At 55.0% G+C, this 115,343-nt stretch carries 74 protein-coding genes (2 of these 74 cut by a window edge); 28 read left to right on the top strand and 46 right to left on the bottom strand.

The genetic code is table 11. From position 1 onward, the window contains the following. The 17 genes from MKJ04_RS04355 to MKJ04_RS04275 all read right to left on the bottom strand — a co-directional run. On the bottom strand, positions 1-780 hold the 5' portion of the coding sequence (locus MKJ04_RS04355) for a RagB/SusD family nutrient uptake outer membrane protein (protein WP_241639688.1). 750 nt of this gene lie to the left of the window's left edge; 780 of the gene's 1,530 nt are visible here — the first part of the coding sequence; the start codon lies at positions 778-780; its stop codon lies off the left edge, out of view. Positions 781-812: 32 nt separating this feature from the next. Then, positions 813-4,067 (bottom strand): SusC/RagA family TonB-linked outer membrane protein, encoded by a 3,255-nt coding sequence (locus MKJ04_RS04350; protein ID WP_241639687.1) that lies wholly within the window; start codon positions 4,065-4,067, stop codon positions 813-815. Positions 4,068-4,644: 577 nt separating this feature from the next. Further along, positions 4,645-6,837: a PQQ-binding-like beta-propeller repeat protein gene (locus MKJ04_RS04345; RefSeq protein ID WP_241639686.1), complete on the bottom strand. Its 2,193-nt coding sequence runs from the start codon at positions 6,835-6,837 to the stop codon at positions 4,645-4,647. 363 nt (positions 6,838-7,200) lie between these two features. Then, the gene (locus MKJ04_RS04340) at positions 7,201-7,629 is read right to left on the bottom strand and encodes a nuclear transport factor 2 family protein (RefSeq protein ID WP_241639684.1); all 429 of its coding nucleotides are present in this window, start codon (positions 7,627-7,629) and stop codon (positions 7,201-7,203) included. A gap of 96 nt (positions 7,630-7,725) precedes the next feature. Next, positions 7,726-8,847 (bottom strand): bile acid:sodium symporter family protein, encoded by a 1,122-nt coding sequence (locus tag MKJ04_RS04335; protein ID WP_241639759.1) that lies wholly within the window; start codon positions 8,845-8,847, stop codon positions 7,726-7,728. A 272-nt stretch (positions 8,848-9,119) separates the two neighbouring features. Then, entirely contained in the window at positions 9,120-10,619 is a 1,500-nt protein-coding gene (locus tag MKJ04_RS04330; protein WP_241639683.1) for a mandelate racemase/muconate lactonizing enzyme family protein, read from the bottom strand. 59 nt (positions 10,620-10,678) lie between these two features. Further along, complete coding sequence (locus MKJ04_RS04325; protein ID WP_241639682.1) at positions 10,679-11,608, bottom strand: RraA family protein; 930 nt, start codon at positions 11,606-11,608, stop codon at positions 10,679-10,681. 68 nt (positions 11,609-11,676) lie between these two features. Then, complete coding sequence (locus tag MKJ04_RS04320) at positions 11,677-12,960, bottom strand: mandelate racemase/muconate lactonizing enzyme family protein (protein WP_241639681.1); 1,284 nt, start codon at positions 12,958-12,960, stop codon at positions 11,677-11,679. 30 nt (positions 12,961-12,990) lie between these two features. Beyond that, a complete protein-coding gene (locus tag MKJ04_RS04315) occupies positions 12,991-13,941 on the bottom strand; it encodes an RraA family protein (protein WP_241639680.1) in 951 nt (316 codons plus the stop codon). Between the two features lie 232 nt (positions 13,942-14,173). Further along, positions 14,174-15,748 carry a SusD/RagB family nutrient-binding outer membrane lipoprotein gene (locus MKJ04_RS04310; RefSeq protein ID WP_241639679.1) on the bottom strand — a complete coding sequence of 525 codons (1,575 nt, stop codon included), beginning with the start codon at positions 15,746-15,748 and terminating at the stop codon, positions 14,174-14,176. Between the two features lie 20 nt (positions 15,749-15,768). After that, positions 15,769-19,227, bottom strand: coding sequence for a SusC/RagA family TonB-linked outer membrane protein (locus MKJ04_RS04305; protein ID WP_241639678.1), 3,459 nt, complete (start codon positions 19,225-19,227; stop codon positions 15,769-15,771). Between the two features lie 117 nt (positions 19,228-19,344). Further along, entirely contained in the window at positions 19,345-20,376 is a 1,032-nt protein-coding gene (locus MKJ04_RS04300; RefSeq protein ID WP_241639677.1) for a FecR family protein, read from the bottom strand. A gap of 774 nt (positions 20,377-21,150) precedes the next feature. Further along, complete coding sequence (locus MKJ04_RS04295) at positions 21,151-22,872, bottom strand: IlvD/Edd family dehydratase (protein ID WP_241639676.1); 1,722 nt, start codon at positions 22,870-22,872, stop codon at positions 21,151-21,153. Positions 22,873-22,918: 46 nt separating this feature from the next. After that, complete coding sequence (locus tag MKJ04_RS04290; RefSeq protein ID WP_241639675.1) at positions 22,919-24,499, bottom strand: aldehyde dehydrogenase (NADP(+)); 1,581 nt, start codon at positions 24,497-24,499, stop codon at positions 22,919-22,921. Between the two features lie 71 nt (positions 24,500-24,570). Next, positions 24,571-25,407: a fumarylacetoacetate hydrolase family protein gene (locus MKJ04_RS04285; protein ID WP_241639672.1), complete on the bottom strand. Its 837-nt coding sequence runs from the start codon at positions 25,405-25,407 to the stop codon at positions 24,571-24,573. A 39-nt stretch (positions 25,408-25,446) separates the two neighbouring features. Then, positions 25,447-26,778, bottom strand: a complete 1,332-nt coding sequence (locus MKJ04_RS04280; RefSeq protein WP_241639670.1) for a GntP family permease — start codon at positions 26,776-26,778, stop codon at positions 25,447-25,449. 47 nt (positions 26,779-26,825) lie between these two features. Continuing rightward, the gene (locus tag MKJ04_RS04275; RefSeq protein ID WP_241639668.1) at positions 26,826-27,701 is read right to left on the bottom strand and encodes an SMP-30/gluconolactonase/LRE family protein; all 876 of its coding nucleotides are present in this window, start codon (positions 27,699-27,701) and stop codon (positions 26,826-26,828) included. Between the two features lie 364 nt (positions 27,702-28,065). Here MKJ04_RS04275 and MKJ04_RS04270 point away from each other — a divergent pair, with 364 nt between their 5' ends. From MKJ04_RS04270 to MKJ04_RS04255, 4 genes are all read left to right on the top strand, one after another. Continuing rightward, entirely contained in the window at positions 28,066-28,665 is a 600-nt protein-coding gene (locus MKJ04_RS04270) for an RNA polymerase sigma factor (RefSeq protein ID WP_241639666.1), read from the top strand. A 413-nt stretch (positions 28,666-29,078) separates the two neighbouring features. Next, positions 29,079-32,600, top strand: a complete 3,522-nt coding sequence (locus tag MKJ04_RS04265) for a VCBS repeat-containing protein (protein ID WP_241639664.1) — start codon at positions 29,079-29,081, stop codon at positions 32,598-32,600. A 399-nt stretch (positions 32,601-32,999) separates the two neighbouring features. After that, complete coding sequence (locus MKJ04_RS04260; RefSeq protein WP_241639662.1) at positions 33,000-36,557, top strand: VCBS repeat-containing protein; 3,558 nt, start codon at positions 33,000-33,002, stop codon at positions 36,555-36,557. Positions 36,558-36,585: 28 nt separating this feature from the next. Further along, positions 36,586-38,874: a CRTAC1 family protein gene (locus tag MKJ04_RS04255; RefSeq protein ID WP_241639660.1), complete on the top strand. Its 2,289-nt coding sequence runs from the start codon at positions 36,586-36,588 to the stop codon at positions 38,872-38,874. Positions 38,875-38,879: 5 nt separating this feature from the next. On the opposite strand, the gene MKJ04_RS04250 is transcribed toward MKJ04_RS04255, so the two are convergent. From MKJ04_RS04250 to MKJ04_RS04215, 8 genes are all read right to left on the bottom strand, one after another. Then, on the bottom strand, positions 38,880-42,482 hold the full coding sequence (locus tag MKJ04_RS04250) for a VCBS repeat-containing protein (RefSeq protein ID WP_241639659.1): 3,603 nt from the start codon (positions 42,480-42,482) through the stop codon (positions 38,880-38,882). Positions 42,483-42,610: 128 nt separating this feature from the next. Continuing rightward, positions 42,611-43,171, bottom strand: a complete 561-nt coding sequence (locus MKJ04_RS04245; RefSeq protein WP_241639657.1) for a hypothetical protein — start codon at positions 43,169-43,171, stop codon at positions 42,611-42,613. A gap of 110 nt (positions 43,172-43,281) precedes the next feature. Continuing rightward, positions 43,282-44,913: a RagB/SusD family nutrient uptake outer membrane protein gene (locus tag MKJ04_RS04240; RefSeq protein WP_241639655.1), complete on the bottom strand. Its 1,632-nt coding sequence runs from the start codon at positions 44,911-44,913 to the stop codon at positions 43,282-43,284. A 25-nt stretch (positions 44,914-44,938) separates the two neighbouring features. Further along, positions 44,939-48,076, bottom strand: coding sequence for a SusC/RagA family TonB-linked outer membrane protein (locus MKJ04_RS04235; protein ID WP_241639653.1), 3,138 nt, complete (start codon positions 48,074-48,076; stop codon positions 44,939-44,941). A gap of 812 nt (positions 48,077-48,888) precedes the next feature. Beyond that, positions 48,889-50,517 carry an FG-GAP repeat domain-containing protein gene (locus tag MKJ04_RS04230; protein ID WP_241639651.1) on the bottom strand — a complete coding sequence of 543 codons (1,629 nt, stop codon included), beginning with the start codon at positions 50,515-50,517 and terminating at the stop codon, positions 48,889-48,891. A 1-nt stretch (position 50,518) separates the two neighbouring features. Further along, positions 50,519-54,076, bottom strand: coding sequence for a VCBS repeat-containing protein (locus MKJ04_RS04225; protein ID WP_241639649.1), 3,558 nt, complete (start codon positions 54,074-54,076; stop codon positions 50,519-50,521). A gap of 157 nt (positions 54,077-54,233) precedes the next feature. Beyond that, complete coding sequence (locus MKJ04_RS04220) at positions 54,234-55,979, bottom strand: RagB/SusD family nutrient uptake outer membrane protein (RefSeq protein WP_241639647.1); 1,746 nt, start codon at positions 55,977-55,979, stop codon at positions 54,234-54,236. A gap of 76 nt (positions 55,980-56,055) precedes the next feature. Next, positions 56,056-59,346, bottom strand: a complete 3,291-nt coding sequence (locus tag MKJ04_RS04215; protein ID WP_241639646.1) for a SusC/RagA family TonB-linked outer membrane protein — start codon at positions 59,344-59,346, stop codon at positions 56,056-56,058. 410 nt (positions 59,347-59,756) lie between these two features. On the opposite strand from MKJ04_RS04215, the gene MKJ04_RS04210 reads away from it, so the two are divergent. The 4 genes from MKJ04_RS04210 (at position 59,757) to MKJ04_RS04195 (ending at position 66,656) form a co-directional block, all read left to right on the top strand. Next, positions 59,757-61,007, top strand: a complete 1,251-nt coding sequence (locus MKJ04_RS04210; RefSeq protein WP_241639645.1) for an ROK family transcriptional regulator — start codon at positions 59,757-59,759, stop codon at positions 61,005-61,007. Positions 61,008-61,077: 70 nt separating this feature from the next. After that, a complete protein-coding gene (nagB, locus tag MKJ04_RS04205) occupies positions 61,078-62,997 on the top strand; it encodes a glucosamine-6-phosphate deaminase (RefSeq protein WP_241639644.1) in 1,920 nt (639 codons plus the stop codon). A 50-nt stretch (positions 62,998-63,047) separates the two neighbouring features. Then, the gene (locus tag MKJ04_RS04200; protein ID WP_241639643.1) at positions 63,048-64,370 is read left to right on the top strand and encodes a sugar MFS transporter; all 1,323 of its coding nucleotides are present in this window, start codon (positions 63,048-63,050) and stop codon (positions 64,368-64,370) included. 27 nt (positions 64,371-64,397) lie between these two features. Continuing rightward, positions 64,398-66,656 (top strand): family 20 glycosylhydrolase, encoded by a 2,259-nt coding sequence (locus tag MKJ04_RS04195; RefSeq protein ID WP_241639642.1) that lies wholly within the window; start codon positions 64,398-64,400, stop codon positions 66,654-66,656. A gap of 96 nt (positions 66,657-66,752) precedes the next feature. On the opposite strand, the gene MKJ04_RS04190 is transcribed toward MKJ04_RS04195, so the two are convergent. Continuing rightward, positions 66,753-67,103 carry a hypothetical protein gene (locus MKJ04_RS04190; protein ID WP_241639641.1) on the bottom strand — a complete coding sequence of 117 codons (351 nt, stop codon included), beginning with the start codon at positions 67,101-67,103 and terminating at the stop codon, positions 66,753-66,755. Positions 67,104-67,481: 378 nt separating this feature from the next. On the opposite strand from MKJ04_RS04190, the gene MKJ04_RS04185 reads away from it, so the two are divergent. After that, a complete protein-coding gene (locus tag MKJ04_RS04185; protein ID WP_317246700.1) occupies positions 67,482-67,895 on the top strand; it encodes a BrxA/BrxB family bacilliredoxin in 414 nt (137 codons plus the stop codon). A 258-nt stretch (positions 67,896-68,153) separates the two neighbouring features. Here MKJ04_RS04185 and purD read toward each other — a convergent pair whose 3' ends face one another. After that, entirely contained in the window at positions 68,154-69,443 is a 1,290-nt protein-coding gene (purD, locus tag MKJ04_RS04180; RefSeq protein ID WP_241639638.1) for a phosphoribosylamine--glycine ligase, read from the bottom strand. Positions 69,444-69,614: 171 nt separating this feature from the next. Continuing rightward, entirely contained in the window at positions 69,615-71,795 is a 2,181-nt protein-coding gene (gene recQ, locus MKJ04_RS04175; RefSeq protein WP_241639636.1) for a DNA helicase RecQ, read from the bottom strand. Positions 71,796-71,860: 65 nt separating this feature from the next. Here recQ and MKJ04_RS04170 point away from each other — a divergent pair, with 65 nt between their 5' ends. Both MKJ04_RS04170 and MKJ04_RS04165 read left to right on the top strand, forming a co-directional pair. Next, entirely contained in the window at positions 71,861-72,832 is a 972-nt protein-coding gene (locus MKJ04_RS04170) for an SIS domain-containing protein (protein WP_241639634.1), read from the top strand. Positions 72,833-72,834: 2 nt separating this feature from the next. Further along, positions 72,835-73,911, top strand: coding sequence for a mannose-1-phosphate guanylyltransferase (locus tag MKJ04_RS04165; protein ID WP_241639632.1), 1,077 nt, complete (start codon positions 72,835-72,837; stop codon positions 73,909-73,911). Positions 73,912-74,026: 115 nt separating this feature from the next. Here MKJ04_RS04165 and rlmB read toward each other — a convergent pair whose 3' ends face one another. From rlmB to MKJ04_RS04140, 5 genes are all read right to left on the bottom strand, one after another. Beyond that, a complete protein-coding gene (rlmB, locus tag MKJ04_RS04160) occupies positions 74,027-74,869 on the bottom strand; it encodes a 23S rRNA (guanosine(2251)-2'-O)-methyltransferase RlmB (protein WP_241639630.1) in 843 nt (280 codons plus the stop codon). After that, positions 74,842-76,083, bottom strand: coding sequence for a GWxTD domain-containing protein (locus MKJ04_RS04155; RefSeq protein WP_241639628.1), 1,242 nt, complete (start codon positions 76,081-76,083; stop codon positions 74,842-74,844). Before MKJ04_RS04155 ends, rlmB begins: the two co-directional genes overlap by 28 nt. A gap of 88 nt (positions 76,084-76,171) precedes the next feature. Further along, positions 76,172-79,126, bottom strand: coding sequence for a DUF2723 domain-containing protein (locus MKJ04_RS04150; RefSeq protein WP_241639626.1), 2,955 nt, complete (start codon positions 79,124-79,126; stop codon positions 76,172-76,174). A 124-nt stretch (positions 79,127-79,250) separates the two neighbouring features. After that, entirely contained in the window at positions 79,251-79,841 is a 591-nt protein-coding gene (locus MKJ04_RS04145) for a T9SS type A sorting domain-containing protein (RefSeq protein ID WP_241639625.1), read from the bottom strand. Positions 79,842-80,104: 263 nt separating this feature from the next. Beyond that, positions 80,105-80,854 (bottom strand): biotin--[acetyl-CoA-carboxylase] ligase, encoded by a 750-nt coding sequence (locus MKJ04_RS04140; protein ID WP_241639624.1) that lies wholly within the window; start codon positions 80,852-80,854, stop codon positions 80,105-80,107. A gap of 50 nt (positions 80,855-80,904) precedes the next feature. Between MKJ04_RS04140 and rsfS the strand changes: the two genes are divergently transcribed. From rsfS to MKJ04_RS04115, 5 genes are all read left to right on the top strand, one after another. Then, positions 80,905-81,285 carry a ribosome silencing factor gene (gene rsfS, locus MKJ04_RS04135; protein WP_241639623.1) on the top strand — a complete coding sequence of 127 codons (381 nt, stop codon included), beginning with the start codon at positions 80,905-80,907 and terminating at the stop codon, positions 81,283-81,285. 68 nt (positions 81,286-81,353) lie between these two features. Then, positions 81,354-83,489: an ATP-dependent zinc metalloprotease FtsH gene (gene ftsH, locus MKJ04_RS04130; protein WP_241639622.1), complete on the top strand. Its 2,136-nt coding sequence runs from the start codon at positions 81,354-81,356 to the stop codon at positions 83,487-83,489. A 13-nt stretch (positions 83,490-83,502) separates the two neighbouring features. Beyond that, a complete protein-coding gene (locus MKJ04_RS04125; protein WP_241639617.1) occupies positions 83,503-84,156 on the top strand; it encodes a lactate utilization protein C in 654 nt (217 codons plus the stop codon). After that, positions 84,140-84,910, top strand: a complete 771-nt coding sequence (locus tag MKJ04_RS04120; protein ID WP_241639616.1) for a UDP-2,3-diacylglucosamine diphosphatase — start codon at positions 84,140-84,142, stop codon at positions 84,908-84,910. The genes MKJ04_RS04125 and MKJ04_RS04120 overlap by 17 nt, the downstream gene beginning before the upstream one ends. Further along, positions 84,900-85,730 (top strand): hypothetical protein, encoded by an 831-nt coding sequence (locus tag MKJ04_RS04115; protein WP_241639615.1) that lies wholly within the window; start codon positions 84,900-84,902, stop codon positions 85,728-85,730. The genes MKJ04_RS04120 and MKJ04_RS04115 overlap by 11 nt, the downstream gene beginning before the upstream one ends. 3 nt (positions 85,731-85,733) lie before the next feature. Here MKJ04_RS04115 and MKJ04_RS04110 read toward each other — a convergent pair whose 3' ends face one another. Beyond that, on the bottom strand, positions 85,734-86,057 hold the full coding sequence (locus MKJ04_RS04110) for a DMT family transporter (RefSeq protein ID WP_241639758.1): 324 nt from the start codon (positions 86,055-86,057) through the stop codon (positions 85,734-85,736). Between the two features lie 179 nt (positions 86,058-86,236). After that, the gene (locus MKJ04_RS04105; protein ID WP_241639614.1) at positions 86,237-87,109 is read right to left on the bottom strand and encodes a GNAT family N-acetyltransferase; all 873 of its coding nucleotides are present in this window, start codon (positions 87,107-87,109) and stop codon (positions 86,237-86,239) included. Between the two features lie 180 nt (positions 87,110-87,289). On the opposite strand from MKJ04_RS04105, the gene MKJ04_RS04100 reads away from it, so the two are divergent. Beyond that, positions 87,290-88,447 (top strand): zinc-dependent alcohol dehydrogenase, encoded by a 1,158-nt coding sequence (locus tag MKJ04_RS04100; protein WP_241639613.1) that lies wholly within the window; start codon positions 87,290-87,292, stop codon positions 88,445-88,447. 334 nt (positions 88,448-88,781) lie between these two features. Here the strand turns inward: MKJ04_RS04100 and MKJ04_RS04095 are convergent, their stop codons facing one another. After that, the gene (locus MKJ04_RS04095; protein WP_241639612.1) at positions 88,782-89,552 is read right to left on the bottom strand and encodes an IS5 family transposase; all 771 of its coding nucleotides are present in this window, start codon (positions 89,550-89,552) and stop codon (positions 88,782-88,784) included. 71 nt (positions 89,553-89,623) lie between these two features. Between MKJ04_RS04095 and MKJ04_RS04090 the strand changes: the two genes are divergently transcribed. The 3 genes from MKJ04_RS04090 to MKJ04_RS04080 all read left to right on the top strand — a co-directional run bounded on the left by MKJ04_RS04090 (position 89,624) and on the right by MKJ04_RS04080 (position 92,792). After that, a complete protein-coding gene (locus MKJ04_RS04090) occupies positions 89,624-90,409 on the top strand; it encodes a hypothetical protein (RefSeq protein ID WP_241639611.1) in 786 nt (261 codons plus the stop codon). 1 nt (position 90,410) lies between these two features. Continuing rightward, positions 90,411-91,673: a glycosyltransferase gene (locus MKJ04_RS04085; protein ID WP_241639610.1), complete on the top strand. Its 1,263-nt coding sequence runs from the start codon at positions 90,411-90,413 to the stop codon at positions 91,671-91,673. Between the two features lie 120 nt (positions 91,674-91,793). Further along, on the top strand, positions 91,794-92,792 hold the full coding sequence (locus MKJ04_RS04080; protein ID WP_241639609.1) for a GNAT family N-acetyltransferase: 999 nt from the start codon (positions 91,794-91,796) through the stop codon (positions 92,790-92,792). Positions 92,793-92,932: 140 nt separating this feature from the next. Here MKJ04_RS04080 and MKJ04_RS04075 read toward each other — a convergent pair whose 3' ends face one another. After that, entirely contained in the window at positions 92,933-94,345 is a 1,413-nt protein-coding gene (locus MKJ04_RS04075) for a lipopolysaccharide biosynthesis protein (RefSeq protein WP_241639608.1), read from the bottom strand. Between the two features lie 327 nt (positions 94,346-94,672). On the opposite strand from MKJ04_RS04075, the gene ricT reads away from it, so the two are divergent. The 3 genes from ricT (at position 94,673) to MKJ04_RS04060 (ending at position 97,839) form a co-directional block, all read left to right on the top strand. After that, the gene (ricT, locus tag MKJ04_RS04070; protein WP_241639607.1) at positions 94,673-96,076 is read left to right on the top strand and encodes a regulatory iron-sulfur-containing complex subunit RicT; all 1,404 of its coding nucleotides are present in this window, start codon (positions 94,673-94,675) and stop codon (positions 96,074-96,076) included. Beyond that, entirely contained in the window at positions 96,069-96,539 is a 471-nt protein-coding gene (locus tag MKJ04_RS04065; protein ID WP_241639606.1) for a gliding motility lipoprotein GldH, read from the top strand. The genes ricT and MKJ04_RS04065 overlap by 8 nt, the downstream gene beginning before the upstream one ends. A gap of 199 nt (positions 96,540-96,738) precedes the next feature. Beyond that, positions 96,739-97,839, top strand: a complete 1,101-nt coding sequence (locus tag MKJ04_RS04060; protein ID WP_241639605.1) for an endonuclease/exonuclease/phosphatase family protein — start codon at positions 96,739-96,741, stop codon at positions 97,837-97,839. Positions 97,840-97,894: 55 nt separating this feature from the next. On the opposite strand, the gene MKJ04_RS04055 is transcribed toward MKJ04_RS04060, so the two are convergent. Then, positions 97,895-98,086, bottom strand: a complete 192-nt coding sequence (locus tag MKJ04_RS04055) for a cold-shock protein (RefSeq protein ID WP_115565521.1) — start codon at positions 98,084-98,086, stop codon at positions 97,895-97,897. Between the two features lie 430 nt (positions 98,087-98,516). Here MKJ04_RS04055 and MKJ04_RS04050 point away from each other — a divergent pair, with 430 nt between their 5' ends. Beyond that, positions 98,517-100,367 carry a hypothetical protein gene (locus MKJ04_RS04050; RefSeq protein WP_241639604.1) on the top strand — a complete coding sequence of 617 codons (1,851 nt, stop codon included), beginning with the start codon at positions 98,517-98,519 and terminating at the stop codon, positions 100,365-100,367. Between the two features lie 414 nt (positions 100,368-100,781). Here the strand turns inward: MKJ04_RS04050 and MKJ04_RS04045 are convergent, their stop codons facing one another. From MKJ04_RS04045 to MKJ04_RS04010, 8 genes are all read right to left on the bottom strand, one after another. Then, positions 100,782-101,669 carry an SDR family oxidoreductase gene (locus MKJ04_RS04045; protein ID WP_241639603.1) on the bottom strand — a complete coding sequence of 296 codons (888 nt, stop codon included), beginning with the start codon at positions 101,667-101,669 and terminating at the stop codon, positions 100,782-100,784. 87 nt (positions 101,670-101,756) lie between these two features. Next, positions 101,757-102,614: a hypothetical protein gene (locus MKJ04_RS04040; RefSeq protein ID WP_241639601.1), complete on the bottom strand. Its 858-nt coding sequence runs from the start codon at positions 102,612-102,614 to the stop codon at positions 101,757-101,759. A 68-nt stretch (positions 102,615-102,682) separates the two neighbouring features. After that, the gene (locus tag MKJ04_RS04035) at positions 102,683-106,621 is read right to left on the bottom strand and encodes an AAA domain-containing protein (protein ID WP_241639599.1); all 3,939 of its coding nucleotides are present in this window, start codon (positions 106,619-106,621) and stop codon (positions 102,683-102,685) included. A gap of 293 nt (positions 106,622-106,914) precedes the next feature. Further along, positions 106,915-107,862 carry a ComEA family DNA-binding protein gene (locus MKJ04_RS04030; protein WP_241639597.1) on the bottom strand — a complete coding sequence of 316 codons (948 nt, stop codon included), beginning with the start codon at positions 107,860-107,862 and terminating at the stop codon, positions 106,915-106,917. A gap of 125 nt (positions 107,863-107,987) precedes the next feature. Then, the gene (locus MKJ04_RS04025) at positions 107,988-108,149 is read right to left on the bottom strand and encodes a hypothetical protein (protein WP_241639595.1); all 162 of its coding nucleotides are present in this window, start codon (positions 108,147-108,149) and stop codon (positions 107,988-107,990) included. 5 nt (positions 108,150-108,154) lie between these two features. Continuing rightward, a complete protein-coding gene (locus tag MKJ04_RS04020) occupies positions 108,155-109,807 on the bottom strand; it encodes a sodium-dependent transporter (RefSeq protein ID WP_410896806.1) in 1,653 nt (550 codons plus the stop codon). 209 nt (positions 109,808-110,016) lie between these two features. Further along, positions 110,017-110,922, bottom strand: coding sequence for an SDR family oxidoreductase (locus tag MKJ04_RS04015; protein ID WP_241639593.1), 906 nt, complete (start codon positions 110,920-110,922; stop codon positions 110,017-110,019). A 7-nt stretch (positions 110,923-110,929) separates the two neighbouring features. After that, positions 110,930-111,577, bottom strand: coding sequence for a peptidylprolyl isomerase (locus MKJ04_RS04010; protein ID WP_241639591.1), 648 nt, complete (start codon positions 111,575-111,577; stop codon positions 110,930-110,932). A 463-nt stretch (positions 111,578-112,040) separates the two neighbouring features. On the opposite strand from MKJ04_RS04010, the gene MKJ04_RS04005 reads away from it, so the two are divergent. The 4 genes from MKJ04_RS04005 to MKJ04_RS03990 all read left to right on the top strand — a co-directional run. Beyond that, a complete protein-coding gene (locus MKJ04_RS04005; RefSeq protein WP_241639590.1) occupies positions 112,041-113,594 on the top strand; it encodes an alanine/glycine:cation symporter family protein in 1,554 nt (517 codons plus the stop codon). A gap of 182 nt (positions 113,595-113,776) precedes the next feature. Next, positions 113,777-114,442 (top strand): hypothetical protein, encoded by a 666-nt coding sequence (locus MKJ04_RS04000; RefSeq protein WP_241639589.1) that lies wholly within the window; start codon positions 113,777-113,779, stop codon positions 114,440-114,442. Between the two features lie 104 nt (positions 114,443-114,546). Continuing rightward, entirely contained in the window at positions 114,547-115,149 is a 603-nt protein-coding gene (locus MKJ04_RS03995; RefSeq protein WP_241639588.1) for a T9SS type A sorting domain-containing protein, read from the top strand. 141 nt (positions 115,150-115,290) lie between these two features. Beyond that, positions 115,291-115,343 carry the 5' portion of a hypothetical protein gene (locus MKJ04_RS03990; protein ID WP_241639587.1) on the top strand. Its footprint extends 190 nt past the window's final position, so 53 of the gene's 243 nt are visible here — the first part of the coding sequence; the start codon lies at positions 115,291-115,293; its stop codon lies beyond the right edge, outside the window.

Genomic DNA, 115,343 nt, shown 5'->3' with positions numbered 1-115,343 from the left:
CTCGTTATTCTGGTTGCTGTATTCATGTATGTCCAGGAAGTTTTGCTCCAGCTGATACTTGCCTTCCAACTGGTCGAAGGTGGTCACTGCCTCGGCATACTGCTTCAGCCACATCTGCGCAGACCCCTTATAGGCGATAGCCGCCCCTTTTGTCGCTCTTCCCAGGTTCTCAGCGCCGAGGTTTTCTTTCCAGGGCAGCAGGTTGGCGGCCGTTTCCATGTCTGCCACTACTTGTACAAACACTTCATCCTGCGTGTTTCTCGGGTGGCGGCCTTCGTCAATCACGGTTTGCAATTCTAAAGGCACCCCGCCGAACATAGACGCCATGTAATAATAGAAAACGCCCCGCAGGAAGTAAGCCTCCCCAGTCAGCCGGTTGGCCAATGCCTCGTCCATTATACCCTCCTCCTGCATTTTTGCAATGATAGGGATGGCAGAGTTTGCGCGCGCGATCCCCTGGTAAGACCTGCGCCAGGCAATGTTCAGCGGGTCGAAATTGGCTGGTACCTCGTAGGTCTCGAAAAACACATCGGCCCCGTAGTTGTGGAAATCCTGCGACAGGAAGTTGGCCGAGTACCACAGCGACTTGTTCATGTAGTCCCCGTCATGGAAGGTGTCGTAAATGGCATTCACCAGCCTCACGCCGTCTTCCGGCTTTTTAAACAAAGAGTCCTCCGAAACACTCCTGCTATCCATTTCATCCAGAAAATCCTTGCAACTTAAAGGCAGCAGCATTGCCAGGCCAAGTGTAAGCACGTATATACTTTTTCTAAATTTCATAAAATCTGAATTTGTTGAATTACACCTTTAGATTAAAATGTCACATTCAGCCCAAGCCCGAAGAACTTCGACAGCGGGTAGGTACCCACATCCACACCTGCCATGGTCACGTTTCGGTTTCCGGTGTCCGGGTCTGCCACCTGCCCAATCTCCGGGTCGAGGCCAGAGTATTTGGTGAAGGTCAGCAGGTTCTGGGCGCTTAAGAACACCCGCACCTTGCTCATAAAGGCCCGGTTGGTTAAAGCAGTGGGGAGGGTATAACCCAACTGCACGTTACGCAACCTCAGGTATGAGCCATCCTCGACGTAAGCATCCGAAGGGCGCGTGTTGCCGTTGAGATCCGGGCGGGTTACCCTTGGGTATTCGTTCGAAGGGTTTGAAGGTGTCCAGCGGTTTTCATAGTATTCTACCCCGATGTTCTGCAGCCCTATACCCCCTTGGGTCGCCCCGAAGTTCTCCAACACCCGCTTGGTATAATTGAAAATATCGTTGCCGACAGAAGCATACCAGAACATGTTGAAATCGAAACGCTTATAGGTTGCATCAAAGTTAAGGCCGCCGAAGAATTTAGGGATCGGGCTGCCAATGATGGTGCGGTCGGCAGTGGTGATGCGTCCGTCTCCGTTCAGGTCCTTGAACCGGCGGTCGCCGGGCACCGTGGCGGATGCCTGGTAATAGGTATCAGCCCCGTTCAGCTCGGAAGCCTTGGTATTCAGCGCATTAATCTCGGCCTGGGTCTGAAAAATGCCATCGCTCACATATCCATAGAAAGCGCCCACCTCGCCGCCAACCTCAGAACGGCTGAACTCTACCCAAGTGTTGCCTCCCACATTCGGGAAGCCCAGGCCACCGATATTGCCAATGGCATTCAGGCCGTCATATAAACTCAGAATCTTGTTGTTTACCGTGGTGAGGTTTGCGCCTATCCCATACTGAAATGCCTTTTCAGCCTCGCGGTACTCCAGACCCAGCTCTAAGCCAGTGTTCCGGATACTGCCCACGTTTCGGGAGGCCACCGAGAAGCCCGTCTGCGACGGCACGGGTATATCCAGCAGGAAGTCGCGCGATTCTTTGATGTAATAGTCTGCCGTGAAAATGACCTTATTGTTCAGAAAGGCGGCATCCAGGCCGATGTCTGTCTGCACGGAGGTTTCCCATTTCAGGTTCGGGTTTGGCAGGCTCAGCAACACAATGCCCTCCTGGTATACCTTGTTAAACGGGTACCCATTGTTGGTAGCAGACAACTGGTTCCCGCCTGTGCCATACTGGCCCAGATACCTGAATGGCGCAATGCCGCCCTGGTTACCTACCTGCCCATAGCTCGCCCTAAGCTTCAAGTCGCTCAAGGCGTTCACGTTCGCCATGAAGGATTCGTTCTTGATGCGCCAGGCCACAGAGGCCGACGGGAAAACGCCATACTGGTTATCGCCCGTGAATTTTGAGGAGCCATCGCGCCGCACGGTAGCCGTGAACAGGTATTTATCCAGCAGGTTGTAGCTGACCCTGCCGAATTGAGACGCCAGCGAGTACGTAACCTGGTCGCCGTAAATGTTGTTGATCGTCAAGACGTTGTTCAGGTTCCGCAGCTCATCGCTGATCTGCCCGAGCCCGCCTGCGCCAATCCGCCGGAAAGTGTTCTCCTGGAAAGAGAAACCGCCCACAAAGTCGATGCTGTGTATGCCGAAGCTTTTGGTATAGGCCAGCGTGTTCTCCCACAGGTATTCGGAGCTGTTGTTGGCGCTTTGCGAATAGTTAGACTGGGTAAGCGCCGGCGCCCTGTTGTGCGACGGCGTGAAATAGTAGCCGGAGTAGTCGCTTACGTTCACCCCGAAGTTCGTTTTAACCCGGAGCCCATTTATAATGGTTGCTTCGAGGTAGGCAGAGGCCAGCAGGAAGTTATTGAGGTTTTTCTGGTCCTGCGTTTCGATCTGCGCCACCGGGTTGTCGAGGTAGTTTACCGCTGTGTTGTTTTTGGTATAGTACCCGTAGTTGCCGTTCGCATCGTTCACCTCGTCCGTCAGCGGGTTGCCAGTTATGGTAGGTATGAGTTTGGTGAGCGTGCCTATTCCCACACCGGCGTTCTGCCCGCCCGTGCCCAGCGGAATTTTGCTGTTGCTGCGGGTATACTTGATACTGGAAGAAGCCTTCAGCCAACTTGTAGCGTTGTAGTCTACGTTTAAGCCGGCATTATAGCGCCGGTACTCCGAGCCCAGCACAATGCCTTTCTGGTCTAAGAAGCCCAGCGAGAAGGAGGATTGCACTTTCTCGCCGCCGCCCCGCACAGCAACGTTATAGTTCTGCCGCAGGCCCTGTCGGTAGAGTTCGTCCTGCCAATCGATGCTGCGCAGCGCCGAAGGATTGCTCCATTCTGGTAGTGCCGCAAATTCATCTGGCCCCGACCGCTCCAAGGCCAGGGTCGCAAACTGCTCCGCATTCAGCAGGTCGTAGGTCTTCGGCTCCGTCTGGAGCGAGGTTAGGGCATCCAGCGAGATCTGCATCTCACCGGCCTTTCCGCGCTTGGTCGTGATGATCACCACGCCGTTGGCAGCGCGGTTCCCATAGATGGCCGTGGCCGAGGCATCCTTCAGAATGTCCATCGAGGCGATGTCGGAGGGGTTGATGGTGTTGATACCGCCCGTGATCGGGTAACCGTCCACCACGTAAAGCGGATCGTTGTTACCGAAGCCACCTATTCCGCGGATCTGCACCTGAATACCGGCACCCGGCGAGGCATCGTTGTTGGTTACCTGCACCCCGGCGGAACGCCCCTGCAAAGCCTGATCTAAGGTGGTAACCGGCGTTTTCTCAATCTGAGCAGCGCTTATAGAGCTGATCGCGCCCGTCACATCTTCCCGCTTCTGCGTGCCATACCCCACCACCACCACCTCCTGCAGGGCCTTGGTGTCGTCAGCCATGGTTACGTTTACCACACCCGGCCCAGTAAAGGCTTTTTCCACCGTTGTGAAACCGATGAAGGAAAACACCAGCGTACCGGCCTGTTCGGGCACGTCTAGAGAAAAGCTGCCGTCGACGCCAGTAGCGGTACCGCGGGTAGTGCCTTTCAGCAGCACGGTTACCCCAGGCAGCAGTTCGCCGGAAGCGGACATAACCTTGCCTGTAACAGACCAGTCAAAATAAGCGTTGGCATTGCCGCCTTCCGGAACGGTGTGCCGGGCATTTCCGGATTCAGGAGAAATAGCTGGCGCCGCTACCGCCTGTGCGCTAAACGCGCCCACCACGGCCAACCCACATAATACCTTATGCCACCTTTGCGTTCTTTTTTTCATAGAGTCGATGATATTTGTTAAAGAATAAAAACTGTTTTCTGCTTAAAATCTGAAAGAGCAACTGGCGCTGGTACTCCTGCCGCACCGCTGTTTTCTGCCTTGCCACACCCACCTGCTGACTCGGAAAGGTGCAATTTTATACCCCAATTCTAAAAGCCATTTTGTATAGGTCTTCCAACACCACAACATCATCGGTCACTTATCGTGATTGCCCACTAAAAACTGTATTAAAGATATTAACTCGCATCAACCCATAAACATTTTTGTAGTTTTTAGCCTATAATTTGATAAAATAATACCAGAATTAAAATTTCACCAAGTACTTTGTAATCAGGATGGTAAAATGTTTTAGCAACATGAGCAGACCGCCACATCAAACAGTTGGTTGCACATCCACATGCCTCCTTGGAAATTAAGCGGATCGGCGATGCATTCATATCAAAAGGCGTCCTATTTTATACAGCCAATAAAGCCACGAACTGCTGACAAGCTGCGTTCAGAAAGCCAGACAACATCTCCATTAACAACCAGAAAACCATGAAAAACACAAAAACAGGTTTCTACCACATCCCCATACCTAAGGCAAGGCAAAAGCGACGTAGGAGCCGCCCGGCTTCAGGCCATACCTGCTTCCGCCGGCGGCGATCACGATGTATTGCTTGCCTTCGGCCATATAGGTCATGGGCGTGGCGAAGCCGCCTGCCGGCAACTTGTACTCCCATACCACCTTGCCCGTGTCTTTGTCGAATGCCCTTATTTTCTCGTCGGCGGTGGCGGCGATGAAAATCAGGCCGCCGGCAGTTACAATCGGGCCGCCGTAGTTCTCGGTGCCGGTTTGCGGGATGCCCTGTTTGGTGAGTTCCTCAAACTCCCCCAACGGCACGCGCCAAAGATACTCGCCCGTGTTCAGGTCGATGGCGTTGAGCGTGCCCCAGGGTGGCTTCACTGCCGGATAGCCGTTCTGGTCCAGAAACTTCTTATAGCCATTGTTGATGTAAGGCGGCATATAGGGGAAATCTGCGTCTGGATTGGCGGCGGCTGTGGGCACGGCACTGTGAAAGTCATTTGATGCGGGCGCGGGTGGCTTGGCCTCGGTGTCCAGCAGAAAGTTTACGATGATCTCCCGGTCGTTGGCAGACATGTGCTGGAAAGAAGGCATCCGGCCTCGCCCTGTCTTCACCACAGTGGCAATCTGCTCCTTCGTGAGCCGTTTGTGCACACCCACCAGGTTGGGGAATGCCTCACTGCCTTTCCGGTCGGTGCCGTGGCAGGGCGCGCAGTTGTTCGCATAGATTACTTTGCCCGGCGAACCGCTGCCATCAGAAAGCGTGGTGGGCAGCATCTTCAGGTCATACGGCGACTCGTTGGCGTTCTGGTATAGGATGCCATCGGGCGATGCCGCGTTTCCACCCCACTCGGCCCCTCCGCCAATGCCAAAGATAAAGGAGCCCTGCGTGCTCGGAGCGAGGTATTTACTGCCATGCCGGCTGGCCAGAAACCGTTCTTTCACATAAGCGTGCGCCTCCGGCGAGATGTCCGTCAGGTCGGCCTCTGTGAACTCCTGCCGCGAAAAAGGGGCTGGCTTGGTGGGGATGGGCTGCGTGGGCCAGAGCTTTTCGCCCGGCAGGGCACCGTGTGTGGGCACCGGCACTTCTTCCACCGGAAACAAGGGCTCGCCGGTATCCCGGTTCAGCACAAACAAGAGGCCGTCTTTGGTGGCCGCGGCCAGGGCGTCTACCTTTTTTCCGTTGTGGTTTACCGTCACCAGGTTGGGCGGACAGGGCATGTCGCGGTCCCATACATCGTGGTGCTGCGTCTGGAAGTGCCAGAGCCGCTTGCCCGTTTCGGCATCGAGGGCCAGCACACAGTTCGCAAACAGGTTTTTGCCGTGCCGGTTGCCACCGTAAAAATCGAAGGCCGCCGACCCGGTGCCGGTATACACCACACCGCGCTTTACATCGGCCACCATCCCCCCCCAGGCATTGGCGCCGCCCACCCGCTTGTAGGCATCTTTTGGCCAGGTGTCATACCCATACTCGCCCGGTTGCGGAATGGTATGGAACACCCAGCGCAACTTTCCGGTGCGCACATCAAACGCCCGGATATACCCCGGCGCCGCGTCGCCATACTCCGATACCCGCGACCCTATGATCAGCAGGTCTTTGTAGATGACGCCCGGTGTGGTCACGTCCACCGTCAGGTCGCGCACGTCGTGGCCAAACGTCTCTTTGTCGCCCAGGCCTTCGTGCAGACTCACCTCCCCCTTTTCTCCGAAGCCCGCCACCAACTCGCCCGTGGCGGCATGGAGGGCATACAGCGTCGGGCCTGCGGTATATAAAATACGCTTGTCGTCGCCGTCTTCCCAGTAAAGCACGCCCCGGTTCGGGTGATACCGCTCGCTTTTGTCTTTGAAAGGATCAAACGTCCATACCTCCTCGCCGGTGGTGGCGCGCACGCCAAAAAGCCTCAGCTTGGGTGAGGTGGCGTATACCATACCATTGGCCATAATGGGTTGGCACTGGATGTTGATGCCGCGCTCTTCGGGATTGTTGTTTTCCCCGGTATCGTAGGTCCAGGCTACCTGCAGCTGCTGCACATTGCCTTTGTTGATCTGGGTGAGGGGCGAATAGCGGTTACCGGCAGCGTTACCCCCGTAAGCTGGCCAATCCTGTTGCAGTGCGGCTGTGTCGTTCTCCTTTTCCGTGGATTGGCAGCCCCAGAGCACCTGCAGGCACAACGCCATCGCAAGGTATTTCAGCGTAAGGTTCATGTGTTTTTTTGATTTTTACAGAAAGACATGGCCTCCTGAGAAACAGCCTTCTCAGAAAGGATATTTATACATGTGCGCCTGAGCAAGGAGCCGTGAGAACGAGCAATAAAGTAAGAAACCGGTGGCTGCAGCAGGTATACATTTGCTTTGCATACAATGCATCGAAAGGCACCGGACGGGGTTGCCGCCGCTGTTTACATCCTTAGTTGCCATACCATCCCTGCCCGAATACAGCGGCTGGTTTGTAAAATCGACATAGTCGTGATGCTGATATGTGCAGTCAATGCTATACACAAAAGGCTATACACAAAAGCTTAAGCCACCACTACTTCAGACCTGCCTTTGTCCGCTATTTTGCAGGCACTATAGCTTAAAGGCCTGCCGGGCCAACAGCTTCCACTGCCCTTTCTGTTTTTGCCAAACCAGCATATTCCCGATTTTGATTCTCACGGGGGTACCGTTATTGGTGGCTTCCGAGGAAAAAACATGCCGTACGATGGCCGTGTTGCCCGCCAGCAAAATCGACTGGTCGCTCGCCGCTATCGTAAGAAAATCAAAGGCGCCGTCCACCACGTCATCTACAAAAGCTACTTTGTCCTGCACTTTGCCGCTGGAGTGCCCATAACTCAACTCCCCGGCCGTTAGCTGATTCAGCTGGCTTCTGTCGGCGCTGACCATCGCCTGGTTAAATTTTTCGACTGCGGCGGCTACCGCAGCCTCCTCTTTCGATTGCGCATTGGCGGCAACCGCCAGGAGAAGAAGGCATAGGAATGGAACAAGAAATTTATTCATGACGCTGTTTTTTGGGAGATCAAACTATTCTCATTGTTATAAAACTCATACCGCCACACCGACGGCGCAGAACCTGCGCACCCATACATAAAATGGTTAGCGCTGCACTAGCTCGGCCTCATCTGTGTCCACCATTTCATCATACTCTCCGGCCGGTGGTCGGCGGTGCCAGTAAGAGGCCAGAATGGAACCGGTGATGTTCATCAGCGGACCGAAAACAGCCGGAGCCAGCCCGACAGTGGCAATCTTTCCCATACCCTTGGCGATACCCGACGCCAGCCCGCCATTCTGCATTCCCACTTCGATGGCGATCGTGCGGCAATCCCGCTCATTCATCCGGAACAGGCGGCCTGCCCAGTAACCGAGGGTATACCCGGCCAGGTTGTGCACCAACACCAACGCAATCAGCAGCCCGCCTATTTCCAGCAGGCTGTCGCGGCCGGCGGCAGTAATGATCACGATAATGAAGGCAATCCCGAACATCGATACCAGCGGCATGGCATCGTCCAGCCACTTGGCTTTTCCGCGCAGCAGCTTGTTAAACAAGAGCCCCGCCCCGATCGGCAGGATCACCATCTTCACGATGTCCCACATCATGTCCAGAATGTTGATTTCGATGAAGGCGCCAGCCAGCAGGCTCATGAGCAAAGGCGTGAACAAGGGAGCTAGCAGCGTGGTGATGGCCGTGATGGTAATGGACAGGGCCAGGTTGGCTTTCGCCAGGTAATTCATCACGTTGGAGGCCAAACCACTGGGCGAGCAGCCGATCAGGATGATACCGGCGGCAATCTCCGGGCTGAAACCGCTCACGCTGGCCAGGGCAAACCCCAGAAAAGGCATGATGCTGAACTGGCAGAGGATACCGATAATCACGCCTTTGGGCATGCGGGCCACCCCGATAAAATCCTGCACGCTCATCGATGTGCCCATACCGAACATGATCAGCTGGATAAGCGGCGTGATGAGCACGGCAAACTGGAAGCCGCCTGCCTCCACAAAGTAGCCCGGGTAGTAGAGCGCCATCGTAACCGCCGCAAAAATCATAACCGTGTAAGAGAAGCCCCGCAGGTGCGCATACCCCCGAAAAGCCACTGCCAGCGCGGCAAAGAAGGCGATGAAAAATGGCCCCGCCTGCGCAATGCTGCTGCGCAGCGTAAGCGCAAGGCCAACTACGAGGCAAGCCGCCGCCAGGCCCAATGCAATTTTGGATAGGTTAATTTGTTTCAAAGTACTATGTGTTTAAATGAAGAAGTTGAGACCTCTCTGAAAACTGGAGTATACCTCCCCGCAAAAAACTATCGCTTCCTGCAGGGAGGTTAAAGGCTCTTAGAGCATGTTTAAATTTCGTTTTTGGAAGCGAAAATTGTTCAGGAAGGGTTCTGGCGAAGCGTTTTTCGAGCCGCATAGCAGCGCTATGGGGTGATAAAAAGGCGAAGTCAGGTTCCTTTATGAACAATTTGCAGCCCAAAAGATGAATTTTAAACATGCTCTTAGCTAAACACTCTGTCGTGCGACCGTTTTTCGTCCCAGTCTTTGGTAGGCGCAAAGAAGCTTTTGTCGCGCGGGTGCAGATGCTTTTTCACCACGTCTTCGTTCAGCTCGATGCCCAGACCCGGCGCATCCAGCGGCACATTGGCAAAGCCTTTCGTAATCATGGGGCGGCCGTCTGTGGTTTTCACCAGGTCTTCCCACCAAGGCAAGTCCACGGAGTGATGCTCCAGGGCCAGGAAGTTTTGCGTGGCAGCGGCACAATGCACGTTGGCCATAAACGAGACTGGCGTGCCAGCCTGGTGCATCGCCATCGCAATACCATTTTCTTCGGCATAGTCAGCGATTTTCTTCGTCTCCAGAAGGCCTCCGGAGCTGGCCAGGTCTGGGTGGATGATATCCACGGCGCGCTGATCGATCAGGGGCTTGAAGTTTTTGAGGAGGTAAATGTCTTCGCCGGTTGTGAGCGGCGTTTCCAGCGCGTCCGACATCGTTTTCCACTGGTCCGTCAGCTCCCACGACACAATATCCTCCAGCCAGGCCAGCCGGTACTTATCGAGCGCCTTGCCCAAGCGGATCCCCTCATTCATACCGAAATGCCCGTAGTGGTCGGTGGAGAGCGGAATGTCATACCCTATCAGCTTGCGGGTGTTCTCCACTATATTCGCCAGATGGTCCAGGCCCTTCTCCGTGATTTGGATCTGTGTGAAAGGATGCGCCGTGTTTCCGTAGGACATGTAATTGCTCTGATCGCCCCACTGTGCCAGGCTGCCCTGGGCATTCTCCCAGAATTTGGAGTTTACCACCGTGCCGGGTATGCCTTTCAGCTCCCCGATCGACACGTCCATCTTCAGCCAGGTATACCCCTGATCCTTCACGCGGTAGTTTATCAGTTTTGCCTGCTCCTCCGGGGAGGCAGCCTCCGGCGTATCGGCATACAGCCTTACTTTATCACGGTACCGGCCGCCCAACAGCTGCCAGGCCGGCACGTTGTAGGCTTTTCCGCACAAATCCCAGAGCGCCATCTCTACACCGCATACCCCGCCCGCCTGCCGCGACGGGCCGCCAAACTGCTTGATGGACTTGAATATCTGCTCCACGTTACACGGATTTTGGCCTAAGATGCGGCTCTTGAGCATCAGCGCGTACCGTGGGTCCGCGCCGTCCCGCACTTCGCCCAATCCATATATGCCCTGGTTCGTGTCGATCCGGATGATGGCTGTGCCTCCCAGCACCGACGTTAAAGCGTAGCGCAGGTCCGTTATTTTCAGGTCCGATGGCTTTGAGTCGCGTTTCACTTTAGAGGTCGTCTGGGCCAGGGTGTCCTCGATCGACATACCCAGAAAGCCGCCCAGCGCTATACCGCCCAAGGCCGACTTTTTCAGGAAATCGCGGCGGTTGTCTTTGGTAGCGGGGTTATTGATCTCCGCCTGCCGTGCTGCCGCGTCTGCTGCTTCCTGTGTTTTATTGGCTGCAATAATTTGCTGTAAGATGCTTTTCATGATACTGATGTTTATGGTACAGATGATAAATCAGATAATTCTCAATCAGGGAGCTGGCACTACCACGTTCTGTTCTTCATGTATTCATCCAGCTCGTTGCGGCTCATGGGGAGGTCTTTTCTCGCTTTGGTCCACTGCACAAAATCGTTTTTGATTTTGTCGTTCCACTTGCTGTCCACCTCGCCGGGGGTATACTTGCCCTCGCGCAAGCGTTGGTGCCCAAACTCATCCCGCAGGGCGATGAACTCCGCATTGATCACCAGCTCTTCCACCAGGTGCGAGGGGATGAACACGGTGCCCGCTTTCTTGGCCAGCACGACATCGCCCGGCAAAACGGTGGCACGGCCAATCCGGATGGGTACGTTGATGCCGCTTAGCATCATTTGCTGTATATAGGAAGGGTCCTGGCCCTTGATCCAGCCGTTGAAGCCCTTGATCTCGCTCAGCCCTTCCACATCGCGCACAGAGCCGTAAAAAATAACCCCGCGCTTCGACTTGGCATAGATGGAGTTGCCGAGGTTGTCGCCGATCAGGGTGCCATCCACGATTTTGCCATAGCCGTCGGCCACGTAGATATCGCCCTCCTTCAGCACGTCAATCGGCCAGGAGTTGGTGCCCCCGGCCTGACTGCGGCCTTCTGCTTTTCCTTTTTCTTTGAACACCTTCTCCATGTCGGGGCGCAGCGGCATATACTGCGCGGTGACCACGCGGCCCGTCATGGTGCTGTCCGGATGTATGACCATCCATTCGCCTTCGTATTGGTTCTGATACCCTTTGTTACGAAGCACTCCCCAGGCTTCTTCAATCGAGATGTTCTTCAATCTTTTCAGGTATTCGTCCGACACCTTGGGCCTTCCGTCGGGGTAGCGTTCGCCTTTCCACTCCGAAGTGAGTATTTTGATCTGATCGGGAGTAGGAGTAACCTGCTGCGCGGTTGCCATAAAGCCGGACAATAGGAAAACGGCCATCCATGTTAAATTTTTCTTCATGTAAGTTGCTATTAAGTATTACAAAAATTATATACCTGCCAAAAAACTGTTAAAAGGGAAGCCAAGGCTTACACAAAGAATGGATACCCCTTCGTCGCGTACTTTTTCATACCCTCTTCGTTTATCTCGACCCCTATACCCGGCTTATTCGAAACCACAATGTGCCCATCCACGGTCATAGGGCCGTCGAAGGTCACGATCTCTTTGAACATCGGGTCGGTATGGAAGTAGAGCTGCCACTCCATGATGGCGAAGTTCGGCACCGATGCGCACACGTGGCTGGAGGCCATGGCCGCCAGGTAAGAGCCCACCATATGCGGCGAAAACGGCACATAATACAGGTTGGCCAGGTTGGCGATGCGCTGGGCCTCGCCTAACCCGCCCGCTTTCTGCAGGTCAGGCATAATCATATCGGCGGCGCCTATCTCTAGCAGGCGGCGGAAGCCGTGGGCCAGGTATAGGTTTTCGCCCACACAGATCGGCGTGCTGGTGGAGTCGGTGATCAGCTTGAGGGCATCCACGTTCTCGGCCGGAACCGGCTCTTCCAGAAACATCAGGTTCAGTGGCTCCATCAGTTTGGCGACGCGGTGGCCGGTGGTGGCATCGTAGCGGCCGTGCATGTCCACACAAATATCGATGTGCGGCCCAACCGCGGCCCGCACGGCGGCAATCTGGTTATACATGCGCTCCAGCTCTGCCGGGCTGGCCGTCCAGTTATAGTGGTCATACTTGTTGGGGTCGTTGGCTTCGTCTATGTCGAACTTTACAGCGGTATAGCCCCTTTTCACCACATCCTTGGCCGCCTCTCCATACATTTCGGGCGTTGGGTTTTTTGCCCGGTATGCGGCGGTGTCGCAGTATAACCGCACCTTGTCGCGGAACTTGCCGCCCAGCAACTGGTACACGGGCACGCCCAGCGCTTTGCCGGTTAAATCCCAAAGGGCAGTCTCCACCGCAGTCAGCACGGCCACATACATGCCCGACTGGGCCCCTTCAAAAAAGCCTGCCTTCCGGACGTCCTCAAAAATGCGGTGCACATTCAGCGGGCTTTTCCCTTTGATGCGCTCCCCAAACATCTTCACCAATTGGTAGGTGCCGGGTGTCGCGTCTACCGCCTCGCCGCAGCCCCATACCCCCTGGTTGGTGTGCACTTTCACAAAGAGGCTGTGCCCGTTGCGGATGTAAGCGGCCTTGATGTCGGTAATCTTCAGGTCCGATGGGCTGGAGGCCTTCGGTGCCTTGTCCACTGCCGCCTCCAGCTCATGCCCAAACGTGGACATCAGGGTAAAACTAGCCAGGCCAGCCATACTGCCTTTGGTCAAAAATGATCTTCTGGATTGATTATTCGCCATGTTTTCTTCGTTTATGATGTCGTGGTGCACTTACCAGGTGCGGGTTTTTAATAACTCCTGAATCTGCTCCTTCGGAACCGGCAATTCATTCACGTGGTCGTTCAGCCATTTCGAGAAATCCTTCTCAATGTCCGCTGACCAGCGGTTATCGATCTGGCCTGCCGTGTATTTCTGCTCGCGCAGGCGCTGGTGCCCGAACATGTCGCGCAGCCGCACAACTTCTGAGGTTTTCACTACCTTCTCCGCCAGGTGCGGGGGTATAAAGCTCACGCCGCCATCGCGGCCCAACACTATGTCGCCCGGCATCACCAGCACGGTGCCTATCCGCGTGGGCTTGTTAATCCCGATCAGCGTGGTGTTCAGCTCGCCGTCCGGGTTGTTCAGGTGATGCGAGGGGTGATAGCTTCTGACAAAGGAGGTAAAGGAGCCCAGCTCTTTGAGGCCGGCAATGTCGCGGATGGCCCCTTCGTACACGATGCCGTTGCCGGATTTGGCGTAAATGGAGTTCGCCAGGTTATCGCCGATGGTTGGCCCGTCTACGTGCGCCCCAAACTGGTCCACGACGTACACATCGCCTTTCACCAGCAGATCGATCGGCCAGGAGTTCTGGGATTTGATGCGGCCGTCTTTGCCGTGGCCTTTTTTGTCGATCACACGGTGGATATCCGGCCGCCCGGGCATAAACGTGGCTGTGAGCGCCCGCCCCACCAGCACGCTGTCCGGGTTAACCACCAGCCAGCCCTCGGCATACTGGTATTTGTAGTTTTCGCCTTTCATCACCGACCAGGCTTCTTCGTGCGTCACCAGCTTCATTCTCCGGATAATAGCATCCGGCACCTTGGGCCGCCCGTCCGGGAAGCGCTCGCCTTTCCACTCAGGCGTGAGAAAAAGCATCTCCTCCCGCGAAATCTGCTGTGCTACCGAAACAGTGGACAAGCCAAGGCATAACATCAGGAAAGAGTATAGGTAAATCTTCTTCATACAATAGTTTATTTGTATTTCATGTGGAGAAGGCCACAAGCCAACGGCAATACCCGAGGCTCAGGATTCAGGGTCTTTTTATAGTTTTCTGTCCGTGACTGGGCATAGTGCTTCCATTGCCGCTGGAGGGCACGGTGGAAAGAGGGCAAAGCCTTACTCACAAAACTTTACCCTCTAAAATCAACCACTGTTTGCACTGAAAAAAAGTCACTCCACTGGGTATGGAAGCCTGCTACTGCGCATCCCAGAAGACCCGGGTACCCAGCGTGTTTCCGCCCATTCTTGCGATGGCCGCTTCTACATTAGTCGTGTTCACCGACCGTTCGCGGAGCGGATAGGTTAACCTCCGGATAAAGCCGTCGCCGGTAGCGTTGACGGAAGGATCCTGCCCCGGATAATTGATCGGCTGTAAGGTGGGGTAACCGCTTCTGCGGAAATTGGACCAGGCCTCCTGAAACTGCAGGAACGAGGCCACCCAGTACTGTTCGTTGATTTGCTCCAGGGCGCGGGCAGGGTCATACGCCACTTCGGGCTCCTGCAGGTAAGCGTCTACCTGGCTCGCTGAGATATCGATGGTGGAGCTTTCCGTGTCACCGCTGTAAGCTTCCATTTGCTGCATGTGCGCCCGGATACCCGCCTCGTAATACTCCTGCGCCATGGCCTCTCCCCCCGCGATATACCCCCGGTGGGCGGCTTCGGCCATGAGCAGCGAGGTCTGCGCATAGGTCACCACAAATTCCGGACGGTCGAGGCGCAGCACTGTTCTGCGGTTCAGCTGCGAGTAGGCGAAGGCAGAGCCAATTTTACCCGGAAAGCCCGGTGCGGTGGCAATCGTGGTTTCGTCATACCCATAGGGCATCCCCTGCTGATCTTCCGGATTTGTATTTTCCGCGCCTGCGGTCGCCAACGGGTTCACCGGGTTCTCATACTTCACCGCAATGTACCTTAGCCGCGGGTCGTTGGTGTTTTGCAGGAAACTCACAAAAGGAGCGCCCACATAGTAGTTATGGCGCTCTGTGGCCTGCAACTGCGACGACATGGGGTGCGTGAAAATACCGCTGAACGGCACATAGGCATCATCGTCGGTAGAACGCATCACACCGCCCCGCGCCGGGTCAATGGCAACCGCCACGATGGATTGGGCTTTCGCCTGATCGGTTTCGGTATAGCGCATGCCGGTGCGCAGCAAAAGGGAGTTGCCGAGCTTTTTCCACTGGGCAATGTTGCCCTGGTAAAACAGGTCGCCCTGCACGATGTCGCCATCCGGGTTAAGCGCATCGGTCGCCTGCTGGTACTCCTTAATGAGATCCTCGTAGATAACCGACGCCTGCTCGTAGGTTGGCAGGTAGGTACTCTCCAGATACCCCTTTCCTGCCTCCGCGTAAGGCACATCGCCATACGTGTCCACTAACACCTGGAAACAGTAGGCGCGCCAGATGCGGGCCATGTTGTAGAGGTTGCTCCGCTCCGGGTCGTCTATGGTCTTGTCGATGATGTCCGTCAGGTTGCGGATCGACTCGGTATAAAGCGTGTTAAAGATGGGCGCGGTGTTCGTTTCGTTCACCACATTCAGGTTGCCGCCCGCCGGGTTTCCCGAAAAAGGGATCTGCACCTGCTGCACGATGGGCGCCTGATAGGTAAGCGTGTTCACGGCAGACGTCCGTTGCGCATCCGAAAACAGATACTCCGGGTTCAGCGCAGTCGGCTCTATCGGGTTGGTGTTGATCTCTTCAAAATCCTTATCGCAACTACTCGCGCCAAATAGCAGTGCAATCATTACCATCGATTTATATATGTTCTTTCTCATGATGTTGCTCATAATTGCTATTATAATTTGATGTTAATATTCACGCCATAGCTGCGGGTGGTCGGGAGCGAGTGCGCCTCGAGGCCTGCCAGGTTATCAGAAGCCGAGTACTGCGACTCCGGATCGAGGTTATCAACATATTTCTTGATCATGAGAACATTGTTGACATACGCATTGACGTTCATGCCCTTGATGAAACTGCCGGACAAGACCTTGGTCAGGTCATACCCCAGAGAGAGGGTGCGCCACCGCACAAAGCTGGCATTGTACACAAAAGGAGTGGCTATACTGAAGCTGCGCACGCCGTTGTAAAAGGTGCCAGGCAGCACGGCCGTGGTGTTCGGCTCGCCTTCGGGCGTTACGCTCGGGAAAATAACCCCTCCCTCGCGGCCATCCAACGTGGCTTTGTGCAAGCCGTGGCGGTACCAGTTAAAGTTAGAGTTGGAGATCATCTTGTGGCCTGCCTTAAAGTCGACCTGCGTAAACAGGCGGAAGCCTTTGAAATTGACGGTGTTCAGCCAGCCGCCGGTATGCGTGGGAACGGCGCTGCCGTAGGTCACGATGTTGCCGCCCAGCATTCTGCCGTCAGACGTTATCACGCGCCCCTGGTCGTCGCGCCGGAAATCCACGCCGCGCAGCGAGCCAAGCGGCAGCCCCACCTCATGCGACACGATGCCGATGTACTCGCCCGTGCCCACGTCTATCCGTTGCTGGTTATTGGCCAACTCCAGCACCTCGCTCTTGTTGTAGGTCAGGTTAAAGGCCGACTCCCAGCTGATGGTGCTGTTGCGCACCGGCATAAAGCCCAGCAGCATCTCAACACCCTGGTTGCGCAGTCTGCCCACGTTAACTTTTGTCTGTCCATACCCTGAGGCATTGGAGATATCCACATTCAGGATTTCGTCTTCGGTATTCTTGCGGTATGCGGCCAGGTCCAGGAATACCCGGTTGTCAAACAGCTTCAGTTCCAGGCCAACCTCGGCTTCTTTTATAATCAGCGGCCGCAGGTTCGGGTTGGGGCTGGTGGTGCCGGCAATGCTGCCCAGCGGCACCCCGTTCAGCGTGTTGTTGTTGAGCGAATAGAAAAGACTGTTGGTATACGGGTTGGTGTCGCCGCCTGCCTCGGCATAGGCCACGCGCAGCTTGCCAAAGCTTACCCAGGTGGGCAGCGAGCTGGCAAAGGCCTGGCTGAACACATAGCTGACACTAGCCGATGGGTATAAGTAACTGTTAGATTTTGGGTTGAGGGTGGAGAACCAGTCGTTCCGGTTTGTCAGGGTCAGGAAAAGGTACTCGCGAAAACCAAGCTCCAAGGTTCCATATAAAGAGTTTACTTTCTTTCGGAAGTAGTCGAAGCCTGGCTCTTTGATCTGCCCGTTGTTGATGGTATATAAGTCACGGACATAGAAATTTGAAACAGAGGTGCTTAACGTTTGGGAGGTCTGCTCCATGGAGTTTCCGCCGAAAGCCGCATCGATGCTAAAGTCGCCGAAGGCATGGTTCGCCCCGATCAGGAAGTCGAGGTTAAGCTCCCGGAAATTCTCCGAATCCTGGTAATAGTTCCCGTTAAAGCCAGACGGCGGAGGCGGCAGAAACGCGGTGCCGGTCGGGCGGTTCACCTCGTGGTTCACGCTAAAATAATCCTGCCCCACGCGGCCCTGCGCATACAGCCACGGCGTTAGCTCATACCGCAGCAACACATTGCCGAAGAGGCGGTCGCGCTTGCGGTTCTCGAAGCGCTCGTTCACCGACCAGTACATGTTGGTGCGGTTTGTGAAACGCGCCGGGTTTATCTCGTTGCCGGTAACCGGGTCTTTATAGGCGTCCTTCATCCAGCGGGGGTCGATGCTATTGGCCAGGGTATACAGGGTAGAGTTCACGTTGAAGTCCTGCTGCGACACAACGGGCGGGTTCTTGTTATACTCGTTGGAGTAGTTGGCATTTACCTGCGTCGAGAGTTTATCGGTCAGGTTATAAGTCAAACCCAGGTTCAGGGATCTTCTGGTAAAGCCCGACTTGGGCACGATGCCGTCGGAATCGGTGTTGGAAAAGGATACACGGAAGTTCCCTTTCTCATTTCCGCCGGCCAGCGCCACGCTGTTCTGCAGCATCAGGCCGGTACGGTAAAAGGCGTGGGTGCGGTCTTTGAAAGGCTCGTAGGGGTGCTGCTCTCCGTCTACCTGCCAGGTGGGCTGGCCATCGAAGCGCTCCCCGAAGCTCCATACCCCAGACGAGCGGGCATCGCTCACACTTTGAGGACGCTTGCCGCCTTCGCCCTGGCCGTACTCATACTGAAAATCGGTGAAGTCCAGCGCCTGATCGGCCTGCACCGTGGAGGAAACCGTTATACCTATGCCGGTTTGGTTGACACCGGACTTGGTGGTGATGATGATGACCCCGTCTTTCGCCCGGAAGCCATACAGGGCCGCTGCCGCCGCGCCTTTCAGCACCGTCATCGACTCGATATCCTCTGGGTTTATACTTTGCAGGCCATCTCCTGTGTCAGATTTCGCCTCACCGGCAAAGCCTTCGTCGGCACCGTTGCCGCGCCCCTGCGCCACGTTGTTAATCGGCACGCCGTTCACTACGATCAGCGGAGAGTTGTTGCCCCCGAACGAAGACTGCCCGCGGATCCTGATTTTGGAGGAGCCGCCCGGTCCGGTTGGCGGCGCCTGCACGTTTACCCCGGATACTTTTCCGACAAGGTTGTTCCCCACATTCGTGGACCGGCTGCTCAAAAGCGCATCCGTATCTACCGTTGTCGTGGCATAGCCCAGCTTTTTCGCTTCCCTTTTAATGCCAAGCGCGGTCACTACCACTTCCTTCAGGGCCTGTGTATCCTCCCCCAGCGTAACATTTAGTTTGCTTTGGTTGCCTACAGTCACTTCTTTGGTGGCAAACCCGATATAGGAGAACACAAGCACATCACCGGAGGAAGCGGCGATCGTAAAATTTCCGTCCACATCGGTAACGGTGCCTTTGCCGGTTCCCCTCACGGCGATACTCACACCGGGCAAGCCAATACCGTTGCTGCCTGTAACACGGCCGGTGACCGGCGCCTGCGTTTGCGCACTCAATCGGGCAGCGGGCACGCTGAACGACGATGGCTTACTGGCCTTGGCAAGCCGTATATGGATATTGTTATTGATCAGCTTAAACTCCAGCCCTGTTTCGGATCCCACCCGGTCGAGCACTTTGCTGAGCGGCTCGTTTCTGGCGTTTACTGACAGCACCTTTTTCCCTGATACTTCTTTCTCATCAAAGGTGAAGCGGAAAGGGGTCTGGTTTTCCACGCTCTTGATAAAATCCTGCAGGGAGCCTTCTTTTAGCAAGAGCGTCACCTTTGCGTTCTGCATATCGGGCAGCGGCACGTCAATATCGGCTGCGGATACGTAGAGGGTGGTAAGCAGTAGCACCAGCGTTGCCGCCAGAGCACTTGTTACCCCACCTTTTAGTAGGTAGTAAAAATTGTTTTTCATAAATTTGTGATGTTTAATGTGATTGAAACCGTTAAACAAACCCCTCTGCAAGAAAATGCGTCAACAGATTTCTTCGGGGGGAGTCTAGAGCCAGCCCTATCCCAGGGCTGGCTTTTTTCATTCCTTTGCGTGCCTCATATCCTGCTGTGATTGGTTAAACTCGATTTTCACTTTCTTTTTGGTGCGTTTGTAGGTAAAGCCCTTCACGAAGCCGATGCCCTCGAGCACCTTATCCAGCGACTCGTTGTCGTAGGCCCCGGTATAGTCCCAGGCTTTGCCGGGTTTGCCCTTGGCCTCCACCTCGATCTCCACCCCATACCACTGCTCCAGCTTGCGCACCACCTCGTCCATGTCGGCACTGCGGAAGGTGAGCACGCCCTCTTTCCAGCCCAGCACCTCGGCCCGGTCGAAGGGGGCCACGGCGAACTCCTGCGATGCCCCGTGGTAGGCGAGCTGCAGGCCCGGCGTGAGTCTGCCCAGCAGCTGCTTCCGGCCCTTTTCTGCCTGCCGCTCCACTTGCACCACCCCCGTGGCCAGCGACACAGCAATCGCCTCCTCGCCGGCCATGTACCGGATGTTGAACGAGGTGCCCAGCGCCTGGGTGGAGATTGCGCCGGTATGCACGATGAAGGGGCGCTGCCGGTCTTTGGCTACCTCGAAAAAGGCCTCCCCCTGCAGGTCGATCTCCCGCTTCTTGCCGCCAAAGCCCTTTTGGAAAGTCACTCGGCTGCCCGCGTGCAGGTGCACTACCGAGCCGTCGGGCAGGTAAACGGCCTTGCGCACACCCGGCGCGGCCTCCACCGACACGTAAGCGGCCGGCTCGGGGCGCAGGCTGTAGAGCGCCAGTCCGGCCAGCAGAAAGAGCGGCAGCAGCACGGCCGCAACCTTCAGCCAGAACCGCGGCTGCGACATATGGAGCACAGGCGTCTCGGGGGCCTCTTGCTGCGGCAGCTGCGCCTTGATCCGGCCCAGCAGGGCCTCAGCGTCGTGGGTCAGATGCGGCGTTTCGGCCTGCTCGTTCCACAGGGCGCGGAGCTCCTGCTCCTGCCCCGGCTTCAGGTTTTCGGATCGGAACCAACGCAGCACTGCCTGCGCCTCTTCTGGCGTGCATTCCCCTCTGTAGAACCGATCGAGTAAGCTATGATTCATTAATCTTGATGTGAGTGTTTATATATAGATTACACACAACTAAAGCGCTGCACCACCTCTGTTGTGAAAAATAATTAAGCACTCACTTTTTGTGTCTCCATACCTGATGGTGGCATGGCGCAGAATGGGGCTTATCGCCGTCACATGTCCCCGTTTACAACGCACTTCTATCCATAGCAGGCCTCGCATAGCGCCTTGGTTGTATGCAAATTACCCATGAATGGTATAGGCTTGAAAACAATCTCCCTGGCGCAAGCGTCCGCTTGTGCCCCAAATGCAATAACCTGCCGCACATCCCCAACACAATAGCAGCACAAGCGGACGCTTGCGCCAGAAATTACTTTTCTGGCAGAGCAGTTAACAGAAGGTAAGCTGTTGGTATAGTTGATTGTGTATAACCTGACGGGAATAGATTTGGGGTATTATGCAAAACCCATTCGATAAAGGTATTATACACATATAGCCCTTGAATTACATAGGCTTGAAAGCAAACATCGACAAGCTATAAATCAGTGCTTTACCCCAGAAACACTGCTAATCAACAGGAGCAAGAAGCGCTCTACAGCATGCCAATATGCTATCCAAACGCTGCGGGATAGGTATAAAAAAAGGCACGTGCCCACTGTTACAAGGAACAATGGCCACGTGCCTGAATCAGCCGCCGCTTTTTTATACCTGTGGCATGTATAGCGCGGCTTGATAAAATACCGCCTGGTCTCTACACTCGACAGAGCAGGCGGTATGGGGTATAAATAGACTGGCCAGACGCCCTACCTAATGCAGGTCTCTGGTGACTTCTGAGCCGGAGCCGCCACGCAGCACATCCAGATCCGCGCCAAGGTGGGCCTGCTGCACATGATCGATGTACAGTTTCACATAGCCGCGTGTCGCCATCGGAGCCGGGGGCACCCAGGCGGCTCTCCGGTCTTGAAGTTCCTGCTCGCTAATATCCAGGTGCAGCCTTCGGTTTTCCACGTCCAGCTCAATCATGTCGCCATCCTGCACCAGCGCCAGGGTGCCGCCCACCGCAGACTCCGGCGACACGTGCAGCACCACGGTACCGGCGGCGGTGCCGCTCATCCGGCCATCGGAAATGCGCACCATGTCGCGGATGCCTTTGCGCAGGATTTTCTCCGGAAGGTCCACGTTTCCCACCTCCGGCATGCCGGGATATCCTTTGGGCCCCACGCCCTTCAGCACAATCACGCAGGTTTCGTCGATGTCCAGGTCCGGGTCATCAATGCGCTGGTGGTAATCCTCGATGGTCTCGAACACCACCGCACGGCCCCGGTGCTTCATCAGTTCCGGGGAGGCGGCAGAGGGCTTGATGATAGCGCCCTGCTCACAGAGGTTGCCTCTGAGCACCGCAATGCCCGACTCGTTCTGAATAGGCTTGTCCACGGTCGCGATGACATCGTCGTTATAGCAGGCCGCCTCGCCGCTGTTCTCACCAATCGGGCGCCCATTTACCGTCATCACCTCGTTGTGCAGGTACTGTTGCATTTCTTTCAGCACCACAGGCAAGCCGCCCGCATAGTAAAAGTCCTCCATCAGGTATTTACCGGAAGGCTTCAGGTTGAGCAGCAACGGAATTTTACTGCCGATGGCATCGAAATCATCCAGGTTCAGTTCTACCCCCAGGCGTCCGGCAATGGCCAGCAAGTGTATGATAAAGTTAGTCGAGCCGCCCACGGCCGCGTTGACCACAATGGCGTTTTCAAAAGCCTTTCTCGTCAGGATTTTTGACAGGGTGAGGTCTTCTTTCACCATCTCCACAATTCTTCTGCCCGACAGTTGCGCCATCACTTTCTTGCGCGAGTCTACGGCCGGTATGGCCGCCGCCCCCGGAAGCGTCAGGCCAAGCGCCTCCACCATGCAGGCCATCGTAGAGGCTGTGCCCATCGTCATGCAGTGCCCCTGGCTTCGGGCCGCCCCGATTTCCATGGCATGGATGTCGGCATCCGAGTAAAGCGCCACTTTCTGTTTTTCCTTGATCAGCCAGTTGAAAGACCCGGAACCAACGCACTCGCCCTTATACCTGCCGTTCAGCATCGGTCCGCCGGGCACCACGATGGTGGGCAGATCGACGCTGCAAGCACCCATCAGGGTAGAGGGCGTGGTTTTATCGCAACCCGTCAGCAGCACAATGCCATCCAGGGGGTTGGCGCGGATAGACTCCTCGGTGTCCATCGCGGCCAGGTTCCTGAAAAGCATGGTGGTCGGCCGCATGATGGTTTCGCCCAGCGAGGTAACCGGGAACTCCAGCGGAAAGCCGCCCGCCTCGATCACCCCCCGCTTCACCACCTCCGCAAAGTCGCGCAGGTGGCCGTTGCAGGGCGTCAGCTCCGACCAGGTGTTGCATATCCCGATCACGGGCCGCCCCTGGAAGTAGTCATCCGGATAGCCCTGGTTCCGTAGCCAGGAACGGTGCACAAAGCCCATCTTATCAGACTTGCCGAACCAATCGTAGCTCCTTAGTTTTTTATCTGTGGACATATAAGCGAGGTATAAATTACAGTAAAAGGAAAGAGGTATGGCCTCATTATTTCTTCTCGTAGGCACCGTTCACCAGCCGCCAGATAGCCAGCGGGTTGCCGTCTTTCAGGGCATCCGGCAGCAGCGCCATCGGGAAAGACTGGTAGCAAACCGGCCGGGCAAAGCGCATGATGGCAGCCGCGCCCACCGAGGTTGTCCGGCTGTCGGTAGTGGCGGGGTATGGCCCGCCGTGCACCATGGCATAGCCCACCTCAACGCCCGTGGGATACCCGTTAATGATCAGCCGGCCGGCCTTTTGCTCCAGCATACCGATCAGGTCCTGGTTCTCCAGCAGGTCTTCTTCTGTGCCATGTATGGTAATGGTCAAGTGGCCTTTTAACTGTTTGGCTGCCTCCAGCAACTCCGCTTTATCGTCGGCGGTTACGGCCAGCGTAGACGGGCCAAACACTTCTTCTTCCAGCGTTTCTTCCTCTAGGAAAGACCGGGCAGTGGTATGCAGCAAATAAGCCGTGCCGTGGCAGGCGGTGGCACCTTCCTTGCCTTGTGCCAGCACTTCCACGCCTGCTATGCTGCGCAGTTTTTCCACGCCTTTTTCATAATTGCTCCGGATACCCGAGGTCAGCATCACGCCGCCGCCAAGCTCTCCCATACTCTCCGCCAGCAATTGCCTGAACTGCGCTTCGTCCGTTGACTTTTGCAGAAAGACAAGGCCGGGAGACGTGCAGAACTGCCCCACTCCCATTGCCACCGAGGCGGCCAGGTCGCGGGCGATGCTCTCCTTCTTTTGCTGTAAGGCGCGCGGCAGAATGAACACCGGGTTGGTGCTGCCCATCTCGGCATACACCGGTATGGGTTCTTCTCTTTTGTTGGCTTCATCAAACAGCGCCTTGCCGCCGCGGAACGAGCCTGTAAACCCGATCGCTTTGATGAGCGGGTGCCGCACAAGCGCTTGCCCTACCCCGGTTGAAGCGCCCTGCACCATCGAGAACGTGCCTTCCGGCATGTCGCATTTTTCGACGGCCCGCTGTATGGCCATACCCACTAACTCCGATGTGCCGGGATGCGCCTGGTGTGCTTTTACCACTACCGTGCAGCCCGCGGCCAGCGCCGAGGCCGTATCGCCGCCCGCCACCGAAAAAGCCAGCGGGAAATTACTCGCCCCGAACACGCCCACCGGGCCAAGCGGCTGTAGCATGCTCCTGATGTCGGCTTTCGGGATGGGCTTGCGCTCCGGGTCAGCAGTGTCTACGCGGGCATCTACCCAGGAGCCTTCGCGCAACAGTTGCGCGAAAAGCTTCAGCTGGTTCACCGTTCTGCCGCGTTCGCCTGTCAGGCGTGCCTCGGGCAGGCCGGTTTCTTCCATGCAGCGTGCAATCAACCCATCGCCAATGGCCATGATTTCGTCGGCAATGGTCTCCAGCAGTATGGCTTTCTCCTCGCCAGACGTGGTGCGGTATACCTGAAAAGCCGCCGCGGCCTTTTGCACGGCATCGTCTATTTCCTGCGGGCTGGCTTCGTTAAAACCAGGCACCATCTCCTCGCCGCTCGATGGGTTTACCGCGAAGAAAGTCTCTGCACCCGCTGCCACCAATGCGCGGCCAATAATATTTTTGCCTGTTAATTCCATGTGTTTTTCACGTTAAAAGACTTCACAACCTGAGTGCTGCTGCACTCATTTAAATGACTGCCGGGCGATTGTTACCTCACAAAATTGACAAGGGTGCCGATCGGCTCAATCGTGATCCTGATCTCATCGCCCTGCTGCAGGGTAAACTCTTTTTCGGGCACGATGCCGGTTCCGGTCATCAGCAGGCTGCCGTGCGGGAAACTGCATTCGCGGTATAAAAACGACACCAGTTCCTGCGGGGTGCGCTTCATCTCCGATATTTCTATGTTGCCTTCAAACACCACATTGTCGTGCCGGATAATCGTCATCTGGATGCCTGTGCTGGCCGGCAGCGGCTCCCGCGTTACATACACACAAGGGCCAACGGCGGCGCAGGCATCATAGGTTTTGGCCTGCGGCAGGTATAGCGGGTTCTCGCCTTCGATGCTGCGGGAGCTCATGTCGTTGCCAATGGTATACCCGATGATTTTACCCGACGAGGTGATCACCAGCGTCAGCTCGGGCTCGGGCACATCCCAGGTAGAGTCTTTGCGGATGTTCACTTTTCCGCCCGGCCCCACCGTTCGGTGCGCGGTGGCCTTGAAAAAAAGCTCCGGCCTCTCAGCATCGTATACCTTGGCGTAAAACTCTTTGCCGCCGCTTTCCTTCGACTCTTCCTGGCGGCCCACTTTGCTGCGGTTGTAGGTGACCCCGCTTGCCCATATCTCCTGGCTCACCACTGGCGCCAGCAGCTCATTCTTCAGCCACACTGCTGCGCCTGGCTCCGGTGAGGTGCTTTGGGTGATGTGCAGCATTTTTTCGTAGAGTTGCTCGTCGTTCAGAAAACCGTCCCATTCCTGATCCTTCACAGGGTAAAGGGATTCTTCTTTTTTGATGACAAGGCCTTGTTGCGTTCTGTATAATTTCATGAGAATTTTATTTGTTTCAAAATTAAAGTTGGTTGTAGCTCAGTTAAAAAGCAGGTAACTGAGGTATAGGAAAAACGCCGCCGACGTGCCCAGCACAAAAGTGCCCGTGGTATAGAGCCTATACCCTGTCTTCACCTTCATGCCCGACATCTGCGTGACTACCCAGAAGAAACTGTCGTTGGCGTGCGACACCACGGCCGAGCCCGCCCCGATGGCAATCACCACCATGGCCTTCTCCATTTCAGACACAAAGCCGAGCGAGGGCATCATGGGCAACAGGATAGAAGCCGTGGTGATCAGGGCTACCGTGGAAGAGCCCTGAGCGGTTTTGATGGCAGCGGCCAGCAAAAAAGGCAGCCAGATACTCAGGTTTATACCTGCCAGCGACTCGCCCAGCGTAGCGGCAATGCCGGAGTTCTGCAGGATTTTTCCGAAAATGCCGCCCGCCCCGGTGATCAGGATAACAGAGGCCGCATCGCGCAGGGCATTGCCCACCCAGCCCTGCGCCGACAGCATTTCGGGCTTCAGTTTTTTAGGGAGGATCAGGGAGAGGAACGCGCCGATACACAAGGCCACCACCGGCTCCCCGAGGAACGAAATCAGGGCGGTAGCCTGCGGATGGAAAAAGTGATCGAAGTTCTGGGCAGACGATTTCGCGACGATCAGCAGAATCGGCACCAGCACCGGCACCGACGACTTTAAAGCACCGGGCGCGTCTTTCAGCAGCAATTTGATCTCCTTGTCGGTGGTTTGCGGGTTGGGGTCGATATAGGTTTTGGCGGCATAGGCCGTGGCATACCAGATGCCCACTGCCAGCGCCAACGCACTGATGGGCAGCCCCAGCAGCATCACCAGCCCGAGGTCGGCGTTTAAAATTCCCGCCGCCGCAATTGGGCCTGGCGTGGGAGGCACCAGGGTATGCGTGGCCGTGAGGCCAAGGCCAAGCGCAACGGCGGGTCCGGCCAGGGAAATGCCCGCCTTTTTAGACAAGCTCCTGTTCAGCGGAGCGACGAGCAGAAAACCGCTGTCGGCATAAACAGGTATGGAAACGAAGTAGCCGATGATGCCCATGGCCGCTGTTACCCGCTTCTGCCCGACCACCCGCAGCACTTTCTCGGCCAGGGCGTACGCCCCTCCCGAGTTCTCCAGGAAAGCCCCTATAATCACCCCGAAGATGATGATCAGGCCAATTTTGCCCAGCGTCTCCCCAAAGCCCTCGTTCACGGATTTAACGATCGTTGCCAGCGGCATGCCTGTGAGAACCCCGTAGAGCACCGCCACCAGAAACAAGGCGATGAAGGGATGCACCTGCAGGCGCGTTGTGAGCAGAATAATAAGTACGACGCTTAAAAGCAGAAGGGCGACTGCCATAGGAGCTGGTTAATTAATGGGTTGGCTGAATCCGGAACGGGGTGGCTTTACTTTTTCGGTTTCACCTGGTAGGCGACCACCTTGTTGGCAAAGAAGGTAGGCACCAGCAAAAGCTTTTGGGTAGGAATGTAGGCTATGTCGGCCGCGTTCACTTTATCTGCTTTGGTATCCAGCAGCTTCTCTACCTTGCCGCCCGCCGTCACGTAATTGATCTCGCCGTTCCAGTTGGAGATGATAAAGTCATCGCCATACGGCACGATGCCATCCCCACCCATCAGGCCGCTCGCGATTTCCTTGAGTTCTTTGCTTTCTTTGTCTACCTCATAAAAAATACCGGCGTTCATGTCGATCATATAAAACCTGTTGTTGTGCGCCAGCAAACCGTTGGGCTTTTGGAAATGGTCTTTCTCCAGCCATACCTCCGCCTGGTTGTCGTTTAGCCTGTATACCCGCTTTTTGTCGGAGTCCGACACATACACCACGCCCTCTTCGTCCACCGTGATGTCGTTCAGCATCCCGGCATCGTCCACCGCAATGGTGCGCACCACCTTGCCTGTGTTGGTGTCAATCACGACGACGTTGGTCAGGTCGGCCACATAGAGCAGGCCGTTCGAGAGCCCCAGGCCCTTGGGCGAATCCATACCTCCCACTACCCACTCCACCTCCTGCACTTTGCCCGATAACGACACCCGGCCGATGGAGCCGTTGCCATCCTTTCCGGCAGCCGGATCGTTGATATTGGAAACGTAGAGCACTTTTTTAGCCGGGTCATACAGCACCGATTCGGGCTCTTTTAAAGTGGCGGTGGTTTCCCACTTCTTTTCCAGGCTTACCGTCTGCGCCGCCACTGGCGTGCTTAGCTGGGCTAACACCACATACATTATTGCGGAGAAGCCATAGGTCACTAGCTGTTTTGTGTTCATAATCGTCTGGTTGATGGTTATTAGATATTGCTACTCTTGTTAAAAAAAGTCCCTTTTAAAACGCTAAACTTTTAATTAGCGGCAGACCATAATGCTTGATGTATCGGTTTGGCCAACGCTTATGCCGCTGTTAATTGCCATTGTAGCGGGTTCTTCTCGATTTTTATGCTGTCTGTATTAACATTACACATATACGCAGTCCTGCACCACCTCTTCCTAAAAATAACTAAGCACTCACTTTTGTGTTTTAGTTTTTATTTTTTACATTTAGACAGGATATTACCTAGTATCACCTATTGTGGCTTACAGCTGAAGCTGTTTCAGCTCATGCCCCATCACCTCACCACAGCGCGCAAACTATATCATGAAGTCAGGAAGTACGATATGTTTAGTCAGCACCATAGAGGCACTTAAGGCAGGAGACGTGTCTGCTTTTGAAAACCTGTACCGGCTTTTTGAGCCAAAGCTATATGCTTTTGCCCTGCGCCTTGTCCGGAACAGAGAGGATGCGGAGGAGATTGTGCAGGAAGTTTTTTTGAAGGTATGGGAGGGGCGGCACCTGCTGGAGCCAGACCAGAATGTGGATGGTTACCTGTTCAGCATCGCCAAGCACCTGGTGTATAACAAAGCACGGCGCAAGGCCTACGAGTTTGCTTTTGCCCAGTATATAGCCGTGGCGGGCGAACGCACCGGGTGCTTCACAGAGCAGGCAGTCGAGTTCAAAGACCTGACAAAACTGCTGGAAGACGCCTATGACGCATTACCCCCTGTACGGCGGCAGGTGTTTGTGATGAGCCGCGTGGAAGGGAAGAGCAACAGCGAAATCGCCCAGCTCCTGAACACCAGCAACAGTAACATCGAAAACCACCTGCACAAGGCGCTAAAGGCCATCAGGCAAAAATTTAAAGGCTACGAGATGGTATACGCCTTTTTCCTGATCTGCCTCGCGCAAGAGCTTTGTTAAAGCAACCCCCTGCCAGTATCGAAAACCCCAGAAGCCATACCCCTCTCTCCTTCCGGCAAACAAACCACAGAGCACACCGCCCATACGTATCCGGACCGTGGCACCATACCTTACAAAAAAGAACTGCAGTTGGTTTTCAGGAGACTATACCTGATTTTATACCATACATAAAAACCGGACGAAGAAGTTAGTCATAGCAGGAGCCTGGTATTTGCGGCAACCCAACGCCTTTCACTCGGATATCCCTCAGAAATAAGCTAACTTATACCTTTTATAGCCACTGGCTACTTAGAAAGTTTTTTTACTCAAATTTAAGAATTCAGCTCTGGACGCCTGCTGCAAATTTGCGCCGTTTTTAACCTGATTGAACACCCATGGCTTTTGGCAACACATACCGCTTACGCCCTTTTTCTATGCATCACTTGAAGTCTTTGCTCTTCTTTTTCATAAATGCCACTTTCCTGCTCAGCGGTTGCAAACAGGACAAGGGGGATCATCTCTTCCAACTGCTGCCCCCTGAGGAAACCGGCGTTACCTTCAGCAACACTCTGCCCGAGAACGACACCCTGAACGCCATCGAGTACGATTACCTCTACAACGGGGCGGGCGTGGCCATCGGGGATGTGAACAACGACGGGCTGCAGGATATCTTTTTCGGCGGCAACATGGTCAGCAGCAGGCTATACCTCAACAAGGGCAACATGAAGTTTGAGGACATCACCGAGAAAGCCGGGGTGTCGACGGACCGCTGGGTAACCGGCGTCGCGATGGCCGACGTGAACAGCGACGGCTATACCGACATCTATGTGTGCGTGGCCGGACCCAACAAATCCGCCGACAAGCCCAACATGCTTTTCGTGAACAACGGCGACGGCAGCTTCACGGAGTCTGCCAGCGCCTATGGCGTGGCCGACGTGGGGTATAGCACGCAGGCGGCCTTCCTCGACTACGACCGCGACGGCGACCTGGACATGTACCTGCTCACCAACGCGCTGGAGAACTTCCCGCGCAACAACTCCCGCATGAAAAAGGTGAATGGCCAGAGCCTGAGCACCGACCGGCTGTACCGCAACAACGGCGACAATACCTTCACCAATGTGTCGAAGGAGGCCGGTATCCTCATCGAGGGGTATGGCCTGGGCGTGGGCATCGCCGACATCAACAACGACGGCTGGCCCGACATCTATGCCGCCAACGACTTCATCACCAACGACATCCTATACATCAGCAACGGCGACGGCACCTTCACCGACCGCTCCAGGCAGTACCTGAAGCACCAGAGCTGGAACGCCATGGGCACCGACATCGCCGACTTCAACAACGACGGCCTGGTAGACATTGTGACCGTGGACATGATGCCGCCCGACAACCAGCGGGAGAAGACCATGATCGCGGCGGGCAACTACGACCGTTTCCGGCACAACCTCACGCTGGGCTACCAGCCGCAGTATATCCGCAACACGCTGCAGCTCAACAACGGCAACGGCACCTTCAGCGAGGTGGGGCAGCTGGCGGGCATTCACCGCACCGACTGGAGCTGGGCCCCGCTGTTCGCCGACTTCGACAACGACGGGAACCGCGACCTGCTCATTACCAACGGCTACCGCAAGGACGTCACCAACCTGGACTTTATCATTTACAAGCGCCAGGAAGCCCAGTTTGGAGACAAGGCGCACCAGTCTAAAACAATGGCCAGCCTGATCAAGGACCTCGCGGGCGTGAAAGTGCACAACTATATCTACCAGAACACCGGGAATTTGTCCTTTACAGACAAGTCGGTGGAGTGGGGACTTGACGCCCCGTCCTATACCAACGGCACCGCCTTTGCCGACCTCGACAACGACGGCGACCTGGACCTGGTGATGAACAACATCGACGAGGCGGCCTTTATCTACCGGAACACCGCCAGCGCCCTCCCCGACCGCCATTACCTGCGCGTGAAACTGGAGGGCGAGGCAAAGAACAAAGCCGGGCTGGGCACGAAACTCACCCTTACATCCGGCGGCCGCCAACTATACCACGACCATTCTGTTTATAGAGGGTATAAATCGACTGTCGAGAACGTGGTGCATTTCGGGTTGGGGAAATCCACGCAGGCAGACGCACTGGAGATCGTGTGGCCTGACGGCCGACGGCAGACAATCCGGAACATCAAAGCAGACCAGGTGTTGACCGTGCGGCACGCAGACGCCACCACTCCTGCTCCGGAGCCTGCCCCCGCTGCCCCCACGGCCCTTTTTCAGGGGCAGGACAGCGCGGCCACCGGTATCAGCTACCGGCATCAGGAAAACGATTTCGTGGACTTCAAGCTGCAGCCGCTGCTGATGCAGAAGTACTCGCAGGGCGGCCCGGGCATTGCCGTGGGCGACGTGAACGGCGATGGGTTGGAGGACTTTTACGTGGGCGGCTCCTCCGACACGCCCGGAAAGCTATACCTGCAGCAGGCGGCGGGCACGTTTAAAGGAGTTGCGCTGCCAGACGGGGTAACGCACGGCGATGAGATGGGCGTGCTGCTTTTCGATGCCGACAGTGACGGCGACCTGGACCTGTATGTGGTGAGCGGCGGAAGCGAGTTTAAGGAGGGCGACCCGGCCTATCAGGACAGGCTCTACAGCAACAACGGCAAAGGCAATTTCATCCTCAACCCCGCTGCGCTACCCGACACCAGGTCCAGCGGCTCCTGCGTGGTTGCGGCAGACTACGACCAGGACGGCGACCTCGACCTGTTTGTGGGCGGCCGCGTGGTGCCGCAGCGCTACCCCCTGCCGGCCAAAAGCTATATCCTGCAGAACAACGGCGGCAAATTTACCGATGTAACCGAGAAACTGTGCCCTGCGCTCCAACAGCTGGGCCTGGTCACGGCGGCGCTCTGGACAGACGCCGACCAGGACGGGCATACCGACCTGCTGCTGGCGGGTGAGTGGATGCCCCTGACCTTGTTTAGAAACCAGGGCGGAAAGTTTGTGAATGCAACCGCAGACACGGGTCTGCAGGAAGCTGTGGGCTGGTGGAACAGCCTGGCCGCCGGCGATTTCGACAACGACGGCGACACGGACTATATCGCCGGCAACTTCGGCCTGAACTCCGACTACAAGGCATCTCCCACAGAGCCTGTCACGATCACGGCAAAGGACTTCGACAACAACGGCAGCATCGACCCGGTGCTGGGCCATTACCTGCTGGGCCAGAACTATCCCGCCCACCCCCGCGACGCCATGACCGACCAAATGGTTTCGATGCGTCGCAAGTTCACGAGTTTTGCGGCCTATGCCCACATCGGCTATGGGGAGTTGTTTACGGATGATGAACTGGCGGGGGCCATGGTGATGCAAAGCACCCAGCTGCAAAGCAGCTACATCGAGAACCTGGGCAAAGGCAAATTCCGGATCGTGCCACTGCCGGTGCAGGCGCAGCTGGCCCCGGTGTTCGGCATCGCGGTGAACGACTACAACCACGACGGTAACCTCGACCTGCTGCTGACGGGCAACAACTACGGCACCGAGATACAGACGGGCTGGTATGATGCCTCCATTGGCCTATACCTGCAGGGAGACGGCAAAGGCCACTTCGCCCCTGTGCCGGTTACCAAAAGCGGCTTTTTTGTGGACACGGACGCCAAAGGAATCGCGGAGCTTGCCCTGCCGGGAGGCAAACGCATGGTGTTGTCGGCCGCTAACCAGGGCCCGCTGAAAACGTTCCGCTACATGCAGGAGCAGGCCGGTATACCCCTTGCCCCCACGGATGCCTGGGCTGCGGTAACCCTGCGGGATGGCAGAAAAGTACGGCAGGAGTTTTACCACGGTTCGGGCTACCTGTCGCAATCGTCCAGAACGCTGTTTATACCTGCGGGCGCGCAAACGGTTATGCTGTACGACTTTACCGGAAAGGGCCGAAAACTGGCTTTGCCAACAGGGCAGGTTAGCCGGGTGCCCTAGCCATAACACAGGGAATCGTGATTTTTTGGCTACTGCGCTTGCAGGAGAACTTGATTTATTGGCCGAGAAACAGTTACTTAGAGCATGTTTAAATTTCGTTTTTGGAAGCGAAAATTGTTCAGGAAGGGTTCTGGCGAAGCGTTTTTTGAACCGCATAGCAGCGCTATGGGGTGATAAAAAGGCGAAGTCAGGTTCCTTTATGAACAATTTGCAGCCCAAAAGATGAATTTTAAACATGCTCTTAATGCACGGACGCTGCCGGAGCACACGTCTTGCCAATCCTAATGAAAACTGACAAGCCAGACTAGTGTGTTGCCTTCGGGATGACACCGGCAAAGTCCCGGTTTTTCCGGCGAAGGCAAGTGCTCCGGCAAGCTGCTCCGCTCTATACCTAAACCCATGCACGCATCAACCAAAACATACCTGCCTTTGCCCTTCGCCTGCCTGCTGGCCGCCTTGCTGCTGCTATCCGGTTGTGGCGCCCGGGAAGAAAAGGACGGCAGAAAAGCCCCGGAAGCAGCCCAGGCCTCCGCGCCCACGCTGTTCGAAAGCCTCCCTGCATCTAAAACAGGCATTGATTTCGCGAACACCCTCACCGAAACCCCGATGCTGAACGTGCTGGAGTTTGAGTATTTCTACAACGGGGGCGGGGTGGCCGTGGCCGATTTCAACAACGACAGCCTGCCCGACATCTTCTTCTCGGGCAACATGGTGCCCAGCAAGCTATACCTCAACAAGGGAAACATGCGGTTTGAGGACATCACGGCGCGGGCGGGCATCAACACCGCAGGGCGCTGGGCAAGCGGTGTGGCCGTGGCCGACGTGAACAACGACGGCTTTCAGGATATCTACGTCTGCGTGACGGGCAAGGCAGCACCGGAAAGCCGCAAGAACCTGCTCTACCTCAACAACCACGACAACACGTTTACGGAAGCCGCGCAGCAGTATGGCCTTGCCGACGAGAGCTACTCCACGCACGCCGCCTTCTTCGACTATGACAAGGACGGCGACCTCGACCTCTACCTGCTCAACCATACCCTGGACGATAAAAACCCCAACCTGCTGCGCCCGCAACTGCGGGACGGCTCGGGCAAAAACACCGACAAGCTGTACCGCAACAACGGCAACAACTCCTTCACGGATGTTTCGGGGCAGGCGGGTATACTGGTGGAGGGCCAGGGCCTGGGCGTGGCCATCAGCGACATTAACCAGGACGGATGGCCGGATGTATACGTGTCCAACGATTACCTCTCCAACGACATCCTGTACCTCAACAACGGCAATGGCACTTTCACCGACAAGGCTGCGGCATACTTCAGGCACCAGAGCCAGTCGGCGATGGGCAACGATGTGGCCGACTTCAACAACGACGGCCTGCCCGACATCATCACCCTGGACATGCTGCCGGAAGACAATCTGCGGAGCAAGCTCATGTTTGCCGGCACGAACTACGACCGTTTCCGGGGGGAACTTCTGAACGGCTATACCCCCCAGTACATGCGCAACACGCTGCAGCTCAACAACGGCAACGGCACCTTCAGCGAGATTGGGCAGCTGGCCGGGGTGCACAGCACCGACTGGAGTTGGAGCCCCCTGCTGGCCGACTTCGACAACGACGGCTACAAAGACCTGCACATCACCAACGGCTTTCCGAAGGACATCACCAACCGCGACTTTATCATGTACCGCATGCAGGGTCTCAACAGCAACATGCCGCTGGATGCACTAAACAAGCAACTCCTGGAGGTGGTGAACAAGCTGCCCAACGCCAAAAAGCCAAACTACGTCTACCGCAACAACGGCGACTTCACGTTCAGCAACCAGACCAAAGCCTGGGGCCTTGACGTGCCGTCCTTCTCCAACGGGGCCGCCTACGCCGACCTCGACAACGACGGCGACCTGGACCTGGTGACCAACAACATCAACGGCAAAGCCTTTGTGTACCGCAACAACGCCGACAAACAGCTGAAAAACAGTTTCCTGCGGATAAAACTGCAGGGAGGACCGGCGAACGCGGCAGGGTATGGCGCCAAAGTCATGGTGGTGCAGCAGAACGGCAACAGGCAGTACCAGGAGTTCTCGCCCTACCGTGGGTTTATGTCTACGGTGGAGCCTTTCCTACATTTTGGCCTGGGGCAGGAGGCGACCGTAGCGGTGCTGGAAGTAACCTGGCCCGACGACAAGGTGCAGCGCCTCGACAGCGTGCGGGCAAACCAGGTGCTTACGCTATACCATAAAAACGCCGTGGCGGCGAAGGTGCTCCGGAAAACCACTGCCCCGCCCCTCTTCCAGGCTGCCAACGCCAAACACACCATCGCTTATACCCACAAAGAGGAGCCCTATGTGGATTTTAAGGTGCAGCCCCTGCTGCCGCACAAATACTCGCAGAACGGGCCGGGCCTGGCCGTGGGCGACGTGAACGGCGACGGACTGGAGGACTTTTATGTGGGCGGCGCCTACAAATACCCGGGGCGCGTGTTCCTTCAGTCCGGAAACGGCACGTTCGCCAGCGCCCCCATCACGGACCAGACCAAGTATGAGGAAGACATGGGCAGCCTGCTTTTCGACGCCGACCAGGACGGTGACCTGGACCTGTATGTGGTGAGCGGAGGGTATGAGTTTCCGGCTGGCTCCCCCTACTACCAGGACAAGCTCTACAAAAACGACGGCAAGGGCCGCTTCACCCCCGATGCGCAGGCACTGCCCGCCACCACCGCCAGCGGCTCGTTTGTGACCGCAGCCGACATTGACGGCGACGGCGACCTGGATCTGCTGGTGGGTGGCCGCGTGGTGCCGCAGCGCTACCCTACCCCAGCCGAAAGCTATATCCTGCTGAACGAGGGCGGCAAGTTCCGGAACGCGACCGCGCAGGTATGCCCCGCCCTGCAGCAACTCGGGATGCTGACCGCCGCCCTCTGGACCGATTTCGACAACGACAAGGCCGTGGACCTGATTGTGGTGGGCGAGGGGCTCCCGGTTACCTTTTTCCGGAACGTGGGCGGGAAGCTCCAGAACGTGACTGCCGCCACCGGGCTGCCCGCCACCAGCGGCTGGTGGAACAGCCTGGCCGGCGGCGACTTCGACAACGACGGCGACATCGACTATATCGCCGGTAACCTGGGCCTCAACACCAAACTGAAAGCCTCCGCCACAGAGCCCATCAGCGTATACGCCGCCGACTTCGACCACAACGGGAGCATGGACCCCATCCTGACCTATTATGTGATGGGCAAAAATGTGCCTGTTCGGCCGCGCGACGATGTTTTTGACCAGATGGTGTCCATGCGCAGGCGCTTTACCAGCTACGACAGCTACGCCCGGGCCTCGGTCACGGAGGTGCTCACGCCCGAAGAGCTGCAGCAGTCCTACATCCTGAAGAGCGTGCACATGCAAAGCAGCTACCTCGAAAACCTGGGAGGCGGCAAATTCCGCATTGCGCCGCTGCCGATGCAGGCGCAGTTTGCCCCCGTTTTCGGCATCACGGTGAACGACTATGACGGCGACGGCAACCTGGATGCCCTGCTCACCGGCAACTCCCAGGCGCCAGAAGTGCTCAGCGGGGCCTACGATGCCTTCACGGGCCTATACCTGAAAGGCGACGGCAAAGGAGGTTTTGCGCCAGTTGGCCTGCAGCAAAGCGGCTTTCTGGTAGACGGTGACGCCAAAGGCATGGCAGAGCTGACGCTGGCGAATGGCCGTCCGCTGGTTTTGGTGGCCAACAACAACGGCCCGCTGCAGGCCTATACCACCAACTCGGCCAGTCCAGCCTCGGTTATCGTAACAAAACCCTCGGACGCGCGGATAGAGATAACGCTCGACACCGGCCGGAAACTCGTGCGGGAGCTGTATTACGGCTCGGGCTATCTTTCACAGTCCACCCGGAGCATGGCCATACCCCTGAATGCGGTGTCGGTGGTGGCGTATGGCTTCAACGGCGAAAGCCGAAAAATCAGATAACCTCGTGATAGGGTATAAAACTCAGAATATGGTGCGCCTTCTTCGTTCTTGTGCTAAAAGTATACCCGGCATTTGTCTCCTGATTGCCCTCCTCCTGCCCGGTTGCGGCGAGAAGAAGGAGGAAACGGGCAGCCGGGAAATGGTAGCGCTCCTGGAGGAAGTGGCCCAGACGTTTTATATCCCGGACAACCGTTTTGCCAACCATGCCCGGGTGGCCCATTTCGACTCGCTTGCGGCAAAAGCCACCGGCCGGCGCAAGTTCGACTTTGAGTACCAGAAAGCCACCGAGCTGCTCCGGGCGGGAGAATCGGCGGAGGCGGCCAGGCTGTTTGAGAAACTGCGCGCGGAACTGCCACAGATCGCCTACAGCCTCACACCGAAGGACGTGGGGCTGGCCGACCGGCTGGAGGCGGATATCGCGCAGGCATACCTGCGCACCGGCGAACAGGAAAACTGCCTGCTTAACCATACCTCCGCCTCCTGCATTTTCCCGATTGCCAGCCCAGGCTTCCACCAGCTCCCCGACGGCTCCCGCAAAGCTATCGCGCAGTATACCTCCCTGCTGAGCCGCCACCCCGATGCCCTGCAGTACCGCTGGCTTTTGAATATCGCCTACATGACCCTTGGCGAGTACCCGGACCGCGTGCCAAAGCAATGGCTCATCCCGATAGAGGATCAGTCGCCATACCCTGTGGCCCCGTTCGAGGAGATTGCCGGGGACCTGGGCGTGGACGTGGCCGATATTTCCGGGGGAACGGTGCTGGAGGACTTCGACAACGACGGGTATCTGGACATTCTGGCCTCTTCCTACGGGCTGCGGGATCAGATTCGCTATTTCCACAACCAGGGCGACGGCTCTTTTGCCGACCATACCGCGAAAGCGGGGCTGACAGGCATCACCAACAGCCTGAACATGCTGCAGGCCGATTATAACAACGACGGTTACATGGATGTGTTGGTGCTGCGGGGCGCATGGTTTGAGCATCAAGGCAAGCAGCCCAACTCGCTCCTGCGCAACAACGGCGACGGCACGTTTAGCGATGTGACGGAGGCCGTTGGCCTGCTCTCCTTCTACCCGACGCAAACGGCCACATGGGCCGATTTTAACAACGACGGATGGGTTGACCTGTTCATTGGCAACGAAACCGCAGACCAGTTCACTCCCAACCCCTGCCAGTTATACCTCAATCACCGTGGCAGTTTTTACAATGTGGCGCAGGAGGCTGGCGTGGCGCTGAAGCAGTATGTGAAGGGCGTAACCTCCGGCGACTTCGACAACGACGGCTGGCAGGACCTGTATGTCTCGACGCTGTATGGCCAGAACTACCTGTTCCGGAACCTGGGGCACGGAAAGAACGGCCAGCTCCGGTTCGATGACGTGACGGAAAAGGCGGGGCTGCAAAAGCCGATGCTGTCGTTCCCCACCTGGTTTTACGATTACGACAACGATGGCTGGCTCGACATTTTCGTGTCCGGCTTTAAGTTCAGCACCGAGCCCGGCGTTTCGTACAATGTGGCGGCCGAGTACCTGGGCCTGCCGAACGAGGCCGAAAAAGCACGGCTCTACCGCAACAACCACGATGGCACTTTCACGGACATAGCCGAGGAGGCGGGCATCAACAAAGCCCTGTATACCATGGGCTGCAATTTTCTGGACATCGACAACGACGGCTGGCTGGACATGTACCTGGGCACCGGCGACCCCAGCTTTGAGTCCATCATCCCCAACAAGCTGTTCCGCAACAACGCCGGGAAAGGCTATCAGGACGTCACGACCGCCGCCGGGGTGGGGCACCTTCAGAAAGGCCATGCCGTTGCCGCCGGGGATCTGGACAACGACGGCGACCAGGATATCTATACCGTGATGGGCGGGGCGTATGAGGGCGACAGCTACCGAAACGCGCTCTTCAAAAACACTTACCAGGAGCGCACCGCCTCCGGCAACAAGTGGATCATACTAAAGCTGGAGGGTATAAAAGCCAACAAAGCCGCCATCGGGGCACGCCTGAAACTTACGGTTACCGAAAACGGCAGGCAAAGGGTGCTGTACCGGGACGTAAACTCTGGGGGAAGTTTCGGGGCGTCGGCGCTGCGGGCGGAAATCGGGCTGGGGCAGGCATCCCGGATCGACGAGCTGGTCATCATCTGGCCCGGCTCCACCCATACCCAGGTGTTTAAGGATATCGCTGCCAACCAGTTCGTCCAGATAACCGAGGGACAGGCCCAGGTAAAAAAGATAGCGGCCGCCAGGCTGGATTTTCAGAAGAAGAAAGGCGGGCATGGAGTACATCAGGCGCATCTGCCTGCTACCCCATAGCCCGGTTATCGCTTCTGTTTCCCAGATACCAGCCGGGCCTGTTCGAGATCAGAGAGCTGTAGCCGCTGCTTCCCCGCTCGGTCCATAATCCGTACCGATTGTACACCTGCCGGCAGCCACAGGGTGCGGGAGGATTGGGACAGGTAGCCGGAGCCGAAGTAAAACTCCTGTTTCCGGGTTTTGCCGTTGGCCAGCGTTAGCGTGGCGTACGCATCGGAAGGCAACACAGGCACTGCCTGTACGGCCGCCGGGCGCATGGTTTGCCGGTATGCCTTCAGGCTGTCGTTGTTGGCCGCCACAAGCAGCAACGGACTTCCGTTTCCGGTATAAATCTCTGCCATGCCTTTAGCGTCGCCATCCACCATAAACCCGCTTCTGGCTGATGCAATGGGCGAAAAACCGCCTTTGCCGTTACCTTTCAGGTAGAGCCCCGTGAAGGCATCATACCTCCCCACCATCACCTCGGTAGCATATGAGTTTCCGGTGAGCAGCGCATCCAGGTTGCCGTCGTCGTCATAGTCGTTCACTGTGATGCCGCATACCGGGGCAAACTGCGCCTGCACCGGCAGCGGCACGATGCGGAATTTGCCATTGCCCAGGTTTTCGAGGTAGCTGCTCGCGAAGTAATTGCTCTCGGCCACGTAGGCACCCTGCAGCCGCTCCGGCGTGAATATCTCGTCGAAGGATTTGCTGGCGTAGTCCTCATACGTCCGGAACTCCCGGCGCATGGATACCATCTGGTCGGTCATGTCGTCGCGGCCATGCACCAGCTGCTTTTTCCCCTGGATATAATAGGTTATCAGCGCGTCTGTTGTGCCGCTCTTGTCAAAGTCTTTGGCATATACCTGCACAGGCTGCTGCTCCGATGCCTTGTATTTGGAGTTGAGGCCCAGGTTACCGGCGATATAGTCTGTGTCGCCATCGTTGTCGAAGTCGCCGCCCGACAGGCTGTTCCACCAGCCGCTGGTGGCGGGCAGCCCGGTGGTGGCGGTGACATCCTGCAATTTTCCTTGTGCATTCTTCAGAAACATCACCTGCATCCACTCGCCCACCACAATCAGATCCACGGCCTTGTCGTTGTCGAAATCGGTCCAGAGGGCGGCGGTTACCATCCCGATATCGGCCAGCAGCGGGCATACCGTGCTGGTCACGTCAGTAAACTTGCCGCCGTTGTTCTGCAGGATATAGCTTTTGGCTGGCAACGGAAAATCCCTTGGCTGCACCCTTCCGCCCACAAAAAGGTCGAGGTCGCCGTCCTGGTCGTAGTCTGCCGCCGTTACGCAGGAGCCGCTTGTGTTGATCGGGGGCAGGGCGTTGGTGGCAAGCGCAAAGTTTCCGCCGCCGTCGTTCCTATAGAGCCGATCCTGGTACGCGCTGGCCCCGGTGGTATGCTCGCTTCCGCCACTCACCACATACAGGTCCAGGTCGCCGTCCTGGTCGGCGTCAAAAAGCAAGCTGCCCATATCCGTTTCGGGCTTCTCCTGCGCGTTTGTGAGTGCTCTGGAGGCAAAGGTGCCGTCTTTCCGCTGCAGAAAGAGCATACCGGTGGTATGGGCACCGCCACCCACATAAAAATCTTCCAGCCCGTCGCCGTTCACGTCGCCCACAGCCAGGCCCGGCCCGTTCCGCGAGTAGGTATGCGGCAGCAGGGGTTGCAGCTTAAAATCTATATACTCCCGGCTTTTGTCTTTGTAGGCGATGCCTGAGGCGGCTGTCACTTCCTTAAAGTAAACCGGTTGCCCTGCCAGCTGCCCTATTTGCGCAGCCGGAGCTGTTGCCTCTTTGTAAGATACCGTGAGCACCTGGTCAGGCTTCACGTTTTTCAGCATCTGCGTTTTGCCGTCGGGCCAGGTTATCTCCACGGTCTCTACCCGCGTGGCCCCTCCCAACCCGAAGTGCAGCATGCTCTCTACCGTAGACTGAAACCCTCGGAAGGGATACTGCTCCGCCACCTGCATGGTGCCCGCATACGTAATTTTTGCGCGTGCGCCAATGCCTGCTTTGTTCGCGGCCGGACCGGCGAACTTCACCCGGAGGTAATGCCCGTCTCCCTCTTCCTGCCTGTTCTTCCGCGCCTGCTCTGTCACCATGTTCTGGTACACAAAGGGCTCCTCATCCACGTTGCTGATCACCAAGTCCAGGTCGCCGTCGTTGTCGAGGTCGGCGTAGGCGGCCCCGCTGGAGAAGGACTCCTGGCCCAACCCCCAGTTCACGGACTCGTCGGAGAAGGTCAGGTTGCCCTTGTTGCGGTACAGAAAATTGTGCTTCTTCACCCCGTCCATCGTCTCGGCCATCTTCAGCAGGTGCCGCTCGCTTCCCTTGTTGCCAAACTTTGAGCGCATCTGGGTGGCATAATAAGTGGCGAAGTCAAGGTGCGTGATGTCTTTGCGGATGCCGTTGGTGATGAGCAGGTCGCGGTTGCCGTCATTGTCGAAGTCCGCGAACAGCGGGGCCCAGCTCCAGTCGGTATAATGGATGCCTGCCAGCTGGCTGATCTCGCTGAAAGTGCCGTTGCCGTTGTTGAGCTGCAGGTTGTTGCGCACATACTGCGGCATGTAGCCCTTCTGCAGCGCCAGCTGAAACTCATCAAAGTTTTTCACCCCGTTCATCAGCTTCTGCCGTCGGCTGTCGTCCGGCATCATGTCCACGGTGATGATGTCGGGCAGCCCGTCGTTGTTGAAGTCAGCCACGTCGGTGCCCATCGAGAAATGGCTTGTGTGCTTCAGGTACGCGCGGATGCTTTCGGTGAAGGTGCCGTCCTGGTTGTTGATGTAGAGCAGGTCATCGTAGATAAAGTCGTTCGTGACATAGATATCCGGCCATCCGTCCTGATTGAAATCTCCGATGCCCACGCCCAGGCCATACCCCTCTTTGGTGATGCCCGCGGCCGCGGCCACATTGGTGAAGGTGTTGTCGCCGTTGTTGCGGTAAAGCCGGTCGGTGCTGTTGCTTATGCCTTTCCCGGCCTTGGCTGCGATCACGTTGGGGTTCACGTCGGCGCGGTTCACGGTGGCCAGGTACACGTCCAGGTCGCCGTCCAGGTCATAGTCAAAAAAAGTGGCCTGGGTCGTATAGCCGGTATCCGCCAGCCCATACCTTTCTGCCGCTTCCTCATACCGCGGCACTTGCTTCCCATCCAGACCCTGGTTTATGTACAGGCGGTTCTTGCGCCGCGCCGGGTCCTTATACCCCGACATGCACACGTAAATATCAAGCAAGCCGTCGTTGTTGATGTCCACAAAAGAGACCCCGGTGGCCCAGTATTCTGTCTGCACGCCGGCTTGCTGCGTCACATCTTCAAACTCCAGGCCGCCCTTGTTGAGGTATAGCTTGCTGGGCACCATGTTGCCGGTGAAGAAAATATCGGGCAGCCCGTCGTTGTTGACATCCCCGATGGCCACGCCGCCGCCATTGTAGAAATACTCGAAGTTAAGCAGGTTGATGGAATCGTTAGATACGAGTTCATTTTTGAAGGTAATGCCGGTTTCCGACGGGTACCGCTGCCGGAATAGCTGATCGTCGGAGCCACACCCCGCCAGTCCTGCCGCCGCAAAAGCGAAGAGCAGAACCCTGAAAAGAAGCGGCATATGTCTGGAATCCGAAATCATGTTGCTTGGGTATGGTGTCCTGAAAGGGCCTGTGGCAGAGTAGCGAGTCTATACCTCCGCGCGCCCATACGTTGCCGGGAGCCGTCTTGCTTTGTCGTAAGTAACCCAACGACCGGCGCATGCCCTTCCTAAAAAGTGATGTTCTGTATTTTGCCGGCCACAATGGTATAAGTTGTATTGCCGTCAGCGGACATGCTGAACCCAAAGTTGCCGGACACGCTGTAGTTCACGGAGTCATACGTGCTGATAATCAACTCTCCGTTGGTGATGCCTGTGGCATAGCTTTGCCTGGTTTGCTGCAGGGCACTGGCCGAGATGCCCGCCGGGTAGAAGTATGCGGTGCCCTGACCGGAGCTCTTGCTTCGGATAGGGTACGATCCCGCCTTTTTCGCGTTGAGCTTCACCGAGAGCCTGATGGCCGTTGTGTCTGTGCCCTGCACCTGCACGCCGATAACGGTCAGGGTGTCGCCGGTGCCCACAAAGGCGCTGGCGCCGTTCGTCACTGTCCGGGTGCCCACGCTGAAACGCCCCTCAGAGGAGGCCCATTCTGCCCCGTTCACAATCGCAGTAATTCCGCTCGCACCAGACCCGGTCGGCTGAGGCACCGGATCAGGATCGCAGCCGAGCAGCAGAAACATGCCCAGCAGGGGCAGCAGCCGTGTAAAACGCATGTGCTTTGCCTTGTTCATCGTTCCCTTCATTAATCATACCCTTAAAAATAAGGAAAAGGATCACAGCATGCGATCCTTTTCCTTATTTTAACTTATACAGTATTCGTGTTTCTGAGGCATCGGCCAGCTTAGAACCCAGGATTCTGATCTCCTTGTAACGCTGGGTTTCTGTCGATCTCGGCCTGTGGGATCGGGAACAGGTTGTGCTTGCCCTCCACAAACGGCCTGCCCATGGCGGTCAGCACAGCAGAGGCCCGGCACGTTCTAACCAGGTCGAAGAAGCGGTGCCCCTCGAAGGCCAGTTCTCTGCGTCGCTCCAGCATGATGAGGTCGCGGAGTTCAGCCTGGCTGGTAGTAGTAGCGGGCAGCGGGCAGGTTGCAGCTGTCTTGCTCTCACGGGCACGGGTTCTCACTTTGTTCAGCGAAACCAGGGCCTCGGCTGATCTGCCCAGTTCATTCAGCGCCTCTGCGTTCCACAGCAGCACGTCGGCATAGCGGATCAGCGTAATGTTCAGCGGTGAGTTAGCGGCGCCAGTCAACTGGTCCTCCGGTATCAGGAACTTCTGAATGCTATACCGGGTGCGCGACCACGGCTTGAATTCACTCCAGGGAGAATCCTTGTCTTTTCTGGCATAATCATACCGTTGGCCATTGATTGTATCGCCAATCATCAGGATAGAATAGTCCAGGCGCGGGTCGCACGGCTCAAAAGCCTCTACAATGTTATTTACTTTAATTTTAGGATTTCCGCCATACCCTTCAGGGGTCAAGGGTCCGATCGGTGTGCTAAAACCCCAGCCAGAGACTTCGGCTGTTCGCGGCGATACCCATTGGTTCAGGGCCAGGCCGTCATTATCGTTGTTCCAGCCACCCGTTCCGCCTACACCTTGCACCGCGAACACAATTTCCGAGCTGTTCTCGCCTGCCAGCGTAAACAAATCAGGGAAATTCTTCAACAGGCTATAGTTGCCCGAGTTGATGATCTCGTTGGTTAGGGTCACCACCTCCTCATACTTGTCTGAGGTAGCATATGGGCTGCTGCTGCATCCATCAGGAGTAGACTGGAAAAGCAGAATTTTAGCCAATAATGCCTGTGCGGCACCTTTTGTGGCTCTTCCCACGTCTCCGCCGCTATAGGTAGCCGGCAGCACTGGTATGGCTTCCCGCAGGTCCTGCTCCATCTGGTCCCAGTTTTCTGCAATGGAAGTTGGCCGCGGCACAAACACCTCGTCCGGATTCAGCACTTTCGTGATGATCGGAACCCGGCCATACGCTTTCACCAGGTCAAAGTAATACTGGGCTCTCAGGAATTTGGCCTCTCCCAGGATCCTGGCTTTCAGGGTTTCGTCCATCTCAATGGGCGGTATCCGCTCTAGCACCAGGTTGGTTCGGTAAACGCCGTCATAGGACTGGCTCCAGAAGTCCATTAGCAGCGGGGCACTGGCCACCTGCGTAAAGTTCTGAAACTGCAGGATCTCACTATAATCCTGGTCGTCCGTGCTGCCTTTGTCGGTGTCGCCCCCTACCACGTCGCCAAAAATCCAGTCCATGCGGGAGTGCACGTCCCACTGCAACGGGTCATAAGCAGCATTCAACGCCGCAATGGCATCATCGGCTGAGGTATAGAAGTTGGCGGTCGTTAGGTCAGACAGTGGTTTCCTGTCCAGAAAGTCATCCTCGCAGGCCTGCAATACCACGCCTCCTCCAATTAACCCTCCAGCAACAAGAGACAGGTATATTGTTTTCTTGAAATTTATCATGGTTCTTTTGAGTTAATGCTGTTGATTAAATACCGATGTTTACCCCAAGCAGGAAAGTTCTGGACTGCGGATAGATACCGCGGTCCACGCCGATCTCCAGCACACTGTTAGACTGGCCCCGCAGGAATCTTGCAGATCCGATCTCCGGATCGAACCCGTCATCGTACTTAGTCCAGGTGAACAGGTTGGCGGCACTTACATACACGCGCAGACGCTGTATCTTTGCTTTGTTAGAGATAGCGGTAGGCACGTTATACCCCAGCTGCAAGTTCTTCAAGCGCACATACGAGCCATCCCGGATCCATCGGTCTGAATCTGGTCTGAGGTTCTGATTTGGGTCACCAGCGATCAGGCGCGGATACTCCGCGTTCGGGTTCTGGGCGGTATAGGTGTTGTTGATGAGGGCCGCGAACTTGTTACCTGGATCGGAGGAGTAGCCATACAGGCTAATCGCGCTCCAGATATCGTTACCGAAACTGCTGTTGAACAGGAAGTTCAGGTCAAAGTTCATAAAGGTCAGCTCTCCGTTAAGGCCTGCCGTTAAATCAGGGAGCGGATTACCGATAAACGTTCTGTCGTCTCCGGTGATGGCACCGTCTCCGTTGCGGTCTACAAAGCGGATATCACCGAGCGAGGCGTTAGGTTGCGTAGACTGTACTTCATCCAGTTCTTCCTGTGTCCGGATGATACCATTTGTCTGGAACCCGAAGAACTGCGCGATTGGCATGCCCTCCTGCGTGCGGCTATTACTTTCGTTCAGTACCAATCCGTTCAGGTCAATCACCTCATTGTCGATGGTGGTTACGTTCAGGCCAAAGCCATACCCAAAGGCACCGTCCATGTTGCGGTAGCCTAGTGCCAGCTCAAGGCCTTTGTTACGAATAAGGCCTGCGTTTGTGAAGGCTGCCGAAGGACCCGTACTCTCCGGGATAGGCAACTGTAGCAGCAGGTCTTTGGTATCTTTGATGAAGTAATCCGCAGAGAACGTCAGCCGGTTCTGCAGGAACCCTGTCTCCAGTCCGAAATTAAGCTGCTCTGTTGTCTCCCACTTAATATCGGGGTTTACCTGCGTTGCCTGGTAAAAGCCTGGAACCTGAATCTGGTCAGCGCCCAGTGCATATCTGCCACCACCGGTAATCACACCGTACGTTGGGTATGGGCTGAAAATATTCTGGTTGCCTGTCTCGCCCCAGCTTGCCCTCACTTTCAGGTTACTCACAAAGTTTACACTGTTCTTGAAGAAATCTTCCTCAGACACTCTCCATCCGATGGAAGCGGAAGGGAACACACCGTAGGTGTTATTCGCAAACTTAGAGGAGCCATCTCTCCTGATGGAAGCAGTTAAAAGATATCTGTCTCCAAAACTATAGTTTACCCTGGCTAATTGAGAGAAAATGGCACTTTCGTTTGCACCCCCACTCACAAAATAGTCTTTTGTGGCCTGATCCAGAAACTGAATATCGGAGTTTTTAAGGAAACCTCCACCTCTTGCAAAGGCATTCTGGTAGTAGTTTTCCTGCGCCTCTATACCTGCAAGTACAGACAGCTCATGCAGGCCAAAGGTTTTGTCGTAGTTAATGACATTGCTCCACTGCCAGGCTCTGTTGGTGCTGTTGTTCACACTCAGTGAGTTGGCATCGTTTCGTCTATTGCCTATGGCGTAGGCCGGGTCGAAGTTCTGGTTTCGGAAGTAGTTGAAGTCCAGGTTAAAGCTAGAGCGGAACTTCAGGTCCGTAATAACTTCTACTTCGCCGTACACAGAGCCCAGCACACGGTAGTTTTTGTTGGTGTTGAACGACTCCAGCGCCAACCATACCGGGTTTTCCGATTCCCCTTCGAAGTTACTGGTCGGGCCGGCAAACGAGCCATCGGGGTTGCGCACCGGCACTGTAGGCAACTGGCGTATACCGCGCGAAAGTACACCGGTGTTCAAATCCTCGTTGTTCGGGATTAGCGCCTCGTCTGTGGCACTCACCTGCAGGGTGTTTCCGATTTTTACCCTGGAGCCAATTTTATGGTCTGTGTTTATACGGAAGGTATAGCGCTCGAAATCGGTACCGATGATGATACCGTCCTGCTGGAAGTAGCCGCCCGACACGTATAAAGTCGAGTTTTCGTTACCCCCGGACCAGGAAAGCTGGTAATTGGAGATCGGTGCCGACCTAAACAACTCGTCCTGGTAATCGGTGCCTTCGCCCAACGACTGAGGGTCGGCCCATGCCGGGTTGGTATTAATACCAGCCGCTTGCCTGGCCATGTTGTCTATCGTAGCGTACTCTGCGGCATTAGTCATGTCCAGTGTCCGCCAGGCATTTTGCACGCCTGTGTAGGCAGTGAAGTTTATCTCGGAGGTGCCCGCTTTTCCTTTCTTAGTTGTTACTACCACTACCCCGTTTGCTGCCCGCGAGCCGTAGATGGCTGTGGCTGAGGCATCTTTCAGAATCTCGATGGAGGCGATGTCGTTGCTGTTGAGGTAGTTGATATTTCCCTCTACCTGCACACCGTCCACTACATACAGCGGGTTGTTGTTGCCAATGGTACCGGCACCCCGGATGCGAATGCTGGATCCGGCCCCCGGGGAACCGGAGTTAGCGGTAACCTGCACTCCCGGCGTCTGGCCCTGCAAGGCCTGCGCAATTGTCGGGGTAGGGATTCTCTCCAGCGCCTCTCCCTGCACGGAGGAAATGGCTCCTGTCACGTCAGACCGCTCCTGGGTACCGTAACCCACTACCACCACTTCCTCTAAGGCCTTGGTGTCGGTAACGAGGCTGATGTTTACAGTAGCGCGGTTGTTGATGGGCACTTCCTGTGTTTTGTAGCCGATGAAAGACACAACCAGGGTGCCGGTGCCGCTTGGCACCCCCAGGGTGAAGTTACCGTTCGCGTCGGTGGCGGTACCGATGGTAGAGCCTTTCACCACCACCGTGGCTCCGGGCACGCCCTGTCCGTCATCACCTACAACGCGCCCTTTCACTTCAATGGTCTGCATAACATTAGACGCAGCATAAGGCATCACAATGCCATCGTTGGCATTGTTAGCAAGCACAGAACCTTCGGATAGGCAAGCGGCAGCAAGCAGCAGCGCTAGCATCTTCTTCTGTGGCAAAGATTTGGTATGGCTTCGCTGGTTGTTTAGCCATAAACTGAGGTATCTCTGTTTCATACAATGATATTTGAGATTAGAATGATTCGTATTTCTCGGGGCGCCGTTCGGCACAGCATATACGATAAAACTTAGCTAAACAGTTTTAACAGTTTTAATAATCGTAATGAGCGCCCTTGGCAAAACTGCTCTCTTCTACCTTATTTCATTTCCGTTTCTCCCCAACGTCCTGTAGCATACACGTTATTTGTGATCATATAAGCTGTGTTACTTCAGTAGAATCCGGTATAGAGCATAAATAATGTATAGACTTTGAGTATACTATTGAGTACTCAGTTACTGTTCTATTCCTCAAAGTTAGTCGAATAAACTATATTTACTAACTATAGTAAAAAAAGTTCTGCTAGTTATACTAGAACACATATTAAGAAGCACTCATATATTGAGTACTCGCTTTTGAAAAAGATACGTTCTCTGCTTTTTTTCAATAATATAACCCATAGCTATATAGATGGAATTTTAGAAAGTCTGTGCTATAAAGTCAAGTATCCATACTGTTGCTGCAGTATACTATAGCCCATAAGAGTATGCCTGCAACAGCATATTACTCTGTTCTGAACTCAGTGTTCTCTGTTGTTATCGTGATGCCAAATCAATTGATTAGCACGCATCACACGCACTCATAAGCAAGTGGAATTCTTCTTGGCAGGGTATGGGCCCTCTATTTCGACCAAGATTCTTGACAGAATGACAACTTGAGTTTCATTTGAATATAGCTACTTCAGAAGATTTCAGACTGCATAAAAGGCCGGATGTTCTGTTAACTCTTCCCCTACAAGATTAGGTCAGAAGGGGGTAAGAAGCTCGACCTTTTAGGGTATGGCTCGCTTCGCCCTATTGCCTGCAGGCAGCGGCTTGCCTTTCAAACTGTTTTGCAAAACCAACACGCTTGGCCCGTCTTTCCGCCACTTCTCCTGCTGGTCAGGTGGGGCGGGGGTATAAATGAAGGAACCCAGTATGATGTCCAGGTCCTGGTCCTGATCGTAATCGGCGGCCTCCAGGGTAAGCCAGTGCCCTGCCTGCGACTGGCCAAAGGTGCTGGCCGCGAAGGTGAGGTTCTGCTCTTGCCGCAGGTATACAAAGCCTTTCTCCGGAGTGTTTTTAAAGTCGGGGAAGAAGGAAATGGCGGCCAGGTCCAGGTCACCGTCCTGGTCAAAGTCGCGGGCTAGCACTTTAGACGCGCCCGGCATCGGGTAAAAATACGCCTCCGCAAACACGTTCCTGCCATCATTCAGGAAAATGCGGATGCCATGGTATGGCTTTAGCACCGGGGAGTGGTCAGCGTTGTCGCCTGTGGCCACCACAATATCCGGGAAGCCATCCTGGTTAAAGTCGGCCAGCTCGAAGTAGCTCGACCCATACACGGGCGGAAACTGCAACAGGTTCCGCTCTTCAAACGTACCCTTGCCCCGATTGTAAAACACTTTGATCGCCTCGGTGCCTTGGGCAAACAGCACCACCAGATCCTGTCGCCCGTCGCGGTCCAGGTCTGTCACCTCCACTTTCCGGGCACCCGGCAGCGCCTTCAGCACGTGTGGTTCATACCTCCCCTGCCCCAGGTTGCGGTACCACACCAAAGCTCCAATGTTATTGCCATAGTTGCAGACGATGAGATCCTCCTGCCCGTTCTGGTCCAGGTCGGCGGTGGCCAGCGCCACGGGGCGGCGCAAGCCTTCCAGCAAAACGTCAGGGGTATGCTGCTGAACACCCGAGAACTGGTGCAACTGCCCTTTTTGCAGGTCCGAGGGATCCATGGTACCGATGGTCAGCACCCGGTATACCCCCTTTTGCAGCGCCATATCTACCGGAGCCGAGGAGAACTGCACAGAGTCTTTAACCTGTAGATTTTTATCGAGCCTGAAGAGCCAGTTCCGAAGGTCACCGATCCAGAGTTCCTTTTTCAGGGGTTCATACCGAATCATCGTCGTGAGGGCGGGCTTGCCTTGGTGCAGCGTGGGAGTGACCACCGTAAACCCATCTAGCGCGGGTGCCAGGGGCAGGGCGGCGGGCAGGGTCAGGTGCTCCGGCGCATGTTGCCGGTAATACGCCTCGATCTTCTCGAAGTCTCTTTCCGCGATGAGCGGCTGTTCCGGGAAGATGCCCGCCGTCAGCAGCGCGGTCACCTCATCCGGCGGCCTGTTAAGGTAAATGCTGGCTCCGGTTCTGTTCAGCCCCAGGCGCAAGGCCATCTGCGGCAGCACCCCCTCCTGCCAGGTGGTTTTGTCCAGCAGGGCCGGGTCGGGGAAGGTATGACAGGCTTGGCAATACGCCTTCGCCAGCTGCTCGCCGGTCAGGTGCAGCGTCTCCGCCGTGTCAGGCAAAAGCGCTGGCTGCACGCTTACCCGCTCCCGGGCCAACTCCTTTTGGTCCGGGTTGCCGGTGCAACTTCCTAGCAGCACCGTTATACCTATACCTATAAGCAAGACAAGACGCTGCGCCATGTCAGTTGGCTATCGTTCGGGTGCGGCCGCTAAAATCCTGAATCGTGATGGAAGCCACGTCGGCGGTCAGGTGCAGTTTTCGGGAGGATTGCGACAGGTAGGTTTGGCCGTAGTAAAACTCCTGCACCTGCTTCCTGCCATTTTTGTACGTAACAGTCACCAGCCGGTCGAGGGGTTGCAGCGCGACTACTTTTGTCTGCGCCTCGGGGTGGGCATTCGGGACGAAGATGCGGAGGCTGTCGCTGTTCTGCGTCACCAGGGTCAGCTTCTCGCCTTTGGCGTTGATCAGGCGGGAGATGGCCTTGGCGTCGCCGTGCACAAAAAAGCCGCTGCTGGCGATAGAGGCGGGCAGAAAACCACCTTTCCCGTTGCCTTTTAGGTATAGGCCGGCAAAGGCATCATACCTGCCGGTAAACACCTCCGTACCGTAATCGTTGCCCACCAGCAGCAGGTCGAGGTTGCCGTCGCCATCCACATCATCCGGCTGTATCCCGAAAATGGGGGACAGCTGCGCCGCCTTCGGCAACGCGGTCAGCTTGAATTTGCCCTGCCCCAGGTTCTCCACGTAGCTGCTCCTAAACTGTGTTGCCTGCATCACGATGGCCCCTTCGCGCTCTGCCTCCGGGATCACCTCGTCAATCGTGGCCAGGGCGTATTTCTTGTAGCGCGGATACTGGTAGCGGGTGCGCGGCATCTGGGCATTCAGGTCGTCGCGGGTGTGCATCGGGTAGGGCTTCATGGTGCCGTCCGGGGCTTTCAGGTAACAGGACAGCACGGGATCCATACTGCCGTTGTTGTCAAAGTCTTTCGCAAAGATGCGCAGCGGCTGTTTCTCCGAGGCCACGTAGTTGGTGTTCAGGCCCAGGTTGCCGGCCACGTAGTCAATATCGCCGTCGTTGTCGAAGTCGCCGGCGGCCAGGCTGTTCCACCAGCCGGTTTGCGCAGCGATGCCTGTGCCTGCGGTCACGTTTTTGAACGTGCCATTGATGTTCTGGAAAAAGGTGATCGGTAGCCACTCGCCCACCACCACTAGGTCAACGGCTCCGTCCCCGTTAAAATCTGACCACAGGGCATCGGTGATCATACCCAGGTGCTGCAGTTCGGGGCTTACCGAGGCCGTCACGTTTGTGAAGCGCCCACCATCGTTCCGGAGGATATAGCTTTCGGGGGCAACCGGGTAGCTGCCGGGCACCACGCGGCCCGCCACAAACAGGTCCAGGTCGCCGTCTTTGTCATAATCCGCAGCCCGCACACTCGATTTGCTGGAGGTAAGGGTCGGGAGGGCGGCGGGGTTTGCTGTAAAGTTTCCTTTGCCATCGTTGAGGTATAACTGGTCCTGCAACTGCGGAGTGCCCGCCTCAAACTCGTAGCTGCCGCTGGCAGCGTACAAGTCCAGGTCGCCATCGTTGTCTGCGTCAAAAAACAGCACGCCCATGTCCTCTCCTGCTTTGCCGGATGGCAATTTGCCTGGCGTCAGCGTGAAGGTGCCGTCTGGCAGCTGCACAAAAAGGCCGCCGTCTTTCCCGGCAGAGCCACCCACGTAAAAGTCATCCAGGCCATCGCCCGTCACATCGCCCACGGCTATACCCGGCCCCAACTGCGACAGTTTATGCGGCAGGGTGCGTTGCCAGTTAAAGTCGATACCGTCTTTTTCCTCGCTCACGTACTGCACGCCATACTCCTGGGCCGCTTCCCGGAAAATCGCCTGCTGCCCGCTTCCGGCCATGTTGCGGGGCGCTGCCTGTCCCTTTGCGTCTTTCTGGCTGAGCGTGAGCACCTGATCCGCGGCTACGTTTCTCAGCAATTGATAGGTGCCGTCAGGCCATACCACCTTCACAGAGTCTACCGTGCCAACGCCCCCGAGGCCAAAGTGCGCCACGTTCTCCACCGAAGAAAGGTAGCCTTTATACACGCTGTTCTCATGGAACTGGGTTTTGCCCTTGCCATAGTAGATCGTGGCCGAGGCGCCCAGGCCCGCCAGGTTCCCGCCCGCACCCTTGAACTTCAGGCGCAGGTAGTGCTGCTGGCCCTTCTTTCCCTTCTGGGTATACAGGTTGTTGCGGTACACAAAGGCAGAGTCGTTGATGTTGTTGACCAGAAAGTCGAGGTCGCCATCGTTGTCAAGGTCGGCGTAGGCGGCCCCGTTCGAGAAAGACGGGATTTCCAAGCCCCAGTTCCTGGTTTCGTTGCTGAACGTGAGGTTGCCCTTATTCCTGTAGGCGTAGTTCGAGGTCTTGAAGACAGGAATGGAGTCGAGCAGGAACATGTTGCCCCCCACTAGGCCCGCTGGCCCGCTGCGGTACGTGCGGAAATCCTGGTCGGTCACGTCTTTCGGAAACCCGTTGGTGATGATCACGTCGCGGAAACCGTCGTTGTCGAAGTCGGCCACCAGCGGCGTCCAGCTCCAGTCGGTCTGGTAAATGCCTGTCAGCTGCGACACCTCACTGAAGACCGGGTGCCCCTCCGGGGTCATGCCCTGGTTCAGTTGCAGGGTGTTGCGCACATACTGGTGCTCGTAGTTATAGGTGCGGTTGTTCAGGTAAGTGGCGTAGTTGTTGGCCATCAGCATCATCTTCCTGTGCTTGTTGTCCTCGGGCAGCATGTCCAGCGCCAGGATGTCCACCAGGCCGTCGTTGTTGATGTCGGTCACGCTGTTGCCCATGGCCGAGTAACTGGTGTGCTTCACGTAGTCCGTGATCCGGTTCGTGAAGGTGCCGTCCTGGTTGTTAATGTAGAGCAGGTCGTTGGAGAGGTAGTCGTTGGTGATGTAGATATCCGGCCAGCCGTCCATGTTGATGTCGTTGATCGCGAGGCCCAGGCCAAAGCCCTCCAGCAGGATGCCCGCCTCCCTGGTCACGTTCGTGAACGTTCCGTTGCCCTCGTTTCGGTACAGCCGGTCGTTATTCTGGGCCGTGCCGTCCTTCGTTTTTTTATGGTAGTTGCTCGGGATACCCGCGTTGATGATGTTGGTGAGCACATACAGGTCGAGGTCACCGTCCCGGTCATAGTCAAAAAAGGCGGCGTTGGTGGTATGGCCATCATCGGCTATGCCGTACTTCGCAGCAGATTCCGTGAAGGTAGGCACTCCGTCTTTCCCAACACCATTGTTGATGTAGAGCAGGTTGGCCCGGCTCGGGGCATCGGGTTTCATGGTGGCCCCCACATATATGTCCAGCCAGCCGTCGTTGTTAATGTCCACCAGCGCCACGCCAGAGCACCACTTTCCCTCGCCAGACACCTTTGCCTGCTTCGTCACGTCGTCGAACGCGAAATCGCCTTTGTTCAGGTACAGCCGGTTGGGCACCATGTTGCCCGTGAAGTATACATCCGGCAACCCGTCGTTGTTGAAGTCGCCGATGCCTACCCCGCCCCCGTTGTAGATATACTCGGTCTGGAGGATGTTCATGGTGTCTGACTCGAAGATGCGGTTCGAGAAGTCGATCCCGGTATCATCGGCGTCCATACGCTCGAAAAGGTGTGTTTCTTCCTGCTTGCAGCCGGAAAAGGCAAGTACGGAAAGGGTAACTAGCAGCAGGTGACGGATGCTGGAAAAGCGCATAGCGGAACAGGTAAACGGGTGATATACTTAAACTTACAACCTAATACACTTGCCTAACCATAGGTTTGGTTTTTAGGTTCTTTTGCCTGAGCAAGATGCAAAAAATAAAGGCAAGATTAAAAATCTTGCCTTTATACTCTCATGAAGAAAAACTATTCTATTTGTTTCTGTTTGGCTGTAGCACCGATACCCCATTTACCTGGCTCAGTACGATCTGCTGCTCCGGAATCGGATAGTACTCATCCTGGCCTTCCGTAAAACGGGCACCCTGTAGGTATGGACGCTCTGTTTCATCCAGATACTTGTTCAGGGTTGGCGCTGCGATACCCCAACGTACTAAGTCGAAGAAGCGGTCGCCTTCCATGGCCAGTTCCAGCTTGCGCTCGAAGCGGATCGCCTTTAAAGCGAAGTCTTGGCTGGCAAATGTCGGGTACTGCCCGATTTTATAGTTCGCGGCAAGCTGACCATTGTCCAACTTCACAAAGGCACTCTCATTGGCAGCGCGTGCGCGCACTCTGTTCACCAGCTCGGTTGCTCTGGCTAAAGACCCCACTTCCGCCTCTGCTTCTGCTGCCATCAGCAACACATCCGCAAAACGAATGATCGCGTGCACCTGAGCATTGTAGCCCGGTGTCCAGCTGGAACCGTCAGTGTACTGGCCTACGTCGCTTTTGCGGTATACCTTTTTCTTTGGAGAGTAAGGTCCCATCTGCGTCTGGTTTCTGATCCAGAGGGACCCTGGATGCAAGCCCCAGTCGTAGTATGGCACGCCCCTGCGGCCTACTGTGAAGTCAAGGCGCGGGTCAACCGGAGTGGTTCTGTCCGGCGTGAACGGGTCAGCAGTCTTTATACCATCGTCGTTCTTGAGATCAGACTCGTTAAAGGTATCCAGCAGCGGCAAGCCGTTGGCATCTACCTTATAGGAGTTCACCAGGTTTTGGGTGGGTTGGAAGAATCCGCAGCAACCGCCCGGCGCGCCCCCTCCGTTCGGGAAGTTTAGCACCTCAGACGAGTTCGCGTTTACAGCGGCTGATCCGTCGTTCACAGAAGACTGGTAACCGAACACGACCTCTTCGTTGTTCTTGTTGGCGATTTCGTAAATGCGGCTGAAGTCATTCACCAGAGCGTAAGGCGCCCCGATGGGCGTCTTGCCACTAGCGATCACTTCATTTAAAAGCGGGAGTGCCTCAGCAAATTTCTCCTGATACATATACACTTTCGCCAAGTAGGCTTTGGCAGCCGACTTGTTCGCGCGCCCTACTTCTGACTGCGTTTCCGGGAGATTGTCTATGGCAAACTGGAAGTCAGCCTCGATCATCGGCCATACCTCTTTGTCATTCGCCACTTTCGCCGTGTTGATGTCATTGATGTTTACCGTCATTTCGTCTACATACGGCACCTTTTCGAATATCTTGCGGGCATCGAAATGGTAGTGCGCACGCAGGAAACGCGCTTCAGCGGCTACTCTGGCTTTTGCCTGGTCCGTCATATTGGGCACGTCTTTCATCAAACGGAGCACATCGTTGGCACGAGCGATACCATCGTAGAGAGTACGCCACTTCTGATTCAGGTAACCTGTGCTTGGCAGCGTCTCATACCGCTCAATGATTAGCATGGGCACCTGGTCTGATGGGTCAGAGCCTTTGTGCGCTTCGTCGGAGGCAATACTGCCGAACACGAAGTTAGAGCCCGCTGCCTCCCAGTTATTGGTTACAGAACCTGTTCCATCCAGCAAAGAGTAAGCTGCAATCAACAATCCTTTTATTCCTGCCTCGGTTTTCAGCACATTTTCGGTCAGCGCACCAATCGGCTGCTGATCCAGAAACTCTTCTTTACACGCCACCAGCACCGATCCTGTAATCAGCATGCCCAGCATTACCCCTGATATTTTTCTTACTTTCATATGTATAAATCTTTTAGAGCATGGGAAGCGCCATCTCCGGTTAAAGCGACAGCGCCCCTTTGCTGTCTTTCAAATGTTAGAAACCAAACGTAACACCGATCAGGTACTGCTTCGGGTTTGGAACATACCCACCCGGGTCAATACCGATATTCAGGTCAGACTCCGCACCGTTTCCACCCTGGTTGATGAACGAGATATCCGGGTCGATTCCTTTGTAGGAAGTGATCGTGAACACGTTTTGCGCCTGCAGGTATACTCTTGCTGATCCCATGCTGATCTTGCTGATCAAGGCATTAGGCAGTGTATAACCCAACTGTATGGTACGGGCTCTTAGGAAAGAACCGTCCTCCACATAGTAACTGTGTGTCACACTGTTGCTGAAGTTATCATCAATGCGCAGGATTGGCAAGGTAGCATTCATGTTCTCCGGTGTCCAGGACTCGTACAGCACACGCTTGCTTCTGTTGCCCTGAAAGGTGTTGAAGTCCGTGAAGTACTTGCTGTAGTTGAAAACGTCGTTGCCAACACTTGCATACAGGAAAGCATTGAAATCAAAGCCCTTGTATTTCATATTCAGGTTTAAGCCAGTCGTGAAGTCTGGATGCGGGTTACCGATGAAGGTTCTGTCGTCATCGTTGATCTCTCCATTACCGTCTAGATCCTTAAACCTCCAGCCACCGATGTGCTCACCAGGCTGGTCCAAATCGTCCAGGTCAGAGGCATTGTTGAAAAAGCCGTCTACCACATACCCATAAAAAGACCCTATTGGATGTCCTTTCTGTGTTCTGGAGATGTTCTGTCCCCAGCGGGCGCCGTAGCTCTCAAAGAAAGCATTATCGTTGTCGCCTACGCTTAATACTTCGTTCTTATATCGTGAGCCATTCAGGGTCACGTCAAAAGAGAAGTCCGGCGTAATGTCATGCGCATACGTGATGCTTAAGTCCACGCCTTTGTTCTGGATGTCACCCAGGTTGATGAAAGGAAGGCGTGCGTCACTTATTGGAGCTGCTGCCTGACTTCTTACTAACAGGTCATTGGTTCTGCGGTTATAGGCGTCGATCGTCACGGTAAGGGCATTGTTCAGCAAGGCTAAGTCTAAACCCAGGTTCGTGGTTGTGGAGGCCTCCCACTTCGTATCTTCATTTCCAATACTTTCTGTGTCGAAGCCCGGTTGCACCGAGGTGCTAGTACCGCCAATGTCATAGCCGCTGCCAGCTACAGCTGTACGGTACAAAGTAAAGGCATTAGTAGCTCCAACTCCCAACTGGTTACCCAACTGGCCATACCCAATACGCAGTTTCAGGTCGTTGATGGCTGGAACAGCATTCATGAAGTCCTCATCAGAAACACGCCAGGCAAAGCCCACTGCCGGGAAAGTACCATAGCGGAAGTTGGAACCGAATTTAGACGAACCGTCCCGACGAATCGTTGCGTTGAACAGGTACTTGTCTCTGAAACCGTAATCCACTCGGGCAAACAAAGACGAAAGCGTCTCTACACCACCGTAACTAAAGTTGGTCAGACCGCTAGTACCACTGTTAAGCACGCGGAAGTCAGGGTCAGTGGAGAACAAGCCTACACGGCTACCACCTACACCTCTTGCCGTGTTTTTCACGGCCTCTGAGCCGATCAAGGCTGTCAGGTCATGGGCTTCACCGAAGTTACGCTTCAGGGTCAGGGTGTTGGTCCATACCCAGTTCAGGGAATTGTCGTTGCGCTCGGCAAAGTTGTTGTTACCGATGTTCTCCGCGCGCTCATACGTAGAGAACGTGAAGTTACGGCCATAGTAGGAACCGTAATCAGCACCAAACGACGTTTTTGCGGTCAACCCGTCAATCAGGTCTGCCTCGGCAAACACGTTACCGAACAAGCGGAAATTCGTATTCTTGTTGTCCCTCTGGCGGAACAATTCTGCCACAGGGTTACGGGCATTACCCAAATCCTTACCTCTAGTACCTGCGAAGTTGCCCATTATGTCGTACACGGGCACGATCGACTGCATCACGTAAATGTGCTGGACATCGGACTCACCACCGCCTGTGTTACCCACGTTACCGTGGTTGTAGCTGATCTGCATGTTCTCGCCGATACGGAAGCGCTTCGCGATCGTCGCCTGTGTGTTGGCACGCACCGTATAGCGCTGGTATTCCGTGTATTTGGCTATACCCTCCTGGTCGAAGTAGTTAAAACTGAAGGCATACGTACTGTTGTCCGTACCGCCCGTTACGCCCACCTGGTGGCTTTGGATAGACGCCGGGTCAAACACTTCATTCCACCAGTCGGTACCTTCTTTGTTGGCCCTCACGATCTGGTTGAAATTGTTCGGGTCCAGGCTGTAGGTAGACTCGTCTACGGTTTGGGCGCCTGCCGGCAAGAGGTAATTTGGCAGGGATGGTGTACCCGTGCCGTATTGCTCATGCTTGAAAGTCTGGCCAGCATTGGTATAGCTCTGGAAAAGATACTGTGAATACTCCGTTGGCGTCAGGAAGTCGGGGCCTTTCGGGGCTACCTGCGTGCCATAGAACGAGGCTACGTTCAGCTTCGGGGCACCGCCTTTTCCTTTTTTGGTTGTTACGATCACCACGCCGTTTGCCGCACGAGAACCGTAGATAGAGGCCGAAGAAGCATCTTTCAGTACCTGTAAGCTCTCAATATCGTTCGGGTTGATCTCGTTGATGCTGAAGGTCGGCACACCGTCCACAACATAAAGCGGGTCGTTGGCACCAAAGGAGCCGAAGCCCCTAACACGCACTTTCGCGCCTGCGCCTGGCTGGCCTGTTCCTGTGGTAGTCACACCCGAGACGCGTCCTTGCAACTGCTGCTGCACGTTCGGCGCCGGGGTAGCCAGCAGATCCTCTGCCTGCACCACCGATACAGCACCGATGATATCGCGCTTCTCCTGTGTGGTATAGCCTGTAACCACTACTTCCTGCAGTGCTTTAGCATCTGTTACGAGGCGCACGTTAACGGTGGAGCGGTTGTTCACGGGCACTTCCTGGGTCTTGTAACCGATGAAGGAAACCACCAGGGTGCCGTTGCCGCCGGGCACGTTCAGGCTGAAGTTACCGTTTACGTCGGTGGCGGTGCCAACGGTAGTGCCTTTCACCACAACGGTGGCACCGGGCACGCCCTGTCCGTCATCCCCGATCACGCGGCCTGTCACTTCGGTGCCCTGCACATAGGCCAGGGAGTTGCTTTCGGCGCTGTATAGCAAAGAACCGGCATTATTGGCAGTTGCCTCCGCCTGCCCGGGACCCTGCGACAGGCACGCGGCGGCTAGCAGCAGGGCCAGCACCTTTTTCTGTGGTAAGGTTTTCGTATGGCTTCGCTGTGAGAGCAGCCATGTACTGAGGTATCTCTGTTTCATACACTAGGTTTTGAGATTGGTATAATTTTCAATTCTGGCAAAACGCCATCAGGCGTTCAACTCCTGTTCCACTGTTAATATCAAGGTAATTATTAGGCAATGGGGAGCAGGGCGTAGGGGTGGTGGGTTAGTTAAAGTGTTACATAGGCACAGTGATTACACACTCAAAATATACTTGGATTCAAATTTAGAACAATAATCAACACCTACTACAGTTTCTAAATATTTTTTATTTGAAAAGCACCTATATCTAATAATTGTATAAACAACATGTATAAGCGCTACTTTTTTATATCACGCATCTTTACACCCCCATATTTGAGCTATCCGCTAAAACTTTTGATAAAATTTTACAAAAGATTTGCTAATCATCTAAAATACACGCAGATTCACTTAAATTTTAAAAAGCGATGGAGTCATCACTCACCGAAGAGCATTATATAGAAAGCCTGAATAATATTGAGCGCAAAAAACATTTGCAAAAACTCAAGATTATCAAGCATCTTTATGTAAAGGGAGCCAAAACAAACACTGACCTCTGTACCCGTTTCCATATCAGTTCGCCTACCTCCATGGGCCTTCTGAATGAGCTGATCGCGGAGGGGCTTGTGGAAAAGCAGGGACGTGGCAGGTCTGTCGGCGGCCGCAAACCCGACCTGTATGGCCTGAAGGACAACTCCCTGTTTGTGCTGAGCATCGACATGGAGCGCTTCAGGACCCGTATCGCCATTTTTGACAACAACAACAATAACATCACCGGCACCCGCACCTACCCCCTGGACATATCCAAAGACCTGAGCGCCCTGGAACACCTGCATGCTTATGCCACCAGCCTGATCGAAGAGTCCGGCATTAAAACGGCGAAGCTGATGGGCATCGGAGTGAGCATGCCTGGTCTGGTGGCCGCTGCGAGCGGAAACAACTATACCTACCTGCTGACGCAACAGGAAGAGGGCTCGCTACAGGAGGTGATGGAAGAGCTGTTTCATAAGCCCGTCTACATCCAGAACGACGTGAAAAGCGCAACGCTGGCCGAATACCGGTTCGGTATTGCCCAAAACAAGAAGAACGTGCTGGTGCTGTCGCTGGACTGGGGGCTTGGGCTCGGCATTATCATCGACGGAAAGCTGCGCACGGGGGCATCCGGGTTTGCTGGTGAGTTTGGCCATATCCCGCTCATCGAGGAGGGCACGCTGTGCCACTGCGGCAAACGCGGCTGCCTCGAAACCGTGGCCTCGGGCATCGCGCTGGCCCGCATGGCCCGCGAGGGCATCCGGTCCGGGCAAAGCACCATACTAAACACCCTGACCGACGAGGAACTGGAGCAGTTGGAGCCCAGCCTGATCATACAGGCCGCGAACCAGGGCGATCAGTATGCCATCAACATCCTGGCAGAGACGGGCAGGCACCTGGGCAAGGGCATTGCCATCCTGATTCAGCTCTTCAACCCCGAGGAGATCATCCTCAGCGGCAAGATTGCCGAGGCCAGGCAGTACATCACCATCCCGATCCAGCAGTCGATCAACACCTACTGCATGACGCAGCTGCGCGAGAACACCACTATCTCGCTGTCGGACCTGGGAAAAAATGCCGGCATACTTGGGTCGGTGGCCACCGTGATGGAAAACATTTTTGAAAACCACATTGCATCAGTAAAATAACGGTTGGCAAGCAGCCCGCCGCCCTTACATCCTGAACTAGTATATATAGACTTATAGCAACGTAAAAACTATGGCTCGATTAAACCTCCTGGAAGAAACACGCTTTGAAAAACTGCCGGTCACGGTGTACCCCGATGCGCAGACCGCTTCAGTTAACGTCGCCCACCGTGTTGCGGACCTGATCCGCCGCAAGCAGCAGCAGGGAGAACGCGCCGTGCTGGGCCTTGCCACCGGCGCCACGCCGGTGGAGGTATATGAGGAACTGGTGCGCCTGCACCGCGAGGAGGGACTTAGCTTCCAGAACGTGGTGACGTTTAACCTGGATGAGTACTACCCGATGAGCCCAACGGCGGTTCAGAGTTATGTGACGTTCATGAACGAGAACCTCTTCGACCATATCGACATCCCGAAGGAAAACATCCATATACCCGACGGCACGCTGGAGAAGGACGAGATAGCGGCCTACTGCCTGGACTATGAGCGCAAGATCGAGGAGATGGATGGCTTGGACCTTCAAATATTGGGCATCGGGCGTACGGGCCACATCGGCTTTAACGAGCCGGGCTCGGCACCCAACTCCGGCACCCGCCTCGTGACGCTGGACGACCTGACGCGCCGCGACGCCTCCCGAGACTTCGGTGGCAAGGAGAATGTGCCCACCAAAGCCATCACAATGGGTATCGGCACCATCTTCAAGGCCCGCGAGATCATCCTGATGGCCTGGAGCAAGAAGAAAGCCCCGATCATCAAAAAGGCGGTGGAGGGAGAGATCTCTGGCGACGTGCCGGCCACCTACCTGCAGCTGTCGGACAAGGTGGAGTTTGTGCTGGACGCCGATGCCGCCTCCGAGCTGACCCGCTTTAACGAGCCCTGGCTGGTGAAAGACTGCATATGGGACGAGGCCCTGACCAAGAAAGCCGTGATCTGGCTCTCGAACACCATGAAAAAGCCCGTGCTGAAACTGACCGACGAGGACTACAACAACCACGGCATGGCGCAGCTGGCCGTGCAGAACGGCCCCGCCTACAACATCAACATACACGTTTTCAATAAGCTGCAGCATACCATCACGGGCTGGCCGGGCGGCAAGCCCAACGCCGACGACACACAGCGCCCCGAGCGCGCCGAGCCTGCCCGGAAGCGCGTGATCATCTTCTCGCCTCACCCCGATGACGATGTGATCTCGATGGGCGGCACCTTTATACGCCTCGTGGACCAGGGCCACGACGTGCATGTGGCCTACCAGACCAGCGGCAACACGGCGGTATGGGACGACGACGTGCTGCGGTACATGGAGTTTGCCATCGACTTCGACAAGAGCATCGGCAAGGACAGCAAGCGCCTCCAGACCATATATGAGGAAATGCGCAGCTTTTTTGAAACCAAGCAACCCAACCAGCCCGACACCCAGGAGATACGCAACGTGAAGGGCTTCATCCGGAAGAGCGAGGCGATAGCCGGTGCCCGGTATGCGGGCCTTGAGGACGACCACATCCATTTTATGGCCCTGCCATTCTACGAGGAGGGCAAGGTGCGCAAGAACCCTGTCACGGAAAAGGACATAGAGCTTACGATGCAACTGCTACAGCAGGTAAAGCCGCACCAGATTTTCGCCGCCGGCGATTTTGCCGACCCGCATGGCACCCACATTGTCTGTTTCCGCATCATCACGGAGGCCCTCAACCGCCTACGCGGCACCGAGAGTTGGGTAGAGAACTGCTGGCTGTGGATGTACCGTGGCGCATGGCATGAGTTTGAGACGCACGAGATAGAGATGGCCGTGCCGCTGTCGCCGCAGGAGGTGGAACGCAAGCGGAACGCCATCTTCAAGCACCAGTCGCAGAAGGACAGGCCGGTGTTTCCGGGAGACGATGCCCGCGAGTTCTGGGTGCGGGCCGAGGAGCGAAACCGCGACACGGCAAACGACTACGATAACCTCGGCCTTGCCGACTACGAGGCGATGGAAGCCTTTGTGCGGTATATATTCTGACAGGCACGCACCTATACAACCATGTTCATTTCTATAACCAGCACGATACGATGGCACAAAAATCTATATTAAAAGAAGGAAAGGCAACCGCAGCCAACCAGAGCGGAGGCAGCATGCGGTCCATGCTGATCATTGGGGCACTGTTTTTCATTTTCGGCTTTGTCACCTGGCTGAACTCGGTCCTTATACCCTACCTGAAAATTGCCTGCGAGCTCAACAACTTTGAGTCATACCTCGTGGCCTTCGCCTTTTATGTCTCCTACCTCGTGATGGCCATCCCATCGGCCTGGGTACTGAAAAAGACGGGCTTTAAAAAGGGAATGTCGGTTGGCTTGGGCGTGATGGCCATTGGTGCGCTCGTTTTCGTGCCAGCCGCCATGACGCGGACTTACCTCTTTTTCCTGATCGGCCTGTTTATACAGGGCACGGGACTGGCGGTGCTGCAAACCGCCGTGAACCCCTATGTAACCATACTGGGCCCCCGCGAGAGTGCGGCCAAACGCATCAGCATCATGGGTATCTGTAACAAAGTGGCTGGCGCGATGGCCCCGTTTATACTCGGTGCCATCATCCTGGACAACGCGGACGCGCTGGTGAACACGCTCGGCAGTATGAGCGCCGCCCAACAGGCGGTTGAGCTAGACTTGCTGGCCACCAAGGTGATCACCCCATACATCGTGATGGCCGCGGTGCTGGTCGTGCTGGCGGTGCTGGTCTCTTTCTCGGCCCTGCCGGAGGTAGACACTGATAAAGAAGACGAGGCGGTAGCCACTGCCAACACCCATAAAACAAGCGTGTTCCAGTTTCCGCATGTGCTGCTGGGCGCTTTTACCCTCTTCTTATATGTGGGCGTGGAAGTGATGGCCGGAGACACCGTGATCAGCTATGGGGCCTCCAAGGGCATTGAGCTATCGGCTGCCAAAATCTTCACGACTTATACCATGGTTGCCATGCTGGTGGGCTATGTGATCGGCATTTTCGCCATCCCGAGGTTTATCTCGCAGGCCAGGGCGCTGCAGGTTTCGGCGGTGCTGGGCGTGGTGCTGGTGCTGGCTTCCCTGTTCTCCGACGGGTATATGTCGGTGCTGTTTATCTCGCTGCTGGGCCTTGCCAACGCGCTGATGTGGCCTGCCATCTGGCCGCTGGCCATCGCTGACCTGGGCCGCTTCACCAAGATAGGCTCCTCGCTGCTGATTATGGGTATAGCTGGCGGGGCGGTGCTGCCGTTGCTCTACGGCTGGCTGGCCGATGCGGTCAACCCGCAACAGGCATACTGGGTCATGATCCCGTGCTACCTGGTCATCCTGTACTTCGCCGTTTTCGGGCATAAGATCAGAACGAAGCAGCCTATTTCCGGAAGCCTCCCCCTGTAACACATCACTCATCAGATAAAATAAAATATGAAAAGGATTTTCTTTCTGTTCCTGCTGTTGGCCCACGTCGCCAGCGCGCAGGAAATCAGCATCATTCCCAAGCCTGCCAGTGTGCAGACCAAAAGCGGGCAGTATACCATCAGCAGCCACACTACCCTGGTGGCAAAAGACAAAGAAGACCGGAAAGCGGCTGAGTTTCTGAACGCGTACCTGCAGGAGGTATATGGCTTTCAGCTCGACATCGACAAAAAGGAAAAGAAAGACTATATCCGCCTCTCCACACGCAAGCAGGCGCAGGCCGCCAAGAACGATGCTTATACCCTGAACGTGACGCCGCAGGGCGTTACCATTGAGGGCGACACATACGCCGGCACGTTTTACGGCCTGCAGTCGCTGATTCAGCTGCTGCCCGTGGAGAAAAGCGCCTCCCTGAAGATACCGGCCGTGACCATACAGGACGCGCCCCGCTTCGCTTACCGCGGCATGCACCTCGACGTGGGCCGCCACATGTTCCCGGTGTCGTTCCTCAAGAAGTACATCGACTACCTGGCGCTGCACAAGATGAACTACTTCCACTGGCACCTGACCGAGGACCAGGGCTGGCGCCTTGAGATCAAGAAATATCCGGAGCTGACCAGCGTGGGCGGCTTCCGCGACGGCACCATCATTGGCCGCTACCCCGGCACGGGCAACACCAACCAGCGCTATGGCGGGTTTTATACCCAGGAAGAGGCCAAAGAGATCGTGAAATACGCCGCTGACAGGCACATCACCGTTATCCCGGAAATCGAATTGCCAGGCCATTCCAGCGCTGCCCTCACCGCATACCCCTGGCTGGGCTGCCCCGGCACCGGACCCTATAAAGTAGAGCAGACCTGGGGTATTTTTGATGATGTGTTCTGTGCCGGAAAGGACTCCACCTTCACGTTTCTGGAGAATGTGTTGGATGAGGTGATGGCGATCTTCCCGTCCAAATACATCCACATCGGCGGCGACGAGAGCCCGAAGGCCAACTGGAAGACCTGCCCCCTGTGCCAGAAGCGCATTAAAGACGAGGGCCTGCACGACGAGCACGAACTGCAGAGTTACTTTATCCAGCGCATAGAAAAGTATATCAACAGCAAGGGCCGCACCATCATCGGCTGGGATGAGATTCTGGAAGGCGGCCTGGCCCCGAATGCCGTTGTGATGAGCTGGCGCGGCGAGGCTGGCGGCATTGAGGCGGCAAAGCAGAACCATTACGTGATCATGACGCCGGGCACGCACGTGTACTTCGACCACTCCCAGAGCCAGCGCGAGGACTCCGTGACCATCGGCGGCTTCACCAGCATCGAAAAAGCCTACAGCTACGAGCCCATCCCGAAAGAACTGACGCCGGAGCAGGCCAAGTATGTGTTGGGCGCGCAGGCCAACGTCTGGACCGAGTATATGAGCAATCCCGCCAAAGTGGAGTACCAGATCTTCCCGAGGATGAGCGCCCTGAGCGAGGTGCTCTGGACCGCGCCGGAAAAGAAAAGCTGGCCTGACTTTGAGAAGCGCCTGATGACGCAGTTTAAACGCTACGACCTGTGGGGTGCCAATTACAGCAAAGCCTATTATGATATCATGGCGAGTGTCTTGCCTGCTCCCGGCAACGAGGGCGTCACCCTGAAACTGGACGGCAAAAAGGACATCGGCCAACTGCGCTATACCATCAAAGGCAAACAGGCCGCACAGGAATACACGCAACCGCTTCAGCTCAAAGAGTCGGCGCAGGTAACGGGGCTGTATTACAAAAACAACCAACTGATCGACTCCCTCTCTTTAAAGGTGAGTGTCAACAAGGCCACCGGCAAGGCCATCACCCTGAAAGAGCAGCCTTCGGAGTACTTCCCCGGAAACGGCGCCTTTACTCTGGTAGACGGGATCGTGAATGAGAAGGGCGGCCGCGACCAGCAGTCTATCGGCTACTCCGGAAGCGATCTGGAGGCCACTATTGACCTGGGCACCGCACAGCAGATCAGTTCCGTGACGGTGCACGCCCTGAATGCCGGGGGCACCTATGTATACCCTCCGAAGGCGGTAGAAGTGTATGGCTCTGCAGACGGGAAGAATTTCAAGCCGCTCGGCACCACAGACAAGGTTTCGTCTGTGGAGGGCTCGAAGGCCATCCTGAAGGTGGCGATGTCTCCTGCCACCACCCGTTTTGTGCGGGTAGCGGTAAAGAACACGCAAACCGTACCTGCTGGCAAACAAGGGGAAGGCGAGAAAGCCTGGCTTTTCCTGGATGAGATTCAGGTAAACTAACTCCGAACCGGCACGGGGTTTATCCCGGGCGTCACAGCAAAAAAGGCTGCCTTACACAATGTAAGGCAGCCTTTTTTGCTGTGACGCATGAACTGTTCAGGCTGACGCGGCCAGGCTCTCCCGGAGCGGATACTGGTATCTCAGGCGCTGGAGGAGGATATGCAGCACTTCTTCGTCCAGGCCAAACTGCTCGTGGTCGTGCTGCAGCTCGTCCCAGCAGTCATATACTTTCCAGGTCTCGTCGCTGTTATAGGACTTTCGCTCACGCATATTAAGCTTTCGCTCAAAGAAGGCGGTTAGTTCCAGGTCTTCTTCCCGCATGGGCACCTGCACTGCCTCAGAACTGCAGTTTAATACTTGAATGACTTCTGCCTGCCTCTCAGAGTTGGCAGGGAGGTAATAGTAACGCACATAAGGGCTAGTGCTTTTAGGGGTATAGGTGAACATGGGATCTAAAAATTATACTTGTCTGGTTGTTTGTGTGACCAGCCGCGCGAACACTTGCGTAAAAATACCAAAAAATCACTCCCTCTTTCAACTATCCCCACAAAACTTGAATTAAAGACAAATTAATCCAGGTTTTATACGAAAAAGGGCAGCATTTCAAGCGCTTCGCGACTGTGATTGTTAGCTATACCCCCCTATTCTTCAAAGAGTTATGCTTTATCAGTAAGTTTATATATATTCTAAACAAAATAATAAATATTTAATTTTTTATATGTATAGCCTATCGTCTAAAATCTATGGGAGTGCCAAGGCAACTTTTTTAGCGGCGATTTGTTACCTTTGCAGAACATCACAAAATTAAACTGAATTTATATGGCAATGTATCCCGAATATATGGTTGCACCTATCCGTGAGGACCTTACGTCAGCGGGCTTTGAGCAACTTACAACACCAGAGCAAGTAGAGCAGGCAATCAACTCGGAAGGCACTGTGCTGCTGGCCGTGAACTCTGTGTGTGGCTGCGCAGCCGCCAAGGCACGTCCGGCCCTCAAAATATCTGTGGCCGCCGCTGACAAGAAGCCCACGAAGCTGGTAACGGTTTTTGCCGGCATGGAGCAGGAAGCAGTAGCCAAGGCACGTGAGCTGATGCTCCCATACCCTCCCTCTTCCCCTTCCATCGCCCTGTTCAAAGACGGCGAGTTGGTGCACATGATCGAGCGCTACCACATCGAAGGCAACGAGCTGAACCGCATTGTAGACAACCTGCAGGGTGCGTTTGAGGAGTATTGCTAAGCTTCGGCGTTAAGCACTATAAACAGCAAAGGCCGGTGAGATTCACCGGCCTTTGCTGTTTATAGTGCTTCATTTTTATAGATATCATTGATAATTATAACCAAAGTGCCCCGCTGTTTCGGATTTCCTAATCCGAAACTTTTCCTGAAGCGGATTTCCTAATCCGCGTTAGTAGGACCACGGGGATTAGGAAATCCCCGGCAGGCGGCTTCCGGACTGGGAAGTCCGGAAGAGCACAGACTTTACCTACACATCCTGTTACGCCAGCGTGCCGCGCAAGTCAAAACCGATGTCGTGGCGGTAGTAGCGGTCTTGCCAGGTAATGGCGGCGGCGGCGGCGTTGGCTTTCTCCAGCGCCTCCTCCATGGTGTCGCCCAGGGCCGTCACCGTGATCACGCGGCCGCCGTTGTTCACCAGCTTGCCGTTCACCCTTTTGGTGCCCGCATGGAACACTAGCACATCCGAAGGCACGTTTTCGAGACCTGAGATTTCCTTCCCTTTCTCAAACCCCTCCGGGTAGCCCCCCGACACCAGGAAAACCGTGGTGGCCGTGCGTGGGTCTATCTCCAGCTTGAACTCACTCAGCTTGTGGTCGTGCAGGGCACGGAACAACTCAAACAAATCTGACTTGATGCGGGGCAGGATAGCCTCTGTCTCCGGGTCGCCGAGGCGCACGTTATACTCAATCACGTAAGGCTCGCCCTTCACGTTCATCAGCCCGATGAACAGGAAACCGGTATACTCCAGCTTGTCTTCTTGCATCCCCCGGATGGTGGGCTCGATCACGCGCTCCTTCACCTTCTGCATAAACACGTCGTCCACGAACGGCACCGGCGAAACGGCCCCCATACCGCCTGTGTTCAGGCCTGTGTCGCCCTCGCCGATGCGCTTGTAGTCTTTCGCCTCCGGCAGCAGCACATAGTCTTTGCCGTCCGTCAGGATAAACACGGACGCTTCAATGCCCTCCAGATACTCCTCTATCACTACTTTGCTGCTGGCCGCGCCAAAGCGCTTGTTGCGGAGCATGTCCTCCAGGGCGTCCACGGCTTCGTCGTAGTCCTGGGCGATGATCACGCCCTTTCCTGCCGCAAGGCCATCCGCTTTCAGCACGGCCGGGAAGGTATGGCTGCGCAAGTAGGCCGTTGCCTGGGCAAAGGTGTCTTCAGTGAAGGTCTGGTATGCCGCCGTCGGGATGTTGTAGCGCTGAAAGAAGGCCTTGCAGAAGTCCTTGCTCCCTTCCAGCATCGCGCCAGCTTTCTTTGGCCCGATCACCAGGATATGCTTCAGGTACTCAGAACCCTGAAAGTAGTCGTGGATACCCTCCACCAATGTATTCTCCGGCCCCACCACAATCATCATGATGTTGAAGTCGGTGGCAAACTTGGCAAGCTCGTCGAAGTTGTGGACGTCTACCGCAGCGGTGGTGCCATACTGGGCTGTGCCGGCGTTGCCGGGTGCCACAAATATCTTGTCGCAGTACTCGCTTTGGCTTAGCTTCCAGGCAATGGCATGCTCACGGCCTCCGGATCCTATAATCAGTACGTTCATTGGTTGGTTGTTAATTGCTGGTTGTTGATGGTTGATTTGGTGGTTAATTGTTGATTGTTTATTGTCGATCCGCAGCAGAGCCGGCCATCATTGAGACGGGGCAACCATACTTAAGAGGGCAGCGCTACCGAACTATATATAAGCAACAACCGACAATTTGACAATCAACAATTAATTCGCGTACTCCGAGAGGAACTTGACACGCATCAGCCGCACGTCTTCTTCGGTATAATCGTCGGTACCGAGCTCTTTTAGCGCCTCCGCGATGTTGTCGGTGCTGGCGTTCATAAAGTAGTCGAAGATTTCCTCCTGGCGCTCCTGGTCCAGCACGTTGTTGATGTAGTAGTTCAGGTTTAGCTTCGTGCCGGAGTAGCAGATATGCTCGATCTCCTCAATCAGCTCCTGCATGGTCAGGTCTTTGACCGACGCGATCTCCTCCAGCTCCACTTTCTTATCAATCTGCTGGATAATGTATATCTTGATCTTCGACTTGTTCACAGTGGTCTTCACCACCACGTCTGCAGCCGTCACAATGTCGTTTTCCTCCACATACTTGCTGATCAGCTCCAGGAAAGGCTTTCCGAACTTTTGCACCTTGCCCATACCCACGCCGCCTATATAGGCCAGCTCATCCCGGGTGGTGGGGTATACGGTGGCCATCTCCTTCAGCGAGGGGTCCTGAAACAGCACATACGGCGGCAAGTTCTTCTCCTTTGCCAGTTTTTTGCGCAGGCTCTTCAGCAAATCGAAAAGCACCTCGTCGTGTCCGGCGGAGGCCTGCGTCTCCTCCTTCGCCTCGTCCTCTTTCACTTCCTGTTCGTAATTATGGTCTTTGGTGAGCTGGATAGTATGCGGGTTGCTGATAAAGTCTCTCCCTTTCTGCGTTAGCTTTACCACGCCAAAACTCTCAATGTCTTTCTCCAGATACTCCGAGAGCAGCACCTGCCGGATGACAGAGCTCCAGAACTGCACATCATGCTCCTTGCCTGCCCCAAACACCTCCAGTTTGTCGTGCTCGTAGCTGGTGGCATGCTGGTTGCGCAGGCCGGTCAGTACCGCCGTCAGGTGGTCGATGCCGAAGCGCTCGCCTGTCAGTTCCGCCGCCCGCAGTGCCAGCTGCACTTCCTGCTGCGCCTCAAAGCGCTCTTTGGGGTGCAGGCAGTTGTCGCAGAAGCCGCAGTCTTTCTCGTAGGCCTCCCCGAAGTAATGCAGCAGTTGCTTGCGGCGGCAAACGGCCGAGTCGGCGTAAGAGGCCATCTCCTGCAGCAGCAGCTTGGAGTTGTCGCGCTCTGTTACGGGCTTGTCTTTGTTGAATTTCTCCAGCTTCACGATGTCGTCGTAGCTGTAGTACATGATGCAGTTGCCCTCCATACCATCACGGCCGGCGCGGCCGGTTTCCTGGTAGTAGCCCTCAATGGACTTCGGGGTGTCGTAATGGATCACGAAGCGCACGTCCGGCTTGTCGATGCCCATACCAAAGGCGATGGTGGCCACAATCACGTCGGCGTCCTCGTTGAGGAAGGCATCCTGGTTGGCCATGCGTATCTGCGAGTCGAGGCCGGCATGGTATGGCAGCGCCTTCACGTCGTTCACGCGCAGCAACTCGGCAATCTCCTCCACCTTCTTGCGGCTCAGGCAATACACAATGCCGCTCTTGCCCTTGTGCTTCTTCACATACTGGATCAGCTGCTTCTTGGTCTGGTGCTTGGGGCGCACCTCGTAGTATAGGTTGGTACGGTTAAAAGAGGACTTGAACACCGAAGCCTCATCCATCTGCAGGTTGCGCTGAATGTCGAGCTGCACCTTAGGCGTGGCCGTGGCCGTGAGGGCGATAATGGGCAGGTTGCCGATCTGGTCGATGATGCCCCGGATGCGGCGGTACTCCGGCCGGAAGTCGTGGCCCCACTCCGAGATGCAGTGCGCCTCGTCTATGGCCACAAAAGACAGATTGGAGTTGCGCAGGAAATCGATGTTCTCTTCCTTCGTCAGCGACTCAGGCGCCACGTAGAGCAGTTTCACCTCCCCCGCTATGGTCTCTTTCTTCACTTTGTTTATCTCGGCCTTCGACAGGGTGGAGTTCAGGAAATGGGCATTCACGCCAAAGGCGTTCAGCTGGTCCACCTGGTTCTTCATCAGCGCGATCAGCGGCGAGATAACGATGGCGGTGCCCGGCAATGAAAGCGCCGGCAGTTGGTAGCACAACGACTTGCCCGCGCCCGTTGGCATAATCACAAAGGTGTTCTTGCCGTTGATAATATTGTTTATTATCAACTCTTGATTCCCTCTAAATTGATTATACCCAAAAACTTCTTTTAATTTGTTCTTGAGATTTATCTCTTGTTTTACCGACATGTAACCGTACTAAAATTTATTCAGGTAGCAACCTACTTCCTTAGCGTATACTATACAAATTTAATTTGAATCTCTCAAATAATATACCCCTGACCGCAAAAAAAGTCTTGCAGCTCGAAGCAGAGGCGATCGCCAACTTGGTGGAGGGCATCGACGAAGGGTTCGAAAAGTGCGTTGAGGCCATCCTGTCCATCAAAGGGCGGGTAGTGGTGACGGGTATCGGCAAGAGCGCAAACATCGCCCAAAAAATTGTCTCCACCCTGAATTCTACTGGCACGCCAGCCCTTTTTATGCACGCCGCGGACGCCATACACGGCGATCTGGGTATGATTCAGCAAGACGACTTCGTGATCTGCATCTCCAAAAGCGGCAACACGCCCGAGATAAAAGTGCTGGTGCCGCTCCTGAAGCGCAAGGGCTCCCAACTGGCGGCCATGGTCTCGAGCACCGACTCCTACCTGGCCCGAAGCGCCGACTTTATCCTGAACGCCCACGTGGAGCGCGAGGCCTGCCCCTTTAACCTTGCCCCTACCACCAGCACCACGGCCGCCCTCGCCCTGGGCGACGCGCTGGCCATCTGCCTGCTGGAGGCCCGGGGCTTTAGTAGCGCCGACTTTGCGCACCTGCATCCCGGCGGCTCGCTGGGCAAGCGCCTCTACCTGAAAGTGGAAGACCTGTACACGCAGCACGAGTCGCCGCACGTTACCGCCAACGCCCGGCTGAAGGAGATCATTATCGAGATCTCCTCGAAGCGCCTGGGGGCCACCGCAGTGCTCTCTGAGGACGGCGCGACGCTGGTCGGCATCATCACAGACGGCGACCTGCGCCGCATGCTCAACAAGTACGACTCGATAGAGGGCATCACCGCCGCCGACATCATGACCCCGTCGCCGCTTACCATCGAGGCCTCGGAGTATGCTGTGGAAGCGCTCGTGCTTATGCAGAATAAAAGCATCACACAAGTTATTGTGACAAATTCTGGTAAATTTGGGGGCTTTGTGCACCTGCACGATTTGTTAAAAGAAGGTTTAGTATAGATATGAGAAAAGACACGTATGTGGTAATTATGGCTGGTGGCATCGGAAGCCGCTTTTGGCCCTTCAGCCGCACCAATTACCCCAAGCAGTTCCACGACGTGCTCGGCACAGGCGAAAGCATGCTGCAGATGACGATGAAACGCTTTCAGGACATTTGCCCGACCGAGAACGTTTTCGTGGTAACCAACAAGGACTATAAAAACCTGGTGCAGGAGCAGTTGCCGGAACTCAGCGAGAACCAGATCCTGCTGGAGCCTGTCGGCCGCAACACCGCCCCCTGCATCGCCTACGCCTCCTACAAAATCGCGCAGCTGAACCCCAACGCCAATCTGGTGGTAACCCCCTCCGACCACGTGGTGATGAAGCAGGATGTGTTCACCTCCGTGATCACCGACGCCGTGGACGCCGCCGCTCAGGACGATGTGCTGATCACGCTGGGTATTACGCCCAGCCGCCCCGACACAGGGTATGGCTACATTCAATATATCGATGACGCATCCAAGCCCATTAAAAAGGTGAAGACGTTTACGGAGAAGCCGAACCTGGAACTCGCGCAGATGTTTCTGGAGAGCGGTGACTTTGTGTGGAACTCGGGCATCTTTATCTGGAACGCGCAAAGTATCCTGCGTGCCTTCCGGCAGCAGCTCCCCGAGATTTCGGAGATTTTCGAGGAGGGCAACGCCGTGATGAACACGCCGGAAGAGCAGAACTTCATCACGAGGGCCTACTCGCAGTGCCGCAACGTGTCCATCGACTATGGCATTATGGAGAAAGTGGACAACGTGTTCGTGCTGCTCGCCGACATCGGCTGGTCTGACCTGGGCACCTGGAACTCACTTTATACCATCAACGACAAGGACGAGAACGGCAATGTGGTCGACGGTGAGGTTATCATGTACGACACCAAGGACTGCATCGTGAAAACGCCGAAAGAAAGGCTTGTTGTGCTGCAGGGCCTGGAGGATTTTATTGTGGCCGAGTACAACAACGTACTGATGATCTGCAAGAAAGGCGAAGAGCAGCGGGTAAAGGACTTTATGGCAGAGGCTAAATCAAGAAAAGGGCCTGATTACATATAGGCACTCCGCAGGAACAGGATACAGCTCCTGCATAAACTAAAGGGCGAGGGCCGGAGATTTATACCTATGTATAACTCTCCGGCCCTCGCCCTTTTCTATTTTGGATAAACGCAGGTTACTGTTTCTGCACGTTCCCGAGGTTGGCGTAGCCGCTATCGAGAAGGCGCTGGCGCATGGCCTCATACAGGATGATGCCTGTAGCCACTGACACGTTCAGCGACCCGATCTTGCCGATCAGCGGGATGCGCACTTTCGCATCTGCCCGCTTCAGGTATTCCGGCGAAATGCCGTCTTCCTCGCTGCCCATAATGATGGCCGTGGGGCCCACCATGTCCAGGGCCATGTCCGTCAGGTTCTCCTCTGTTTTCTCGGTACAAGCCACTATCTGGAAGCCGGAATCCTTGAGATAGTCCAATGTTTCCTTCAGGTTCGGCTCGCGGCATACCGGCACCAGGTGCAGGGCGCCCGCTGAAGTTTTCACGGCGTCGGCATTTATCTGCGCGCCGCCACGGCTCGGGATCACGATGGCATCCACCCCCATACACTCCGCGTTTCGGGCGATGGAGCCAAAATTGCGCACGTCCGTTATCCGGTCCAGTATCAGGAGAAGCGGGTTTTTGCCTTGCTCAAACAGCGCCGTCACCGTTTCGGCCAGCGGCACATAGGAGATCGGCGAAATCAGCGCCACGGCTCCCTGGTGGTTTTTGCGCGTCAGCTTGTTCAGCTTTTCGAGCGGCACCGTTACCACAGGCACTTCCAGGTCCTTTGCCAGTTGCAGCAGCTCTTCTGTGGCCGGGCTCTTGGCGCCTCGCAACAGGAAGATCCGCTCCAGCTCTTTCCCGGCCGTGAGCGCCTCCAAAATGGGGTGCATGCCGAAAATCATCTCGGTTTTATTTTCACTCGATGCTCTGTAGTCACCGGAACGGTTGCCTACGTATTTGTTTTGCCTGCTCTCCATTTTGCTACAGTGCTGTACCAACTCTCCCCGTACTCGCGGCGCCGTATCAGCTCATAATGATTTTCGGTAAAGTTATTCCCTTTTTTGGTAAAAACGAATTTGATGTAAGGCCGATCCTGCTGGCCAAGGTATACCCACGTCAGGGTGTCGCCGGATTCGGTGACGCGGCTGGGCTGGCCATAGACGATGTAAAGCATACCCCTGTCGGTGGCCCAGCCTGCCTTGTGCGAGGAGAAAAGGCGGTTGGCCAACTCCACGCGATTGTAAAACTCCCGGATGAGTGCCCGGGCCGAGGCCTCGTCGCCGGCCAGTTGCAGCCAGAACCTGTCGATGGCGGCTTTCGTGTCGTTCGCGGCCAAAAGCTCCCGCCGCTCTTTGGAAGTGGTCAGGTATACGAGGGGCTGCAGCATTTCCTCCGCCCTAGTTATCTCCGGGAAACGACCGGGCAGCACCAGCAGGCCCCTGGTATAGGCCGTTCCGGGGTTGAGGAGGTAAATGCCTGCCTGTTGCAGCGGAAGCGTGTCTGAGGGGGCAATTGTCTGTACCTCGGTAGCCGACAGGGTGCGTGGTGCGTCGGTTGGGCGCGAAGACATTGGCGGAACGGCAGGCCTGAAGTCCGATTCAAAGCGCTGCACCTGTATGCTATCGGGGGAGACTGGGCCAAAATGCCGCGCAAAAAGCCTGGCTGATGTTGTGGTATAATTCTGGAGCAGGGGCTGACCCGAGGCGGCGTCTTCCAGCAGATAGCTTTTCTGTAGCATGCCGCCAGACAGAGGCAGCCGGAAGCTGGTGCCCATACGCTCCTGCCCAGCCAGCTTTTGCCATATCCGCAGTTGGAGCACGTGCGGCGACTGTACCACATACCCGGGGAGCACAAGTCGTGCCGTCAGGTAATCCTGGTTAGCTTGGCCATTTTGCGGGGGGATTTCTATGGAATCCCGTAGGAGCACATTATTTTCCCCGGCACCTCCTGCCGCTATGGTATAGGTATAGGCAAAGGCCACTTGCGGCAGGTTTACCACACGCTTCGCGTCCTCAAAGCGCAGGAGCAGGTGCAGGCTGTCGTTACTGGCGTAGTAGCTGTGCTGCATCACAAGCTCCGGTTGCGCCCGCGGCTCCACTATCGGCTCCAGCCTTTCGGATGAACTCAACCCGCCACGGCAACCTGCCAGAACCAGCAACAGGCCGCAAAGTAACACAGAAGCTTTTCTCATCTTAAATGGACGCATCAGGGTCGGGAAAAAAAGGGCCGGACTGTTTGCTACAGCCCGGCCCTTTTTACTGCAACTGCAGCGGTTTTGTTTAACGGCGCATGCGCTGCAGGTACTGCATAAACTGCTGTTGCAGCTCACTGGCGCGGTCCTGCATGCCCAGCTCCTCGGCGGCACCGATCAGCTGCTGCAGAATCACCATGTTTGTCTGGATCTCGGTATCGAACAGGGCGCCTTTCGCAAAGTAATAGTCCAGGGCCTGCTGCGAGTCCTTGGCCATTTCGTCGAGCAGCTGCTCGGCTTTCTCCTGCTCTCCAAGCGCATCGTATATCGGGATGAACTGTGGGGTATAGTAGTCGTAAGGCACCGATTTCCCGGGGAGCTTCTCGAAACAGTAGTCTACTATCTCTTTCGCCCTGGCGGTGTTCCCCTCTGCCAGGTATGCGGAGGCCAGGCGGGCAAATTTGTCGCGGGCATTAGCCGAGAAACGGTAGTAGTTCTCATCATAGAAGATGTCGGGGTTGTCGAAGTTGCGGAACTGGAACTTCTTCATCATGTTCTCATACATCAGCTCCTTGTCTACATATCCCTGCTCGTCCTTCTCCGTCGATTTCACGGGCACGACCCGGTAGGCAAGGCCCTCCAACTGGAAGTGGTCGGCAAGGCCCATGAAGTCGGCGCTGTTCACAGTGGTGGAGAAGTAGATCGGGCGCATCCAGTCGTTGGTTGCCAGCAGGTCCAGCATGATCAGGTGCTTTTTCTCCAGCATCGACTTGTTGATCGTCCACTTCATCTGGCTTTCCACCTCGTCTTGCTTGTCTTTGGCCACGAAGCCCATCTGCAGCACCTTCGCCTTATCCACATCCAGGAAGAAGTTCTTGGTTGGCATCGTGAGGAGTGTGGTGCCCTGGCCATACTGCACCTGCAGGGCCGGGTGGTTCTCCTTGATCAGCGCAATGTACTGGTCCAGGTTTATACCCGCCGCCACCTGCGGACGCTCCACATACGGCAGGAAGTCGTTGGTGCCCTGGCGGTAGTTCGCGTTCTCCAGCGTTAGCGGCCACGGCTCCGATTTATAAGAAGGGCGCTTCATCTGATCGATGTACCAGTCTGTGTTCAGATAGCTGAGCACGGCCACGCGCACGTCTGTCCGGTAGCCCTCCACTTCCTGCGCATACCATAGCGGGAACGTGTCGTTGTCGCCGTTGGTGAACAGGATCGCGTTCGGGGCGCAGGAGTCGAGCAGGTTCTTGGCAGAGTCCACAGACTGGTAGCGCTCGGAGCGGTCGTGGTCGTCCCAGCCCTCTGCCGCCATGATGCCCGGCACCGCCAGGCCGATCAGGGTGGCGACTGCGCCCCGGGTCTGCGTGTTTTTCAGGCCCTTCGAAAGCAGGTCGGCCAGCCCCATCACCCCCAGCCCTATCCAGATGCTGAAGGCGTAGAACGAGCCCGCGAAGGTATAATCCCGTTCCCGCGGCTCCACGGGCGGTTGGTTGAGGTAAATGGCAATGGCGATGCCAGTAAAGAAGAAGAGCAGGCCAATCACGAAGGCGTCTCGCTCTGCTTTCCGCACCTGGTATATCAAACCGAGGATACCGATCAGGAGCGGCAGCATGTAAAAGTTGTTGCGGGCCTTGCTTTCCAACACGCGCTCCGGCACATTGGCCTCATCGTTGCCAAACCAAAGAACCCCCGCATTCTGCACGTCGCTCTCGCGGCCCACAAAGTTCCACAGGAAATAGCGCCAATACATAAACCCGAGCTGATACCGGAACATGAAACTCAAGTTCTGCCCAAACGTCGGTGCCTGGCCTTCGCGCAGGTCTACCCATTTCTTGTAGGCGTCTATATGCTGCGGCTGGTCGCTGTAGATGCGGGGCAGCAGGGTTTTGTCTTTGCTGTCGTATACCGGCTCAATCTTCGGATTGGCTGGCAGGTAACGGTCTTTGCCACGCACATAGCGGGGAGCGCCCTCTTCCTGCGACACAGGCTGGGCATTGTATTGCGGGCCATACAGCAACGGGCGGTCGCCGTACTGCTCGCGCTTTAGGTATGCCACAAAGGTCAGGATGTCATCCGGGTCGTTCTCATCAATCGTGGGGTTATAGGACGAGCGGATCGGGATAATCATATAAGAGGAGTACCCGATCACTACGAACACGAAGCAAAGCATGGCCGTGTTGAGCACCCGGATGTTATGCTGGATGGAGTAGCGCAGCCCAAACACGATCAGCGCGATCAGTAGGATAACAAACACGATCAGTCCGGAGCCGAACGGCAGCCCGAAGGTGTTGATGAAGAATACCTCAAACTTGCCTGCCAGGGTAGGCAGCCCAGGTATAATCCCCCAGAGGATGGCCACCACAACCACGGCACTGATGGCAAACGCCACCACGCCGCCCCAGAAGGTTGGTTTATACAGTCGGAAATAGTAGATAAAGGCCAGGGCCGGAATCGTGACCAGGTTCAGGAGGTGGGCACCGATGGAAAGCCCCACCAGATAGGCAATCAGGATGAGCCATTTGTCGGAGTGCGCCTCGCCCACTTTTGCCTCCCAGCGCAGGATGGCCCAGAAAACGATGGCCGTAAAGAATGACGACATGGCATATACCTCTGCCTCCACCGCCGAGAACCAGGCGGAGTCGGAGAAGGTATAGGCCAGGGCTCCCACTGCACCGCTTCCCATGATCAGGAGCAGGTTGCCTTTTGTAGGAGCAGCGCCTTCCTTCACCAGCAGGCGGCGGGCCAATATGGTGATGGTCCAGAACAGGAACAGCACCGTGAACGAGCTGCACAGCGCCGAGAGCAGGTTTACCCACCAGGCCACTTGCGTGGGGTCTGCGGCAAACATCGAGAACAGGCGGCCTACCAGCAGGTAGAACGGTGCCCCGGGCGGGTGAGGCACCAGAAGTTTGTATGAGCAGGCGATGAATTCGCCGGCATCCCAAAAACTGGCAGTCGGCTCCAGGGTGAGCACATAGGCCGTAGTTGCGATAAAAAACACAATCCAGCCCACGATGTTGTTTATCTTCCGATAATCCGTCATAACGATAGTTGATTCAGCCCCGAAAATAATAAATAATGTAAAGCGGCTGTGGAATAATTAGAGGTTTATAAAGAAAAAGCCGACCAATTGGCCGGCTCTGGTATAAATGCAGGATGTCGCTCGCTTACTTTTGCAGCACGAGGCGCTTAGTTTCTATCGTTTTGTCGTTCACCAGCAGGCTGTAGAAGTATACGCCCGAAGGATAGCTGCTCAAGTCCAGTTCCACTTCCATTCTGTCGGCTGGGGCAAGTTCGTGCACCCTGATCACACGGCCAATGGTGTTGGAGATGCGGATCTTATAGGTGTTGTCGCCGGGCAGGTTCAGGGCAAGGCGGGTAATGCCACGCGATGGGTTCGGGTATGCGTTGATGGACGGCACTGGCTTGATTTCGCGGCCCGGTGCCAGGGCAGCCAAGGTAATGCTGGCATACATGGCTTTGTCTCCTCTGGCCTCTACCACGTGAAATACCTGGCTAACAGAAGAAGCGAATATCTGGGAGCAGGTATGTTTCTCAGCATTCACCACAAAGGCGGGACGTGAGTTGTTGGCAGACACCACTAGCTGGGAGCCTCCTTTTTCTGGCATAAGCTTCCAGTTTGTGTTATCGCCTTTGCTCACTGGCACAATTCCCTCGTTTACAGCAGTTGCCGCAAAGCTGAGCAGATGCGACGTGATGAGCGTAACAACTAAAGCTACTCGTGTAAAAATTTTCATAGACAATTATTTTTTGCAAACCTGATAAGAAATTGGCTTACACATCAAATATAGCTTAAATAAGCAAATTATCTTCTACGTTATTTAAAATATTTGTAAATAAACCAAACTGCTGCTCCCGTTCGTTACCGTCGCATTGCAGTCTGAACATCGATATCAATTACCATGCCCCACTTTAGCGGGGGCGGCTTCTGCCAAAAACATTATTAACACTCCCCCAAATCGGACGTTTCGCTGAGGCAAACTTGTATCCGGAACGGTTCTCAGATGCAGTAGCTTATTTCTTTAAAACCGAAGTAGCGCAGCTCGTTTTCAACCGCAACCGCGAGCCGCCCGTCTTCGGCAACGCCCACAATCTGCCCTTGTACTTCACAATCGCCTACCAGAAAAGCGTGCACCTCCTGATAGCGGTATAGCGCCTGCAAGTAAGCATAGCGCAGGTTATCCGTCTGGCCCCGGCGCAACTCCAGGTAGCGTTTCTCCAGCAACTCGAGCAGCCTTGCTGTCAGTTTCTCAACATTTAGCGGCCGCCCCAATACCTGACGCAGCGATGTGGCCGTTGTATACCCGAACTGCATCTGGTTTACATTTAAACCAATGCCAACGATACTGTGTTGCAAGGTATTGCCATGTACCGTGTTCTCGATCAGGATGCCACCGAGTTTTTTATCCTCGAAAAACAAGTCGTTCGGCCACTTGACCTTCGCTTCGGCCATCCCTTGCTCCTGCAGGAGATCAAGCGCGGCCAGCGACACCGCCATGTTGAGGCTGAACTGCTGCCTGGCAGCCAGAAAGGAGGGCGACAGGACCACCGAGAGCGTGATGTTCATGCCGGGCTCAGCTTCCCAGGAATTTCCCCGCTGCCCGCGCCCCTTGGTTTGGTGGCCCGCCACTACCGTGCAGCCCTCTGTGGCTCCATTTTTGTTAAGAAGCAGTTGGGCTTCTGAGTTGGTAGACTCACATACCGGCAGAAAATAAAGCTGCTGGCCTATAAACAGCGTATGAGGCACCATAACTTAAGCGTATATTTAGTACTTTTACAGATCAAATTTAAAGAGCACAAATGAAAGAACCCAAGGTTGAGGCTACTTCAGACATATTGGCAGAGCTTGTAGTAAAGGGAATGCAGGAAAAGAAGGCCACCGATATTGTTGTTATTAACCTCAAATCACTCAAAAACGCTGTTTCTGATTATTTCGTGATAGCATCCGCTAACTCCGACACACAGATAGACGCCATCGCTACCTCCATCGAAGAAGAAGTATTTAAGAAAATCCGACAGAACCCGTGGCAGAGTGAAGGCCGCACCAACAACGAGTGGGTGCTGCTGGACTACGTAGACGTGGTGGCACATATTTTCCTGAAAGACAAACGCGAGTTCTATGCGCTGGAAGAGCTTTGGGGCGATGCCCAGATAGAGCGCGTTGCGTCAGCATCAGAATAAACATTTGCGGCCGCACCCGAACAAATCGTAACGGCCAGTGTTTCTCATATATCTGAATTTAAACATCAATGGCAGAAAAAAATAACAAAGGCAATACCAAGAAGAAAAAGCCGATGATCCCGAACACGCCGCCGCGGCCTACCATGCAGCTGTGGATGCTGGCGGTGCTGATTCTGCTGATCTTCGGGCTGACTTACTTGAACAACAGTAACTCTTCCATCGAAACAACACAACAGGACTTTGAGGAGATGCTGTTGAGTGGCGACGTGAAGAAACTCACCATCGTGAACGGTAAAACCGTGGAGGTGCGCCTGAAAGACGAAGCCCTTCAAAACGACAAGTATAAAGGCGAGCTGAACGACCGTGGTGTCCTGAATGTGGACAGCAAGGGGGCACAGTATCATTTCCAGATCATCTCCGCCGAAACATTCAAGGAAGACCTGGAGAAGCTGCAGGAGAACATCCCGAAAGACCAGCGCGTGGGGTATACCCTCGAGAACCGTACCGGCTTTGCTGATTTCTTTCTGCAATGGGGCTTCCTGATTCTGCTCGTGTTTGGTTTCTGGTTCCTGATGCGCCGTGTCACCACGGGGGGCGCAGGTGGCCAGATTTTCAATATCGGCAAGTCAAAAGCGGCTCTTTTTGATGCTGAGAACAAAGTGAAGATCACGTTTAAGGACGTGGCTGGCCTGGAAGAGGCAAAAGAAGAGGTGCAGGAGATCGTGGAGTTCCTAAAGACTCCGGCTAAGTTTACCATCCTGGGTGGTAAAATACCAAAAGGCGCACTGCTCGTAGGCCCTCCGGGAACGGGTAAAACGCTGTTGGCGAAGGCTGTGGCAGGCGAGGCGGACGTACCGTTCTTCTCACTCTCCGGTTCCGACTTTGTGGAGATGTTTGTGGGAGTGGGTGCCGCACGTGTGCGTGACCTCTTTAAGCAGGCAAAAGCCAAAGCGCCGTGTATCATCTTTATCGATGAGATTGACGCGATTGGCCGCCACCGTAGCCGTGGCTCTACGCCAGGCGGAAACGATGAGCGCGAGAACACCCTGAACTCACTGCTAGTGGAGATGGACGGTTTCGCTACAGACTCCGGCGTTATCATATTGGCGGCTACGAACCGCCCCGACACCCTGGACTCTGCCCTGTTGCGCCCCGGTCGTTTCGACCGCCAGATCAGCATCGATAAGCCCGACATCAACGGCAGAACCGAGATATTTGACGTCCACTTAAAGCCGCTGACACTTGCCGCTGACGTGGATGCCAGAAAGCTTGCTGCCCAGACGCCTGGTTTTGCCGGCGCTGAGATCGCCAACGTGTGTAACGAGGCGGCCCTGATAGCGGCCCGTCGCAACAAAAAAGCAGTGGATCAGCAGGATTTCAACGACGCCATAGACCGCGTGATTGGTGGTCTGGAGAAAAAGAACAAGATCATCTCGCCAGAGGAAAAGAAAATTGTAGCCTATCATGAGGCAGGCCACGCAGTTGCCGGCTGGTTCCTGGAGCACGCCGATCCATTGGTGAAAGTAAGCATTGTGCCGCGCGGCGTTGCAGCCCTTGGGTATGCACAGTACCTCCCGAAAGAGCAGTTTCTGTATACTACCGAACAGCTGATTGACGAGATGTGCATGGCACTTGGCGGACGAGCTGCCGAGGAACTTGTGTTCGGGAAAATCTCTACAGGCGCTCTTAGCGATCTGGAGCGTATCACGAAAATGGCCTACAGCATCGTGACCATGTATGGTATGAACAAGAAGATCGGTAACGTGTCGTTCTACGACTCCAAGCAGAACTCCGATTATACCTTCAACAAGCCTTACTCTGAGTCTACTGCACAGACAATTGACGAGGAGGTTCGCATTATCATCCAGTCCGCTTACGATCGCACCAAGCAGTTACTTACCGAGAAAGGACCTGAGCTGGAGGTGATTGCACAGGAGCTGCTGGCAAAAGAGATTCTGTTCCAGAGCGACCTGGAGCGTTTGGTTGGTCCGCGCCCGTTTGAGGCGTTGACCGCATACCAGGCGCACACGGCTGGCACAGACCGCAGCAAGACGCTGAGCGAAGTGGAGCCACATGCCCCAGTGGAGCAAGGCCTGACAGATCATCCGGAGCAGCACGAGGGCCAGGTGCCCGGCACGCCTCTGAATGGAAACGGCAGCACATCCGCCGAACAGAATGACTCCGTAAACTCTAGAACCGCTTGACCTTAACAGGTATATGTACGAAGCAAAATCTAAAGAAATAGTGTTAAGAAGAGTAAGAGAGGCGCTGGCTAAGTCGGCGCCTTTCCTGCCTCCTACCCCAGACTTCACGTCTCCGCTGCACCCGGTGGTTCCTCTGGAGGACATGTCCATCGTTTTTGCAGAGAACTTTATCCGCAACAGCGGCGTGTTTATCTACTGCGAGAATCAGGAGGATTTTTTCGATCAGCTTTACATCTATAAAAAAGAGCAGAACCTGCAGCATATGTATGTATGGGAGCGCAATCTTCAGGCGGCCCTCCAACATGCCGGCATCGAGTTCAATGACGATGAAGAGACTTTCGTGCGCAATGCGGAAGCTAGCCTCACTACCTGCGAGTCGTTGATTACCCGCACAGGCAGCGTACTGATGAGCTCTGCCAACGCCGGGGGCCGCAGACTGAGCATTTACCCTTCCACACATTTGGTTGTGGCCCAGGCCAGCCAACTGGTGCCCGACATCAAAGACGCGTTGCAGCGCATCCGCACAAAGTACAAAGAGAATTTCCCGTCTATGGTTTCGATGGTGAGCGGGCCGAGCAGGACTGCCGACATTGAGAAAACGCTCGTTATGGGTGCCCACGGCCCGAAAGCTTTAGTCCTGTTTCTGATAGATGACCTTCCGCATTAACGAACTCCCTGCCGGGAAGAAAATCTACTTTGCCTCCGATTTCCATTTAGGCGTGCCTGATGCCGAAACCAGCAAAACAAGAGAGCAGAAGATTGTGCGTTGGCTGGAGATGGCACGGCAGGATGCGGCTGCCATTCTTTTGGTAGGCGATATCTTCGATTTCTGGTTTGAGTACAAGCATGCCATACCCAAGGGCTTTGCACGGCTGCAGGGCAAGCTGGCCGAACTGACAGACGCAGGCATACCGGTGCTCCTCTTCACGGGCAACCACGACATGTGGATGTTCGACTATTTCCCGCAGGAACTCAACATCCCGGTGCTGCGGCACCCGATCTCCACCACTTTCGGCAACAAGACGTTTTATATCGGGCATGGCGACGGCCTTGGCCCGGGCGACCATACCTATAAACTGCTGAAACGGGTGTTTGACAACAAGGCCTGTCAGTGGCTTTTTGCCCGTGTGCACCCAAACCTCGGTATCGGGGTGGCGAACATGTGGTCGAGGAGAAGCCGCATCAGCAACATTAAAAAAGACGAGGATTTTCTGGGGGACGACGAGTGGCTGGTGCAGTATTGCCGGGAAATGGAACAACAGCAGCACCATGACTACTACATCTTCGGGCACCGTCACCTGCCTTTAAACTTGCCCATCGGTGACAGTAGCCGGTATGTGAACCTGGGAGAGTGGGTCAATTTTTGCACGTATGCCGTGTATGACGGGGAAACGCTACAGTTGGAAACCTTTGAAGGCTAGCGCATACATACTGGTTCTGGTACTGGCGCTTTTCCTGGCACCGCGGCTTACAACTGCCCAGCCTGGAGGCGACCGCGAGTTGCTTTACAGCCACAGTATCCCGCTTAATTCCCCCACTCCCATCTCACAAGACCGCAACGGCCATATATACCTGCTGGACCCATTGCGCAACCTCCTTCGCCTTGACTCCCTGGGCCGACCACTTGATACCTTCTCCCCTCCTAGCCGGGGCCGTATCAGCACGATCGAGGCCTGGAACCCGATGAAGCTGCTGCTCTTTTACGAGGACAGACAAGCCCTGCTGCTGCTCGACCGCTTTCTGCGCCCCATCAGCAGCACCGACCTGCGCGATATCAACTTCGAGGGCATTGCCAGAGTAGCTACGCTGTCTGCCGACGACGGCTTCTGGCTGTTTGACGAAACCAACCTGACACTCAGCAAACTGGACCTGCGCCTGCGCAAGGTCACGGTAGAGACGCCGCTTAACCTTATCCTGGACCGGGAACGCTTTGATGTGCGCCAATTGCGGGAGTACCAGAATATGCTTTACCTGCTTGACTACAACAACGGACTCTATGTGTTCGATAATCTGGGGAACTACAAGAAGCGTATCTCTTTTGAAGGGGTCAGTTATGTGGGATTCCGGGGAAACACACTGTATTTTGTGCAGCAAGGCGCGCTGCATATGTATGATTTGTATACCTCAGAGAAACAAAGTATCGCCTTACCAAAAGGCGGGAAATACCTGACGGCACTTATCGGAGAGAACCAGTTATACCTCTTTGCCAAAGACAGGGCGGATGTATACCGCTGGCAGTAGCTTCTATCGGGTGCCGGAGAACAGCTTTAGCCCCACTACCCCGGTGATGATCAGGAGGATGCACAGGATACGGATAAAGTCGCGGGGCTCGTTGAGGAAAACAATGCCAAGTATGGCCGTGCCCGCCGCCCCAATTCCGGTCCAGATACCGTAAGCGGTGCCCAGCGGCAGCTGTTTCATCGCCTGCGACAGCAGGACAAAACTCAGGATCATCACGATAACGGTCACGACGCTGACGCCAACTTTGGTAAAGCCCTCGCTGTATTTCAGCCCGAAAGCCCATCCTATTTCACAGATGCCCGCCAAAATCAGGTATACCCACGCTATATTCATTTTTTGCCCTTAGTAGATGTGCTGGTAAAGATACCTATTGTTGCAACCTCATATCAAGAGCATGTTTAAATTTCGTTTTTAGAAGCGAAATTTAAACATGCTCTAATTGATTGCCATAGCCAACGCTATTTCTCCCTACTTGATTCCTCATATCCAAGCTTAACGGTTATACTTCAGGATGCGATTGGCATCAGCATTTCATACTGCCTCAGCAAATGATTGAAGTGGCGTCGGCTGAGATAGTGCACGAGCGATGCGGCAGAAGTGTCTACATTTACAAACATCAGCGAAGGGGCTTGGGCGAGCCGGACAGCCTCGCGCAGCAGCGCGGTACCGACGCCTCTGCCACGGTGCGCCTTGTCTACGGCAAACTGCGCCACAGAGCCTGTGCCAGGGAAAAAGGCGATATACCCTACAATTTCCCGGTCCCAGGTCCGTGCCTCTAACAGCACCGTCTGCTCCGGGCTTTTCCGTATCGCCTCAGCCGTGTTCTGCCACGAGGGTTCCGCTTCCCAGAAGCAGCAGTAGGTTCTCCAGTCAGGCGTTGCTGCCTCAGAGATGGTCACATGGTCCGGGGCCTCCACCTGCAGCAGCAGTTCTGCCTTGGGCGCCCTGAACAGATCCAGTGTCCGCGTCACCTGAAATCCCACGGCCTTGTACGCCCGCAGGGCCGGTGCATTTTCCTGGATCACCTCCAGCAGGCACTCCTCAATACCGCTTTGCCTGAGCTTGGGCAACAGAAATGCATACAGCTGCTGCGTCAGGCCATACCCCCTGTATTGGGGCAGCACACCGGTGCCGGCATTGTAGGCCGCCGGGTGCCCATGCCATTCGCCGAGACCGGTGAGGATGAAGCCTGCCATCTCGGTGCCCACATAAGCCGCCACGCAGAAGGGAAGCGCTATCCCCTCGCGCTTGATCTTCACCTTGAACTCGTCGGCGCTCAGTTGCACGGGCATCAGGTAATCTGAGAAAGACTCCAGAAAGGCATCATGCAGTTCTGGCACCTCGCTCTCAGAAAGAAAGGAGAATCGGAAGTCTGGCATCGCAAAGGGATATAGAAAGGTCTAGTTCGTTTACGTCGGGGCCCGGAAAAGTTTATTGTTGCGGTACCGGTTAAATGGGCACCCGGGTTACAACTCGTTCAGCACCTGCGCCGTTTATAGAACCTAAATCATAAAGCAAGACTGCCTGGCAAGGGCGTCTTTGAACCTTACAAACTTACTATGAAAGCAGCAGTATTTCACAAAATGAAAGACATCCGGGTCGATAACGTAGAAGACCCGAAGATCCTGGACCCGCGCGACGCGATCATCCGGGTTACCTCTACCGCTATTTGCGGCTCCGATCTCCACATTTACAATGGTATGATTCCGCAGGCGAGCAACATGGTGATGGGCCATGAGTTTATGGGTATTGTGGAGGAGACCGGTGCGCAGGTGAAGAACATCAAAAAAGGCGACCGCGTGATTGTGCCTTTCCCGATTTCCTGCGGCAGCTGCTTCTTTTGCCAGCATGGGCATTACCCCCATTGCGAGAACTCCAACCCCGACCACTACGGCCCCGAGGGCGGCCTGCTGACCCAGAAAGGCGCGGCGCTGTATGGCTACACCGACCTGTACGGTGGCTACGCGGGTGGGCAAGCCGAATTTGTGCGCGTGCCCTTCGCCGACGTGGGTCCCGTGAAAATATCCGACCAGTTCACCGACGAGCAGGTACTCTTCCTGACAGACATCTTCCCGACCGGCTACTCTGCCGTGCACTGGGGCGAGGTAAAGGGCGGCGAGACGGTTGCCGTGTTCGGCTGCGGCCCTGTGGGGCTCATGGCGCAGAAAGTAGCCTGGATAAAAGGGGCCAAGCGCGTGATCGGCATCGACCTGGAGAATTACCGCCTGGACATGGCGCAGCGCTCTGCAAAGTCAGAAACCATTAACCTCAAAGACATGGACCCTATTGAAGCGATCCGGGAAATGACCGGTGGACGCGGAGCCGACGTGTGCATCGACGCAGTGGGCATGGAGGCGGACAAATCGCTGCTGGACCGCGCAAAGTCGGTTGTCCATCTTGAGAAAGGCACCATCAATGCGCTGCAGATGTGCTTTAGCGCCGTGCGCCGGGGCGGCATCGTGTCGATTGTCGGGGTATATGGCTCTCCTTATGACAACTTCCCGCTCTACCAGATTTTCGACAAGGGCCTGACCCTGAAAATGGGACAGGCGCCGGTTCAGTTGTTTGTTGATGAACTGTACAGCTGGGTAGACCAGGGTAAAATCGTGCTGGATGACATCATCACCCATACCCTCCCCCTCGACCAGGCCTCCTACGCCTATGACATCTTCAACAAGAAAGAAGACAATTGCGTGAAAGTGGTGCTGAAGCCGTAAGATAACTTTCGCCTTTAAAGGCGAGATGCAAACAAGCTATAAACGCAAAACAGTGGTGCCGCAAAATCGCCACTGTTTTGCGTTTATTTTTTTATCTTTCCTGCATGCACTGTTTTAGGGCAAATACATGGTGGATGTTTCTGTACTCATTCTTAACTACAATACCTTTCAACTCACGTGCGCATGTATAAAATCTATATACAGCCGCACAGAGGGTATATCCTTCGAGATAATTCTGATAGACAATGGCTCAACGGAATGCGCCCCAAAACGCTTCAAAGAAAAATTCCCGGATATCATCTTAGAGCATGTTTAAATTTTAACTTTCTGTTTTTCAGGTCATTCGGTTTAATATCACCTGGCAGTTGTGCCATAGTACCCAGCTTTCGGCGCTTCGGGGTGTTTTTTCATGGTCCTTATCGAGCCTTCTGAAGAAGTTGAACGTGCCGAAAGCCCGCTCGGTGACCCATCTCCACTTGACGGGTACAAAGCCCTCTGTGCCTGGTGGCTTGGAGCTTATCTCCAGTTCCACCCCCAGCAGGTTCTCGCTCACCCACTCCATGAACACCTGCTCATAGGCCGCATCGGCCAGTATCTTCTCCATCCGGTGCAGGTAGCCCCTGAGCGGGGCCACCACCCGCTGAGCCAGCACCCCGTCGGCCTTGTTGGCCGCATGCACCACCACGCCCCACACCAGGCCCAGCGTGTCGGTGATCACGTGCCGCTTCCTCCCGTTGACCTTCTTGTTGCCGTCCACGCCCGTCTCCTGGCTTACAAACGGGGCTGTCTTAACCGACTGGGAGTCAATGCTCAGCAGGCTGGGCGAGGCCTCCTTTCCCTGCCTTTCCCGCTCCCTGATGTTGAGCAGCCAGTTGAGGCTCTCCAGCGTGCCGTCCGCCTGCCACTTGTGGAAATAGTAATACACCAGTTGCCATTTAGGGAAAAGCCCCTCCGGCAGGTTGCGCCACTGGCCGCCCACCCGCAGCATGTAAAAAATAGCGTCTACTATAACCCGCAGCGAGTGTTTGCGTTTTCTCTCTACAGGCAGCGATGCCTTCACCACCTCCCATTGCGAGTCAGTAAGTCTCTTATACTGAGATTCCATAAGCTTAAATTTTTGGTCACTTTTAACTTACGGACTGACTCGCTCTTTTTTACAAAATCAAAAATTTAAACATGCTCTTAGTTGAAAGCAGCCTGAATTTGGGCTTTACAAAGGGAAACAACCTGGGCCTGAAGTATGCTTCCGGAAAAACCATTCTCTTGCTCAACAGCGATACCGGATTACTCAACAACAGCATCGCACTTGCCTACCGAAGGCTGCTGGCGTCTGAAAAAGTAAGGGCGCTCACAGGCAAAGTTATAACCCCCGCTGGAAAGGTGCAGCATGTCTCACAGCGTTTCCCGTCCATCACCCTTGTTTTGCTGCAAGTGCTTCGCCATTTTCATCTCATGTCGGCATCCAGGCGCTCAAATGTCTTTCTTGGTGAATATTTCAAGTATGACGAAGAGGCTAACCCAGATTGGATTTGGGCAACTTTCTTTCTTATCCGCAGAGAGGCAGTGGCAGCTTTTCAGGGAGGCAAATTCCCTGAGGAATTTTTTATGTATGAGGAGGATAAGCTTTGGGGTTATTATCTACAGCAAAACGGATATAAGCTTTTGTATACACCTTTGCCGCTTGTGCTCCACCATGTGTCGGGCAGCAGCCCGCACAGAGAAGACGAGATAGCAACTAACAAGATTATTTTGCAGAATGAGTTTCAGGTCATTGTCCTCACGAAAGGAATTTGGTATGCAAGAGTCTACTTTCTGCTAAAGGCGCTCCAGTATTTTACGTCCGGCTATACACATGCCAAGCCGTTGGCCAGACTTTATTGGCGCGTTATGAGGAATTTTTCTGTATCTGAAAGAGCGCCTAAACACCTAGACAGTTTGCCTGAAAAGCAGCAACCAGCATAATATGAAACTGCGCATTGCCTACTGTGTCAGCCACTTTCCGTATCAGTCGGAGACGTACTTGCTTAACCAGTTGAAAGAGCTGTTGGAAGAAGGACATGAGGTCACTATTTTTTCGATAGGCCAATTCGACACGTACCCCAAACACGCTGTTATTGAGAAATACAAATTGCTGGAGCGGACGATTTATAGACCTCCTATTCCCAAAGGGCGTTTCAAAAGGCTGGCAGTGGCCTTTAAACTCCTGCTCCAAAACATACCCCATGCCAAGCACCTCCTCCGGACACTAAACGTGGCAAGGTATGGCACGTATGCGCTGAACCTTCAGTTTTTCTACGACGCTATTCCATTCCTTCGCAAAAAAGAGTTTGACATTGTACACTGCCAGTTTGGCCCAAACGGTATAAAGGCACTCAACTTCAGGGAAATCGGGCTTTTAAACGGTGCCCTGATTACCTCTTTCCATGGCTTTGATATCAATGAAAAGGAGTTCTTGTCATGGCCTGAACACTACTCCAGAAAAGGGCTTTACAGAGACCTGAACCAGGCCTGCCACATTTTCACAGTAAGCTCACGCTTTTCAAGGCATACAGCCGCCAGCCTTGGTATTGCCGCTGGCAAAATAGAAGTGCTCCCGGCTGGTCTAGACACACAGAAGTTCAGGCGGAGGGAACAAGGCACTCGGAAAAACTCATCTCCATTTATACTGCTAACGGTGGCACGCCTGGTTGACGTCAAGGGAATAGCCTATGGCATACGTGCCGTGAGCACGCTTGTGCAGGAGTTCCCAAACCTGCTATACCATGTGATTGGGGAAGGCGAAAAAAGAGCCGAGCTGGAAGAATTGATTAATTCGCTAAATTTACAGAATCATATCTGCCTCCATGGTGCCGCCACACAGGAAGAAGTGTTGGAACATTACCAGATGGCTGATGTGTTTGTTTTAACCGGGGTTGAGGCAGCAGACGGGGAAGTGGAGACCCAGGGCTTGGTGGTGCAGGAGGCGCAGAGCATGGAATTGCCGGTAGTGGTAACGGATGCGGGAGGCACCGCCGAAGGAGTGCTTGAGGGTATAACAGGCTTTGTCGTTCCGCAAAAAGATGTTACGGCTATCGTTGAGAAAATCCGGTATCTACTTGAAAATCCAGAGGAAAGAAACAGATTAGGCAAGGCCGGGCGGGCATTCGTAGTTGAGCAGTATGACGCCAAGGTACAGCACCGCAGGCTCATGGAGTTATACCATCGCCTACTGCGCCAGGAAGCGTAAGCAACGGCCTCGTGCTGTTGGGTAGGCTATAGCCTTCTGGAAAATATCCAAAATATTAATGTGGTTTAAACCTGAGACAACAAAAAATCACCATTTACAGGCTAACCTAAACTAAGTAAAATGATTCGTTACCTTCGCCAACAGCAGGTAGACAAGCAGAAATGGGACAACTGTGTAGCGGCCTCTAACGAGGGCGTGATGTGCATGCTCTCATGGTACCTGGATATTGTCTCGCCAGGCTGGCATGCGCTTGTGGATGAGGAAGGGAGTATATACGCTTCTGTATTGCCCTTAACAGGGACTAACAAACTAGGGTTTTCGCGCCTCGGCTCCCCGCATTTCTGCCAGCAGCTAGGGTTGGCTTCTGTAAACCCGGAAACCAATATTACTCTTTTAGGTCAATTTCTAAAAGAAGTCACCAAGCGGTATCGGTTTATACATAACTATAAGTTCCTTACGGAAAACTCAGCCGCCCTGGAACATCTAACTGCTACGTTCCACCTGAAGCCACGGCATACCCGTTATTTAGCGCTAGACAAGCCATACCCGGAAATTTACAAAGGCTACAACCACGACCGGAAAATGAACTTGAAACGCGCCAGGCGGGCGGGCCTGGTGATGACAGAAAGCGGTGATATAGAGCCGATGCTTGACTTTTTCAAGAAGCATGTTGCCCATAAGGTGGTTGGAGGCGTGGAAGAACCGACTTACCAGATGCTGCGCGACTTGTTTTCGAACATGCTGTCGCGGGGGCTCTGCCGCCTTCTGTATACTTCGAAAGATGGCAAGCTAAATGCAGGCTGTTTATTTGCGAAATACAAAAACAAAATCAGCTATACCTTCAACGCTGCGGATGAAGTGGGGCGAGTTGCCAACGGGCGGACCCTGATGCTGGATGAGATGATCCGGCAACATGCCGCCTCCGCCTACACCCTTGATTTTGAGAGCCCGGCCATAGAGCAGATTGATGCGTTTTATGCGAGCTTCGGTTCAGAAAAGGCGCAATACTATGCGCTTAATTATAACAACTTGCCCCTTCCCATCAGGCTTATCCGGGATCTGAGAATATACGCTTACCGTACCCTCTCCCCAAACAAGGGCATCGCTGAGGAAGCATAACGCACCTCTCCTATTCACCATACCTGACGTAGAAAGGTATAATGGAACGCATTGGCAGGCATTGGATATACAAACTGCCTACAAGGTTTTTAGAGATGCGGTATCCAGACAGCAAGCGCTTGCCAGATCGCCTTGCCCGTTTAGTGCAACTGCTTTTTGAGGTACAAATACGAGGTGCCCGCTACAACGAGAACCGATGTGAGCATTATCTTCCAGGCTACCCCCACATCCGCCAGCAGGTAAACCGCTAGCAACGCCAGCACCGTGAGCGGCAGCCAAAGCCACGGCAGGTAATCAACCTGACTGACTTGCCGATACTCTTTCAGCAGGTATCCGGCGTAGCCCATAAACATCAGCGCGGCAAAGGTGGTGAAAGCGGCCGCCTCGATGCCGAACACGGGCACGAGCAGCAGGTTGAGGATGACGTTGCCCACACCCGCCACGGTAGATATCTTCCACAGCACCGACGTTCGTTCCTGATACACCAACTGGTTGGTAACGGCCAGGTACATGGGCTTGTAGTTATACCCCATCAGGATGATGATGGCCAGTGGGTATGCGGCTTGCAGCGTTTCGTTCCGGATCAGCAGGACGAAAATCTCCTTCATCCAAAGCCCCAGCAAAGAGGTGCCGACAAGATACAGCACCTGCAGCGAGAACGTCAGTTGCCGCGCCTGGGTGGCCGCGTCGGAGGAAGCCGCCTTCGCGTACAGGCCCATGAAGACGGGGGTGGCCGCCTGCACCACGGCACCCGAGGCAGCAGAGAAGTAAAGCCCGAAGCTGGAGGCGATGTTGTAGGAGCCGATGCGCGGCAGCGGCACCCGCAGAAAGTCCATCACCAGGCGGTCAGACGTGTCGAGCAGGAAAAAGGAAAAATAGTGCGGCACCACAGGCAACGATACCCGCAGCGACTGCCGGATGCGGCGCCAGCTGAATCTGAAGATCGGCCACATCCGCTCGCGCAGGTACATCATATACCCCAGCACCAGGAAACTCAGGGCCCCACCCGCGAAGTTAGAATAGAACCACCCCATATACCCCAGGCGCAGGTAGGCAATAAGGTAGATGTTGAGCCCGACCGTCAGAAAACCGACAACGAAGGAGTTGACTGCGATGGGCAGGGGCCGCTGCTGCAGCTGATAGAACAGCCCGCCCAACAACCCCATGCTGTTGAAGAGTATGGCAGGCAGCACGTTAAGCGCAACCAGCAACCACCTGTTCTCTGCCGCCTCCCCAGGTATGGCCCAGTAGAGGATAACGCCGAGCAGCACGCCGTACACCAAAGACCAAAGCAGTATAAAACCGTGCAATTGCCGCCATACCCACCTGTACCTGGTAGGGTACCTGGCAAAGCTGCTCACCATCACCACCGACAGCCCCAGCGACTGCAGGATGCCAAGGGCGCTCACGTACGCCGATATCACCCCAGCCACGCCATAATCCATGGTGGTGAGGTAGCGCGTGATGACGGGCAAGGTCAGTATCCCGGCCAACCGCGGCACTTGCGCCGCCAAACCATATATAGCCGCATGTGAGAGTACTTTCCGAAGCATCGCATAAAATTATACTTTAATTTCCGCCTCGCCTCACATGCAGCTTTTTTTCATGTTTGCCCGTTTAAAATGCGCTGACGCACCACTGCCCCACAGAAACCGTGCGGCGGGTGCCACGAAGCCCCGTTGTTTTGAAGGATGCCGCAGAAAAGCCTAAAAATTTATTATATTTGTTAATTACCTAATTCAGAAAACAAGAATAGCTCAGCTATATAAGGAGATATAAAAGTGGGATGTAGTTCATGTTCTAGTGGCGGATGCAGCACAGGCGTAGGCGGCTGCAAAAGCAACGGCGGGTGCAGCACAGGAGGCTGTAACCGTTTAAATGTGTTTGACTGGCTCAGCGACATGGAATTGCCGACGTCGTTTGAGGAGTTTGATATCATAGAGGTCCGTTTTAAGGGAGGCCGCAAGGACTTTTTCCGGAATGCCAACAGGCTGGACCTGACCACCGGCGATGCCGTGGTGGTAGACGTGCCCAACGGCCACCACATCGGCTTTGTGTCGCTGAAAGGGGAACTGGTGCGCCTGCAGATGCTGAAGAAAAAGGTAGACAACAACGAGGAGATCCGCAGCATCTACCGCATCGCCACCGAGCGCGACATGGAGAAGTTTGAGGAGGTGCGCGACCTGGAAGGGGGCACCATGTACCGTGGCCGCGAAATCATTCAGCAACTGCGCCTGCGCATGAAACTCTCGGATGTAGAGTACCAGGCCGACAAGAGCAAAGCCACTTTCTACTACTCAGCCGATGACCGCGTGGACTTCCGCGACCTGATCAAGAAGCTGGCCGAGGAGTTTAAGGTGCGCATCGAGATGCGCCAGATCAGCCTCCGCCACGAGGCGGGCCGCCTGGGCGGCATTGGCTCGTGCGGCCGCGAGCTCTGCTGCTCTACCTGGCTCACCGACTTCAAGAGCGTTTCCACCACGGCGGCGCGCTATCAGAACCTCTCGCTCAACCCGAGCAAGCTCTCTGGCCAGTGCGGCCGCCTGAAGTGCTGCCTCAACTACGAGCTGGAGACTTATATGACCGCGCTCAAGGACATCCCAACCGTTAACCGCCCCTTGCAGACAAAGCAGGGCGATGCCATGCTGCAGAAGACCGATATCTTTAAGCGGATGATGTGGTTTGGCTACAAAGGCGACAACAACTGGTACCCTGTGCCCGTGGACCGCGTGCAGGAGATTCTGGAGGAGAACGCCAAGGGAGTACAGGTAGAAGCCCTGCTGCTGGAAGTGCCCGACGAGCCGAAGCAAAATGAGTTTGTGGCCCAGGTAGAGGGAAATCTGGAGCGGCTGGACGACAAGTTTAAAGCCCGAAAGAAGAAAAAGAAGAAGAAGCGGCCAACAGGCGAGGCCGCCCCGGAAGAACAGGCCAAGGCACAGGAACCGAGGCAACGCCCAAGAAGAGAGAAGCCACAGGGCACGCCAGAAGCGAATACTGACGCTGCCGCAAGACCGCAACGGCCGCCGCGCAGCCGAAACCGAAACAAAGACGGCCGACCGCCCCGCGAAGGCGGCGACAACCGCGAGAGCAAAGAGAACCGCGCCCCACGGGAGGGCGGAGAGAGACGGCCTCCGAAGGCAGCAAGGGCAGAGAACCCGGAAGGCAAAACCCAGGGGGCAGGCCAGCCGTCAGGAGAAGGGCAGCCGAATAGAAAGTCGCGCTCTCGCAGACCTCCAAGGGGCAAAAAACCGGATCAACCTAAAGAGCCGCGCACGGATGCTTAAAAACGCAGTCTTCTGGATTGTCGGCCTGCTGCTCCTGGCAGGCTGCGACCCTAACCGGGTTTACGAGCAGAACACTGTGCTTCCGGACGGGAACTGGCAGATTGACAACGCACCTCTCTTCAGTTTTGCCATTCAGGACACGGCTGCCGTTTACGATGTTTACTTTAACGTGCGGTATAGCCTGCAGTATGAGTATTACAACCTGTACCTGCGCCATCAACTGACAGGCCCGGACGGCACGCAGCTGTCGGCCTCGCTGCACGAGTTGCTCCTGATGGACCCGAAAACGGGCAAACCACTCGGCAGCGGCTCCAGCGACACCTACGACCAGCAGACGCTCGCCCTGAAAAAGGTTCGGTTCCCGAAGGTGGGCACGTATACCCTAAAGCTGACCCAGTACATGCGCCGCGACCCGTTGCCGCAGGTTTTGGCAGTGGGCGTTCGGGTGGCTAAGGCCCCGTAAATTATACAGCCGACACAAACCATACCGCCCCGCCAAAAGCATGATTGCTTTCGGCGGGGCGGTATGGTTTGTGTCGGCAAATTTATCGTTGAGATGCAGCGTGGATTTGTCTAAATCTGCGATAATTCTCACGCAGACAACAAAACGTCTTTTGCTTTAGTATTCACTAAAACAGAAGCTCGCGCAGCATATACACAGCATGGAAAATACCCTCATTGTTCTTGGTTTTATCTTCACCCTTTTCTCTTTTCTGCCGCTCATCCAAACACCTCTCTGGTGGATACGGGTGATGGATTTCCCGCGTCTGCACGTCGCCATATTCCTTACCGCCATCCTGGTTGCGTATGTCGCTTTGTATGGCGTAACCGGAACGGGAACAATCGCGATGCTTGTGGTGTGGGCGCTGGCGATACTCAACGAGGTGCGTTACATTTTTAACTTCACCCCACTCGCCAAAACAGAGGCCTTGCGCACCATGCAGCAAACGCCCGCCAACGCCTTCACGCTCATGATCTCCAATGTCCGGATGGTGAACACAAAGTATGACAGTTTCGTGGATCTCGTGCTGAAAGAAGACCCGGACATGCTGGTGATGAACGAGCCGAATGAAGCCTGGCACGACAATGTCCGGGAGAAGCTGGACAAGCGCTACCCCTATACCATCGAGAAGCCGCTCGAGAACACGTATGGCATGTTGCTGTGGAGCAAGTTCGCGCTACACGGGAGTGAGATCAGGTACCTTGTGGAGGATGGCATCCCGTCGTTTTATACGGTAGTAGAGTTGCCAAGCGGCAAGAAGTTCGACCTCTTTACCGTGCATCCGCAGCCTCCCCGTTTGCTAAAAAACACGGAGACGCGCGAGGCAGAGCTCCTGCTGGTGGCCAAGCAGGCCAAAGGCACCAAGTACCCAAGCGTAGTGGCAGGCGACCTGAACGATGTTGCCTGGTCCAAGACGACAAAGCTGTTCAAGGAAATCAGCGGAACAATTGACCCCCGCGTAGGCCGTGGTTTTTACAACACCTATAACGCTTTGGTGCCCTTGTTCCGCTATCCCCTCGATCACGTGTTCTATGACCCGCAGTTCAGGCTGGTTGCCCTGCGAAGGCTGGACAAGTTTGGCTCAGACCACTTCCCGATCGCCATCACCCTGAACTATGAGCCCCAGCATGAAAACGCGCAGGAACACCCCGTGGCCGACAGCGAGGACCATGAGGAGGCCAATGAAATGATACAGGAGGGACTTGAGAAAGGCGCAGAGCGCAACGCCGAGAAGCGAAACAATAAAAAACCCGCTCAGTAAACTGAGCGGGTCAAAATAGGTGAATGTTTGCCTTGCGGCACTATATGTCTTTAACCTAGATACGCTCTACGTTAATAGCATTCAATCCTTTTTTGCCATCTTTCACCTCGAAAGATACACGGTCATTCTCGCGAATTTCGTGAATCAGACCAGACTGATGAACGAAGATGTCCTGGTTAGTGTCATCAGCAACAATGAAACCGAAACCTTTAGAAACGTTGAAGAATTTTACTTTACCTGTTTTCATTATAACGAATTAATTAATAATAGAACAAAGGTATGTATAACTTCTGATATTATAATCAGTTTTTTCAAATAAATAACGGTTACACCATCAGCCACTTACCGCTCTCCATCTCCATCTGGCAGCCCGTATCCCCCTCCCAAGCCGCTCGTTAAAGCTGTTCGCGTGGTAGCCTAACAGCGGCTGAAATCCTGCGCGCGAATCGTGGCAGACAACTGCCAGGACATGCCGCTGAACACCCAATCTGAAATAACCATGTGCCGTGCAGTTCGTATAGTTAAATCACTCTGTTACACTAAAAAAACGACTCTGATGACCAGTAATTTTGGTGTAACAAAAGCAGAAAACTGCCACATCTGCGGCCCCTGTGGCGAACCTTTGCGGGGCCTGCAACAAACTTAACTTTTAACAATTATACTAAGGAGATTAAACTATGAAAGACACAGAGAAAAGCCAAGATTCGAACGACATGACCAATTCATCGGGCAATTCGTCCAGCTCTCCGAGCGCATCGTCGTCCGGAAGCAATACCAGCGGGTTCGGCTCTAACCAGAACTCCAGCGGGTTTGGCTCTAATCAGAATAAAGGTACAGGCACAAGTGCTTCCACATCCGGGGCAATGACATCTGCATCTTCCGATAAAACCACAACTACATCTAAAGATACCAGCAACAAGTCTGCCTCTTCAGGTTCCAAAGCTTCTTCCACCAAAGCAAAAGCCGGGACATCTTCAAAAAAAGAAGGCAAAGCCACTGACAGCAAAAGCGCAAAGTCATCCGGCTCTGCCAGCAAATCCACTGGAAGCAGCACTGACAGCAACCGCGGCCAGAACCAGCTTTCTGAGTATGGCAACTATGGCTCTATGAGCAGCGGCTCCGACCAGACATCGCAGTCCGGCACGGACCAGGGAAACTACGGCAACCAGCAGTACAACCAGAACGCCGGCAGCAACCAGGGGTATGGCAACCAGGACAGCGGCTATGGCTCTCAGGGTGGCTATGGCTACGGATCGCAGCATGGCAACTATGGTGGCCAAAGCGGCTACGGCTATCAGGGCGACTATGGCTCTTCACGCAGCCAGGGTAATCAAGGTGGCCAGAGCAGCTGGGGCTCAAACCAAGACGACAACCGATCGCAGGGCGGCTATAACTATGGCAGCCAAGGCGGTATGGAAGGCAATCGCGTGCGGCAGCAAGACCAGGATTTTGGCGCCAGCCGTGGTGGCATGCAGGGCGGCTATCAGAATAGAGAAGGAGACAGACAGGGAGGTATGATTTCAGGCGGAAGGTCTGGCTCGTTTGGCACCCAAGGTGGCTCATCGCAGGGTAGCTACGACAGCGGCTATGGCTCCAGAGGAAGCCAGGGCGGATACGGCTCGCAGGACAGATCGCAGCAAGGTTCTTTTGGCAGCAGCCAGGGAAACTATGGCGCATCAAACAGCGGCAACCAGGACCGTGACTATGGCATGATGAATGACCAAGGCGGTATGGGTCGGCACAACCAGCAGGGCTCTTATGGCCAGGGCGGCTACGGATCGCAAGGCAACTACGGTTCTGCCTCGCAGGATTATGGCAGTCAGGGCAGCTCAAACCGCGGAGGCAGCCAGAGCGACAGAAGCGGATACGGGTCTATGGGCCATGGCTCATCCCGAGGCATGCGCGAGTACGACAGCGATAACCAAGGTTCTTCGAGAGGGTATGATTCTCAGGATTCTATGCAGGGAGGCTACAGCAGCCAGGGCGGCTACGGTGGTTCCAGAGGAGGCTCTTACAACGATGAGTACGGCAACAGCAACCAGTCGTCAGGCCGGTTCGGTGCCCAGGGTGGCGACTATGGCCAGGGTGGCTATGGCTCGTCCAGGTCAGGAGACTACTCCTCGCAGCGAGGCAGCAGCCATAGTTCTGGCTCCGGGTCAGGCTACTCAGACAGAGGCGGCTATGGCGACAGCAACCGAAACCGCGGCATGAGCGGTGGCTATGGCTACGGCTCAGGAAGCTCTAACCAAGGCAGAGACTTCTCTGACAGACGCAACCAAGGCAACTACAGCTCAGGCGGGTATGAGCAAGGAGGACGCGGCGGCGACCAAAGCCGTTACGGCTCCATGGACAGCGGCACTTCGTATTACAGCGACAACCGCGGCTCCAGCTCACGCGAGAACTTCCGTAATCAGCAGCAGGGCCAGGGCCGTCAGGACTCCTCCCATTCAGGCCGTCACGCAGGCGGAGATCAGGGGCAGTTCGAGTCGCGCCGCAGCGACCGTTACAGACACATGGACAGGGATTAGGTTCCTTGCCTGATCAATCACAAAAAAGCCACTCCCGATAAAGGAGTGGCTTTTTTGTGTCAAAATGCGACGACGTAATATTATCAACGTGAACTCGATAATAGCAATACATTATCCTGCTCTCAAATAAGTTTTTCCGTTTTATCAAAGTATAGTCTAGCTAGATCAGGGCAAAATGATTCCCAGTTTTTCCGAGAGGCGCCTTGTAGATTTCCGGTGCCACGTCAGTGGCAGCCGTTAGGCAGGAAATGTACACAGTGCCGAGCGGGAAAACGCGCCCCAGCGGGCGTGGAGCGCAAAGCAAGCTATGTCAACAAGGAGTGTCGAGTTTAAAACAACCGCTTGATTTCCGATTTCACCTTACTTTAAAGGAAAGATTTTGCGTGCCGATCACGTGATTTTTGGTATAATCCTTTACTGTTTTTCACCCTGCATAAAACACTCTTTATAGTCCTCTGCAAACTTGCGGAAGGTATGGGGAGGACGGCCCGTCAGTTTCTGAACGGTGTCTGTGGTGGCGCTGTAGCGGTTCTCTTTGCACATGCGCTGAAGCTCTAACATCGCGTCTGCCATCCACTCCGGCATGTGGTGCTGCACCATGGCGTCTTTTGCGGCGCTCTCCGGAACGTCTACAAACTCCACCTTTTTCCCGGTCACCTCACTGAAGATTTCTGCCACCTCCTGATTGGAGAGCGCCTCCGGCCCGGTGAGGTTATACGCTTTGCCCTCGTGGCCCGGGCCAGTGAGTACCTCTACCGCCACGGCGGCAATATCCCGGACATCGATACAGCTTACTTTTCCGTTGCCTGTAGGCTGATAAAAGCGCCCTTCGCTCTGGATGTTTTCCGTTTCGAAGTTGGCGTAATTCTGCATGAAGGGGCCAGGGCGCAGGAAGGTATAGGGTATTCCGCTTTGCTCGATGTACTCCTCAATTTCACGGTGCCAGCGTCCGAGATGTATGCCCGGCTCCTCCTCGGCACCCAACACAGAGAGTTTCACGATGTGCTTTACCCCGGCATTCTTGGCCTCGTCTACCAGCGTCCTGGCCATCTCAAACTGCTCTGCCGCAAAGGGCGTTATCAGAAACAATTTATCTGCATGGGTAAAGGCCGCATGCAACGACTCAGGGTCTTTAAAGTCCATTTCCACCACCTCCACGCCGGGCAGGCGCTTTAGGTTTTCGCCTTTTATGATGGAGTGCACACCAGCCCGAACGCGGGCATTGTTTGCAAGGGAGAGCTGTATAACTGTTTCTTTACCCACGGTGCCTGTAGCGCCCGTTACCAATATCGTTGTGTGCATAGTTGTCTTCGTTTTTGTTCTCTTTAGATACGGCGCAGAGGTAGTTCCCGTTTATGCTGCGCCACGATAGTGCCGGTATGGCAGGCGCTATTTCTTTTCCAGCGTGATCAGGAAAAGCTTGCCGTTTTCGTTAGTCAGCAGCAGCTGGGTTGCCGAGAGGTAGGTAATCGCTTCCGCCTGCCCTGTTTTGCCTAGCGGCAGGCAGCTTCGCTTGCCTTTGAAGCTAACCTGGCTGTTCTCCATAGCAAACAGGTAAAGGCGGCCATACCCTAGCAGCGCGAACTGATTTCGGGCAGGCGCAAGGGCCGCAGCCGTTACCGGAGAGCCCAGCCTGATCTCTTCTTCCGGCTCCAGCACATGGCTTCCGCCCGTGGCAGGCAGGCTATACCGCCGGGTAACCGCTTTGCGAAGCGCGTGGCTTTTGGTAAAGAGGTAGAGGCTGTCGGTGTGATAAAAAAAACCTTCCAGGTCATAGTGCTGCGCTGGGGGCGGGGGCGGAAAGGCCGATTGGTCGGCGTAGCGGAAGCGGATCGTGTCGGTGACGGCCATACCCTCCGGCGCTATTTTATATACCTGAAGGTTCCGGCGGTTGTTGAAGTTGTTGCCCACATCGCCTATGTATAAGTTCCCGCGTTCATCCTCGGCTATGTCTTCCCAATCCTGGTTGGGCACCGGCAATGGCACCGTCTCCAGCAACTCTCCTTTCAGGTTGATGCGGTATAAGGCGCTTGGCGTGCCGCCGTCCCCGTGCGTCCAGAAGGTGCTGTCGGAGGCGCGGGCTAGGCCGGAGCTCTCGGCAAGGCGGCTTTCGAGGCGGCCGATGCGCTGCACCGTTACTTTATAGTCCTTGCGCAACCGCTCAAAGTCGCTGTTGCGTTTGTCGGCCCCGCACCCGCAGAGCATGGCCTGCAGGTATACATAAACAGTGAATAGCTTGATCAGCATAGAAGGCGATGTGTGTGCGTATGGAGATGGTATGAAATTGCGTTAGTGCTGCTGCCGAAAATGATTCGCTATAGTGCTTTCAGCCTCCGGAGCACCTCTTCGGTATCGGCCCAAAACTGCCGGCTATACACTTTTGTGAAAGGCCAGTGGCGCAGCCGCAGCAACTGCGGCAAGTCGGCGTGCGAGTGCCGCACCGAAAGGTGGCTGTGATAGAGGTCGTCGTCGGTGAGCACCACAGCGGTATACTGCTTGCCCTGCACCTGGGTCAGGTCGGCAAAGGGCACTCTCCGGTGCAGGGTGCTAACCTCCTGCTGCAGCAGTTCCTTCAGCATGGGCACCTGCGCTGCAAAAGGCGTTTGCTTTGGCTTGTACGCAAAATAGCGGCGGCTCACCTGCTGGGCATATTGCAGGTAAGCCTGCAGGAGCTTTGGCCCCCGGTGCAGGGTATGCTCTACCTGCAGCTGCTCTGCCCGGATACTGCTCACGACCAGCACCTGCTGCCGGGCACGGGTTATGGCCACGTTCAGGCGGTTTTCGCCGCCCGCCTGGTTCAGGCTGCCAAACTGCATGGCCAGCCGCCCCTGCGCATCGGGCGCATACCCCACCGACAGGATGATGACTTCCTTTTCGTCGCCCTGTATGTTCTCGATGTTTTTCACGAGCACCGTAGCAGGCAGGTTTATACCCTGCTCCCGGGCTTTCTCCTCCAGCAGGTCCTGCACCAACATTTGCTGCGCATAGTTAAACGTGATGACCCCTATTTCCTCCTGTCCGCCCTCCAGCGCCTGCAACACCAGCTCTACCACCCGCTCCGCCTCTGGCAGGTTGGTGTTGTCCTGCCACAGGCCATGCACTTTCACAAACCGAATAGCCGGTGTGCGGGCATTGGCATCCTCGCGCTCCGGGATTAGCTCCAGTTTGTGGCGGTAGAAATGGCGGTTCGAGAACTCGATCAGCTCGGGGTAGCGGCTGCGGTAGTGCTGCGTGAGCATGGTCTGCGGCAGGTAGAGGCTGCACAACTGCAGCAGCGACTCCGCCGACAGCTCCTCCACTTCCTCCTGGTCAGTTGCGCTCCAGCGGGTACGGTATACATCAGACGGTTTCAGCTGCTGCTCGTCGCCTGCCACCACCACCTGGCGCGCGCGCTGCATCGCTGGCAAGCCCGACTCGGCAAAGCACTGCGAGGCCTCATCAAAGATCACCAGGTCAAAGCACGCCTCCAGCGGCAGCACCGCCGACACCGTTTCAGGGGAGGCCAGCCAGCAGGGCACCAGGTCCAGCATCTCGGTGGAGAAAAGCGAGAACAGCTTCCGGAGGGGGTATAAACTGCGCTTCTTGCTCACCTGCGCCTGCAGCCTGCGGTAGGTCACGGCGTTGCCCAGGCGGTTGTGCTCGAGGTTGCGGTATGTCTGCTCCCGCAACTGCGACAGCACGATCTCCTCGCTGAGCCGCTGCTTTTCCTGCAACAGCTCCTGCAGCTCGGCCTCCAGCCGTTCCAGCTCGCCGTTGGAGGGCATGCGCAGTTCCGGGTGCGTGGCCTCCAGCTCGTTGATCCAGGCCAGGTACAGGCTGTTCAGAAAGAGCTTCTCCCCTTCTTCCGCTGAGCCGCCGCACTCTGCCATCATCAGTTCCGCCACAGCCCGCTCGGGCTTTGTGAGCGCCGCGTACACGGTGTCGTGCGCCACCAGCACCTCAAAGTTTTTTTGCAGCTCCTGCAGCAGTTTTTCCCCATGCTGCTCCCTGGCAATCACGGCTTTTACCTGTGCCTCCGGTAGCCACTTTTGCCATTCGCTGTAGCGGGCAGCAAAGTCGTGTATGCTGAGGCGAAGTGCTTTCAGGTGGGTTTCCAGCGTAACCGTGGGCAGCATTTTCTCGGCCAGCACCTTCTCGCGGTTGAGCTGCCGCAATAATTTCAGCGCCTCAAGCGCCTGCCCCACCGCCTCCAGCTTTTGCAGCACCATTTCCTTCGGATCCGTTACCTGCAGATTGTAATTAGCGCTCTTGTTCAGCAGTTGCAGTTGCTCCTGGGCCTCCTGCCGCAGGGCCAGCCGTTGCTGCAGCTGCGCCACGTTCTCTTCGCTTAACTCCTGCCGGTATAAGGCAAGCGCTTGTTGCAGCAGCCTGCGCTCCTGCGAAAAGAACCAGCCAATGCTTTTAAGCCAATCGGAGCGCTGCTCCCCATACGCGGCAATAGCCTTCCGGAGGGCAGGCTGCTGGATACTGGTCACCATACCGTCCGGTGCGGCCGACGCCAGGTATAGCTTTTGCAGTTTTGCCACCTGCTGTCGCAACTCCTCCGGCTTTGCGTGGCCTAGCAGGAGCGCCCGCACCGTTTCCTGCACCTCGGGCGGCTGCAGCAGTTTTTGCAGGGTGGCAATGTTGTGGAGCGCCACTTTGTATACCGAGAAATTCTCGAGCGTGAACGTGTATCCGCTGAGGCGGCTTATCTCCTGCCGCAGCGCGGCGTACTGTGCTGGCAGCGCCTTGATGGCTTGCTCCAGTTGCTGCCGCTCGGGCCAGCCATACCCCTTCATGCTGTGCCGCTCCTTCCAGATGAAGTTCTCCTGCTGAAACGGGACTGCCTGTTGCAAATAGTGCCGCAGGCGCGGCAGAAACTCGGAGATGGTGGCGGCGGTAAAATGCCTGAAGTCGGTGGGGAGCTGGATGTGCGGTTGCCCGAGGCTGCTGCGCAGGTAGAGTTCCTTGGCAGACCAGCCGCAGCGGCTCGTGTCGAACAGGGCCTGCTTGAAAGAGTCCAGCCTGAGCACGCACCGGTTTATACCTCTGCTCACCTCCAGAAACTGGCGGTCGGTGTAAATGCTGTTGAGCGCGAGGTTCTGCTTTTTGTATTCGTCGATGGCCTCAATCTGACTGAGCAGTTGGGTATAGATACTGCCTTTGTCGGTGTTGATGTCATGCACGAGGCCCGTGAACGCGCCCAGCCCCTTCTGCGAGAGGCGTTGGTATACCACATCCAGGGCGGCGCGCTTCTGGCTCACGACCAGCACCTTTTTGCCCCGCGCCGTGTAGTCCGACACCAGGTTGCAGATCAGCTGCGACTTGCCTGTGCCCGGCGGCCCCTGCACCACCAGCGACTTGCCCTGCTTCACGGCCTGGAGGGCCGCTTCCTGCGAGGCATCCATCGCAAACACCGTAAATGTCTGCTGCGCCTGGTTGATGGCGGGCGAAGGGGCCGCGTGCGCGGAGGCAAACAGCTCCTGCATGTCCTGCAGCCCGTCCCGGGTCAGTAGCTCGTCGTAGTCTGAGAGCAGGTAAGAAGCAGCCTGCGGGTATAGCCCCAGCACCGCTTCCTGCGCCAGGTGCAGCTGCCCGGGCTGGTGCGCCTCCTCAAACTCGGCCTTTTTATACTCCCGGAAAGGGATCAGCTTGTCTGCGAAAAACTCCCGCCCGACAGTAAGCTGCAGTTGGTGTAGTTTCAGGAGCTCATATACCTCGGTCCGGAACTCCAGCGGGTGGTGCGGCAGTGTGCTCAGGTCCAGCTCCGTGAGGGCCTCGGCCAGCGGTGTGCCCATGTAGTGGGCGTAGGCCAACAGAAAGCTTTGGTTGAACTGTGCGGCCTGTGTGGTGTCCGGCACCAGTTCCCATTCCTGCGCCGCATTCACCTGCAGCTGCACCGGGAAGAACAGCAATGGGCTGCGCACGGCAGTGCCGTCCGAGAACCTGCCATGCACAAACGGCCAGCCGATGTATAGCTCACGGGTGCCGCGCTCTTCCAGCACCATCCCGGCCTTGCGCCGGATATAGCGGAGGTGCTTGCTGGTGGGTGCCACGGGGGCATGCCGGCTGTCGGCGTAAGGCGTCAGGCTAATCTTCTTTTTGCCGGACAGAAGCTTGTCGATCACGGAAAAGGCAGGTTCCCCATTCAGGAAATCCAGCGTCTCCACATCCAAATGCATTTCGCGCGACAGGCGCAGCAAGAGCAAAGCCCTGTTGCTGCTGCCTAAGTTTAGTAGCCTGCGCCGATACGTTTTAAGGATGTTTTTCATGTGCCGCTGCCCCGTTAACGGAGATAGGGTAAGGTTAGTCTACGAATAAGCGGCAAATTACTATGATTTAAGTAGAGATGGAAACCTCCTGCTGCAGATATCAGAGGCTATGCAAACTTAGCGCTCTCATCACTAAATTTATACCTGTTCCTGCTATTGTATACCAACGCATAATTTTTTGCTTCTATATATCGACACGCCCTCGACCCGTGAGGCAACTTGTATGCGAATGCGTTAATCAGGTGCAACAAATAAGCAGAGCGCGATCCTTTCCTATGGAGATGTGCAAAAACTCAAAGCTGAAGGTATGGCCGGAGCTTCTCAAACAACTCTGCCGTAACGAGTTTCACTTTCCGGATGTCTTCCAGTTGCTGGTAGTGGCCGTGCTGCTCGCGGTAGGCCACCAGTGCCCTTGCCACATTGGATGAGATGTAGGGGTGCGCTTTTAGTTCGTCGGCGGTGGCGGTATTCAGGTGCAGTTGCCGGGGCGTGTATACATCGGGCACAAAGGTATACTTCTGCAAGCTATCGATAATCTCGGGTTGCAGGCCATACACCTCTGTTAACTGCGCCACCTGATGAAAGCCGCCCAGGCCGTCGCGGTATTTCACGATACGGGCCGATAGCTTCGAGCCAATGCCCCGGATCTGCTTCAGCTGGGTAGTGTCGGCGGTGTTGATGTTGAAGGGTGCCAGGATGAACTTCGCGCGCGGCGGATTGCGGTCACGATCAAACTCCGGGATTGGGTGGCCCCGGCCTGCTGTCCACTGGCTTCGGCGGTTCTTGGCGGGGCGTGTTTCCGGCAGCTGAATGTAAGGATATAACCGCTGAAAAACGGAATCCGGGAGACCGTAAATGCGCCCGAGTTCCGCCTTGTAGCTCAAGTCTCCCACTTTGCTACGGTAGTTCAGGATGCGTTGCGCCAGATACTTCGGCAAGCCAAACGCCTGCCATTCCTCCACCGTCAGCTTATTGGGGTTGAAAGGATATAGCGCCACCATCGGCATTTTATACCTGCCTGGGCGCTTCTCCGGCTGCACGGCCTCCAGTTGGGCCACCAGGCTGTCCAGGGTTTGCCTGTCGGCGGGAGTAGTGCCGGTGAAGGCGGGTTTGCGGAGGGTATGAAATAGAAATGGTGCTGCCGTGAGCAGCACCATCGTTCCTATCAGCAACAGGAATCCGTTTACCTCGCCTTGCGAAAAGCCAAAGTAACGCCGGATCCAGTGCCTGATTTTCTTCATCTAGAACTTGACCAATTTAATTACCAGAATTAGCGTTTGTTTTAATTTAATATGACTAGAAACGGCTTTTATGCCTCATTTCTAATGCTTAATTTCTAATTTTTAATTTGGTGAAGCACTGGCGATCAATGATTTGGCACCTGCCGCTCGGGCTCATCATCGTTATCGAGGTATGAGTCTGGCTCCGGCCTCGGGGGCGTACTGATCACCCTGTAGAAAAAATAAATCATTAAAAAACTTACCAAGGTGATGGTCGAAAGCATCACGACAAGTGCAGATGTATTCATAGTTATTAAATTCTTCCTTCTCTAACTCTCTTTTTATACGCGATATACACCAGCAGCGCCAAGCTGAAGAACACGGCCAGCAGCAGGATGCGCGACGCGTTCACGAAGAACAGCTGGTCCTGCAGTTGTTGAATGGCCGAAGGGTCGGTGGCAGCAGCCAGTTTCTCCTTCAGTTCGCTGTTCATTACCTTCTTGATGATCGAGCTGTTGTCCAGTTCCCAGGTGCCGCTGATGGCCGCGCCCCAGTCACCGCCCTTCGGCGTGAACAGCGAGCCCAGGAACACCCACAGCAAGAGCAGCGGCGTGATGAACTTGATGATGTATTTGTAGATACCCGGCACCTTGATGTCGGCACCCGAGGTGATCTCGGTCCAGCCTTTGCCCATACCGAACACCCAGGCAAACAGGATGGACTCGAACAAGGCAAACACTACCAGCGACACGGTGCCGGCCCAGTAGTCATACTCGTCGAACACGCCATATTTAAAGAACAGCACCGTAGGCATACCCAGCAGGAACACGAACAAACCGAACGACCAGGCCGCCGACTTGCGTTTCCAGTTAAACTCATCCTGCAGGAAGCCGATCCAGGGCGTGCCCATGGCCAGCGACGAGGTGATACCCGCAAAGAACAACAGGCCGAACCACATTACGCCGGAGATAGTGCCCAGCAGATCGCCCCACTGGTAGAACAGGTAGGGCAACGATCGGAAGGCAAGACCAAGTCCGCCGCTTTGCACCAGTTCCGTTACCCGGTCGATGCCCAGGTAACCGATGGAGATCGGGATAAGGATAGCGCCACCCAGCACCACTTCCACAAACTCGTTCATCCAGCCCGCCGACATCGCGTTCAGGGCAACATCGTCTTTAGAGCGCACATACGAGGCGTAGCAATGCACCGTTCCCATACCCACCGAGAGGGTAAAGAAAATCTGGCCGGCAGCAGCCAGCCATACCGTGGGCGACCAAAGCTGGTCGAAGTTTGGTGTCCAGAGGAAGTTGAGGCCGACAGAGCTGTCGTTGATGGCTCCCTGCTCTCCGGCGGTAATCGTCACGCCTTTGAAAGCGAGGAACAGACCGAAAATGATCAGGAGCGGCATACCTATTTTAGCCACGCGCTCCACACCAGAGGCCAGGCCCTGCGACAGGATCCAGGTGTTGAGTAGCAGGCAGATCACGTAGAAAACAACCGGCTCGTAAGGGATGCCCAACGTGGAAATGCCCAGGCTGGTATACTCGCTGAAGAAGGCGGAAACCGCATCCTGATCCAGCCCGCTAAATGTGCCGATAATGGAGTGGAACACATAAGAAAGCGTCCAGGACTCGATGTAGCAATAGTAAGAGGCAACGGCGATGTTGGTCCAGATGCCGAATACGCCGATGTATTTCCAGAGGCGGTTCTTGCCCATGGTGTCCACGATGAACGGGGTGGAGTGGTGCCCGAACTTGCCCCCGAAGCGGCCCATCGACCACTCGATCCAGAGCAGCGGGATACCCATTACCAGGAAACAGATTAGATACGGGATGATGAAGGCTCCGCCGCCGTTTTGCACCGCCTGCACCGGAAAACGGAGGAAGTTTCCGAGGCCCACTGCGTTTCCGGCCATGGCCAGAATAAGGCCGACCCGTGAACCCCATGATTCTTTGTTAGCACTCATAAATGAAGGTAGAAGTGTTTAGATTGCGTTAGGTTGTGGTTTGTGTTTAGTGTTGCGCCTGCTCAAACACCGTGTTGGCCTGTGAGGGACGGTTTTCGGGCATGCGCTTATTTTGTGCTGAAATTAAAAGATACAATATAGATAAAGCATCCGATAGCACCATTAAAAATAAGATATTTTAATATTTTCATAGGTCAATGGCGCATGTTTTACGGCCTGGCCTGCGCGGCCACCACCTGTATCCCCTGCTGGAAGGTATGGGGCTGGTAGCCCAGTTCCATTTGCGCCTTCCGGATGTCGAAACCGGTACGGGGCGGGCGTTTAGCGGGCTGCGTAAAGGTGTTGCTGTCCGCCTTGTCGATCAGCGACTTGTCCAGCCCGAAGAAGTCTGCCACCTGCAGCGCCATTTCGTAGGGGGTCAGCATCTCGTTGCCGGAGATATGGAAAATGCCTTCCGCGTCTTTCTTTGCGGCCAGCCAGCAGCCCATCGCCAGATCCTCGGCTAAGGTGGGGGTGCGGTATTGGTCGGTCACTACCCGGATGACCTTGCCCGCCCGCAGGTTGTCGCGCACCCACAGCACAATATTGGTGCGGCCGTAGTCGTGCACCACGCCATACACCAGCACCGTGCGCAGGATGGCCCACTTGCATGTGGCGTGCCGCACGATGTCTTCTGCCTGCAGCTTGGTTTTGCCGTAAAAATTCACCGGGTTGCCGGTGGCCTCCTCGTCATAAGGTCCGTTCTCGCCGTCAAATATAAAGTCCGTGGACACGTGGATCAGGTGCACGCTGTGCTTCTCGCAGGCGGCCACCAGGTGCTGCACGGCGTCGCGGTTTAGCAGCAGGGCACCGGCATGGTCGTTCTCGCACTGGTCCACGTTGGTCATGGCGGCGGTATGGATGAGGTGCGTGGGTCGGAACGCGTTAATCACATGCTCAATTTCATCAGGCCTGGTTACGTCCATGCTCCGGAACGGCAGCTCGGGCAGGATGCCCGCCAGCTTGTTTTCTCCCCGGCTCGTGGCCAGCACCGCTACCTCCGGCATGGGCAAAAGCAGTTCGGCCAGTTTCTGGCCCAGCAGGCCGTTGGAGCCCGTTATCAGGATTCGCTTCATTTAAGGCTTATTTTTGCAGGGTTTGGGAGGTATAGTCGTAGTCGTACTTCTTCGCGATCTTCTTGCGCTTCACGTTCTCCACTTTCACCTTCATCTTCTGATTGGTCAGGGGGCGGTCGCGACCGTCTTTGGGCTGCTCCGCTAATTTGTCTACCACTTCCAGACCGTCTACCACCTGCCCGAACACGGTATACACATCGTCCAGCATCGGGGTGCCGTTGTGGTTCTCCACGATATAAAACTGCGAGCCGCTGGAGGCGCGCTGCGGGTTGTCGAAATCGCCTTTGCGGGCGGCGGCCACGGCACCGCGCACGTGTTTGTGGCTTGGCTTGATCTCGGCTGGGACGGTATAGCCAGGGTTGCCGGTGCCGTCGTTACTAGGGTCTTCGTCTTTGGTGTTCGGGTCTCCGCCCTGTATCATAAAGCCGTCGATGACACGGTGGAAGGTGGTTCCGTCGTAAAAGCCCTCCTCGGCCAGCTTCAGAAAGTTTGCCCGGTGCTGCGGGGTGTCTTCAAAAAGGACGAGCTTTATTTCGCCCTGGGGCGTCTCGATGGTGACCAGTTTATCTTTTCCTTTCGGTTTTTGGGCTATCGCCATGGCAGGGAGCAGGGTAACCAGCAGGCCAAACAGGGCAGTGCGCTTGAGCAGTTTCATTTTCTTTAGATCGGTTTAAAACATCAGGAAATTTGCCTGTGCATAGTATCAGGTTTTCAAATTTAAGCCTTTTTAGCTCTCTGTTACACATTTTAAGTATTTTCTGTCTTCTCAGGTAACGGCAAACAGGCGCACGGGCATGACTCCCGAAAACGTTCGGCGAACAGGCGGGTTATATCACCCTGGATATATCATATTCGGCACCTTTGCCAGTAAGTAACGGTATAGCCAGAAAGCGCCTCAAAAATAACAAAACAAACAATATGCTTGGCTTTGCGGAGCAGACGCCATGCACAGCAGCAAATAAATCCTATTCCTTTATTTATACCCCCTTTCACCTGCATTTCTTTTTGTGATATAGGGGCCAATAATTGCATTATGAAGCACAAAACAGGTATATTTTTCATACTCCCAGCAGAAATTGCTAACTTTAAGGATACTCACTTACCAAAAACCTCACCTAATGAAGAAAATCATACTGTTTACAGTACTTTCCTTAGCTTTTTGTAACCCGCTTTTTGCACAATCCACGGCTGCTGCCGACCTCTCCATTGATGAGAAAATAGACGCGGCCATCGCCCCTACCGCCACTTTCATCTCCGACATTATTTTCTATGAAATTTCCATTGCTGGCGTGGGCATCCCGCTTATTCTGGTATGGCTTCTGGCTGGTGCTGTTTTCTTCACGTTTTACCTTAGCTTTATCAATTTCAGGGGCTTTAAGTATGCCCTGGATATTGTGCGCGGCAAGTATAACCAACCCGGCGCGCCCGGTGAGGTATCCCATTTCCAGGCCTTGACGGCCGCTGTGTCGGGCACTGTGGGGCTGGGCAACATTGCCGGTGTGGCCATCGCGATCTCACTCGGTGGCCCCGGTGCCACGTTCTGGATGATCATGGCGGGCCTGCTGGGGATGTCCTCTAAGTTTGTATCATGTACGCTGGGCGTGAAGTACCGCGATGAGCACGCCGACGGCACCGTTTCGGGTGGACCGATGCACTACCTCAGCAAGGGACTTAGCGAGAAGGGTATGGCCAAAGCAGGCAAGTTCCTGGCGGCCTTTTTTGCCCTGATGTGTATTGGTGGCTCGCTGGGCGCCGGTAACATGTTTCAGATTAACCAGGCTACGCAGCAGTTTGTAGCCGTAACGGGCGGCGAGGCCTCTTTCTTTGCCGCCGGCAACGCCTGGATCTTCGGGCTCATCATGTCAGTGCTGGTCGGGCTGGTGATCATCGGTGGTATGAAAAGCATTGCACAGGTAACCGAGAAAGTGGTGCCGTTGATGTGCGGCATTTACATTCTGGCTGCCCTCGTTGTGTTGGGCGCTAACCTCTCGGCCATACCTGCTGCCTTTGCCGCTATTTTTGAGGGTGCCTTCACGGCCAGCGCACTGGGCGGTGGTTTGGTTGGTGTGATGATACAGGGCTTGCGCCGTGGTCTGTTTTCGAACGAGGCAGGTATAGGCTCTGCCTCCATTGCGCACTCCGCCGTGAAGACCAACGTGCCGGTAACCGAAGGCTTCGTCGCCTCACTCGAGCCGTTCATCGACACCGTGATCGTGTGTACCATGACGGCCCTCGTGATTGTGGTGACTGGCTCTTACAAGATGGACATCGGAGACGGTATCGCTCTGACATCGGCTTCCTTTGCCACCGTGATCAGCTGGTTCCCGATGGTGCTGGCGGGCGCTGTTATCCTGTTTGCCTTCTCTACCATGATCACCTGGTCTTACTACGGCCTGAAGTCGTGGACTTACCTGTTTGGCAACAACAGAGCCGCTGACGTGAGCTTTAAGGTGCTCTTCTGCATCTTCATTGTGCTGGGTGCCCCGATGAAGTTGAACAGCGTGGTAGCCTTCTCTGATGCCATGCTGTTTGCCATGAGCATCCCGAACATGGTCGGCCTATACATTCTGGCCCCAACCGTGAAGCGCGAGATGCAAGCCTTCCTGGCCTACGCCCGTTCGTCTAAAAAGCAGCCTTTAACAGAGCAAGCTGTCGAGGCGGCACAGGTATAGGTTGTGATTGTGAGGTTGATCTTACTCGCTTTTCTCGGCTATTTGCTCGGTTAGGAGAGTACTATTCTCCTGGCAGCTTCACATTAAATCTAGAAAAATCTCTTAAGGTGTAGACGGAACGGAATTCCTTAGCTACTAATATGGAACAGTAACAATCAAGCCTTAATAAAGGGAAACTTCTTATGATCAAAATGTTCCTTGTAACCTTCATTATTTTTGTTGTGGTGGTATCATTCATTATTATTTTACCTATTAGAACTACTTGGGTAATGAAAATCATTGCAGAATCCGAACTTGAGGATGTATTAATGAATGATACTTTAGAAAAGAAGCTTAGTGGACCGATAGTTTCTGATAAAGGGGAGTATCTGAAGTTCAAGTGGTATGATACTTTAGAATGGGGAGACACTGCAGCTATATATGTAGATGTTTACAAGAACCCATTTAATAGCAAATTAAGGAACTTTCTTTGGCCTCGTACCACAATGAATTACCAGTGGAATTATTTTTTGTTCCCTAATGGTATAGGCAAGTTTTCAGAGGTATTAAACGACAAACATTTCAATTCAATAGACTTTCAACTTCATCAGGAACAGGGGAAAATCAATGACTCTACAGAGTTCACAATTGCCCCGGAGAGACTTCTCTTCTTTTTAAAGAAAGGCTACTTTACAGTAATAGAAAAGCAAGATAGATATACTGCGGTTGATTTTTTTGAGCCTGTTGCGAAAATATCTGACAACACTGACACTCTGCTTACCATGGGCGCAAAGATATATGTGACCAACTCTGCAAAAGTGTTGATTGCACCATGTGACTTAACAAATAAATATAATATAAGCCAGTAGGCACAAAATTGCTATTTTGTTTGACGATATATTAATTAACAGTTTAATGCTGAATCCAGAGCTTACGCCAATTCATTAAAAGCAAACAGAATCAAAAAGAAACAATGAGAGTTCTACCGCTGTTTTTACTTGCCTTTTGCTTTGGCTGTCAGGACAAAGCAAACCCCAGGTTCCCTGATATAAAAGTAGCGATTAATGATACAAGCGAAATTGCTATATCAGACTCCATCTACTTTATCACAGCCGACACCCTTCCTAATAAAGTTACGGTTGTCTCTGAAGTTTCAGGCGCGAACATGTTCTATGCAGTAAACAACGCTGCATCTACGATGAGCACGAACGAATCCATCACTCTCCAAAAGCAGGATACGGTCTTACAATTCTATCTTACCAAGAGAAGTTACGATAATTCAAAACTCAAGACAGTCCTTATACAGGCGCATTCAAAAAAGTACTTGGACGGAGTAAAAGTTAGTAGTCCCGTTTCTGATGCAAACCTTAACGTTAGCTTGAATGACAAATCCAGAGGAATGATGAAGGTTGAAATCTTTAGTATTACCGGGCAAAGGCTGCTTCAGCGCAACCACCTAAAAAATGCCGATTCGTTTAGTATGAACTATGCCCTGCCCGAATATCCTAAGGGAATGTATCTGGTTTCTGCCACTTATGGGAAAGATCAAAAGATGTATAAATTCATAAAAGAATAAACTCCTATACCCAATCTGCGCATAATCCTGGCGTCGCTTTCCTCGCCTCAAGTACAAGTTGCTGTTTGGCGAAAGGTGGAATCAATCGAATGCAGTTATCGTAATCTATAGTTTAAGCGCCTCTATTTAAGAATAAACAAGATGGACATACAGGAAAGGAAAATACATTTTGTGCAAGAATTCTTGCGGCTCAA

The sequence above is a fragment of the Pontibacter sp. E15-1 genome (genome assembly GCF_022601975.1).
GTDB lineage: Bacteria > Bacteroidota > Bacteroidia > Cytophagales > Hymenobacteraceae > Pontibacter.
The sequence above is the reverse complement of the archived record's forward strand: the minus strand, read 5'-3'. Positions and strand labels throughout refer to the sequence as shown.

Excerpts from the sequence above, each read along its gene's own strand:
- purD (WP_241639638.1), bottom strand. The coding sequence starts at position 69,443 with ATGAACGTACTGATTATAGGATCCGGAGGCCGTGAGCATGCCATTGCC.
- MKJ04_RS04145 (WP_241639625.1), bottom strand. The coding sequence starts at position 79,841 with ATGAAAATTTTTACACGAGTAGCTTTAGTTGTTACGCTCATCACGTCG.
- MKJ04_RS04010 (WP_241639591.1), bottom strand. The coding sequence starts at position 111,577 with ATGAAACTGCTCAAGCGCACTGCCCTGTTTGGCCTGCTGGTTACCCTG.
- MKJ04_RS04055 (WP_115565521.1), bottom strand. The coding sequence starts at position 98,086 with ATGAAAACAGGTAAAGTAAAATTCTTCAACGTTTCTAAAGGTTTCGGT.
- rlmB (WP_241639630.1), bottom strand. The coding sequence starts at position 74,869 with ATGGAGAGCAGGCAAAACAAATACGTAGGCAACCGTTCCGGTGACTAC.
- MKJ04_RS04195 (WP_241639642.1), top strand. The coding sequence starts at position 64,398 with ATGAAAAGGATTTTCTTTCTGTTCCTGCTGTTGGCCCACGTCGCCAGC.
- MKJ04_RS04275 (WP_241639668.1), bottom strand. The coding sequence starts at position 27,701 with ATGAACACAAAACAGCTAGTGACCTATGGCTTCTCCGCAATAATGTAT.
- MKJ04_RS04280 (WP_241639670.1), bottom strand. The coding sequence starts at position 26,778 with ATGGCAGTCGCCCTTCTGCTTTTAAGCGTCGTACTTATTATTCTGCTC.
- MKJ04_RS04310 (WP_241639679.1), bottom strand. The coding sequence starts at position 15,748 with ATGAGAAAGAACATATATAAATCGATGGTAATGATTGCACTGCTATTT.
- MKJ04_RS04100 (WP_241639613.1), top strand. The coding sequence starts at position 87,290 with ATGAAAGCAGCAGTATTTCACAAAATGAAAGACATCCGGGTCGATAAC.
- MKJ04_RS04325 (WP_241639682.1), bottom strand. The coding sequence starts at position 11,608 with ATGAAGAAAAATTTAACATGGATGGCCGTTTTCCTATTGTCCGGCTTT.
- MKJ04_RS04060 (WP_241639605.1), top strand. The coding sequence starts at position 96,739 with ATGGAAAATACCCTCATTGTTCTTGGTTTTATCTTCACCCTTTTCTCT.
- MKJ04_RS04200 (WP_241639643.1), top strand. The coding sequence starts at position 63,048 with ATGGCACAAAAATCTATATTAAAAGAAGGAAAGGCAACCGCAGCCAAC.
- nagB (WP_241639644.1), top strand. The coding sequence starts at position 61,078 with ATGGCTCGATTAAACCTCCTGGAAGAAACACGCTTTGAAAAACTGCCG.
- MKJ04_RS04305 (WP_241639678.1), bottom strand. The coding sequence starts at position 19,227 with ATGAAAAACAATTTTTACTACCTACTAAAAGGTGGGGTAACAAGTGCT.
- MKJ04_RS04215 (WP_241639646.1), bottom strand. The coding sequence starts at position 59,346 with ATGAAACAGAGATACCTCAGTACATGGCTGCTCTCACAGCGAAGCCAT.
- MKJ04_RS04080 (WP_241639609.1), top strand. The coding sequence starts at position 91,794 with ATGATTCGTTACCTTCGCCAACAGCAGGTAGACAAGCAGAAATGGGAC.
- MKJ04_RS04030 (WP_241639597.1), bottom strand. The coding sequence starts at position 107,862 with ATGAAGAAAATCAGGCACTGGATCCGGCGTTACTTTGGCTTTTCGCAA.
- MKJ04_RS04165 (WP_241639632.1), top strand. The coding sequence starts at position 72,835 with ATGAGAAAAGACACGTATGTGGTAATTATGGCTGGTGGCATCGGAAGC.
- MKJ04_RS04155 (WP_241639628.1), bottom strand. The coding sequence starts at position 76,083 with ATGAGAAAAGCTTCTGTGTTACTTTGCGGCCTGTTGCTGGTTCTGGCA.
- MKJ04_RS04290 (WP_241639675.1), bottom strand. The coding sequence starts at position 24,499 with ATGGAATTAACAGGCAAAAATATTATTGGCCGCGCATTGGTGGCAGCG.
- MKJ04_RS04140 (WP_241639624.1), bottom strand. The coding sequence starts at position 80,854 with ATGGTGCCTCATACGCTGTTTATAGGCCAGCAGCTTTATTTTCTGCCG.
- MKJ04_RS04270 (WP_241639666.1), top strand. The coding sequence starts at position 28,066 with ATGAAGTCAGGAAGTACGATATGTTTAGTCAGCACCATAGAGGCACTT.
- MKJ04_RS04045 (WP_241639603.1), bottom strand. The coding sequence starts at position 101,669 with ATGCACACAACGATATTGGTAACGGGCGCTACAGGCACCGTGGGTAAA.
- MKJ04_RS04220 (WP_241639647.1), bottom strand. The coding sequence starts at position 55,979 with ATGAAAGTAAGAAAAATATCAGGGGTAATGCTGGGCATGCTGATTACA.
- MKJ04_RS04260 (WP_241639662.1), top strand. The coding sequence starts at position 33,000 with ATGCACGCATCAACCAAAACATACCTGCCTTTGCCCTTCGCCTGCCTG.
- MKJ04_RS04240 (WP_241639655.1), bottom strand. The coding sequence starts at position 44,913 with ATGATAAATTTCAAGAAAACAATATACCTGTCTCTTGTTGCTGGAGGG.
- MKJ04_RS03995 (WP_241639588.1), top strand. The coding sequence starts at position 114,547 with ATGAGAGTTCTACCGCTGTTTTTACTTGCCTTTTGCTTTGGCTGTCAG.
- MKJ04_RS04320 (WP_241639681.1), bottom strand. The coding sequence starts at position 12,960 with ATGGCGAATAATCAATCCAGAAGATCATTTTTGACCAAAGGCAGTATG.
- MKJ04_RS04090 (WP_241639611.1), top strand. The coding sequence starts at position 89,624 with ATGCTCTTAGTTGAAAGCAGCCTGAATTTGGGCTTTACAAAGGGAAAC.
- MKJ04_RS04245 (WP_241639657.1), bottom strand. The coding sequence starts at position 43,171 with ATGAACAAGGCAAAGCACATGCGTTTTACACGGCTGCTGCCCCTGCTG.
- MKJ04_RS04315 (WP_241639680.1), bottom strand. The coding sequence starts at position 13,941 with ATGAAGAAGATTTACCTATACTCTTTCCTGATGTTATGCCTTGGCTTG.
- MKJ04_RS04250 (WP_241639659.1), bottom strand. The coding sequence starts at position 42,482 with ATGATTTCGGATTCCAGACATATGCCGCTTCTTTTCAGGGTTCTGCTC.
- MKJ04_RS04235 (WP_241639653.1), bottom strand. The coding sequence starts at position 48,076 with ATGAAACAGAGATACCTCAGTTTATGGCTAAACAACCAGCGAAGCCAT.
- MKJ04_RS04020 (WP_410896806.1), bottom strand. The coding sequence starts at position 109,807 with ATGAGTGCTAACAAAGAATCATGGGGTTCACGGGTCGGCCTTATTCTG.
- MKJ04_RS04295 (WP_241639676.1), bottom strand. The coding sequence starts at position 22,872 with ATGTCCACAGATAAAAAACTAAGGAGCTACGATTGGTTCGGCAAGTCT.
- MKJ04_RS04035 (WP_241639599.1), bottom strand. The coding sequence starts at position 106,621 with ATGAAAAACATCCTTAAAACGTATCGGCGCAGGCTACTAAACTTAGGC.
- MKJ04_RS04040 (WP_241639601.1), bottom strand. The coding sequence starts at position 102,614 with ATGCTGATCAAGCTATTCACTGTTTATGTATACCTGCAGGCCATGCTC.
- MKJ04_RS04285 (WP_241639672.1), bottom strand. The coding sequence starts at position 25,407 with ATGAAATTATACAGAACGCAACAAGGCCTTGTCATCAAAAAAGAAGAA.
- ftsH (WP_241639622.1), top strand. The coding sequence starts at position 81,354 with ATGGCAGAAAAAAATAACAAAGGCAATACCAAGAAGAAAAAGCCGATG.
- MKJ04_RS04225 (WP_241639649.1), bottom strand. The coding sequence starts at position 54,076 with ATGCGCTTTTCCAGCATCCGTCACCTGCTGCTAGTTACCCTTTCCGTA.
- MKJ04_RS04300 (WP_241639677.1), bottom strand. The coding sequence starts at position 20,376 with ATGAATCATAGCTTACTCGATCGGTTCTACAGAGGGGAATGCACGCCA.
- MKJ04_RS04265 (WP_241639664.1), top strand. The coding sequence starts at position 29,079 with ATGCATCACTTGAAGTCTTTGCTCTTCTTTTTCATAAATGCCACTTTC.
- MKJ04_RS04085 (WP_241639610.1), top strand. The coding sequence starts at position 90,411 with ATGAAACTGCGCATTGCCTACTGTGTCAGCCACTTTCCGTATCAGTCG.
- MKJ04_RS04340 (WP_241639684.1), bottom strand. The coding sequence starts at position 7,629 with ATGAATAAATTTCTTGTTCCATTCCTATGCCTTCTTCTCCTGGCGGTT.
- MKJ04_RS04255 (WP_241639660.1), top strand. The coding sequence starts at position 36,586 with ATGGTGCGCCTTCTTCGTTCTTGTGCTAAAAGTATACCCGGCATTTGT.
- MKJ04_RS04210 (WP_241639645.1), top strand. The coding sequence starts at position 59,757 with ATGGAGTCATCACTCACCGAAGAGCATTATATAGAAAGCCTGAATAAT.
- MKJ04_RS04150 (WP_241639626.1), bottom strand. The coding sequence starts at position 79,126 with ATGACGGATTATCGGAAGATAAACAACATCGTGGGCTGGATTGTGTTT.
- MKJ04_RS04075 (WP_241639608.1), bottom strand. The coding sequence starts at position 94,345 with ATGCTTCGGAAAGTACTCTCACATGCGGCTATATATGGTTTGGCGGCG.
- recQ (WP_241639636.1), bottom strand. The coding sequence starts at position 71,795 with ATGTCGGTAAAACAAGAGATAAATCTCAAGAACAAATTAAAAGAAGTT.
- MKJ04_RS04120 (WP_241639616.1), top strand. The coding sequence starts at position 84,140 with ATGACCTTCCGCATTAACGAACTCCCTGCCGGGAAGAAAATCTACTTT.
- MKJ04_RS04185 (WP_317246700.1), top strand. The coding sequence starts at position 67,482 with ATGTATCCCGAATATATGGTTGCACCTATCCGTGAGGACCTTACGTCA.
- MKJ04_RS04025 (WP_241639595.1), bottom strand. The coding sequence starts at position 108,149 with ATGAATACATCTGCACTTGTCGTGATGCTTTCGACCATCACCTTGGTA.
- MKJ04_RS04105 (WP_241639614.1), bottom strand. The coding sequence starts at position 87,109 with ATGCCAGACTTCCGATTCTCCTTTCTTTCTGAGAGCGAGGTGCCAGAA.
- MKJ04_RS04005 (WP_241639590.1), top strand. The coding sequence starts at position 112,041 with ATGAAGAAAATCATACTGTTTACAGTACTTTCCTTAGCTTTTTGTAAC.
- MKJ04_RS04015 (WP_241639593.1), bottom strand. The coding sequence starts at position 110,922 with ATGAAGCGAATCCTGATAACGGGCTCCAACGGCCTGCTGGGCCAGAAA.
- MKJ04_RS04190 (WP_241639641.1), bottom strand. The coding sequence starts at position 67,103 with ATGTTCACCTATACCCCTAAAAGCACTAGCCCTTATGTGCGTTACTAT.
- MKJ04_RS04350 (WP_241639687.1), bottom strand. The coding sequence starts at position 4,067 with ATGAAAAAAAGAACGCAAAGGTGGCATAAGGTATTATGTGGGTTGGCC.
- MKJ04_RS04230 (WP_241639651.1), bottom strand. The coding sequence starts at position 50,517 with ATGGCGCAGCGTCTTGTCTTGCTTATAGGTATAGGTATAACGGTGCTG.
- rsfS (WP_241639623.1), top strand. The coding sequence starts at position 80,905 with ATGAAAGAACCCAAGGTTGAGGCTACTTCAGACATATTGGCAGAGCTT.
- MKJ04_RS04000 (WP_241639589.1), top strand. The coding sequence starts at position 113,777 with ATGATCAAAATGTTCCTTGTAACCTTCATTATTTTTGTTGTGGTGGTA.
- MKJ04_RS04345 (WP_241639686.1), bottom strand. The coding sequence starts at position 6,837 with ATGAACCTTACGCTGAAATACCTTGCGATGGCGTTGTGCCTGCAGGTG.
- MKJ04_RS04050 (WP_241639604.1), top strand. The coding sequence starts at position 98,517 with ATGAAAGACACAGAGAAAAGCCAAGATTCGAACGACATGACCAATTCA.
- MKJ04_RS04095 (WP_241639612.1), bottom strand. The coding sequence starts at position 89,552 with ATGGAATCTCAGTATAAGAGACTTACTGACTCGCAATGGGAGGTGGTG.
- MKJ04_RS04065 (WP_241639606.1), top strand. The coding sequence starts at position 96,069 with ATGCTTAAAAACGCAGTCTTCTGGATTGTCGGCCTGCTGCTCCTGGCA.
- MKJ04_RS04125 (WP_241639617.1), top strand. The coding sequence starts at position 83,503 with ATGTACGAAGCAAAATCTAAAGAAATAGTGTTAAGAAGAGTAAGAGAG.
- MKJ04_RS04330 (WP_241639683.1), bottom strand. The coding sequence starts at position 10,619 with ATGAAAAGCATCTTACAGCAAATTATTGCAGCCAATAAAACACAGGAA.